92 protein-coding genes (2 of these 92 running past the window's edge) are annotated in these 115343 nt (G+C 64.7%); 42 read left to right on the top strand and 50 right to left on the bottom strand.

Going from position 1 to position 115343, the window contains the following annotated elements:
* Window positions 1-331: the 3' portion of a hypothetical protein gene (locus tag AX724_RS19990; protein ID WP_156448192.1), read on the top strand. Its footprint begins 269 nt before the window's first position; 331 of the gene's 600 nt are visible here — the last part of the coding sequence; its start codon lies beyond the left edge, outside the window; the stop codon is at window positions 329-331.
* Window positions 332-342: 11 nt separating this feature from the next.
* Here AX724_RS19990 and AX724_RS19995 read toward each other — a convergent pair whose 3' ends face one another.
* Window positions 343-1344, bottom strand: a complete 1002-nt coding sequence (locus AX724_RS19995; RefSeq protein WP_066770190.1) for an isopenicillin N synthase family dioxygenase — start codon at window positions 1342-1344, stop codon at window positions 343-345.
* 141 nt (window positions 1345-1485) lie between these two features.
* Here AX724_RS19995 and AX724_RS20000 point away from each other — a divergent pair, with 141 nt between their 5' ends.
* The 5 genes from AX724_RS20000 (at window position 1486) to AX724_RS20020 (ending at window position 5874) form a co-directional block, all read left to right on the top strand.
* On the top strand, window positions 1486-2421 hold the full coding sequence (locus AX724_RS20000; protein WP_066770192.1) for a LysR family transcriptional regulator: 936 nt from the start codon (window positions 1486-1488) through the stop codon (window positions 2419-2421).
* An 87-nt stretch (window positions 2422-2508) separates the two neighbouring features.
* Complete coding sequence (locus tag AX724_RS20005; RefSeq protein WP_082733619.1) at window positions 2509-3465, top strand: sterol desaturase family protein; 957 nt, start codon at window positions 2509-2511, stop codon at window positions 3463-3465.
* Window positions 3462-5039: a tetratricopeptide repeat-containing sulfotransferase family protein gene (locus AX724_RS20010; protein WP_066770194.1), complete on the top strand. Its 1578-nt coding sequence runs from the start codon at window positions 3462-3464 to the stop codon at window positions 5037-5039. Before AX724_RS20005 ends, AX724_RS20010 begins: the two co-directional genes overlap by 4 nt.
* A 47-nt stretch (window positions 5040-5086) precedes the next feature.
* The gene (locus AX724_RS20015; protein WP_156448198.1) at window positions 5087-5416 is read left to right on the top strand and encodes a hypothetical protein; all 330 of its coding nucleotides are present in this window, start codon (window positions 5087-5089) and stop codon (window positions 5414-5416) included.
* A gap of 125 nt (window positions 5417-5541) precedes the next feature.
* Complete coding sequence (locus tag AX724_RS20020) at window positions 5542-5874, top strand: UrcA family protein (protein WP_066770203.1); 333 nt, start codon at window positions 5542-5544, stop codon at window positions 5872-5874.
* Window positions 5875-5918: 44 nt separating this feature from the next.
* On the opposite strand, the gene AX724_RS20025 is transcribed toward AX724_RS20020, so the two are convergent.
* From AX724_RS20025 to AX724_RS20065, 9 genes are read right to left on the bottom strand one after another with little or no spacing between them, the layout of a single operon-like run.
* Window positions 5919-6812, bottom strand: a complete 894-nt coding sequence (locus tag AX724_RS20025) for a Vgb family protein (RefSeq protein WP_231736772.1) — start codon at window positions 6810-6812, stop codon at window positions 5919-5921.
* Window positions 6813-6859: 47 nt separating this feature from the next.
* Window positions 6860-8644 carry an allophanate hydrolase gene (gene atzF, locus AX724_RS20030; protein WP_066770207.1) on the bottom strand — a complete coding sequence of 595 codons (1785 nt, stop codon included), beginning with the start codon at window positions 8642-8644 and terminating at the stop codon, window positions 6860-6862.
* Entirely contained in the window at window positions 8641-12237 is a 3597-nt protein-coding gene (uca, locus tag AX724_RS20035) for an urea carboxylase (protein WP_066770209.1), read from the bottom strand. The genes atzF and uca overlap by 4 nt, the downstream gene beginning before the upstream one ends.
* A complete protein-coding gene (locus AX724_RS20040; RefSeq protein ID WP_066770212.1) occupies window positions 12234-12869 on the bottom strand; it encodes an urea amidolyase associated protein UAAP2 in 636 nt (211 codons plus the stop codon). The genes uca and AX724_RS20040 overlap by 4 nt, the downstream gene beginning before the upstream one ends.
* A 15-nt stretch (window positions 12870-12884) precedes the next feature.
* Window positions 12885-13706: an urea amidolyase associated protein UAAP1 gene (locus AX724_RS20045; RefSeq protein ID WP_066770215.1), complete on the bottom strand. Its 822-nt coding sequence runs from the start codon at window positions 13704-13706 to the stop codon at window positions 12885-12887.
* Window positions 13703-14179 (bottom strand): CopG family ribbon-helix-helix protein, encoded by a 477-nt coding sequence (locus AX724_RS20050; protein ID WP_066770218.1) that lies wholly within the window; start codon window positions 14177-14179, stop codon window positions 13703-13705. The genes AX724_RS20045 and AX724_RS20050 overlap by 4 nt, the downstream gene beginning before the upstream one ends.
* The gene (locus AX724_RS20055; RefSeq protein ID WP_066770227.1) at window positions 14172-14984 is read right to left on the bottom strand and encodes an ABC transporter ATP-binding protein; all 813 of its coding nucleotides are present in this window, start codon (window positions 14982-14984) and stop codon (window positions 14172-14174) included. Before AX724_RS20055 ends, AX724_RS20050 begins: the two co-directional genes overlap by 8 nt.
* A complete protein-coding gene (locus AX724_RS20060; protein ID WP_066770229.1) occupies window positions 14981-15796 on the bottom strand; it encodes an ABC transporter permease in 816 nt (271 codons plus the stop codon). The genes AX724_RS20055 and AX724_RS20060 overlap by 4 nt, the downstream gene beginning before the upstream one ends.
* Window positions 15797-15833: 37 nt before the next feature.
* Window positions 15834-16916 carry a putative urea ABC transporter substrate-binding protein gene (locus AX724_RS20065; protein WP_066770231.1) on the bottom strand — a complete coding sequence of 361 codons (1083 nt, stop codon included), beginning with the start codon at window positions 16914-16916 and terminating at the stop codon, window positions 15834-15836.
* Between the two features lie 746 nt (window positions 16917-17662).
* On the opposite strand from AX724_RS20065, the gene AX724_RS20075 reads away from it, so the two are divergent.
* Both AX724_RS20075 and AX724_RS20080 read left to right on the top strand, forming a co-directional pair.
* Entirely contained in the window at window positions 17663-20026 is a 2364-nt protein-coding gene (locus tag AX724_RS20075) for a TonB-dependent receptor (RefSeq protein WP_066770713.1), read from the top strand.
* A gap of 105 nt (window positions 20027-20131) precedes the next feature.
* Complete coding sequence (locus tag AX724_RS20080) at window positions 20132-21067, top strand: MBL fold metallo-hydrolase (RefSeq protein ID WP_082733620.1); 936 nt, start codon at window positions 20132-20134, stop codon at window positions 21065-21067.
* A 357-nt stretch (window positions 21068-21424) separates the two neighbouring features.
* Here the strand turns inward: AX724_RS20080 and AX724_RS20085 are convergent, their stop codons facing one another.
* Window positions 21425-22312 carry a LysR family transcriptional regulator gene (locus tag AX724_RS20085; RefSeq protein ID WP_066770249.1) on the bottom strand — a complete coding sequence of 296 codons (888 nt, stop codon included), beginning with the start codon at window positions 22310-22312 and terminating at the stop codon, window positions 21425-21427.
* Between the two features lie 401 nt (window positions 22313-22713).
* Here AX724_RS20085 and AX724_RS20090 point away from each other — a divergent pair, with 401 nt between their 5' ends.
* From AX724_RS20090 to AX724_RS20125, 8 genes are all read left to right on the top strand, one after another.
* Complete coding sequence (locus AX724_RS20090; protein WP_066770250.1) at window positions 22714-23946, top strand: amidohydrolase family protein; 1233 nt, start codon at window positions 22714-22716, stop codon at window positions 23944-23946.
* Between the two features lie 6 nt (window positions 23947-23952).
* Entirely contained in the window at window positions 23953-25470 is a 1518-nt protein-coding gene (locus tag AX724_RS20095; RefSeq protein WP_066770252.1) for a bifunctional 3-(3-hydroxy-phenyl)propionate/3-hydroxycinnamic acid hydroxylase, read from the top strand.
* Window positions 25467-25901: a GlcG/HbpS family heme-binding protein gene (locus AX724_RS20100; protein WP_066770254.1), complete on the top strand. Its 435-nt coding sequence runs from the start codon at window positions 25467-25469 to the stop codon at window positions 25899-25901. The genes AX724_RS20095 and AX724_RS20100 overlap by 4 nt, the downstream gene beginning before the upstream one ends.
* Window positions 25898-26788, top strand: a complete 891-nt coding sequence (locus AX724_RS20105; protein WP_066770263.1) for a VOC family protein — start codon at window positions 25898-25900, stop codon at window positions 26786-26788. The genes AX724_RS20100 and AX724_RS20105 overlap by 4 nt, the downstream gene beginning before the upstream one ends.
* 76 nt (window positions 26789-26864) lie before the next feature.
* The gene (locus tag AX724_RS20110) at window positions 26865-27707 is read left to right on the top strand and encodes a fumarylacetoacetate hydrolase family protein (protein WP_066770265.1); all 843 of its coding nucleotides are present in this window, start codon (window positions 26865-26867) and stop codon (window positions 27705-27707) included.
* Between the two features lie 8 nt (window positions 27708-27715).
* Entirely contained in the window at window positions 27716-28585 is an 870-nt protein-coding gene (locus AX724_RS20115; protein WP_066770267.1) for an alpha/beta hydrolase, read from the top strand.
* 71 nt (window positions 28586-28656) lie between these two features.
* Window positions 28657-29040 carry a hypothetical protein gene (locus tag AX724_RS20120; RefSeq protein ID WP_197421649.1) on the top strand — a complete coding sequence of 128 codons (384 nt, stop codon included), beginning with the start codon at window positions 28657-28659 and terminating at the stop codon, window positions 29038-29040.
* A 410-nt stretch (window positions 29041-29450) separates the two neighbouring features.
* On the top strand, window positions 29451-31613 hold the full coding sequence (locus tag AX724_RS20125; RefSeq protein WP_066770271.1) for a TonB-dependent siderophore receptor: 2163 nt from the start codon (window positions 29451-29453) through the stop codon (window positions 31611-31613).
* A gap of 339 nt (window positions 31614-31952) precedes the next feature.
* On the opposite strand, the gene AX724_RS20130 is transcribed toward AX724_RS20125, so the two are convergent.
* The 7 genes from AX724_RS20130 to AX724_RS20160 all read right to left on the bottom strand — a co-directional run bounded on the left by AX724_RS20130 (window position 31953) and on the right by AX724_RS20160 (window position 41474).
* On the bottom strand, window positions 31953-33029 hold the full coding sequence (locus AX724_RS20130) for a non-reducing end alpha-L-arabinofuranosidase family hydrolase (RefSeq protein WP_231736773.1): 1077 nt from the start codon (window positions 33027-33029) through the stop codon (window positions 31953-31955).
* Window positions 33030-33250: 221 nt separating this feature from the next.
* On the bottom strand, window positions 33251-33379 hold the full coding sequence (locus tag AX724_RS24795) for a hypothetical protein (protein ID WP_269454177.1): 129 nt from the start codon (window positions 33377-33379) through the stop codon (window positions 33251-33253).
* Between the two features lie 86 nt (window positions 33380-33465).
* Window positions 33466-34050 (bottom strand): beta-galactosidase, encoded by a 585-nt coding sequence (locus AX724_RS20140; protein WP_231736774.1) that lies wholly within the window; start codon window positions 34048-34050, stop codon window positions 33466-33468.
* A gap of 191 nt (window positions 34051-34241) precedes the next feature.
* On the bottom strand, window positions 34242-35741 hold the full coding sequence (locus tag AX724_RS20145) for an MFS transporter (RefSeq protein ID WP_156448193.1): 1500 nt from the start codon (window positions 35739-35741) through the stop codon (window positions 34242-34244).
* A gap of 234 nt (window positions 35742-35975) precedes the next feature.
* Window positions 35976-38033, bottom strand: a complete 2058-nt coding sequence (locus AX724_RS20150; RefSeq protein WP_066770279.1) for a glycoside hydrolase family 97 protein — start codon at window positions 38031-38033, stop codon at window positions 35976-35978.
* 10 nt (window positions 38034-38043) lie between these two features.
* The gene (locus tag AX724_RS20155) at window positions 38044-39654 is read right to left on the bottom strand and encodes an alpha-glucosidase family protein (RefSeq protein WP_066770282.1); all 1611 of its coding nucleotides are present in this window, start codon (window positions 39652-39654) and stop codon (window positions 38044-38046) included.
* Window positions 39651-41474 (bottom strand): alpha-amylase family glycosyl hydrolase, encoded by a 1824-nt coding sequence (locus AX724_RS20160; RefSeq protein ID WP_066770284.1) that lies wholly within the window; start codon window positions 41472-41474, stop codon window positions 39651-39653. Before AX724_RS20160 ends, AX724_RS20155 begins: the two co-directional genes overlap by 4 nt.
* A 146-nt stretch (window positions 41475-41620) precedes the next feature.
* Between AX724_RS20160 and AX724_RS20165 the strand changes: the two genes are divergently transcribed.
* The gene (locus AX724_RS20165) at window positions 41621-42643 is read left to right on the top strand and encodes a LacI family DNA-binding transcriptional regulator (RefSeq protein WP_066770287.1); all 1023 of its coding nucleotides are present in this window, start codon (window positions 41621-41623) and stop codon (window positions 42641-42643) included.
* Window positions 42644-42848: 205 nt separating this feature from the next.
* Here the strand turns inward: AX724_RS20165 and AX724_RS20170 are convergent, their stop codons facing one another.
* The gene (locus AX724_RS20170) at window positions 42849-45629 is read right to left on the bottom strand and encodes a TonB-dependent receptor (RefSeq protein WP_066770290.1); all 2781 of its coding nucleotides are present in this window, start codon (window positions 45627-45629) and stop codon (window positions 42849-42851) included.
* Window positions 45630-46106: 477 nt separating this feature from the next.
* Window positions 46107-48383, bottom strand: a complete 2277-nt coding sequence (locus AX724_RS20175) for a WD40/YVTN/BNR-like repeat-containing protein (protein WP_231736775.1) — start codon at window positions 48381-48383, stop codon at window positions 46107-46109.
* Window positions 48384-48632: 249 nt separating this feature from the next.
* Here AX724_RS20175 and AX724_RS20180 point away from each other — a divergent pair, with 249 nt between their 5' ends.
* The 3 genes from AX724_RS20180 to rplL all read left to right on the top strand — a co-directional run bounded on the left by AX724_RS20180 (window position 48633) and on the right by rplL (window position 52559).
* Window positions 48633-51215 (top strand): TonB-dependent receptor, encoded by a 2583-nt coding sequence (locus tag AX724_RS20180; protein ID WP_197421650.1) that lies wholly within the window; start codon window positions 48633-48635, stop codon window positions 51213-51215.
* Window positions 51216-51596: 381 nt separating this feature from the next.
* Window positions 51597-52112, top strand: coding sequence for a 50S ribosomal protein L10 (rplJ, locus tag AX724_RS20185; RefSeq protein ID WP_066770293.1), 516 nt, complete (start codon window positions 51597-51599; stop codon window positions 52110-52112).
* 69 nt (window positions 52113-52181) lie between these two features.
* Window positions 52182-52559 carry a 50S ribosomal protein L7/L12 gene (gene rplL / locus AX724_RS20190; RefSeq protein ID WP_066770295.1) on the top strand — a complete coding sequence of 126 codons (378 nt, stop codon included), beginning with the start codon at window positions 52182-52184 and terminating at the stop codon, window positions 52557-52559.
* Between the two features lie 118 nt (window positions 52560-52677).
* Here the strand turns inward: rplL and AX724_RS20195 are convergent, their stop codons facing one another.
* The 4 genes from AX724_RS20195 to AX724_RS20210 are packed head-to-tail and all read right to left on the bottom strand — an operon-like array spanning window position 52678 to window position 58247.
* Complete coding sequence (locus tag AX724_RS20195; protein WP_066770298.1) at window positions 52678-54198, bottom strand: Ppx/GppA family phosphatase; 1521 nt, start codon at window positions 54196-54198, stop codon at window positions 52678-52680.
* Window positions 54199-54204: 6 nt separating this feature from the next.
* Complete coding sequence (locus AX724_RS20200) at window positions 54205-56343, bottom strand: RNA degradosome polyphosphate kinase (RefSeq protein WP_066770301.1); 2139 nt, start codon at window positions 56341-56343, stop codon at window positions 54205-54207.
* A gap of 3 nt (window positions 56344-56346) precedes the next feature.
* Entirely contained in the window at window positions 56347-56985 is a 639-nt protein-coding gene (locus tag AX724_RS20205) for an HdaA/DnaA family protein (RefSeq protein WP_066770302.1), read from the bottom strand.
* Window positions 56982-58247: a hypothetical protein gene (locus AX724_RS20210; protein ID WP_066770303.1), complete on the bottom strand. Its 1266-nt coding sequence runs from the start codon at window positions 58245-58247 to the stop codon at window positions 56982-56984. Before AX724_RS20210 ends, AX724_RS20205 begins: the two co-directional genes overlap by 4 nt.
* Before the next feature lie 188 nt (window positions 58248-58435).
* Here AX724_RS20210 and purM point away from each other — a divergent pair, with 188 nt between their 5' ends.
* The gene (purM, locus tag AX724_RS20215) at window positions 58436-59530 is read left to right on the top strand and encodes a phosphoribosylformylglycinamidine cyclo-ligase (RefSeq protein ID WP_066770305.1); all 1095 of its coding nucleotides are present in this window, start codon (window positions 58436-58438) and stop codon (window positions 59528-59530) included.
* 102 nt (window positions 59531-59632) lie between these two features.
* On the top strand, window positions 59633-60583 hold the full coding sequence (purN, locus tag AX724_RS20220) for a phosphoribosylglycinamide formyltransferase (RefSeq protein ID WP_066770308.1): 951 nt from the start codon (window positions 59633-59635) through the stop codon (window positions 60581-60583).
* Between the two features lie 119 nt (window positions 60584-60702).
* On the opposite strand, the gene AX724_RS20225 is transcribed toward purN, so the two are convergent.
* Window positions 60703-61299 carry a TetR/AcrR family transcriptional regulator gene (locus AX724_RS20225; RefSeq protein WP_066770310.1) on the bottom strand — a complete coding sequence of 199 codons (597 nt, stop codon included), beginning with the start codon at window positions 61297-61299 and terminating at the stop codon, window positions 60703-60705.
* Between the two features lie 163 nt (window positions 61300-61462).
* Here AX724_RS20225 and AX724_RS20230 point away from each other — a divergent pair, with 163 nt between their 5' ends.
* Window positions 61463-61762, top strand: a complete 300-nt coding sequence (locus AX724_RS20230) for a DUF5367 family protein (RefSeq protein WP_197421651.1) — start codon at window positions 61463-61465, stop codon at window positions 61760-61762.
* Between the two features lie 224 nt (window positions 61763-61986).
* Here AX724_RS20230 and ftsH read toward each other — a convergent pair whose 3' ends face one another.
* The 6 genes from ftsH to ptsP all read right to left on the bottom strand — a co-directional run bounded on the left by ftsH (window position 61987) and on the right by ptsP (window position 69565).
* Complete coding sequence (gene ftsH / locus AX724_RS20235; RefSeq protein WP_066770315.1) at window positions 61987-63936, bottom strand: ATP-dependent zinc metalloprotease FtsH; 1950 nt, start codon at window positions 63934-63936, stop codon at window positions 61987-61989.
* A 111-nt stretch (window positions 63937-64047) separates the two neighbouring features.
* Complete coding sequence (locus AX724_RS20240) at window positions 64048-64239, bottom strand: hypothetical protein (RefSeq protein ID WP_066770322.1); 192 nt, start codon at window positions 64237-64239, stop codon at window positions 64048-64050.
* A 150-nt stretch (window positions 64240-64389) separates the two neighbouring features.
* Window positions 64390-65340: a tRNA lysidine(34) synthetase TilS gene (tilS, locus tag AX724_RS20245; protein ID WP_066770323.1), complete on the bottom strand. Its 951-nt coding sequence runs from the start codon at window positions 65338-65340 to the stop codon at window positions 64390-64392.
* Window positions 65331-66275 (bottom strand): tetratricopeptide repeat protein, encoded by a 945-nt coding sequence (locus AX724_RS20250; RefSeq protein ID WP_066770724.1) that lies wholly within the window; start codon window positions 66273-66275, stop codon window positions 65331-65333. Before AX724_RS20250 ends, tilS begins: the two co-directional genes overlap by 10 nt.
* 90 nt (window positions 66276-66365) lie before the next feature.
* On the bottom strand, window positions 66366-67217 hold the full coding sequence (locus tag AX724_RS20255) for a helix-turn-helix domain-containing protein (RefSeq protein WP_066770327.1): 852 nt from the start codon (window positions 67215-67217) through the stop codon (window positions 66366-66368).
* A gap of 74 nt (window positions 67218-67291) precedes the next feature.
* Entirely contained in the window at window positions 67292-69565 is a 2274-nt protein-coding gene (gene ptsP / locus AX724_RS20260; RefSeq protein ID WP_066770329.1) for a phosphoenolpyruvate--protein phosphotransferase, read from the bottom strand.
* Window positions 69566-69728: 163 nt separating this feature from the next.
* Here ptsP and AX724_RS20265 point away from each other — a divergent pair, with 163 nt between their 5' ends.
* From AX724_RS20265 to nadB, 5 genes are all read left to right on the top strand, one after another.
* Window positions 69729-70916: a pyridoxal phosphate-dependent aminotransferase gene (locus AX724_RS20265; RefSeq protein ID WP_066770332.1), complete on the top strand. Its 1188-nt coding sequence runs from the start codon at window positions 69729-69731 to the stop codon at window positions 70914-70916.
* A 257-nt stretch (window positions 70917-71173) separates the two neighbouring features.
* The gene (locus tag AX724_RS20270) at window positions 71174-72340 is read left to right on the top strand and encodes a pyridoxal phosphate-dependent aminotransferase (protein ID WP_066770725.1); all 1167 of its coding nucleotides are present in this window, start codon (window positions 71174-71176) and stop codon (window positions 72338-72340) included.
* A 222-nt stretch (window positions 72341-72562) separates the two neighbouring features.
* Complete coding sequence (locus AX724_RS20275; RefSeq protein ID WP_066770335.1) at window positions 72563-73489, top strand: ABC transporter ATP-binding protein; 927 nt, start codon at window positions 72563-72565, stop codon at window positions 73487-73489.
* Window positions 73490-73510: 21 nt separating this feature from the next.
* Window positions 73511-73669, top strand: coding sequence for a DUF559 domain-containing protein (locus AX724_RS24625; RefSeq protein ID WP_443018775.1), 159 nt, complete (start codon window positions 73511-73513; stop codon window positions 73667-73669).
* Between the two features lie 106 nt (window positions 73670-73775).
* The gene (gene nadB, locus AX724_RS20280) at window positions 73776-75368 is read left to right on the top strand and encodes an L-aspartate oxidase (protein ID WP_066770337.1); all 1593 of its coding nucleotides are present in this window, start codon (window positions 73776-73778) and stop codon (window positions 75366-75368) included.
* Window positions 75369-75483: 115 nt separating this feature from the next.
* Here the strand turns inward: nadB and AX724_RS20285 are convergent, their stop codons facing one another.
* Window positions 75484-76329, bottom strand: coding sequence for an alpha/beta fold hydrolase (locus tag AX724_RS20285; protein ID WP_066770339.1), 846 nt, complete (start codon window positions 76327-76329; stop codon window positions 75484-75486).
* Window positions 76330-76503: 174 nt separating this feature from the next.
* Here AX724_RS20285 and AX724_RS20290 point away from each other — a divergent pair, with 174 nt between their 5' ends.
* Window positions 76504-77640, top strand: coding sequence for a serine hydrolase (locus AX724_RS20290; RefSeq protein ID WP_066770342.1), 1137 nt, complete (start codon window positions 76504-76506; stop codon window positions 77638-77640).
* A gap of 8 nt (window positions 77641-77648) precedes the next feature.
* Here the strand turns inward: AX724_RS20290 and AX724_RS20295 are convergent, their stop codons facing one another.
* A complete protein-coding gene (locus AX724_RS20295) occupies window positions 77649-78452 on the bottom strand; it encodes a transporter (protein WP_066770728.1) in 804 nt (267 codons plus the stop codon).
* A gap of 116 nt (window positions 78453-78568) precedes the next feature.
* On the opposite strand from AX724_RS20295, the gene polA reads away from it, so the two are divergent.
* A complete protein-coding gene (gene polA / locus AX724_RS20300; RefSeq protein ID WP_066770345.1) occupies window positions 78569-81355 on the top strand; it encodes a DNA polymerase I in 2787 nt (928 codons plus the stop codon).
* Between the two features lie 65 nt (window positions 81356-81420).
* On the opposite strand, the gene AX724_RS20305 is transcribed toward polA, so the two are convergent.
* Window positions 81421-81705: a TFIIB-type zinc ribbon-containing protein gene (locus AX724_RS20305; RefSeq protein ID WP_066770347.1), complete on the bottom strand. Its 285-nt coding sequence runs from the start codon at window positions 81703-81705 to the stop codon at window positions 81421-81423.
* Window positions 81705-82415, bottom strand: coding sequence for a Bax inhibitor-1/YccA family protein (locus AX724_RS20310; RefSeq protein WP_066770355.1), 711 nt, complete (start codon window positions 82413-82415; stop codon window positions 81705-81707). Before AX724_RS20310 ends, AX724_RS20305 begins: the two co-directional genes overlap by 1 nt.
* 299 nt (window positions 82416-82714) lie before the next feature.
* On the opposite strand from AX724_RS20310, the gene cysS reads away from it, so the two are divergent.
* Window positions 82715-84238: a cysteine--tRNA ligase gene (gene cysS / locus AX724_RS20315; RefSeq protein ID WP_066770358.1), complete on the top strand. Its 1524-nt coding sequence runs from the start codon at window positions 82715-82717 to the stop codon at window positions 84236-84238.
* A 6-nt stretch (window positions 84239-84244) separates the two neighbouring features.
* Here the strand turns inward: cysS and AX724_RS20320 are convergent, their stop codons facing one another.
* From AX724_RS20320 to AX724_RS20330, 3 genes are all read right to left on the bottom strand, one after another.
* Window positions 84245-86113: an ABC-F family ATP-binding cassette domain-containing protein gene (locus AX724_RS20320; protein ID WP_066770363.1), complete on the bottom strand. Its 1869-nt coding sequence runs from the start codon at window positions 86111-86113 to the stop codon at window positions 84245-84247.
* A 66-nt stretch (window positions 86114-86179) separates the two neighbouring features.
* A complete protein-coding gene (locus AX724_RS20325; RefSeq protein WP_066770366.1) occupies window positions 86180-86869 on the bottom strand; it encodes an anti-sigma factor family protein in 690 nt (229 codons plus the stop codon).
* Window positions 86866-87405 carry an RNA polymerase sigma factor gene (locus tag AX724_RS20330; RefSeq protein WP_066770730.1) on the bottom strand — a complete coding sequence of 180 codons (540 nt, stop codon included), beginning with the start codon at window positions 87403-87405 and terminating at the stop codon, window positions 86866-86868. Before AX724_RS20330 ends, AX724_RS20325 begins: the two co-directional genes overlap by 4 nt.
* Window positions 87406-87445: 40 nt before the next feature.
* Between AX724_RS20330 and AX724_RS20335 the strand changes: the two genes are divergently transcribed.
* Together AX724_RS20335 and AX724_RS20340 are read left to right on the top strand one after the other, a co-directional pair.
* Entirely contained in the window at window positions 87446-88663 is a 1218-nt protein-coding gene (locus AX724_RS20335; protein ID WP_082733622.1) for a S8 family serine peptidase, read from the top strand.
* 100 nt (window positions 88664-88763) lie between these two features.
* The gene (locus AX724_RS20340) at window positions 88764-89672 is read left to right on the top strand and encodes a hypothetical protein (RefSeq protein ID WP_066770376.1); all 909 of its coding nucleotides are present in this window, start codon (window positions 88764-88766) and stop codon (window positions 89670-89672) included.
* A gap of 54 nt (window positions 89673-89726) precedes the next feature.
* Here the strand turns inward: AX724_RS20340 and AX724_RS20345 are convergent, their stop codons facing one another.
* Complete coding sequence (locus AX724_RS20345) at window positions 89727-90362, bottom strand: DUF4198 domain-containing protein (protein ID WP_066770379.1); 636 nt, start codon at window positions 90360-90362, stop codon at window positions 89727-89729.
* Window positions 90363-90374: 12 nt separating this feature from the next.
* Entirely contained in the window at window positions 90375-92447 is a 2073-nt protein-coding gene (locus tag AX724_RS20350; RefSeq protein WP_066770382.1) for a TonB-dependent siderophore receptor, read from the bottom strand.
* Between the two features lie 187 nt (window positions 92448-92634).
* Here AX724_RS20350 and AX724_RS24255 point away from each other — a divergent pair, with 187 nt between their 5' ends.
* Together AX724_RS24255 and AX724_RS24260 are read left to right on the top strand one after the other, a co-directional pair.
* Window positions 92635-93075 carry an NAD(P)-dependent oxidoreductase gene (locus tag AX724_RS24255; protein ID WP_197421652.1) on the top strand — a complete coding sequence of 147 codons (441 nt, stop codon included), beginning with the start codon at window positions 92635-92637 and terminating at the stop codon, window positions 93073-93075.
* A 52-nt stretch (window positions 93076-93127) separates the two neighbouring features.
* On the top strand, window positions 93128-93487 hold the full coding sequence (locus AX724_RS24260) for an NAD-binding protein (RefSeq protein WP_197421653.1): 360 nt from the start codon (window positions 93128-93130) through the stop codon (window positions 93485-93487).
* 165 nt (window positions 93488-93652) lie between these two features.
* Here AX724_RS24260 and AX724_RS20360 read toward each other — a convergent pair whose 3' ends face one another.
* From AX724_RS20360 to AX724_RS20370, 3 genes are all read right to left on the bottom strand, one after another.
* Window positions 93653-96697 (bottom strand): glycosyl hydrolase family 28-related protein, encoded by a 3045-nt coding sequence (locus AX724_RS20360; protein WP_066770385.1) that lies wholly within the window; start codon window positions 96695-96697, stop codon window positions 93653-93655.
* A 76-nt stretch (window positions 96698-96773) separates the two neighbouring features.
* Window positions 96774-99716: a TonB-dependent receptor plug domain-containing protein gene (locus AX724_RS20365; RefSeq protein ID WP_066770394.1), complete on the bottom strand. Its 2943-nt coding sequence runs from the start codon at window positions 99714-99716 to the stop codon at window positions 96774-96776.
* Window positions 99717-99853: 137 nt separating this feature from the next.
* On the bottom strand, window positions 99854-102880 hold the full coding sequence (locus AX724_RS20370) for a glycosyl hydrolase family 28-related protein (protein ID WP_066770397.1): 3027 nt from the start codon (window positions 102878-102880) through the stop codon (window positions 99854-99856).
* A gap of 220 nt (window positions 102881-103100) precedes the next feature.
* Here AX724_RS20370 and AX724_RS20375 point away from each other — a divergent pair, with 220 nt between their 5' ends.
* Entirely contained in the window at window positions 103101-103580 is a 480-nt protein-coding gene (locus AX724_RS20375; RefSeq protein ID WP_082733623.1) for a gluconokinase, read from the top strand.
* Between the two features lie 31 nt (window positions 103581-103611).
* Here AX724_RS20375 and AX724_RS20380 read toward each other — a convergent pair whose 3' ends face one another.
* Window positions 103612-104289, bottom strand: coding sequence for a FadR/GntR family transcriptional regulator (locus AX724_RS20380; protein WP_066770411.1), 678 nt, complete (start codon window positions 104287-104289; stop codon window positions 103612-103614).
* A 13-nt stretch (window positions 104290-104302) separates the two neighbouring features.
* Window positions 104303-105649: a GntT/GntP/DsdX family permease gene (locus AX724_RS20385; protein WP_066770415.1), complete on the bottom strand. Its 1347-nt coding sequence runs from the start codon at window positions 105647-105649 to the stop codon at window positions 104303-104305.
* A gap of 299 nt (window positions 105650-105948) precedes the next feature.
* Between AX724_RS20385 and AX724_RS20390 the strand changes: the two genes are divergently transcribed.
* Both AX724_RS20390 and AX724_RS20395 read left to right on the top strand, forming a co-directional pair.
* Window positions 105949-106227 carry a helix-turn-helix domain-containing protein gene (locus AX724_RS20390; RefSeq protein ID WP_231736776.1) on the top strand — a complete coding sequence of 93 codons (279 nt, stop codon included), beginning with the start codon at window positions 105949-105951 and terminating at the stop codon, window positions 106225-106227.
* Between the two features lie 88 nt (window positions 106228-106315).
* Window positions 106316-107416, top strand: a complete 1101-nt coding sequence (locus AX724_RS20395) for a Gfo/Idh/MocA family protein (protein WP_066770418.1) — start codon at window positions 106316-106318, stop codon at window positions 107414-107416.
* A gap of 165 nt (window positions 107417-107581) precedes the next feature.
* Here the strand turns inward: AX724_RS20395 and AX724_RS20400 are convergent, their stop codons facing one another.
* The 4 genes from AX724_RS20400 to AX724_RS20415 are packed head-to-tail and all read right to left on the bottom strand — an operon-like array spanning window position 107582 to window position 111047.
* On the bottom strand, window positions 107582-109138 hold the full coding sequence (locus AX724_RS20400) for a right-handed parallel beta-helix repeat-containing protein (RefSeq protein ID WP_066770419.1): 1557 nt from the start codon (window positions 109136-109138) through the stop codon (window positions 107582-107584).
* Between the two features lie 47 nt (window positions 109139-109185).
* Entirely contained in the window at window positions 109186-109767 is a 582-nt protein-coding gene (locus tag AX724_RS20405) for an LptA/OstA family protein (RefSeq protein WP_066770423.1), read from the bottom strand.
* Window positions 109767-110414, bottom strand: a complete 648-nt coding sequence (locus AX724_RS20410) for an LPS export ABC transporter periplasmic protein LptC (RefSeq protein ID WP_066770425.1) — start codon at window positions 110412-110414, stop codon at window positions 109767-109769. The genes AX724_RS20405 and AX724_RS20410 overlap by 1 nt, the downstream gene beginning before the upstream one ends.
* A gap of 15 nt (window positions 110415-110429) precedes the next feature.
* Window positions 110430-111047, bottom strand: a complete 618-nt coding sequence (locus AX724_RS20415) for a ribonuclease D (protein ID WP_066770428.1) — start codon at window positions 111045-111047, stop codon at window positions 110430-110432.
* A 280-nt stretch (window positions 111048-111327) separates the two neighbouring features.
* Between AX724_RS20415 and AX724_RS24800 the strand changes: the two genes are divergently transcribed.
* Complete coding sequence (locus AX724_RS24800) at window positions 111328-112152, top strand: cold-shock protein (RefSeq protein ID WP_066770432.1); 825 nt, start codon at window positions 111328-111330, stop codon at window positions 112150-112152.
* A 106-nt stretch (window positions 112153-112258) separates the two neighbouring features.
* On the top strand, window positions 112259-112411 hold the full coding sequence (locus AX724_RS23790; RefSeq protein WP_156448194.1) for a hypothetical protein: 153 nt from the start codon (window positions 112259-112261) through the stop codon (window positions 112409-112411).
* A gap of 254 nt (window positions 112412-112665) precedes the next feature.
* Here AX724_RS23790 and AX724_RS20425 read toward each other — a convergent pair whose 3' ends face one another.
* Window positions 112666-113451, bottom strand: coding sequence for a TerC family protein (locus tag AX724_RS20425; protein ID WP_066770435.1), 786 nt, complete (start codon window positions 113449-113451; stop codon window positions 112666-112668).
* Between the two features lie 193 nt (window positions 113452-113644).
* On the opposite strand from AX724_RS20425, the gene AX724_RS20430 reads away from it, so the two are divergent.
* Window positions 113645-114667 (top strand): class 1 fructose-bisphosphatase, encoded by a 1023-nt coding sequence (locus AX724_RS20430; RefSeq protein WP_066770438.1) that lies wholly within the window; start codon window positions 113645-113647, stop codon window positions 114665-114667.
* A gap of 333 nt (window positions 114668-115000) precedes the next feature.
* Window positions 115001-115343, top strand: partial view of an acyltransferase family protein gene (locus tag AX724_RS20435; protein ID WP_197421654.1) — the start only. It continues 1553 nt past the right edge of the window; only the first 343 of its 1896 coding nucleotides appear in the window; the start codon lies at window positions 115001-115003; its stop codon lies beyond the right edge, outside the window.

Here is a 115343-nt window from a genome sequence, read left to right on the forward strand (position 1 = left end):
GCTGTTCTGCTTCCTCGCGCCGCTGCTGTTCTTGAGTTTTGCCGGACTGACGATAGCCGCCGGCAAGTTCACAAGTCCGCCGGCGGAAGCGACGTCCAAGAAGGACGACAAGAAGGACAAGGCCCTGCCGCAGCATTGGATCGACAAGGCGCTGGGCGCTCCCGCTCCTGAGAAACCCAAGAAGGACGACAAGAAGAAGAGCGACGACAAGAACCCCAAGCCTACCCCCGCCTATGTCTTCGCAGGGCTGTTCGCCGCGCTCTATGTGGTTGGCCGCATCCTGGAAGACCGGCTCGTCAGGTCATTGTTCAGGAAGCGATTGCTGGGCTGACGCGGGCCGCGTCAGCTCGATCGTGCCGCGTTCGGGCCGAAGGAGTTGAGCGGCAGGGCGTCGTTGAGGACGAGTTCCCCGCTTGCGATCCTGCGCTTCAAATAAGCGAAGGTCTGGGCCGTCTGGTTAAACAGATGCTCGCCGCCTTTCAGCGGTGCATAACGGGCTGTCTCGCCGGCCGCGACCGGAGCCACGACATAGTCATAGTCGCACGCATGGAAGAGCGCGAACGAGTAGCGTTCCTCCCGGACTTTCTTCACCCGGTGCCGCGTGGCGACATAGCGGCCGTTAGAAAGGATCTCCATCATGTCGCCGATATTCATGATCATCGTCCCCTCGACCAACGGAACGTCAATCCAGGCACCGTGCTTGTCGATGATCTGAAGGCCGGGCGCAGACGCGAACAGCAAGGTGAAACATTCATAATCCGTGTGCGCGCCAATGCCGGGACGGTCCTCCGCGCTGGCGTCGAACGGATAGTGGATCAGCCGAAGCTGGCTTGGCGGATGGCGAAGATGCGCTTCGAAATGATCCTCTTCAAGTCCGAGCGCCAGGGCGAAGGCGCGGAAAAGCTGCCCTCCGATACCCGTGACATGGCTATAGTAAGCCTGCACATCCTCGCGGAAGCCCGGCATGTCCGGCCACAGGTTCGGCCCTAGCAGCGGCCGTCTGCCTTCGGAGTCCAGATAGTCGCAATTGACGTCGAACGCCTCCTTCAGGTCGCGCTGGTCGGGGGCGAATTGCTCTTCTCCCACGGGGACATATCCGCTGTGGTTTTCCGAGAGACCGATATAGCTTTTCATCTTGGTTTCGGCATCGAGCGCGAAATAGCTGCGCGCCCGGCTGACGATGCGGGAGAACAGCGCGTCATCCATTTGCGCGCCTGCGATGTAGAGGAACCCCGAGTCCACGCAGGCGCGATCGATTTCACGCGCGACGGATAGCCGATCATCGAAGCGAGGGCTTGCCAGCTTCGAGATATCGACGAGTGGAAGGACCAGAGGCTGACTCATGAGACAGACCGTAGCGCGCACAGGGCATAGCGATAGACGGGCCGATGCTATGATTTCCATCGATTTGATCTATGAGCAAGACAGCTGACCGCCTATCTTGACGGCGACCCTGCCATATATTCGGCAAAAGGCACTATGCGCATGAATGACCGAACGCCCCTGATCGACAGGAAATTCGCCAATCGCGTCGACTGGAATCTCATGCGGACCTTCGTGGACATCGTCAGGGCGGGCGGCATTGGCGCGGCTGCGCGGCGGCTCAATCGGCAGCAGCCCAGCATCAGTGCCGCCCTCAAGCGACTGGAGGATCATGTCGGGACCGCCCTGCTCCATCGCACCGCCACCGGCGTCGAGATGACGGCCGCCGGCAAGGCGATGATGGCGCTGTGCGAAGACATGCTGGAATCGGCCCGGATGATGCCGCATGTCATCGCGCAGGCGACCAAGCGCGTCGAAGGCATCGTGCGTATCCAGATCGTGTCCGGCCTCGTGTCGCCTGAGTTCGACGAGGCCATCGCCAGCTATCACCGGCGCAATCCGGCAATCCATATCGAAATCCGCGTGTCCCCGTGGCGCCAACTGCTCGATGCGCTGGAGCAAGGGGAGGTGGAGATCGGCGTCGGCTACGACAGCAGCGTCCGCGGCAGCCTGATGTACGAGCCGCTGCTGGTCGAGCGCCAGCAGCTCTATTGCTCTCGCAGCAGCCCCTATTTCGGCTATCGGGTGAACCGCCTTGGCGAGCTCAAGGATCAGGGCTTCGTCCTTACCGGCGAGGACGAGATAGAGGCGATCACCCAACTGCGCCGACGCTATCGCCTCGGCACCGTGGTCAGCGGCCTCGCGGAAGACATTAACGAGGCCCGCCGCCTCATCAGCATGGGCGTCGGGATCGGCTTCCTTCCAACCGCCGCCGCGGCAAGCGATGTCGAGAGCGGGCGATTGTGGCCCATGCTCTATGCCGATTTCGAACCCGCATATGACATCTTCCTCCTCGCGCGCGCCGAGCCCGCCCGCGATACGGCGACGCAGCTGTTCTGGGATGAGGTCATCCGGCGCGTACGCGCGCAAAGAGCATAGATATAATCTATGAGTTTCATCGTGATTTTCCATCTGCCCTGATGACGCGGGCAAGGGCAGCTTCGGCACAATGAACGGAGCTGCGGCATGGAAAAAAGCCTGAAAGACCGGCTATTCGACCTGATACCCCCCGCCATGATCGCGATCATATTGGGGTTTTGGGCTTATGGCCCCCGCGCTTTGGTCGATCATCCCTGGACTCTTGCCGTCACGTCTCCGCTCATCGTGATCGTCATCCTGCTTCTGGAAGCCGTGCACGAACGTCATTCGGGCTGGCGCATGAACAAGCAGGAGTTTGCAACGGACCTCTATTATTCGGTCCTTAGCGCGACGGTGATTGCGTGGCTGACGCAGACATTGGCGGAAGAACCGTTGGTCGCGCTGAAGTCATCATTGGGCCTGACGACGCAATGGGCGGCGCAACTGCCCTGGCTGGCGCAGGTCATGTTGGTGATTTTCGTGATCGAATTCGGCCAATATTGGATGCATCGACTGATGCACAATTGGACGCCTTTCTGGCTGACCCATGCGCCGCATCACCATATCACCCAGCTTAATGCGGCAAAGGGTGCGGTCGGCAACCCTATCGAACTGTTCCTGATCAGCCTGAGCGTCGTCGCGCTTTTCGATCTCGACAAGACGGCGATCTTTGCGGCCCTGAACACCACCGGCATCATTTCCGGCTTTGCCCATGCCAATGTACGTGCCGATCCACCCATCTGGTACTCCTTCTTCTTCACGACGATCAGGCACCACAGCCTGCACCATTCCACTGACTATGAAAGCACGCGGAGCAATTACGGCAACTCGCTGATCCTGCTCGACCGCATCTTTGGAACCTACCGCGAAGGCGAAGGGGTGTTGGTGGGGCAGGATGATCGCAAGCGGCTGACCATCTGGGAACAGACCATCTTCCCCTTCGTGCCCGCCATTGAAGCCTACAGGGCGTGGGGCGCGAAGAAGCAGTTGGGTAACACGCTGGATCAGACCGAAACGGCAGAGGACGGGGACCGGTCGGCGGCGGGAGCACCGGCAGCGGCATGATGGCGGCCCGTTCCGGCCAGGCGATGGCAGCCCGCAACGCGCTGGCGCGGGGTGATATCCATGGCACGCAGCGCCTAGCCGCAACCCTGGTTTCGGCCAATCCGGGCGATGCGGAGGGTCACTTCCTCCTCGGCGTCGCGGAATCGAGCGCCGGTCGCGTTCGAGCCGGCATCCAGCATCTCGGACGCGCGGTCACTCTCGATCCGCAGGGCGAATATCGCGCTCATCTTGCCAAGCTCTTCACGATGGTGCGCGAGGACGGGGCCGCCGCCGCGGTGCTTCAGGACGCAGAGCAGGCGCTGCCCGCCGACGCGCTGAGCCGCGACACGATGGGCTGCGTCTATGCGCGCCTTGGCAAGCATGCGGATGCGCTGGGGCATTTCTCGGCCGCAGTGCGGCTCGATCCGCAGAACAGGCAATTTCGCTACAACCAGGCCGTCACGCTCAACTTCCTCGGCCGCACAGGGGAAGCGGAGGCAGCGCTGGAAGCGTTGATCGCGCTGGCCCCGGACGATGCGCGTGCCCACCACCTGCTTTCCAGCCTGCGCAAGCAGTCAGCCGCGCATAACCATGTCGATCGGCTCGACAGAGCGTATGCGAGGGCGGCGGACAAGCGGGACAGGCTGTTGCTCGGCTATGCGCTGGCGAAGGAGTTGGAGGATCTGGGCAAGCCTGAAGACGCGCTGGAGCGACTTTGCACGGTGAACGCCGAACATCGCCGAACCCTGGATTACGCATTTGCGCGGGATGCAGCGGCGTTCGACGCGATAGAAGCGAGTTGGCCCGATGTCGCCGCCGCGCCGGCGCAAGACGCTCCGCACGACGCGCCGATCTTCATCATCGGCATGCCCCGCACCGGCACCACGCTGGTCGATCGTATCCTGTCGTCCCATCAGAAGGTCGAGAGCGCCGGCGAGCTTCAGGCGATGCCGCTCGCGGTGAAACGGGCATCGGGGACGCGGACACCCACGGTCATGGACCCGGAAACCATCGCCGCTGCAGCAGCGAGCGACATGGGCGCGATCGGCCGAGACTATCTCCAGCGCGCAGATCACCACAGATGTGACCACAGTCGCAGGTTCATCGACAAGTTCCCCGGCAATTTCCATTATGCCGGATTCATCGCCCGCGCCCTGCCTGCCGCCCGCATCGTCTGCCTTCGTCGCAACCCGATGGACACGGTGCTCAGCAATTTCCGCAACCTGTTTGCCGTGGGGTCGCGCTATTACGACTATAGCTACGATCTGCTCGACATAGCGGCTTACTATGTCCGCTTCGACCGGCTGATGACCCTCTGGCGCGAAGCCTTGCCCGGCCGGGTCATGGAAGTGCGTTACGAGGATCTGGTGGCGGACCAGGAAGGCCAGACTCGCCGCCTTCTCACCCATTGCGGACTGGAATGGTCGGACGCCTGCCTGTCCTTCCACACCAATGACGCGCCGGTTTCCACGCCCAGCGCCGCGCAGGTGCGGCAGCCGATCTACCGCAGTTCGGTCGCCCGATGGAAGCGGCATGAACAGGCTCTGGAACCCGTGCGGCGCTTCTTCGAACGCTCCGGCATTTCCATCGACTGAAAGGGACGCGTGCCGCCATGCAAAGATTTGCCCTATTCGCCGTCTGCATGACATTGGCCGCAGGGTTTGCACCGCCATCTGCGGCATCGTCCCCCCGTACCCGGTTGATAGAGCGCCAATCGGAAAATTACCTGCTGATTTCCGGCAGTCGTGACGATGCCGGATCGCAAATCACCGTGAACGGCCATCCGGTAGAGGTCGATGGTGGCCGGAATTGGCGGGTAAGGCTGCCTGTCGATACCGTCCGGTCCTGGTCTGCGCCGCGCGCGCGCGCAGTTACGGTCGCGGTAGATGGGTCACGCTTCGAGGCTGACCTGCCGCTTGGAATGCTCGGCCATGCCGACAGGCTCGCGATGCTCGTAGTGACCGCCAAGTAATAAACAACGTTAGGGTAAGTAATAAAATAACAGATTAATGATCCATATTGAAAATTTCCTTTCCTGAGCCTATCTACGCGTCAGCCGCCAGAGAGCGGTGCTCGTGTTTCGCTCAGGAGAAGATCATGAAAATTGGGCTCATGGCGCTGGCGGCTCTCGCCTTCGCGCCCTCGGCTATGGCCGGCACCACCAACAATCCCTTTGCGCAGGATTCTGCAATCCTCAACCTCAAAGGGCTGGACCTTGCGACCGCATCGGGACAGCGCAGCCTGGCCATCCGCATGGATCAGGCCGCGCGCGCGGTTTGCGGCGATCAGCTATCGGGCGTACACCTCGCCCTTGACGCGAAGGCGCGGGAATGCCGGACCGCCGTCGCAGCCGACATCCGCACCCGGATCGAAGCCCGGCTTGCCAAGGCGGACGACCGCTCGCCCGTTCAGCTGGCTTCGGCGCGCTGATCTCATGATCCGTCTGCGGCACGCGATTGGCGGCCGCGGACGGATCATTCCGCCAGCTTCGCCGGGTCTGGCCACCAGGTCAGCGTGTGCACGTCATGCGCGGAGGTCCAGATGCCGGATGGCGTGAAGCGCAGCGCTCCGCTCCCTTCCGCTTTACCGACGCGCGCCTTGACCGTCATCGACTTGGGATCAATCACGACGAAGGTCTGGTCCTCCGTGGTGCGCAGCCACACCAGCCCGCCGCCCGTGTCGATATCGCCCCATTTCAGCACCGCGCCGATCTTGATGCGGCCAGTCACGTCGCCGCTGTCGGGGTCGATGCGCACGACCGTTCCGTCGCCCTGCTCCTGAACCCAGACCCCGCCCTCCCCGGCTGCGAGAAATCCCGGCTCCTTGCCGAGCGCGGTCGTCTTGACGACGCTGTTGGTCGCGGGGTCGATGCGTTGGATCGATCGGCTTTCGCTGCTAACGGCCCAGACCGATCCGAAGCCGAACGCCAGATAATGGGTGCCGAGATTGACCGGGATGGTCGCAATGACGGTGTTTGTCACGGGGTCCACGCGGGACACGACGCCCTTCTGATCACTGGCGACCCATATCGATCCGGCGCCCGCAACCACATTCAGTTCGCCCTTGGGATTGGCGATGCCGGTAGCGATGGTCGCAGTCTTTTCCGCGCTTTTCGCATCGATGCGGACAAGCGCATGTTCCTGGCAGTCGGCCACCCAAAGCGCCCCGTCGGAGAAGGCCATGGCGCCGCACGGCTTGGACATGGCGACGGCGGCCAGCTTGCCCTGACGCGACCAGCGTTCGACCCGCCCGGCGTTGGTCGCCCAGACACTATCGCCATCGACCGCCAGGAAGTCCGCGAAGCCCGGTACGTCGATCACTTGCTCAGCGTAGGCCGTGGAAGCCGCGCATCCCGCCGCCACCGTCATGATCCATCTCCTCAGCCGTTTCATGCCATGCCCTTTCGTCGCTAAGATCAGGCGCGCTGCGCGATATAGGCGCGCCAACCGCCCAGGGAGGTGATGTCCTCCGCCCCCGTTACCGCACGCGGTTCGGCCACGAATCCCTTGACGCTGCTGCCGTCGGCCAGCGTCACCGTACCGATGGCAAGCGGTGCGGGCACCTCCACCACGAAGCTGCCGAACTCGGCGACCCCGAGTTCGTAAACCTCAAGCGCGATCGATGCGCCGTCATCGCTGTGCACGAGTGCAGGCTTGGGCGGCACGCTGTTTGCGATCGCATAAAGGCGGTACGTAGGAGCGGTTTCGAAAGCGCCCACGAACTTCGCGTCGCGGGACGTGAGTTGCCAGTGCAGCGGCATGTCCTTCAAATGCGCGCCGACGACAGCGAGTTTTACGGTTTCCATTTTGCCCTCCATATCTAGCGGTGGCGGCGGCGGAATATCCGCGGCCGCAATGTAAGCGTCGGCCGCATCGAGCAGCGCGAGATCGCTGGCGGCGGGGCCGATCAAAGTAATGCCGAAGCCGGTGCCGTTCGCCCGTGCGCCCGCAGGCACGGCGACGGCGGCCATGTCGAGCAGGTTCACGAAATTGGAATAGAAGCCCAAAGCACTGTTGAGCGCGATCGGCGCAGCCTGAAGCTCCGCGACGCGGTAGGTCGTGCCGGTCGTCGGGAAAGCCAGCAGATCGATATCGTCCCATAAGCCGTCGGCATGGCGCTTGAGTTCAGCCAGTCGGTAAATGCCATTGAACAGATCGACGGCGCTGATATCCAGCCCCGGCTCGACGACCTCGCGGACTGTCGGGTCGAGCGCATCGGGGGTATCGGCGAGGATGCGGGCCAGCGCCGCCGCTCGCTCCGCCACCCAGGGGCCACCATAGAGAAGCTGTGCCGCCTCCTGCAGCGGCGCATAATCGATGTCGACCAGATCGGCCGTTGCGGCTAGCCTGTCGAGCGCGATATCGTAGAGATATTCCGACTGCGCGTCGCCAAAGAAGGCGCGCTGATCGCGTCTGGGAACACCGATCCGCCCCCGCCCGATCGGCCTGTTAGCGAGAGGCCTGGAATAAGGATCGGCGGCATCGAAGCCCGCCACGACGGAATCGATCAGCCGGGCGTCCGCAATGTCATCGGTGAAGACGGTGATGCAATCAAGCGTCCGGCAAGCCGGCACCAGGCCCCTGTTGCTCCAGCGTCCCTTGCTGGGCTTGAAGCCGATGAGATGCTGGAAGGCGGCCGGGACGCGGCCTGATCCTGCGGTATCGGTGCCCAGTGCGAAAGCGACAAGACCCGCCGCAACCGCCACCGACGAACCCGAGCTTGATCCGCCGCTGACATAGGCCAGATTATAGGCGTTTCTGGGGCTGCCATAGGGACTGCGCGTACCGTTCAGCCCGGTGGCGAACTGATCCAGATTGGCCTTGCCGACACAGATCGCACCCGCCGCGATCAGCCGCTCGACCACCGTGGCCGATGCCTCCGGTCGATAGGCGAAGGCGGGGCAGGCCGCCGTCGTATCCAGCCCTTCGACATCGATATTATCCTTCACGGCGAAAGGAACGCCCGCCAAAGGCAGGATTTCGCCCGCCGCCACGCGCGCATCGACGGCGCGGGCGGCCTCGATCAGCGCGTCCGGCGACACCCGGCTGATCCAGATTTGCGGCTGAACCGCATCGTAGAGGGTGAGGCGCGCGACCGTCTCTTCCGCCACCGCAACCGCGCTCAGCCGACCGGCGTTGACTGCAGCGGCTATCGCGACGACGTTGAGACGCCCGCCTTCGCTCACCACGCCCGCGCTCATGCATGCCTCCGCAGCGCGATCATCGGCGCGCCGGGCTGGAGCGACTGCCGCTCCTGCACATAAAGCGCCTCGACCGTGCCGGATCCGGGGCTGTGCACCGCACATTCCATCTTCATTGCCTCAATGATAGCGATGGTTTCACCCGCCTCGACCTCCGCACCCGGAGTGACGAGCAGCTTCCAGAGGCTGCCGCCGAACGGCGCTTCGACAAGATCGGCGCCCTCGGGCACTTCCACCGCATCGGCTTGGGGCTGGTCCGTCTCCGCAAGGTCAGCCACGCGGTCGAATTCGCCACTGCGCTGCCATTCGGCACGTTCCGCGTCGAATGCCGCCTGGCGTCGGGCCTCGAACGCCGCGATCGCGGGAGCATTGTCGGCCAGGAAAGCCCGATAGTCAGCCAGGCGGAACTCCGATGGCTCGATCCTGATCGACCGCCGACCGCTGGGAAAATCCCGCCGCCATGCCGCCAGTTCTTCCGCGCTGACGGGATAGAAGCGAATCTGATCGAAGAAGCGCAGCAGCCAGGGCTTGCCTTCGATAAAGGCGTCGGTCTGCCGATGGGTGTTCCACATCTGGATGGTACGACCGAACAACTGGTAGCCGCCCGGTCCTTCCATGCCGTAGATGCACATATAGGCTCCGCCGATGCCGACGACATTGGGCGGCGTCCATGTGCGCGCGGGGTTATATTTGGTGGTGACCAGACGATGCCGGGGATCGACCGGCGTTGCCACAGGCGCGCCGAGGTAAACGTCTCCAAGGCCCATGACCAGATAATTGGCCTCGAAGATCAGATTCTCGACCGCTGCAGCATCGGGAAGACCGTTGATGCGCCGGATGAACTCGATATTGTCCGGGCACCATGGCGCATCGGCGCGCACGGCCCCCATATATTTCTCGATCGTCTCGATCGTGGCGGGATCGCGCCAGCTGAGCGGCAAATGCACGATCCGAGACGGCACGACGAAATCCGCCAGATCGCCGATCCGCTCTTCCGCCGCCATCAGCATGTCCAGTGCCGCGCGCTGGGTCATGATCTCGCCGTCGAAATGCAGTTGGAGCGACCGGATGCCCGGCACCACATCGACGATCCCGGCAGGCGCGAGCCGTTCAAGTTCGGTCATCAACGCATGCGCCCTTATCCGAAGCTCGATGTCCAGCACGATGGGGCCATATTCGACCAGGATATTGCGGTCGCCCTGCTGCCGATACACGGTGCGCGGGCGATCCGGCGTGGCCGGGATTTCGCCGAGGATGGGTGTGAGAGACGCGATCGGCCGCGCCGATCCCACCTCATACGCCGTGCCCGACGCGATCAGCCGGCGTTGCTGCCGGTCTGCCGCGTGCGCATCCTCGACATCGACCGGCACGAAACGCAGCATATCGCCGGGCGCGAGCTGGCCCATGATCCATCGGTCAGCGGCGATCACCACGAAGGGGCAGACGAAACCGCCGAGCGAAGGGCCGTCCGGTCCCAGAATGATGGGCATGTCCCCGGTGAAGTCCACCGCGCCGATCGCATAGGGATTGTCGTGGATGTTGGACGGATGCAGCCCCGCCTCGCCACCGTCGGGGCGCGCCCAGCGGGGCTTGGGACCGATCAAGCGGACACCGGTGCGGTTGCTGTTATAGTGGACCTGCCATTGAGCGGCCACGATCTCGTCAATATCTTCGTCGGTGAAGAAATCTGGAGCCCCGTGCGGGCCATAGAGCACACGCAAGGTCCATTCCCCGGTCATTGGGGGAAGCGTCACTTGCGGCAGTGCCGGCCCAGTCGCATCATCGGCCAGATGCAGCGTATCGCCCGCCAGCAGGCGGCGCGCGGCGTGACCGCCGAACTGACCAAGCTCGAACGTGCTGCGGCTGCCGAGATAGGGCGCGATGTCCAGCCCGCCCGAAAACAGGATATAGCCGCGTATGCCGCCGCCCGTCACCCGGCCGAGCGTCAGCGTCCGCCCCTCCCCCACGTCAATGGCGACGCCGCGCGGCACCGGCATACCGTCCAGCTTGGCGCCGAAATCAGCGCCGGTCAGGCAAATGCGCGCGGGCGCATTGAAGGTCAGCGTCGGGCCGGTATGGATGACTTCAAGACCGGCCGTGCCCTCGGCATTGCCGAGCAGCCGGTTGCCGAGGCGAAAGGACTGATCGTCCATCGGGCCGGACGGCGGAACGCCCACGGCCCATAATTTCTGACGGCCGGGCCAGTCCTGCACCGTCGTCGCCGTGCCCCCGCTGATGACCTGGATGCTGCGGGGATGGAAGGCGATGCCGTCGAGAACGCGGGTGGAAACTTCCCCGCTCACGAATTCGGGCGAGCGCACGACATCGCGCAGCCAGCGCAAATTGGTCTCGATCCCGTCGACGCGGCTTTGGTCCAGCGCCGCCTGCATCGCCGTCACGGCCTCCGCGCGCGTTGGCGCATGGACGATCAGCTTCGCCAGCATCGGATCGTACCAGGCGCTGACCGTACTGCCCGCCATGCACCAGGTTTCAGCGCGAATGTCAGGCGGGAACTGGACCGCTGTCAGCGTTCCGGAGGTCGGGCGATAGTCGAGCGCCGGATCTTCGGCGTAGAGGCGCACCTGTACGGAATGGCCTTCAGGACGCGGCGGCTCCCTGTCGAGGAAGGAGAAGTCGCCGCCCGCTCCACGGATCATCCATTCGACCAGGTCGATGCCCATCACCTCTTCGGTGACGCCATGTTCGACCTGAAGCCGCGTGTTCATCTCCAGGAAGAAAAATTCTTCCCGTTCCGCGTCGTAGAGGAATTCGACCGTGCCGGCCGACCGATAGCAGGCGGCCTCGCCCAGCCGGGTGGCCGCAGCGATCAGTTCCGCGCGCACGGCTTCGGGCAGCAGCGGTGCCGGGGCTTCCTCCACGACTTTCTGGTTGCGGCGCTGGAGCGAGCAGTCCCGCTCGCCCACCGGCAGGACGCGTCCCTCGCCATTGCCGAATATCTGCACTTCGATATGCCGGGCGCGGCGAATGTAACGCTCGAGGAATATCCCGGCGTCACCGAAATTGCTTTCGCCCAGACGCGCGACAGCGGCGAAGCTATCGCGGACGGCGGCCTCATCCTCGCAGACCCGCATGCCGATGCCCCCGCCGCCGGCAGTCGCCTTGAGGATTACGGGGAAACCGATATCGCGGGCGGCAAGCACCGCCTGCGCCTCGTCCTTCAGCAGGTCGGTGCCGGGCGCGAGCGGAACGTCATGCGCGGCCGCGAGCGCGCGCGCGCTGTGCTTGAGGCCGAAAGTGCGGATATTGTCCGGCGTGGGACCGATGAAGATGATGCCCGCCTTGGCACATGCCTGGGCGAACTCGACATTTTCGGCAAGGAAACCGTAGCCCGGATGAATGGCGCCTGCCCCCGTCGCGCGGGCGGCGTCCAATATCGCCTCGATGTTGAGATAGCTTTCGGTAGCGCGCGGCCCCCCGATGCAGACCGCTTCATCCGCTTGCGCGACATGGAGCGACGCTTCGTCCGCTTCCGAATAGACAGCGACCGAACGCAGGCCCATCCGCCGGAGCGTGCGGATTATCCGCGTCGCGATCGCACCACGGTTCGCGATAAGGACGGTATCGAACCTCATGCAGCGACAATCATGCGTACGGGCGTCGGATTGAATCCGTTGCAGGGATTGTTGATCTGCGGGCAATTGGACACCACCACGATGACGTCCATCTCCGCGCGCAGGTCGACGGTCAGCCCCGGCGCGGAGATGCCATCGACAATGCCCAGCGATCCATCGGCCTCCACCGGCACGTTCATGAAGAAGTTGATGTTGGAGACGATATCGCGCTTGCCCCGCCCTTCCCGCAAATTCGCCTCCAGGAAATTTTCGACGCAGGCATGTTCGGCCTTGGTGTGATGGCCGTAGCGAAGCGTGTTGGATTCGCAGGAACAGGCGCCGCCGATCGTGTCGTGATATTCGACGGAGGTGCCGGTGATGGTCATCATCGGCCGCCCCTCGTTGGAACGAAGCACGGTGCCTTCGCGCAGGAACAGATTGCCCTGAGCAGACACGGTGTCCTGCGCGCTGTATCGCTCCGCATCGTCCTGCGCCGCGTAAAGCAGGAAATCGACCGCCTGGTTGCCCTCCAGATCGACGATCCGCAGGGTCTGGCCCGCGGCGACATGGTGTAGCCACGGCGCGCGGGCCGGCACGATCACATCATGGACGACCGCGCCGGGAAGACCGGACAAATGAATATCTGCGCTCATGGGGCAGTTTCCCTTCTAACGGCGGAAATAATCTTCGACATTCTCGAAGGCGCGCAGGCCTTCCGGCGTAGCATTCCGGATCGGGTCGGCGGCCGGCGTTACCGGGCCACGCCACGCCGTCGCGCGCAGCGGCGTCACGGTCCACTGGTCGCGCGGGTCGAGAATATGCGGGCAATTGGCGATCACCACGATCACGTCCATTTCAGCGCGCAGCACCAGGCGGCGGCCCGGTTCGAACGGCCCGATCTGCGGCACGATCGTCCCGTCGCTCTCGATCCGCGTGCCCTTGAACAGATTGACGCAGGGGTGAACGTCGCGGCGCTGGAGGCCGTGCTTGGCAACGCCGAGCAGGAAGCGGTCACGGCCGCTGGGCGTTGGACCGCTATTGGTGCCCGTCCCATATTTGGCCGCGTTGCTGGCAGGGTTGGAGGTGCCGCAGAACGTATCGTGCGTTTCCGCCCCGTCTTCAAGGAAGCTCATGAGCACGCGGCCCATGTCCGAAAGCAGCAGCTTGCCCGCGCCCAGATAGGCATTCCATTGCACTTTGACCGTATCTGCGACATTAAGCCGCTCGGTCGGCATCTCGGCGTTGAATATGAGGAGCGACGCGCAGGCATCGCCCTTGAGATCGATCAGCCGCAGGCGGGCGCCGCGCGGCAGACGGCGGGTCGCATAGCCGCCCGGCGCAATCGTCTCTTCCCACAACAGCGCGTCGGCGGACACCCCGTCCGGGAGGTCATCCGCGACCGGTGGCAATACAGGCATGGCGTCGACCACGGTCCCCGCCATGGCACGGGCATGGTCGCGGGCGGCGGTGGGATTGGCAAGCGTCGTCATGCCATCGCTCCCTCTGTCTGATTGGTGGAATCGGGTTCGTAAAGTGGGGGCAGCAGCGCAGTGGTAGTGACGAGCTGAAGCTGGTGGACGCCGCGAACCCGGCGCAGCGCGTCGCAAAGCTCCTTGAGCAGCGACGCTGGCCCCTGCACCAGCAGGACTTCGAGCGACTGGTCGTCCTCCAGAAAAACATGCTGCGAGGAGATGACTTCCTTTAGGAAATCCGCCTGCATCTGGGCCAGTTGATGCCGAACGCGCCCTCGGTCGCCGCGATAGACGATCGTGATGGTGCCGGCCAGCATCTCGTCCGGACGGGTGAAGGCCTCATGTTCGGCGAGCGCATGACGAATCAATTCGGCGATGAGTTGTGAGCGCGACGGCAGGCCTCGCTCCTCCACCATGATGTCGAGTTGCCGGAACAGGTCCGCCGGCAAGCTCATGCTCAGCCTCGCAAGGCCTGGCGTGTCGCTAGCCATGTCCAATCTTCTCCTCATTATCTTCTTCGCCGCCCGGCGCGGCTGTCGCCTCTTCGCCACCGGCGGCAGCATCGTCCGGCGCAGGCTTTTTCAGCGGCAGGTCATAGACCGCAGTTGCGCCGAAACGGTGCGGGGCGTGTGGATCGTGGCGACGCTTGTCCAGCGCGAGCACGCGCGTTCCCAGGCTGAACGCCTCACGGATATCGTGCGTCACCATGATGATCGTCAGCGAATAGTCCCGCCAGAGCCGGGTGATCAGACGGTGCATGTCGGCGCGGATACCGGGGTCGAGCGCGCCGAACGGCTCGTCCAGCAACAGGATGCGCGGCCGCTTGATCAGCGCTTGGGCGATCGCAAGACGCTGCTGCATCCCGCCCGACATCTGCGCCGGATAGAGATGGATGCTGTCGCCAAGGCCGACCGCGGTCAGCATCTGCGTCGCCTCCTCCTCCGCCCGGCGACGCGCCGTGCCGAACAGGCGCGCCAGGAAAGGCGCTTGTTCGCATTCCAGCCCGAACATGGTGTTGCGCAGGACCGACAGGTGGGGAAAGACCGAATAGCGCTGGAACACCACACCGCGGTCAGGCCCGCATTCCGGCGTCAGCGGCGTTCCATCGAGCAGGATCGACCCGCGCGTCGCCGCCTCCTGACCCAGGACAAGGCGCAGCAGGCTGCTCTTGCCCGCACCCGAAGGCCCGATGATCGACACGAACGATCCGTGCTCGATATCGATCGACACCCGTTCGAGCACGACCTTGTCGCCATATTCGATCCAGACGTCGCGAAGGGAAAGGATCGCGCTCAATGGCTCGCTCCGTGGGCCCAGGGGAACAACCGCCGGTTGAGGAAAGTCAGCAAGAGGTCCATCGCCACCGCAAGGAGCGCGATCCAGGCGACGTAGGGGATGATGACGTCCATAGCGAGATAGCGGCGGACGAGGAATATCCGATAGCCAAGCCCAACATCGGACGCGATCGCCTCCGCCGAAATCAGGAATACCCAGGCCGGCCCCAGCGACAGGCGCATCGCGTGGAACAGGCGCGGCATCGCCTGCGGCAGGGCCACCCGGGTCATGATCTGCCAGCTGCTCGCGCCGAGCGTCTGCGCCTTGACGATCTGCTCTCGCGGCAGGGCGGCGACGTGCGCGGCGATGTCGCGCACCATGACCGGCGCGATGCCGATGACGATCAGGGCAATCTTCGCCGTTTCGCCCAGGCCAAGGGCGATGAACAATATGGGAAGGAGGGCGATGGGCGGGATCACGGCGATGGCGGTGATCAGCGGGCCAAATGCGGCGCGCACCGGAGGCAGGACGCCGATCACCAGCCCGACCAGCAGAGCCGCCAGGGTCGCCACGCCGAGACCTATGCCGAGCCGCTGCAGGCTAGCCAGCGTATCTGCCCAGAAGAGCAACTGCCCTGTCAGCTGATCGGGCTGGAACAGCAGCGCGGCCATCCCCTTCGCCATGCCGTCGGGCAACGGCAATATCTTGTCGAACGGATTTGCGGCGTGGCGCTGCGCCGCCAGGAAAAGATAGAGAAGGACGAGCAGGAAGATCGGCACCGCGCCCATCAGCAACCGGTCGCCTCGGCTGATATGTCGATTCACCCAGCGCATGTCATCATCGTCCTAAAGGGGGACCGATCGGGATGGCTCACAGCTTTCCGTCTGCGGCAAGCTTCATGAAGCTGTCGTCGAACCGCAGCGTCACGTGCTGCGCGTCGCCCAGCGTCTTGCCGCCGGCAAAGCCCATGCCGACCGCGTCAGCCGAAGCGGCACCCTTGAACAGGCCGTGGGCGAAGCTGAAATCGCGGACCAGTTTCATGCTCTGCACAAGCGCCGGCGCGGTGGCGGCGGCAACGGCGGATTTGGGATCGGAATAGAGGTGCGTGGTAGCGAGCTGGCTCTCAAACTGTTCGGGGGTCGTGCCCGCCAGCTTGGCCATGGCCGCGCGGGCCGCCTTCCCTTCCGCGTCCTGCCGCGTCATCAGCGCCATCGTATCGAACCAGATGCCGGCAAGCGCCTTGCCCAGATTGGGATTGGCCTTCAGCGTTGCGGTATCGACCACCAGCAGGTCGAGGATTTCGCCGGGGATCTGGGCCGAACTGAAGACTTCTTTCGCGCCGGCCTGCCCCTTCATCACTGAAAGCTGCGGGTTCCATGCAACCGCCGCGGTCACGTCCGGACTGGCGAAGGCACCGACGATGTCGGCGTCGGATGTGTTCACGGTCTTGATGTCGGTGGGCTTCATCCCCGATTTTTCGAGCGCGCGGGCGAGCAGATAGTGCGAAACCGAAAGCTCGACCAGATAGACCTGCCGGCCCTTGATCGCCGAAAAACTATCCGCCCCCTTGAGCAGGATGCCATCATTGCCGTTCGAATAGTCGCCAACGATGATCGCGCTGGTATCCTTGCCGCCGGCCGCCGGGATGGTCAGCGCATCCATGTTGGTGACCGTTACGCCGTCGAATTTGCCGGCCGTATATTGGTTCACCGATTCGACATAATCGTTGACCTGCACGATGTTGATCTTGATGCCATATTTATCAGCCCATTTCTTCACGATCCCAGCCTGCTGGGCATAGGGCCAAGGCATCCAGCCCGCATAGATCGACCATCCGATGTTGAACTCTGTTTTGGGCTTGGAAGGAGCGTCCGACCCTTGCGAGCAGGATGCAAGCAGAAGCGCGCCAGCCATAAGAGCGGCCATGCCTGCGGTGCGGAACATTCGGATCATTGGTCGTCCCCCTTCGCTCATCACTATTGCAAAGCAGCAAGAGCCTGTCCACCGCCATTTATTACATTTTGAAATTTGCGTAATACCGCAGCAAAGCCCTGTAAGCCTTCGTGAATCCTTCGCTTTGCCGCGTCAGAGGCCGAACGCCGGAGACTTCCCAATGAGTGAACTGGACGGTTTCGCGCCATTGTAGCAAGACAAAGTCAGAAGCTGCTCCCTTCCCGCCCGGCCCCGATTCGCGGAGCAGTCCGTCCACGAGGAAGCGACGTAGCAAGCTATGCCGTCCCTGCCGCGCGTGACCTAACCTGTAAGAAAACCGCCATATTGTGCAGCGCACCCATCTTCCCAGTCATACTGAGCAGGTGCAGAATTATTACGCTTGACGCGTTAGGTAATATCCATACCGTAGAGTCGACCGCTCATGAAGCGGCGAACCCATGGATGGAACAGCCGATAATCACCGGCTTGAAGTGAGGGCTCGTGGATCGACGACCGGCTCGCATTGCTGATCTTCCGGATGCGACGCCGCCGTTTGTCGGCAATGCCAGAGGGTATGGCCTTGCCGATCCATCGCATGGCCTTGGGACCGATCGAATGACGATGACGACTGGCCGGTCACCGGCCGACAAGGTGCCGGCCTAGCCAGAGCGCCAGGGGAGAAGGGTGTCACTTGAGGCTCAACTTTAGAGGGGGGCGCAGTGACCAAGAGAGTGTTTCGCAATACATTGCTCAGCGCGACCATATTGATGGGCGTTGGGACCACTTCGGCTTTCGCTCAGGGTGCTGCGGCGGCTGCCGATGGTACAGGCAGCGACGGTAATGAGATCGTCGTGACGGCCACGCGCCGCGCGGTTTCGATCCAGGACGTGCCGATCAACATCAGCGCGGTCGCTCAGGAACAACTGGCGCGGCAGCGGATCGACGACGTGCGCGACCTTGCCGACTTCACGCCAGGCCTCACCATTTCGGATACCGGCCCAGGTTCGACCGGAACCATCGTGATGCGCGGCCTGAACGCGTCGGATTCCAGTGCGACGGGCGCGTCCTATGACAGCGCGCTCGGCGTCTATCTCGGTGAAGTCCCGCTCTATTACGACTTCAAGCTGCTGGACATTGCGCGCGTTGAAACGCTGCTGGGGCCTCAGGGCACGCTCTACGGCCTTGGCACATTGGCCGGCGCGATCCGCAACATCCCCAATCGCCCCAATACCGACACGATCGAGGGCGAAGCGCATAGCCGCCTTTACGGGAAGAGCCATAGCGGCAAGCTCGGATATCAGGTGGATGGCGTCATCAACATCCCGATCGTGAAGGACCATATCGCCTTCCGCTCGGCCACAGGCTATTTCTACGATCCGGGTTTCATCGATTATCCTTTGCTGCTGCAGACGCCCGGCGTGTCCCTGCCGCAGCCGGACGGCCCGACGAGCATTTCGCCCGCCGGCTATGCCGCGAACCTGCGCAAGGAGAAGGATCTCAATTTCGAAAAGACCTTCACCACGCGCAACCAGCTGCTGTTCCAGTTCAGCGAGGATTTGAAGGTCAACTTCACCTACGCCTTCCAGCAGACCAAGACCGATGGCGGCCAGTATAATAGCGACGGTGTGTTCGGAACGGGCAAATATGAAAGTGCTGCCCGTTATATCGAGCCGGTCAAGCGCCGCGCCCATTTGGGCAGCATGGAAATCAATGCCAACCTCTGGGACATCGCCGACCTTGTGGCGACGACCGCCTACACCGACGTCAAGAACGACCGCGTCGGTGACAATACCGACCTTCTTCTCGACCTCGATTATGGCTATGAATCCTTCCCGGCCTTTTCGAGCTGGAACGAAAGCCATGACCGCCGCAAGCAGTTCAACCAGGAAGTCCGCTTCGTGTCCCGCCATGGCGGCCCGTTCAACTGGGTGATCGGCGGCTTTTACAATGAGCAGAAGCGCCTGAACGAATATACCGAGCATGTGCCGGGCCATCCCTGGGTCGAATTCGGCACGCAGCCCAATCCAGACGAGGTGGAATATAACAGCTTCAACAAGTCGAAGGTGACGGAAAAAGCGGTCTTCGGCGAAGGCACGTTCCGGATCATACCGGAATGGCAGGTCACGGCCGGCGTGCGCTATTTCGGCTATACGTCCGACGTCGCCGGTCGCGCCGTGCTGCCGCTACTCGGCGATCCGGTCAGCCCCTATGATCTGCCCTCCGCCGGCGGCAAGTCGAAGAAGAGCGGCTGGGTCTGGAAATTCAACAGCTCCTACAATTTCACGCCCGACATCATGGCCTATGCGACATACAGCAAGGGTTATCGGATCGGCGGCCCGAACACGGTGGCGCCGTGCGTCCTGCCGCTCGATCCCACGCAGCAGAATGTGTGCGCCCTGCCCAATGAAATCCAATATGGGCCCGATACGACCAAGAATGCGGAGCTCGGCATCCGTACCCAGCTTTTCGATCGCAGGCTGACGTTCAACTTCAACGTCTTCCAGATCAAATGGGACGGCATCCAGGTCGATTCCGCGACGATCAACGGAATTGTCGGTATCATCGTCAACGGCGGCAAGGCCAAGTCGGAAGGCTTCGAGGCATCCTTCCAGGCGAAGCCGATCGACGGATTGTCGATCCAGGGCACATATTCCTACACCGATGCCAAGCTGACCCAGGATGTTCCGGCGATCATCGCGGTCAACGATCCCCCCGGCACCTACCCCAGTTCGCCCATTCAGCTGGACGCGCTCTCGGGTGATCGCCTTCCGGGTTCCGCGAAGAACAGCGGCAGCCTGGGCGCGACCTACACGATGCCGTTCATGACCGGCAATCTGGTGGCGGACTGGACCGCGACCTATCGCGGCAATGTGGTGACGCGGCTCGGCTGGGACCGCGCCTATGGCGCAAAGCTCCCCAGCTATGTGCTGCACCGCGCTTCACTCGCTTACGAGACCGATCGCTACAGCCTCATCCTGTTCGCAAACAACATCTTCGACAAATATGCCGTGGCGTCGGTTTCCAATGACCGGTCCCGCGTGGGCCTGAACGATGGGGTGCTGCTGCGCTACTATCGTCAGACCGTCATCAATCCGCGCACCTTCGGCGTCGAAGCGCGATTCAAATATTGATGTGACAAGACCATCGGGGCGCCATTCGATGCGGATGGCGCCTCTTGGCATTTGGCGGTGGCAGGGGGACGCCGCGTCTGCCGGAAGGGGAGAGGGGGGAAGGCGATGGCCACGCACGCACGCAGGACGCGGCCCGCTTGGGCCATCGGATTGGGCGCGCTGCTGATGGCGAGCGGCGTGGTGCAGGAAGCTGCGGCCGCCTGCGTCCCCTTGTCCAAGCTGTTTGCGGAGAAATGGATCGACGGCACCCTGCCGCAGGAGCCCGCTACGCAGGTCCAGCAGCTTGACGGAGACAGTTTCGTCATCCGCCAATCGGTCAAAAGCAATTTCGAAGCCCCCTTCTTGTATCTGCTCTTCGGGCACGACAGGGCCTTGCTCGTCGATACGGGGGCGGAAGGCGGCCAGATCCGTCCGACAGTCGATCGGCTGATCGCACAATGGCTCGCCGCGCACGGTCGCCGTTCGATCCCGCTAGTGGTGGCGCACAGCCATAGCCATGGTGACCATGTCGCCGGCGACGCCGCTTTCCGGGAGCGTCCCGACACCACGCTGGTCGGGCTGAAGCCATCCGACGTTGCTGCCTTTTTCGGCATCCGCGACTGGCCGAAGGGGATCGCCACATTCGATCTTGGCGGGCGGGCGCTCAGCATCATCGCAACGCCAGGGCATCAGGCCGCCGCGATCATGATTTATGATCCCCGTCTTAAGATATTGCTGTCTGGTGACACACTCTATCCCGGCCGACTTTACGTGCCGGTGAATTTCATGGGCGACAATCGCGCCAGCGTCGATCGGGTGGCAAGCTTCGCGGCGAAGCATCCGATTTGCGCCGTGCTGGGCGCTCATATCGAAATGACGTCGGAGCCTGGCCGCGATTACGGGCACGAAGCGCCCGAGCATCGGCACGAACATCCGCTCCAATTGCCGCCACAGGCTATCGGCGAGCTCCGGACAGGCCTGCAAAAGCCGCTGGACACGCCCGATCAACGACAGGTCCACGATCACTTCATCATCGTGCCGGTGCCCGCCCGCGCGGAATGATACCGGCCGGCATCGCCTGATCGCGCAACCCTTGGGGGCTTCGCGTGAACGCTCCTTCTCGCGTTGCACCGCCCCTTCTACGGGCTGCTCTCAGGCGGGCCCTCCCGACGAAATGGATGCCGAATTCGGAGTCGTTGCATCGACATTGTCCTGAGCCTGTTGGCCTTCCTGTCTAGTGCCGGCCGAGACCCGGATCGGCAAGGACGGGACCCTGGCGGGACAGTTCTCCCGGCTCGCCCTGGTGGTGCTCGATTTATACGGATCCGGCGCGATCTTCAAAATCAGATGCGCTCCATGCTGAAGGAATGTGGTTTGCTCTTACATCCATTGCTTGAGATTACGCTGAATATACGGGGTTCAGTGAGAAAAAGAGTTGAGAAGTTCTGTTAGCAGCGGAACGAAGGGGGCATCGCGCAACGTGCGGAAGCCGATGCTCCGATCGATCTGCTCGCCCTTCAATGCAATGGCGCGCAAGCTGCCTGCTGCGAGTTCCGCATCGGCAACGCCCCGTGGTAGCAGGGCAACGAAGTCGGTGCGGCGCACGATCGCCTTTGTCGTAAGCAGGGAATCGCACCGAATGACGTCTTTGGGGAGCGGCGCGGCGGCCGCGATGAACATCCCGTTGATCTGGCGTCTGAACGCGCCGGCGGCATCGGGCATAACCCAGCGCATGTCGGTCACATCATTGAGCGCGATGTGATCGGGTAGGTTTGCATGGGCAGCGCCCACGATGAGAGAGAATGGATCGCGCGCAATGGCATGTTCGACGATGTCGTCAGGCGGCACCTCGATGCCGGTCGTGACGACCGCGATGTCGATTTCGCCGCGTCGTAATGTATCGGTCAATTCCGCGTCGGGTCGCTCGACGACGCGCATTTCGAATGCGCGTCCGCGTTCCAGCAGATGGGTGACGATATCGGGCACCAGGCTGGCAAGCGCGCCCGGCGTCCCTCCAATTCGGATGGGGCCGTCGATCGCCTGCTGAATCAGCGCCACCTCCTCTTCGGCGACCTCAAGGAGTTGCTCAAGCGCCTCCGCCCGGCGTCGCAACGCGATACCGGCGGCACTGAGCGTAATGCCCGATCTCGCGCGGTCGAAGAGTTTCGCGTTCAACATCTGTTCCAGATTGGCGATCGTAACCGAGACGGACGGTTGGGTGATGTTCAGCCGGCGTGCGGCGCCGCTAATGGAATTCTCGCGGCAGACGGCCAGGAATGTCCTCAGGGAACGAGGGTCAATCGACATAATCAATCCATAGGCTGAAGTGATGGTGGGCTAGGGAATCAATATTATACGTGAGTGTGGAGCCGTGCCTACGTTCAATTCCCAAGCCGCTACGAACATATGTGCCCCACGGGCGAGCGAACTTCATGTTCCGACGCGAGTTTGTGGGAATGAGAGGATGTTCATGCGTAGGCTAGTTGGCTTGTCGACGCTGGCGGCGGCGATGGGAAGGCGGCGCAGACCCTAAGAAACTGGCCGGTTATCCCGGCGAGGTGAAGTCCAAATTCAAAGCTGATGTCCTAGTCGCCAATGATCTGGAGCGCTTCCGATCCATAGCTACGAACGATACTAATAGACGAAATCATTATTTGAAATTGCAGGTTCGTTAAAGGATGATCCCCGCCGTGAGATGAGAGGGTGAGATGCGCAAGGCGATCATTAATGTGCGGATCTTCGATGGCAGCGGGTCCGATCCGGTCGATGGCGGCGTGGTTGTCGATGGCAATCACATCGTTGAAATCCTGCCGGCGGGCGCCGGATGCAGCGATGCGGACCTGGTGATCGACGGCCGCGGTGGGACTTTGATGCCTGGAATGGTGGATGCACATGCGCATCTCACCTGGGGCTCGTCAGTGGAAAAGATCTACCACCAGTTCATCCTGCCGCCCGATGAGCTGAAGGTCGCCGCATGGCGCAATGCGCGCGTGCTGCTGGATCATGGCTTCACGAGCGTCTATTCGGCGGGCGCACTCGCCGACGGCGTCGAGCCGGAACTGGCCGACGCCATCGCCGCCGGCAAGACCCCCGGACCGCGCATGATCCCCTCGACGATCGAACGCAGTCCCGAAGGCGAGGAAGGTGTCGAGACCGGGGATGTCTTCAACGGCCGCGGCCCCGACGCGATGCGCGCCTTCGTAAAGCATTGCGCCGACACCGGGGTCAAATCGATCAAGCTGATCGTGTCGGGCGAGGATGCGCTTAAGCCCGGGACGGCCTTGCAGGTGCTCTATACGGCCGAGGAAATGAAGGCGGCGGGCGACGCGGCCCGCCAGCACGGTCTGTGGATCGCGGCCCACGCTTACGGGCATGACGCGATCGAGATGGCACTGAATGCCGGCGCTCGCATCCTCTATCACTGCTCCTTTGCCGATGAAGCGACGATCGAACTGATGGCCGCCCGCAAGGACGAATTTTTCTATGCGCCGGGTCCGGGCGTGTCGATCGCTGCGTTGGAGGCCAATCCCCCGCCGCATGTCGACATGACGCATATGAAGGCCAGCGCGGAACAGCGCATGGCGCTTGAGGCGAAGCTGGTGCCCGAGCTCAGGCGGCGCGGCGTTCGGGTGTTGACCGGCGGCGACTATGGCTTCCCCTTCAATCCGCACGGGCGCAACGCCCGCGACCTCGCGCATTTCGTTCAGTATTTCGGCTTCACTCCGGCGGACGCCCTGTCTTCAGCGACCATGCTGGGCGGCCAGTTGATGGGCATGGGCGACACGCTCGGCCTCGTCCGGCCGGGCTATCTGGCCGATCTCATCCTTGTCGACGGCGATCCGCTGGTGGACATCGCGATCCTGCAGGATCGCGACCGGCTGACGATGGTGATGAAGGACGGCGAACTCCATAAGGCGCCCGCCGCCGCACAACCGGCCTGAACCAATATGTTCGATATTATTGTCATTGGCTGTGGGCCTGTCGGCGCGCTCGCTGCAAACCTGCTTGGCCGCGCCGGACTATCGGTGCTGGTGCTGGAACGCCACGCCCATCTTCACCCGCTGCCGCGCGCGGTGCACCTCGACCATGAGATGATGCGGCTGTTCCAATCGGCGGGCGTGATCGACCGGGTGTTGCCCGACATGGTCGCGACCGACGGACATCTGCACGTCGGGGCGGATCATGACGTGATCCGCTTCATGGGGACAGCGGGCAAACCCCGCCCATTCGGCTGGTCGAACGACTATTTCTTCTACCAGCCCGAGCTGGAGGCGCACCTGCGCGAGGGGATGGCGACGCTCGACAGCGTCGAACTTCGCCTGGGCGCAGTGTTCCAGTCGCTTGAGCAGACGGATGGCGGCGTGGTGGTCCGCTACGATCAGGACGGCGAAGCGCGGGAGATTTCGGCGCGTTGGGTGATCGGTTGCGACGGCGCGCGCAGCGCGGTGCGCAAGTCGCTTGGCATCGCCCTTGACGATCTGGATTTCGAGGAACCTTGGCTGGTGGTCGATGCCGAAGTGGACGGGCCGGTCAGTTTCCCGCCGATCGGCGGCGTGCCGCCCGAAGCCGACCTTCAGCGCCTGTCGGTGATGATGTGCGATCCATCCCGCCCGGCGACAATTGTGCCGGGGCGCGGACAGCATCGGCGGTGGGAGTTCATGCTGCTGCCGGGCGAAGATGATCAGGCGATGATGGCGGATGACAAGGTGGCGGAGCTTGTGGGGGCCTGGATGAAGGATGTCCCGCATCGCATCATCCGCGCGGCGACATATCGATTCCATGGGCTGGTCGCCGAGCAATGGCAGGTCGGCAACGTGTTCCTCGCCGGCGATGCAGCGCACCAGACACCACCCTTCTTCGGACAGGGCATGTGCCATGGTCTGCGCGACGTCGCGAACCTCGCGTGGAAGATGGCGGCCATCGTACGCGACGGCGCTTCGCCCGCATTGGTCGACAGCTACCAGTGTGAGCGTGACCCACATGTTCGCAGCGTCATCGGTGCCGCGGTGGGCGCGGGTCGCTATATTTGCATGCTCGATCGCGCTGCGGCGGCCGAGCGGGACGCGTCCATGCGCGCGGCGCAGAACGGACATAACGGTCGAACCGCTGCCGACCTGATCCCGCCGATCACGGACGGTATCGTCGCGACGGAAACGCCGGGCGCCGGTGTGCGTTTCATCCAGCCCATGATCGAGGGGCAACGGATGGATGATGTCATTGGCGGCGGCTGGCGGCTGTTTGTCCGTAACGACGGGATCGATGGCGGCGCGCCGGGCGTGACCCGTGTCGATGCCGCGACGCTGGGCGATGCGGGCGCGATCACCGACTGGCTCGATGGTCATGGCGTCGACGCGGTGCTCGTCCGGCCGGATCATTATGTGTTCGGAACCGCCTCGGCCTCGGCCGGGCCGCTGCTTTCTGCGCGTGAAAAGGCGCTGGGTCTGTTTGTGGGAGTAAGTGCGTGACATCGATTTCGTTGAGCCAGGCGCAGGCCATAGTGAACGGTGCAATCGAGCACGCCCGGTCAAAGGACGCCAAGCCGCTGTCGATCGTCGTGCTGGACGCTGGCGCGCATCCCGTCGCCTTCGCGCGGGAGGACGGCGCCAGCCTGTATCGGTACGACATCGCGGTTGCCAAGGCGAAGGGCGCGATCGGCATGGGCGCCGACAGCCGCGTGCTGGCCGATCGGGCCAAGGGCAATCCCGTCTTCTACCAGAGCGTCGCGGCGGCGGTCGGCGGAAGCATCGCCTTTTCGCCGGGCGGCGTGCTGATCCGGTCGAACGAAGGTGACATCATCGGCGCGGTGGGAATCAGCGGCGACACCGGCGAATGCGACGAAGCCTGCGCGCTGGCCGGGATCGACGCCGCCGGATTGAATGAAGGAGCAAAGGCATGAGGCTGCGCAGCATCGAACTGGCGTTACCGAAGGCTGCGGACGCGGCCGGGTTCATGGTCGACATCTGGGGCATGGCCCCGGCGGGAACCGAAGGCGGGACACATTATCTGCGTGGATCGGGCGGTTTCCCCTATCTCGTCGCGATCCAGGAATCGGACGATGAATTCGTCCGCAGCACCACCTTCGTGTGCGACGCGGACGAGCTTTCGGCCCTCAAGCATCGCGTTCGATCAGCTGGCTGGCCGATGCGGGACGTGGTTTCGAGCGATCCGGGCGGCGGGCATGGCATCGAAATCGAGATGCCGGAAGGGGAATTGCTGCGGTTTCTGACAGACACGCACGAAGTTGAGCCGATCGAGGGCGCGGACCTTCCGGTCAAGCTGACGCATATCGTGTTCAATTCGATCGATGCCGAGGCGACGGGGACCGCGGCCGAAGACGTGCTTGGCTTCCGCGTTTCCGACCGCACAAAAGGCATGGTGTTCGTGCGCTGCAACGATTCGCATCACAGCACCGCCTTTGCCCGTGCGGGCGTGGCGTCACTCAACCACATCGCGTTTGAAATGGCGGATATGGATGCGGTCATGCGCGGGATCGGCCGTCTTCGGGATCATGGATCTGCGCCGTCCTGGGGCCCCGGCCGCCATGGTCCGGGCGCAAATATCTTCGCCTATTTCATCGCGCCTTTCGGACCGGTGATCGAATTTTCGACGGCTGTCGAAAAGGTGTCGGACGATTATCGCGTGGGCACGCCAGATGACTGGACATGGCCCCAGAACCGGATCGACCAATGGGGGCTTTCTGACAAGGATTTCGATGGCTTACGCAAGGCTGAGGAGCGTTTCAGGTTCCGCAGGACATGGACGCCAGATCCCGTTGCGGCCTGACCGCAGGATTTTCATTGCCGGCTGCTGCGCGGTATGGGCTTTTTGCTCGACTGCCATCATGGCCCGTTCCAGAAGGATGAACATCGTGACCCATTATGTGAGTTTTCGCCGCCCGGACGGCACCCCCAGCTTCGGACGCCTGAACGGCGAGCGCGTTGTCGATCTGGGTGCCCCCGGCGCGCCAGCGTTCCTCAAGGATCATCTGACGGGCGATCTTGCGGCACTCAAGGAAAGCGCAGGCTACGCCCTGGCGGAGGTGACGCTGCTTCCCGTCATCCCGAACCCGGAGAAGATCCTGTGCATCGGGCTGAACTATGCGACCCATGTCGCCGAAACGGGCCGCGAGCAGAAGGCGCATCCGGCGGTTTTCACGCGCTGGGCCGACACGCTGATCGCTGACGGAGACGCGCTCGTCCGCCCGCGTGAGACGACCCGCTTCGATTATGAGGGTGAACTGGCCGTCATCATCGGCAAGGGCGGCCGGCGGATCACACGCGACGCGGCCTTCGACCATGTCGCCGGTTACTCCGTGTTCAACGATGGATCGGCGCGCGACTGGCAGCGGCATAATATCCAGTTCACGCCCGGCAAGAACTTCCCGGCGACGGGCGCATTCGGTCCCGCGCTCGTCCTGCGCGATGCGATCCCCGATCTGGCGAGCCAGCGGGTGCAGACGCGCGTGAACGGCGAACTGGTGCAGGATCAGCCCATTTCCGACATGATCTGGGATATCGCCACGCTCATCGAATATTGCTCGGCCTTCACTGAACTGGTGCCGGGCGACGTCATCGTGACCGGCACCCCTGGCGGCGTCGGTGACAAGCGCAATCCGCCGCTTTATCTGAAGGGCGGCGATACGGTCGAAGTCTCGGTCGGCATCGTCGGCACGCTGACCAACCCTGTCGTCGACGAGGCCTGAGGCGAACCATGCAGGATGCGGCGATCCGCGACGCTATCGCCGCGCTGGGTAACGAACTGGGGCCTGATACATTGCCCGCCGTCGTTGCCCTGTTCGACGGCGAGCAGCGTGAACGGGCGGCGGCGTGTCCGCCGGTGGCCGTGGATCTGCCCTATGGGCCGCATGCACGCCATCGGCTGGACGTCTTTGCGCCGAAGGATGGCTCTGTCCGGCCGGTCCTGCTGTTCGTCCATGGCGGCGGATTCCTACGTGGTGACAAGGGCGACGGCAATTCGTGGCAGAATGCCAATGTCGCCCGCATGGCTGCCGGCGCGGGTCTCATCGGGGTGACGATCAACTATCGCCTCGCCCCCGACCATCCCTGGCCTGCGGGGGCCGATGACGTCGCTGCGGCGGTGCGATGGGTGCGCGCCAACATAGGGCAATATGGTGGCAATCCCGACGCCATCATCGTTTCCGGAACATCGGCGGGCGCAGCGCATGTCGCGGGCTTCATCGATCGCTATCCTGACGAACCCGGAGTTCGCGGCGCGATCCTTCTGTCCGGCGTCTATGGCGTGACCGAAGCGAATGACATGCGGGATCGCGCTTATTATGGCGATGACATGATGCGGCACGCCGCGATGATGCCCCTTGGCTCGCTTGTCGAAACGAAGCTGCCGTTGTTCGTTCTGGCGTCGGAATTCGACCCGCCCCGGTTCCAGGCCGAGTTCGTCGGACTGCTCCAGCGGCGCCTCGAACGCTGGACCGCCCTGCCCCAAGCCTATCTGGCAACGGGTCACAATCATTTTTCCCTAGCCTATCATCTGGGTACGGCGGACCGCCGGGTCAGCGACGAACTGCTGCGGTTCATCGAACAATGCACCAGGTCCGCCTGATGGCTGCGCCCGCACTTTCGGCCGCCGCACTGGCACGCGAAACCGGGATCAGCGTGGTGATCAATTGCACCTTGAGCGCCGCCTTCTATTTCCTCCTGTTCCATGGGATGGAAGCCGTGCCGATCTGGGGTGTGGGCAACTACGCATTCGATTTCGTGCCGCAGACGTTCATGATCGCATTGATGGGCACGATGGTTCCGGGGTTGATCGCTACCCGCGCATCGGGACCGAGCGGCCCCAGCCGGCCAAAGATAGTGCGGCGGGCGCTGCGCTTTGCCTTCATCGCAATCATACTCGGCTCGTCCGTAACAAGCGCTTCGCTTTGGCTTTTAGACATGAAAGCCGTCGCATTCGATCACGGCCTTATAGCGAAACTCGTTTATGGCGGGACTCTCGCCGCGATCGTCACGCCCCTCTTCTTGCGGACGCAGTGTGCGGCACGAATGCCTGGATGAGCAAATTGCCGATGTCGGCTCATAGTCAGAGCTGCACTGGCCACCCCGACGGCATCGACGATCCGCCGAGCAATGGCCAGGGGAGACGCCTTGGCCGCCCGAGCCCGCAGGCCCGCAAAAATCCAAGCCGTCAATGGGGAGCGCGATCGGGCTCAAGCGGCGATGTGCGCTCCCTGGTCGCGGTGCCCAGCTGATCGTCGATACTGCCATAGCATCCGATCCGCCGCTGCATCTGGTATTGGGAGAAGCGGCTTTCGCAGGGGTATGCGGCGCGCTGGAAGCGCGACTGGCAGACATGCGGCACAGTGTACCCAACAAATGTCCTGCCTGATTTTGCTATTGCAAATTATTTGCAATCTTCCGGTCGACTGATTAGGCAGCGGGAAATTGGAAAGGGAATCTGCTGCCTCATGCCTGTTTTGCTGCCCATCATCGCCGCCGCGACCGTCGCCATTCCCGGCGCCGAAACGCCTCCCGCACCCGGTGCCGGCGAGATCATCGTCACTGGCCAGCGCACCGAAGGGCAGGATGATTATGCGGTGAAGAAGCAGACCACGACGATGCGCTTCCCCCTGTCCCAGCGCCAAACGCCCCAATCGGTCAGCGTCGTCACCCGCGCCCAGATCCAGGACTTTCAGCTCAACGACATCAACGACCTCTTAAAGACCGTGCCGGGTGTTCAGGTGCAGGCGCAGGAAACCGACCGCATCTATTATTCGGCGCGCGGCTTCGACATTCAGACCTTCCAGATCGACGGCATTGGCCTGCCCTTCGCGTTCGAAGTGCAGACCGGCTCGATCGACACCGCCATCTACGACCATATAGACGTGGTGCGTGGCGCGCCGGGACTGCTCTCCTCAACCGGCAACCCGTCCGCCGTCGTCAACTTCATCCGCAAGCGCCCGACCCGCACCTTCCAGGCGAGCGGCAGCGCGCAATATGGCTCCTACGACCATCTGCGCCTCGACGCCGATGTGAGCGCGCCGCTGACGTCCAACGGCAGCGTCCGTGCCCGTGCGGTCGGCGCTTACCTCGATGAGGATAGCTATCTCGACCGCTACGGCCTGCGCCGCTGGACCGGTTACGGCATAGTCGAGGCCGATCTTGGCCCGCAAACCACGCTCACCGTTGGATACGGCCATCAGGACCATCAAAGCCGCGGCGCGACCTGGGGGGCGCTCCCGCTCTACTACACGGACGGAACCCGCATCGACCTGCCGCGCTCGGCCAACAGTGGCCCCGACTGGGCCGGCTGGAACGTCATCGACCGCCAGATTTTCGGCGACCTCGTCCATCATTTCAACGACGACTGGCACGCCAAGCTGACGGTCGTCCGCCGCGCCGTCAGCGAGGATGACCGGCTCTTCTACGTCTATGGCAATCCCAGCGCGGCCTTCCCCGACGGCATCGACCCGTCGGAAAGCGCTAAGGGCGGCAACATCCGCAGCTATCCCGGCGCGTTCCGGGCCGAAACCCGCAACCTCACGATCGACGCCTATGTCGCGGGCAAGGTCGCGCTGTTCGGGCGCGAACATGACGTGATGTTCGGCGTCAACCGCAGCGCCCAGCGCTATGTCCAGACATCGGGCTATGATTATGGCGCGATCGGCCTCGAACTCTCGATCGACGATGTACTGAACGGCAATACCCCCGAGCCGAACTTCCCGACCGTCTTCAACACCAGCTTTCTCGAAAGCGGCGACCGCACGACCAAGCGCGAAACCGGCTATGGTCTCATCCGGCTCAGCCTCGCCGATCCCTTCAAGCTGATGCTGGGCGGCAACCTCACCCATGCCACCAGCAAGGGTTTCTCCTACGGCGCGAACATGGCCTATGACTGGACCCGCTTTCTGCCGTTCGTCGGCGCGACCTACGATCTGACGGAAAGTATCAGCGCCTATGCGAGCTTCGCCACCATCTTCAATCCGCAGACGGAGACGACCGCCAACCGCGCGTTGATCGACCCGATCAAAGGCGACAATCTGGAGGCGGGTCTAAAGGGCGAATGGATGGGCGGCCGCCTCAACGCCAGCCTCGCCATCTTCCAGGCCCGGCAGAAGAATAGCGCTGAAGCCGCGGGCTTCGACGAGACAATCGGACAGACCATCTATCGCGGCGTCGATGCGAAGTCGCAGGGGGTTGAGTTCGAGTTCGCCGGCCTGCTCGCGCCGGGGCTCCAGGCGACCGGCGGCTATACCATCATGCGCCTGCGCGGCGACGATGACCGGCCGGTCCGCACCTTCGTTCCGCGCCAGCTTGGCCGACTGAACCTCACTTACTCGCCGCCTGCGCTGCCGGCGCTCAAGGTTGGCGCGGCGGTGCAGTATCAGAGCAAAATCTATCTGGAGCCGGCGGGCATAACGTCTGTCACTACTGGCCAACAAGTCCGCATCACCCAGCCCAGATATGCGCTGCTCGACCTCCTGGCCAGCTACCGGCTCACCGACAATCTCCAGATCAGCGCCAATCTCAAGAACGTCACTAATGCCAAATATCTGACCGCGCTCAACTATGATCAGGGCTATTACGGCGCGCCGCGCACCATCCTTGCGACCATCAGCCTGCGATATTGATGGAACGGGCCTCAGGCGACGTCCGAAGCCATGGGTGTTCCCGCTCGTCAGGATCAGGCCACCAGCGAGCGAACGCACCATGGCGCCGATGCGGCCCAAGCCCGGAGCGGAGCCTGCGCCGGTCGCGCGGATTCGTGCAGGATAGATATGCGAGGCCAGAGCGAACATGGTCCTCTGCCCCCGTTGACCGAGAAGCCCAGGACACCGAGTGCGATCAGGATCGCCACGATAGTCGTGGCCGAACAAGTCGCCCAGGCCGGGCTTGGAACCGGCTGCGCGAATTTGCGTGTCGCGACACCTTCCTTCGGGCCTTGCCCTCTCCTGGTCGCAAACCGTCGACTATTTTGTACACATTCTGCTTATGGGGTTCGGACCGGCCGCCGTGATGACGCCGAGCCGGTAGGGCAACTGGATATATTCATAGGTCTTGCCCTTCGCCTTATCGAGCCCCTGATACAGGAATTGAAGGGGTTTGCACGGGTCGATCGTCAGGGTCTGGTCGCTCGTCGCGCGGACCATCTCACCGTGCGACACGCCTTCGGACCAGACGCGCCCCTCGAAGGCGACGTTATCGGAATCGGCAAATATGTTCATGGGGGTCGGCGTCAGGGGCTGCCACTCGCCTGCCAGGCCATCGCTTTTCCACGCGCGAAAATAGCGTCCCTTCGGTCCGATCGCTTCGACCAATGTCAGATAGGTGTTCGTCCCGGCGATCTTATAGGTGTTGCTGGCTTCGAACAGATCGTCGCGCGGGGCTTGCATGACGCGGCGGGTATTGTGAAAGCCGTCAGGAAAATTCTTCAGCGATGTCTCTGCGCGGTAGAAACCGCCATTATCGTCGGTGAAGAAGAGATAGCAGTTGCGGTCATCGCAGATATTCCAGAAATCCAGCCAGGCCGGATGACCGTTCGGCTGGGTCACAATGTCCGGCGCCTTGTCGAAAAACGGCTTGGGGGCACTCCACGACATAGGATCGGCGATGTCGCTGCTGGTCGAATAGAGCGGATCACCGCCCTGATAGATCAGGTACCAGAGCTTTTTCGGCGCGAAATAGAAGATTTGCGGCGCGGCGCGATAGCCAGGGCCCATCGGCGAGTTTTCAAGCCCGAATATCTTCGCTTTCGGCGCGTCCTTCCAGTCTTTGAAGGAGGTATAGGCCAATCCCCAGCCCTTGGCCGTCGCCATGGTCAGGAACACATGATATTTCCCGCCATGATAGACGATCGACGGATCTTTCACGCCGTAGAAATCCGGCGTGACTTGCGCTGGCGGCGTGATGAGGGGGGCAGAGGATTTCCAGCGGAACGCTGGCGATTGCGAGACGCCGGCAGTCGATGCTGCCGCCAGCGCGGCGATGCCGAGCGTCGCGGCACTGACCAGCATCGTTCCGCGTGGGAAGCCGTGCCTCGGTTTCATATTTCCTCCTGCAATCATTCTTTGTGTTCTGCCGCAAAGCATTTCGGGGAGCCAGGCGGGGCGCATTTCCACGCTCCATTCGGCCCGTGCGGGTTCACGATTATACCAATAGAGACGATCACGCCACATAATACTCAGACAAGATATTTTAGGAGTCTGCGACGAAGATCAGGAGATGCGGCCGTTCCCACAGTGCATGTGCGTCGAAGCAAACGGGCAGGCTATTGCAGCAACTCGGCGCCGAACGCCGGCAGTTCGATCTTCCCGGTATAGCTCTGGCGCGACAGCAGGCCTGTCTTCGTCCCTTCGAACGTCACCGTGGCAGAGACGTTCTTCGAGTTGACGTACAAGGACCGTCCTTCGACGGTCCGTGCGAAAACGCCTGCGGGGGTGACGGGCCCCGGCTTGATGCCCAAGGACGGATAGAGCGAGCGGATCAGCGGCCCCAGCAACTCGGTCTGAGGCGCGGTCGCCAGATATAGCTGTCCATTGCCGATCTCGTTGGTGGAGGCGACCGCGATGACCGCCGGATGTTCGCATATCGCTGCAACAGCTTTTCCGCGAGGCGATGCGCGAGGCGGCGATAGTCCAGGTCGCTGATATTGTCCCAGTAGCGCGACGCCGGGTTCACCACGTCCCCTTCCTGGCTGACGATGTCGACGCCGGGATACGCCTTGTGGAGCCAGATCGGCGCCGGCTGACCAGGGATGTCGACGATGACGCGGATGCCGGTCGCGTGCATCTGTTTGAGGACATCGTCGAACCATTGGAAGGTGAAGCGGCCTTCTTCAGGCTCGAACGAATCCCAGGACAGGTCGCCCATGCGGACCATGTTGAAGCCCGCCGCCTTCGTCAGCGCGATGTCCTGCTTTATCTGCGCCGGCGAGCGGTCGATTGGCTGGTAACAAGTCCCGACGAACAGTTGCCCGGGACCTGGCCATTCAGGATGCCCGACTGCGCTTTGGGCGTGGGCCGCAGTTGGCGCGCCCATCGGGACGACGGCGACCGAAAGAGCGAGCATCAGCGATCGGATCGTCCATCGGCGCCTTTGATTGCGGTCCTGCAATGCAATATCCTCCCAAGGCTCTATTGGCCTTAAACTCAGACAATATCAATAGCCGAGCCTCCGACGGGAGATTGAGAGGATGTCAGAATCTTATGGGCGGCAGAGCGCCAGGCAGGGCAACTGCGCAACCGGCTCCATATTGTCGTTCAATCCCGACAACGCAGGGTAGCGAGCGCAGCCAGCATCATGACCGCGCCGGCAAAGGCCATGGTCCATATCGGTTCGGTTGGGAAGAAGTGGCGCATGATGGTGCCCATCACCGTCGCCACCAGCAATTGCGGAATGACGACGAAGGCGTTGAACAGCCCCATATAGATGCCAAGCTTGCTCTGCGGCACGCTGGAAGCGAGCATCGCGTAGGGCATGGCTAGGGTCGAGGCCCAGGCGATGCCGATCGCAACTTCCGACAACAGCAGCGCCTGTGCATCGCGCAGGACAAGGAAGGAGAGGAAGCCGAGCCCGCCGAGCGCCAGCGCCAGCGCATGGGTCCGTGCCTGGCCGATGCGGCGAGCAAGCGGCTGGAGCAGGAAGGGCGCGGCGAAGGCAGCGACGCCATTATATGTGGCGAAGAGGATGCCGACCCAGTTGCCCCCCTCATTATAGGCGGCGCTGGTGGGATCCGCCGATCCGAAGACATATTGCGCGACGACCGGCGTGGTGTAGATCCACATGATGAAGAGCGCCGACCAGGTGAAGAACTGGACCAGCGCCAGCTTCTTCATCATGATCGGCATGGCCGCGAAATTTCCGACCACATGGGCCAGCAGATTATCGGTGCGGCCCCGGGCAACCACGCGGGCGAAGCCATAGGCGGCGAGCAGGCCACCCAGCAGGTAGAGTTCCTTTTCCAGCGCCCAGCCCGATACTGCCGCAATGATGGCGAATCCCGCGACGATCCAGACCGGCCCGCCGGGGGGGACCGGCGGGGCCTCCTTTTGTGTCGCGGCTTCGCTGGCCGGGGCAAAGCCCGCCATTTGTTCGGGCGAATATTCGCGGGTGGAAAGGACGGTCCAGAGAACGGCCAGGAACAGCGCCGCGCCGCCGATGTAGAAGCTTACCCGCACTGTGTCGGGGATCATGCCGGCGGGCGCGACATTGGAGATGCCCATCTGATCGAGCAGCCAGGGGGTCGAGGAGCCGATCACCGCGCCCGCGCCGATGAAGGCGGTCTGGATCGCATAGCCGGCCATATGCTGGTCCTTTGCCAGCATGTCGCCGACAAAAGCCCGGAACGGCTCCATCGAGACGTTGAGCGAGGCGTCGAGAATCCAGAGCATCAAAGCAGCGGCCATCAAGCCCGGCGCATTGGGCATGGCGAACAGGGCGAGCGCCGCAAAGAACGCGCCAGCAAAGAAATAGGGCCGGCGTCGGCCGAGGCGGCACCATGTCCGGTCGCTATAATGGCCGATCACCGGCTGGACCAGCAGGCCAGTCAACGGCGCAGCGATCCATAGCAGAGCGAGATTATCGAGATTTTCCCCAAGCGACTGAAAGATGCGCGACATGTTGGCGTTCTGCAGCGCGAAGCCGATCTGGATGCCGAAGAAGCCGAAGCTGATATTCCACAGGCCCCAGAAGCCCTGGCGCGGCCGGCCGTCGGCCGTTGCAGCCCCCTTTACCAGCCCCATGTCGTTCGTTCCGGCCATCCTCGTCCTTCGCCTTAACTTCGCATATTTCCCGCACATTTTGACATTTAGTTGCGAGCGCCTGATCCTATCGGAAAGTCCGGGTTGTGCCGGGTCTTTTCTAGCCGCAGCATCGACGAGCGCCCGCCTGTAGGACAGGCAATAGCCGCCTCGTCATGGCGGCCCCCGCTTGCCGGGTGAAAGCGGCCGTGGATTGCCATGAGTGCGCGGCTTCGCACGAGCTTGGGGGAACGGTCACCGCTTGCGCTTGCCGCCGCTGGCGACGAAACGGATCGCCTGGCCGCCGCCCGGCGCGAGGTCGAGGCTCAGGATATCTCCCTTCTTCACCGGCTTCTTCTCGATGACGATGGCGTGGCGCGCTTCCGTGCGATAGTCGGCGCCGGGGCCGTCGCGGTATATTTCGGCCGTATAGCTGCGGCCCGCATCGAGAAAGTCGAGCGTCACCTTCAACGAGCGTGCCTGTTCGTCGCCCACGGCGCCAAGATACCAGTCGTCGCTGCCCTTGGCCTTGCGCGCAATGGTGACATAATCGCCAACCTCGCCATTGAGCGCCCGCGTGTCGGACCAGTCGGTCGGCACATCCTTGATGAACTGGAAGGGACCGGGATATTTGGCGTAATTTTCCGGCGTGTCGGCGGCCATCACCACCGGCGAATAGAGGACGACGTAGAGAGCGAGCTGCTTGGCAATGGTGGACTGGATGGCGCTGCCTTCCGAACCCGACAGACTGAGCACGCCGGGGGTGAAGTCCATCGGGCCGCCCAAAAGCTGGGTGAACGCCAGATTTGCCTCATGCTCGGGCGGGTTCTTGCCGCCGACCCAGGCGTTATATTCCATGCCCCGGCCACCTTCGCGCGCGACCCAGTTGGGATAGGTGCGGCGCAGGCCCGTGTCCTTGACCGGTTCGTGGCTGTCGATGCTGACATGATATTTGGCGGCGGTCTGCACCACGCGCAGATAATGGTTCACCATCCACTGGCCTTCATGCCATTCGCGATGCTTCGAACCATCGGCGTCGACCCGCTCGATCTGCCCTGCGTCGGTGACATAGCCCGTCTTCACCACCCGCTCTCCATGGTCCGCGGCCCATTTGAAGGCGCTATCGAGCTGACCGTCATAATGGCTGGCCGATCCGCCCGTTTCATGATGGCCGATCAGGGCGACGCCTTTCGATCTGGCGTAGGCGGCCAGGCCATCGGCGTCGAAATCCTCGGTCGGCTGCGAGAAGTTCATGTCATTGCCATTGCCGAACCAGTTGCCGTCCCAGCCGACGTTCCAGCCTTCCACCAGCACGGCGGGGATGCCGTTGGCGGCCGCGAAATCGATATAGCGCCGGACATTGGCGGTGGTGGCGCCATGTTTTGGGCCGCGCGCCCAGCTCCAGTCGCCCTTGATCATGTTCCACCACACGCCGACAAATTTGCCCGGCTTGATCCAGCTGGACACGTCGCCAAGCTTGTTCGGCTCATTCAGGTTCAGGATCATGTGGTTCATGTAAAGGCCGGCGGCATCGTCGGCGATGGCGATGGTGCGCCAGGGGGTGGAAAAGCCGGCGTCGCGCGACACCTTGGGCGCGCCCGAACCGGGCGTCAAAGCGGCGCGGAAGATGGTGCCTTCGGCGCGGGCGAGATTCATCGCCGAATAGTCAACCAGCGCGGCTTCATGCAGGGCAACATGCGTGCCGTCGGCCAGCTTCACCGTCATCACTGTCTGCGCGGTGCCGACCGCATCGAGCGGGGTGCGGTTGTAGAGATATTCCTCCCGGTTCCATTCATAGGCGGGCTTCCACCAGGCGGTGCCGCCTTGCGCGAAGGCGAACTGGGTCAGTTCTTCGGCAATGTTGGCATGATGGAGATTGGCCTGATCCGGCAGCGTGTAGCGGAAGGCGACGCCATCGTCGAACAGGCGGAAGGTCACATCCATCTCGCGCTTCAGGTCGCCCTTCTCCCGGAAGATGAGCTTCAGCTCATTATGATGATCGCGGATCGCCGCCCATTCGCCCCAAGGCTGGGTCCAGCTCGCGTCGCTGCTCGCCTTCCTGGCATCGGCAAGCGTCAGGTTGCGCTCGATCTTGGGGGCGTCGGTGAACATGAAGCCCAGCCGGCTGTCGGCGATCAGCGGCTTGCCATTGCGCTGCACGGCATAGCTGGGGCGCCCCTCGCCATCGAGGCTGATGGTAAGCTTGATATGGCCGTCCGGCGAGGACGCCTTTGCAACCACATCCGCGCGCGCCGCGGCAGGCGCGAGTGCCAGGGCGATGAGGGGCAGTGCGAGCGCGGTCAGTCGCTTCATGAGAATGTCCTTAAACTTGGAAGGTGGCGACGAGGCCGGATGCGGGGGCGAAATTCCAGTCGGCGATGCTTCCGGTCGACAGATCGACCCGCCACCGTCCGGCATCTGCCGGACGCCAGGAGATGGGATCGGTGCTAAGATTGAAGACGCAGAGGCATTGCTGGCCGTCCTGTGTCCGTTCAAAGGCGAGCAGGTCGCCGGGCGTGTCGAGGAAATGGATCGTTCCGCGGCGCAGGGGCGGGGTGGCATTGCGCAGCGCCAGCACCTCACGCGTCCAGTGGAGCAGCGAGTTTGGCTCGCTTTCCTGCACGTCGACCGCGAGGGGGCGATGCGCCTCTCCCACCGGCAGCCAGGGCTTTACGTCCGAAAAGCCGAGCCACGGCGCCGCGCGGGTCCAGGGCATCGGCGTTCGGGCGCCGTCACGCGACAGGGTCAGCGGCCAGTTGGCGATCGCTTCGGGATCGCGCAGATCCTCAAACCCTATCTCGACCTGCGGCAGGCCCAGTTCCTCGCCATAATAGAGGAAGATATTGCCGCGCAGGCAGGCGAGCAGCAGCATCTTCATGCGGCAGTAGGCATGGGCTTCGATGTCGCCGGCCCAGCGCGAAACGGCGCGCGGCGCATCATGATTTTCGAATGCCCAGCTGGGCCAGCCGATCCCCTGCTCCGCCGGCCAGCGCGACAGCACCGTTTTCAGGAGGGACGCGGACAGCTTGGGGGCATAGAGGAAGTCGAAGCCATAAGCGGTATTGAGGCGGTGATCGCCCTGTGTAAACGCCTTCATCTCCGCATCGCTATTGTCTCCCCCCACTTCTGCGACAGTGAAGCGGTCGGGATATTCATCGAACACCGCCCGCACCTTTTCCAGGAACAGCGGGATATCCGGGTGGCTCTGGCTGTAGCGCCTGATCTGGAAATCATAGGGTCGCGTGCGGATACGGCCATCCTCCGGCGCGGGAGGATTGTCGCGCAATTGCGGGTCGGGCATCGAATGGTTGATCGCATCGATGCGAAAGCCGTCGACGCCGCGGTCGAGCCAGAAGCGCACGATATCCAGCACGGCGGCCTGCACATTCCCGTTGTGCAGATTGATCTGGGGCTGCTCCTTCAGGAAATTGTGCATATAATATTGGCGGCGGCGCGCGTCCCAGGTCCAGGCCGGGCCGCCGAAGACCGACTGCCAGTTGTTGGGCGGCGTGCCGTCCGGCCTGGCGTCGGCCCAGACATACCAGTCGGCACGATCGTTGCTGCGACCGGACCGACTTTCGATGAACCAGGGATGTTCGTCGGATGTGTGCGCCCACACCTGGTCGACGATGACGCGCAGGCCAAGATCGTGGGCGCGGGCGATCAGCGCGTCGAAATCGGCCAGCGTGCCGAAAATCGGATCAACGTCGCAATAGTCTGATACGTCGTAGCCGAAGTCGCGCATCGGACTTTTGAAGAAGGGCGAGAGCCAGATCGCATCGACGCCAAGCGAGGCGACATAGGGAAGATGGGCGGTGATGCCGGCCAGATCGCCGATGCCGTCGCCGTTGGAGTCAGCGAAGCTGCGCGGATAAATCTGATAGATGGTGGCACCGAGCCACCAGGGGGCCGTGTCGGTGATTGTGTCGGTCATTGCAGGTGAGCGCTCCGTACAGCGCAGACGCTGTAGCCGAGAGGAGGAAGGGTAAGGGCGAGGCTGCCGGGCGCGGACACGCGCGGGGCACAGTCCGCGCCGGCGAGGGTGTCGAAGGCGGTGGAAGCGCTGTCCACCTGGACCTGCGCCTTGATCGGCGCGGTGGATGTGTTGAAGGCGATCAGATATTCCGCGCCCGTGTCGGGATCGAAGCGGGAGACGGCAAACAGGCCCGGCTCCTCCCCGCGCGCGCGGATCGTCTCGCCGCCCCGGCGCAGCGCAGCATGGCCGGTTCGCAAGCGGGCGAGCAGCGCGATCTGCCGATAAAGAGGATGGGCGGGATCGAAGCGCGGCGTGGCAGTGGTCGCGTCGCTGCCGAGCAGGCGATTGTCGTTGTAGCTCGCCACCTGGCTGCCGAACATGTCCTCGCGCGCGTCTTGATCGCCGCCATCGCCGACAAAACCCTGTTCATCGCCATAGTAAATGGTCGGCACGCCACGCAGTGTCAGCAGCATGGCGTTGGCGAGCATCACCCGGCGCAGCACCTCGTCCTCGCTGGCCTCAGGAAAAGCGCGGCGGACAAAGGTGGCGAAGCGCCCGGCATCGTGATTGCTGACGAAGGTCGGCAGTTGGCGCGCGGTGGCGATGCCCCCCTGATAGAGGGCGTCGCTGGTCAGCATCCGTTCCCAGGTGGCGGTCGCCGCCTTACCCGCCACGGTCTCCAGCGCGGCCTGGCGAAAGGCGAAGTCGAGCACGGCGGGAAGGCCGCCTTCGCGGGTATGCCAGGCAAGCGGTCCGGCATCGATCGTCTCGACATAGACTTCGCCAAAGATATGGAAATTGGAGATGCCTCGCGCCCTGGCCCGCACCTGCATGGCGGGCACGAACTGCTGCCAGAAATGCGGATCGACATGGCGGGCCGTGTCGATGCGAAAGCCGTCGATGCCGAAGCGGTCGATCCAGCCGCCGAAAATGTCGATCATGCCCGCGATGACGCGGGGATGCTCGGTCATCAGATCGTCGAGTCCCGCAAAGTCGCCCATGGTCGCGCTTTCACCCGAATAGGTCGTCTCGCCGCGATTATGATAGTAGCGCACGTCGTTGAGCCAGGCCGGGTTCTTCACCGCCTGCTCGCCCTTCGGCACGAACGGGGTATAGGCATAGGCTGGATCGGTGAGCCTCGCGAAATTCGCATCGCCATGGTCCGCATCGCCGGAAAAGCCGGGATTGATCGCCGCGCCCGCCACGCCCCCGCGCCGCTGATAGGGATAGTCGGCGCGCGCGCGATAGGGACAGGACCGGCCGGCGCATTCGCGATAGCGGATCACGTCCGCCGTGTGGTTGGCGATGATGTCCATATAGACCTTCATGCCCCGGCCATGGGCGGCCTTCACCAGCGCGTCGAAATCCGCATCCGTGCCGAAATGCGGATCGACATGTTCGAAGTCGGTGATCCAATATCCGTGATAACCGGCGCTTTCCTGTCCCGCAGGGCCTTGCACCGGCTTGTTGCGGAAAATCGGGCCGACCCAGATGGCGGTGGCGCCCAGCCCCTGGATATAATCGAGCCGGCGGATCAGCCCCTTGAGGTCGCCGCCATGATAGAAGCCCTTGGATAGGGGGTCATAGCCGGTCTGGAGGCGGCCGCCTTTCATCCCCCCCCTGTCATTGGCGGGGTCGGCATTGTCGAACCGGTCGGGCAGAACGAAATAGATGATTTCGTCTTCGGGAAGACGTGCGCGGAAGCCCCCATCCTGCGAAAGGGCCGGAGCGGGAAGCGCCCAGAGCGCACCAAGCAGCAGTGCCGTTCGTCCGCGCATGCCCCTCACCCTCCATTGCCGCTTTTGCCTGATTGCCGCGGCTTGGCTCCTTCTTAGTCGGCGGTGACGGGCGGGGCCAAGGGGGCGGCATACGTATTCACCGCCGCCGCCTTCTCAAGTCGAACGCGCAGGCGTAGGATGCGGCGATGGCCGCCAACGACAAAGTGACATCTTTCGACATCGCCATGCTGGCCGGCGTGTCCCAACCGACCGTGTCGCGCGCGCTGCGCGGCGACAAGACGGTGAGCGAGGCGACGCGGCTGCGGATTGAAGCGATCGCCCGGCAGCTCAATTACACGGTGGACAAGAACGCGTCGTCGCTGCGGCGGGGCAAGAGCAACACGCTGGCGCTGCTGTTCTTCGAGGATCTGCTGCCCGACGAAAGTTGGATCAACCCCTTCTTCCTGTCGATGCTGGGGCCGATCCTGCAGACCTGCGCGAAGCGCGGCTACGATCTGCTCACCAGTTTCCAGCAGCTCTCGACCGACTGGCATGTCGACTATGAGGACAGCCGCAAGGCCGACGGCATCATCCTGCTGGGCTACGGCGATTATGAAATCTACCGGACGCGGCTGGAGCAATTGGTAGCGCAGGGCACGCATTTCGTGCGCTGGGGATCGGTGGACCAGCATGCGCTGGGGATGACGATCGGTTGCGACAATCGGCGCGGCGGACGCGATGCGGGTGCGCATCTGATCGCCCGCGGATGCAGCCGGATCGCCTTTCTGGGCGACGCATCAAGCCATTATCCCGAATTTCGAGACCGGTATGCCGGCCTGTCCGACGTGCTGCGCGAGGCCGGTCATCCGGTCGATCCTGGCCTGCATGTCGACGCGCTGTCGACCGAGCAGTCGGGCTATGACGCAGCCAGCCGATTGATCGCGCGGGGCGTACGGTTCGACGCGATCTTCGCGGGCTCGGACCTCATCGCGATCGGCGCGATGCGCGCGCTGGACGAACATGGCCTGTCTGTCCCCGACGACGTCGCCCTGATCGGCTTCGACGACATCCCCGCCGCCAGCCTGACAAGGCAGCCGCTGACCACCGTGGCGCAGGATTATCTGCGCGCGGGCGAGGTGCTGGTCGACGCGCTGATAGGCCAGATCGACGGCAAGCCGGTGACGCCGACCCTGCTGGCGCCCCGCCTCGTGACGCGGATGACGGCTTAAAACTTCCTCCCCTCCCTCTCAGGGAGGGGAGACGAAGGATTTGATCTCCTCTCCCCAAAAAAAGCGGACCACCCTCCCCTTGAAGGGGCGGCGGTCCGCGGGGGGAGGATTGCCCGCGTGCAGTCGGGCAATCCGGGGGGAACTCTAGAACTTGCCCGATCGGCCCGACAGCCGATCAGAACTTGCCCGATTGGCCCGCAGCCGATCAGAACTTGTAGGTCAGGCCCAGATAATAATCGCGGCCATAGCGCTGATAATCGATGACCTGGCGCTTATCGTCGTTCTGGTACGTGACGAACGGCTGGTCGGTGAGGTTCTTGCCCTGCAGCAGGACCGACAGGCCGGTGAGCGGGCCGGACTTGAATTCATAGCCGATCTGCGCGTCGAGAATGCCCTCCGCCTTGGCTGTGCGGAAGGTCGGCGCGGCCGACAGGCCGGCGACTTCGCCCAGGAAGGAGGAGCGATAGCGATACGAGACGCGGGCCTGGAAACCGCCCTTTTCATAATAAGCGGTACCGCTGGCGACCCATTTGGAAAGGCCCGGCAGGGTGACGACGTCGGTCGGATTGCTGCCATATTTGACTTCGCTGTGGGTGTAGGACCCGCTGGCGAAGATGCCGAAGCCGTCGAGCGTCTCGCTGAACACCTTGAACGGCAGCGACGCGGTGCCTTCAACGCCCATGATCGTGCCCTTGCCAGTGTTGGCCGGGGCCTTTAGCAGGCCGATGAAGCTGCCGTCAGCGATGATCTGGTCGCGAATGCCGGCAGGCAGCGCTGCCAGCACGTCCGAGAAATCATAGGCGATGTTGTTGTTGGGATCGACGAAGTCGGTCAGATTCTTGAAATAGCCCGCAAGCGAGAGATATCCGCCGCCCCGGAAATATTTCTCGATCGAAAGATCGATGTTGGTCGACTGATAGGGACGCAGGGCGATGTTGCCGCCGTTCGAGCTGAACGGGCTGAATTGGGGATCGGAACCCAGTCCCACATTGGCCAGGTTGAAATTATATTCCTGGTTGATGCGTTCCTGGTCCATGCGCGGACGAACCATCGTCTGGGCCGCGCCGATCTTCACGAAGAAGCCGGGTTCCAGTTCGACCGACAGCTGGGCGCTGGGCAGGAAGTTGGTGAAGCTTTCCTTGCCCGAAGCCGGCACCACGGTGACCACGCCATCGGCGAAGTTGGAAATGGTGCCGACCGAAGCCTGGCGGGTATGGATCACCTGCAGACCGATGGCGCCCTTCAGCGGCTTGCCGCCCAGATCGCCGTCCAGCGTCATCTTGGCATAGCCGGTGAAGACATCTTCCTTCACCACATTGTCGCGCACCAGCGAGGACGGCCGGTTATCGAAGACGGCATCCAGGACGTTGTCGTAGAGATAGAGCGGGTCGAGCGTCAGCATCGCCGGCACGCCCAGATAATCGAGCGAGACATTCTTGCCGAGCAGCGCCGCCTGCGGCACGGGCGCCGATCCGGGCGTCCCGTTGGCGATGGTGCAATCCGTGCCGCCGGTCGGGCAGAGGAAATAGCTGGTATAGGCACTGGTCTTCTTGCGCCGGCTGTAATTGCCGCCGATTTCCCAGTTGCTGAAAATGCTGCCCGAAATCTCTCCGACCAGGTTCGCGCGGAACGACTTCATGTCGTCGATGAACTTCGGCCGGTTGAGGAAGCCCGCCTGCACGACGGCCGTGGTGCCGTTATAGCCCCAGCCATTGGGATCGGTCAGGCTGATGACATTGGTATCGGTGTAGTCGAGCGTCGGCACGATACTGAACAGGCCGTTCGACTGGCGCTCGACGCGCACGGTGTCCGACACGCCCGAGCGCAGATAGCCGGTGCCTGAATAGGTTTCGAGCAGGAAATCTGTGCGCTTGGCGCGCGACCAGCTGGCGTCGACGTTCAGCTTCAGGCGATCGTTCAGGCGGATGTCGTTGTTCCAGCCAAGCGAGATGGTGTCGGCCTTGCGCTTGTTATAGTCGTTGCGCTGTACGCCATAGACGTTGGAGAAGGTGGCGCCGGTGACGAAGCCATTTTCGACCGTCACGTCGCTGACGCCGACATTGGTGCCCCAGACGAGCGGAAATTCGATGCCGCGCAGGCGCTGCACTTCCTCGAAATGCGAAGCAAGAACGTCGAAGGTCGAATGGAAATTGTCGCTCGGCTGCCATTCCAGCGTGCCGACCATGCCGTAGCGCTTCAGGAGGTTCGACTGCACATAGGGCTTGGCGCCGCCGATGATCAGGTTGCCGCTGGCATCGGTGGGATAGCCCCAGGCGTTGAAACGCTCATTTTGCGACGGGGTCTGCGAGGCGGCGAAGCCCAGCGACAGACCCAGCGTGTCGTCGGCGAACTGATCGACATAGGTGGCGGAGGCGCGATAGCCATAACGTTCGCCATCGGGGTTCAGCTTGTCCATGCCGTTCATCTGGCCGCGCAGCGACACGGCGAGGATCCGGTCATTCTTGTCGAGCGGACGCAGCATGCGCAGGTCGACCGTCCCTGAAATGCCCGCGGCGATCAGCGCGGCGTCGGCACTTTTATAGACATTGACGGTCTGGAAAAATTCGGAGGGATACTGGTCATATTCCACGCCGCGATTGTCGCCGACGGTCACCTGTTCGCGGCCGTTGAGCAGCGTGGTCGAGAAATCCGGGCCGAGGCCGCGGATCGAAAGGCGTTGGTCACGGCCTTCGAGGCGCTGGGCGGTGACACCCGGCAGACGGGCAAGCGAGTCGGCTATCGACACGTCAGGCAGCTTGCCGACATCTTCGGCCGAGATGGAATCCACGATCAGCACGGAATCGCGCTTCACCTTGGCGGCCGAGGCGAGCGAGGCCCGGATGCCGGTGACGACGATGGCTTCGGGCTCGCCGGCGGCTGGCGCGGCGGTTTCGGCTTCCGCCTGCGCATGGGCGACCGAAGCGAACGAAAAGGAAGCCCCTGCCAGCAGCGCGGCGCGCAGGATGGTATGACGGAATTGATGCATGACAGTTATCCTCCCCAGGACGCGTCTTGAGCGTTTCTTGCCGACATGTGTCGGTCCGCTTCCAATACCGTTGCCCCTGTCTGTCTGCACAGAATCCAGCATACGTATTCAGCCATATCGTCGAAATGGCCCGGTGTCGGGTGTGGGAAACAGCCGGAACATGGGGCGCAAGACGCGCGATCCGGCCATAAGGCTGCCGTCAATGCGGACTATGGAAGCGCCGCTGTTCAGGCGCGGCATCGACATGTGGCGCGCAGGCGCCGCAGCTCTGAAGGAACCGCTTCGGTTCCCCTGGTCGCAGGCGGCGTCTGCCGGCATCGGATCGGACCGACAGCGCCTCTTCACTCTCGCGACCATGGCCTTTGCCATCAGGCGGAATGAAGGAAGTCGCCCTTGCCTCCGATCTTCAGGGCGCCCGCGCCATCGACGATGCAACAGGCTACAGGATCGCCGCCGTTTCCTCGCTTCTGGGGGCGATCACGGCTTTGCGCCTTCAGGATCGCCGACCATGACGCCCCGGCCATCCGTGGCCAGATAGACGCGGCCGAAGCGGCGCGGATCGCCGCTGATCATGCGCAGCCGTCCGCCCCATTGATGGGCATCGTGGTTGATTTTCTGCCACCGCGTTCCGCCGTCGATCGAGCGGAAAACGCCTTGCCTGCCCCGATCGGTGCCGATGGCGTAGAGTGTCGGCAACGGACTTCCCGGCGCGCCCTTCCCCAATCCGAAGCGCTGTATGGCAATGTTCCCGCCCGCCTTCGTCCAATGCTCCCCCGCGTCGATCGTCGAGTAGAGAGACGCGCCCAGCAACAGCCATAGTGCGCCCGCCCGATCAGGTACGGCGACCAGCGGATTGGGCGCTTCGCGTCCCCGCACCCGCGCGGCGGATAGGTCGGCGGGCAAACCTTCGCCCTTGATCGGGCGAAAATTTCTGCCCCCATCGTCACTGCGCACGATCCGGTTTGTGGCGAAATCGATGGCGTAAAAGCGATCTGGATCCGCCTTGTCCGCCGTCACCCGGACACGCGAAGGCAGGCCTTCGACCGCCGTCCAGCTTTTCCCGCGGTCGCTGGTTCGGATAGGCGTGTCGGTTTCGACCAGGAAAATGTTCCCGTCCGCCGAAACGGTGATTGCCGCGTCGCCCGTCCGCTCCGGCGGCGGGGGCGCGCCCGGACTGGACGATCCGGTCGGGACATGAAGCGGCATCCAGGTGCGAGCGCCATCGCGCGACCATGCCAGCGACGTATCGGGCACCACCGCCGCATGGGTATTGCCGCTCCGCACCAGGATGTCGGGCATACGCCCCGCATAATCGAGCGTGTTGGTGTTGGTCAGCATGGGATTTTGATGCACATGATCGGGCGACACCGTCAGGTCGTCATGCCGAAACCCGCCCAGATCGCCGAAGCCGGACACCAGCGGCGCGCCGCCGGTCGGGCTGACCAGCGTGATGACCGCAGTCTGTTCAACGCCGCGCGTCCATGGCGCCCATCGCACCTGGCCGGCCTTGCCAAATTCGCGAGTGGCATAGAGTGTCGCGCCGGTGACATAGGCGGCATGGTCATCGTCGAAGGGATCGATCGCCAGCCCCGCAATCCAGTGGCCGAACTCGGCCTTCTTCTCGAAATTCAGAAAGGGCGTTTCGCTGACGTCCCGCACGCTGCGCGGCGCCATTTCGCTCCAGGTCCGTCCGGCATCGGCCGACCGCCATACGGTATCGCCGGGCGTGTAGCGATTGACCGTGCTGACCGCGATGACGTTCGGATCGCGCCGCGATACGGCGACGCCCATATAGCCGCCGGGCACCACGGCGACACCCTTGAGAGGCGTCACGTCTGTCCAGCGATCCGACCGCGTATCGAACCGCCACACGGCTCCGCGCGTGATGCCGTTCGGGCCGATCGCGTCGCAATAGCTGATGGTCAAGACGCCATCACTGCCCAGCGCCGCCTTGACGGGCAACATATCGGCCGGCGGGCCACCCGGCAGGGCCTGCCACGTATCGCCGCCGTCGCGCGATCGGAACAGATGGGATTGCCCCGGATCGGCGCTGGCGACGAATATCGTGCCGCTGCGCGCGGGATCGAATAAGATGAATGACAGCCCCCCATGGGTCATCCTTGAGCGATCGGGAAGGCCGAGGCCGGGGAGCGGAAATCCATCGACCTTGTGCCAATGCGCCCCGGCGTCCTGACTCTGCCAAAGCCCGTCGTGACGCGACCCGAAGAAGAGGCGACGGTTGTCGTTGGGATCGACGGCCAGTCGTTCGCCAAGGCCACGGCCATCCTCATTGCCGCCCATGGCGAAAGGCACATCCGTCCTTTTCCAATGTACTCCACGGTCGGCGGACCGGAAGATGGCGGCCGGTCCGCGCGCACTCATGCCCGCCGCCATATAGACCACCGCCCCATCTACAGGGTCGGGCGCTATGCTTTCGACGCCCATATAGCTGGATTGCGCTTCCCCGTCCTGCAACGGAACCCATCGCTCTGTGTCCCAGCGATAAGCACCGCCCATGTCGGTACGCAGATAGGCAAGGCCCCGCTCCACCGGGCTAAACACGATGCCGGGTGCGAATCCGCCCCCACCCACCTTGACGTTGCGCCACTGATAGGCCGTGGCAGAGGCGTCGGCCCCCGTTTCGCGGGCATGGGCGATCGGGAAGATGGCGAGCGCCAAGGTCGCCATCGCCATGCCCATCAGAGCGATCGCATCACGCGCGGACCAAGCCATATTGCCGCCACCCTCCCTCATTATGATATCGCTATCATGACCATGCAGTGCATGTCGGGTCGTACCATCGATGACAGGGCTGTCAAACCAGATGCGCGACCGGGGTAGCCGCGACTAGCGGGCGGTATCGGAAGCGGTGCCCATCATGACAACGCTGGTCATGCGCATGACGCCATCCTGTCATCAAAATGGAGTCAAACCGCCACGACATGCCGCTACCCGGCCGGCTGCGCGCATCGTGCGCGTGATGGATGTTGGGGATTTACACGCATGAAGGCGACTCGTTTGACGGCCAGGACCGTTCGCTGGGCAATGCTCGCGGGCTCCGCACTCTCGCTGGGCACGATGACGCAGGCGATGGCGCGGGACGAAGCGGCCGCGCCAGAAGTCGCAGCGGCCCCGGACGCCACGCCGGATGTCGGCTCGATCATCGTGACGGGGGCCAAGACGACGCGTTCCGCCACGGCGATATCGTCCGCCGAAATCCAGAAGATCCTGCCCGGCGTCGCGCCGCTGAAGGCGATCCAGACGCTGCCCGGCGTCCTCTACATTACGGCCGACCCCTGGGGGAATAACGAGCAGAACGCACAGATCTTCGTCCATGGCTTCGCCGGCAATCAGCTCGGCTACACGATGGACGGCATCCCGCTGGGCGATCAGAGCTACGGCAATTACAACGGCCTGTCGCCGCAGCGCGCGGTGATTTCCGAAAATGTCGCCCGGGTCGTGGTGGCGACCGGCGCGGGCGATCTCGCCACGCCATCGAACAGCAACCTGGGCGGAACGGTCGAAACCTTCTCCTCCGATCCCGAACAGGCTTTCGGCGTCCGCGCCGCGCAGACCGTCGGCAGCTACGACGCGTCGCGCACCTATCTGCGCATCGACAGCGGTGACATCGGCGGCGGCAATGCCGCCTATATCTCCGGCGTGCGGCAGCGCGCCCGCGCCTGGGACTTCAACGGCGTCCAGAAAGGGTGGCAGGCGAACGCAAAGTTCGTGCATGACGACACAGCGGGCAAGCTGACGCTCTATTTCGACTATAATGACATGACGCAGCCCAATGAGGACGCGACGGTGTTCTTCAAGCCTTCGGCCGGCGGTACCGCTACCGCCGTTCAGCGCTTCACGCCCTATACCAAGCCCTTCTTCTATCCCGACTTCGACGGCTACCGCACCCGCTATCTGACGGCGCAGGGCAACAGCCCGGCGGCGGAGGGCAGCAATTATCGCAACTATTATTCCGATGCGCAGCGCACCGACTATCTCGCCTATGCGCGGTATGACGCCCGCCTGTCGGACAGGATCACCTGGTCGACCACGGGCTATTATCACCATAATGACGGCGCAGGCGTCGTTGCCGGTCCGCTCGGTCAGTCGATCACGACCGCGCAGCCCTATCTCGACCCCAACTATGCCAGCCTGCCGACCAACTGCCGTTTCGCGGCGAACGGCAATGGCGTCAGGCCAGCCGCCTGCACCGCCCTTACCGATGCGCAGGCGGCGGTAGCCGGGGCGGCGCTGGTTGCGGCGACCGGCGGTTCCGGGCTCATCACCCGCACCACCGAATATCGTATCGACCGCGAAGGCGTGATCTCCTCCGTCAGCGTGGACGCAGGACCGCACAAGATCGAATTCGGCGGATGGTTCGAACATAACAGCACGACCCAGTGGCGGCGCTGGTATGCGGTGCCGGTCGGCAATCCGGCGATCAGCACCCCCTATATCCGTCCGCGCGACGTGCTGGAACCGCTGTTCACGCAATATCAGGGCGAAGCGCGGATCAACCAGCTGCAACTCCATATCCAGGATACATGGCAGGTCACCGATCGCCTGCTCGTTCAGGGCGGTTTCAAGACCAGCGCGCAATGGGCGAGCGGCCGCTACCCCGTGCAGCCGCGGCTGGGCTCGCTAGGCGGAACCACCGCACTGCCCGAAGGCAAGATCAACACGAAGAACTGGTTCCTGCCGGCGCTTGGCGCCACCTACGACTTCAACGGGCATGAGCAGGTCTATTTCAACGTCCAGAAGAATCTGCGGCAGTATCAGGCCTATCTGGCGGGCGGCGGCGGCCCCTGGTTCACCGGCAGCCAGGCCGCGTTCGACGCCTTCGCCGATCAGGGCAAGCCCGAAACCAGCTGGACATACGAGGCCGGGCTTCGCACCAATCGCAGCCTCGGCAACGGCGTGACGCTCCAGGGGCAGGTCAACTATTATCATGTCGATTTCAGCAACCGCCTGCTTGCGATCCCGACCAATCCTGGCGGCATCGCGGGCAGCGGCATCACCGGCGGCACATCGACGCTGGTCAATGTCGGCGACGTGAAGACCAACGGCGTCGACGCGGCGTTCACGCTCCGCCTCGGCAACATCGCCTCGCTCTACAACGCCGTTTCCTATAATCTGTCCAAATATCGCAACGATTATACCTCGACGGCGCAGGGTATCGGCGCTGCCACCGACAGCTGCATTGGCGGCTATCTCGTCACGGGCGGCGTGGTGCCCACCTGCGGCAAGCAACTGCCCGGCACGCCCAAGTGGATGAACAAGACGGTCGCCACCCTGAACCTCGGCCCGGTCGAGGTGCAGGCGATCGGCGATTATGTCGGCCGCCGCTTCGCCACCTTCACCAACGATGCCAGCGTCTCCTCCTACTTCCTGACATCGCTGCGGGTCGCGGCGCGGGTGCCGGACAATATCCTGCCGCTGCAGAAGGTGGAGCTTGCGCTGAACGTCACGAACCTCACGGACAAGAAAGGCGTATCGACCCTTTCGATCGGATCGGCCACGAACAGCTATTCGGCCTATCCCATCCCGCCGCGCCAGTGGTTCCTGACCCTTTCTGCGGCCTACTGATCGGCCAGCGACAAGAATGGTGCGGCAGGGGGACGGCCAGGCGTCCTCCTGCCCCCCGCTCGCGGACGCCTATCCAATTTTCGCGTGACAATGCCGCCCGTTTCCCCTAAGGGCGCGCCAGCAGACCGGCGGCCACCCGCTACCGGTCTTCCGTCCGAGACAGTCGGTGAAGGGAATATGCCCTTCTTAATTTCCGGCCTAGACGGGGAAAAGTTCTTTGCCGGGTCGGCCGTTGCGCCGGTTCGGGTCTGCCTGTTTCCCATTGAGGACGGGCCAGTCGATCTCTCCCCTTCGGACCCTAGTGCCCCATGCCATCTGGCGTGGGTTTAGTCGTCCGCGCAAGGCTTCATGCCCCATGCGGACATGAAGTGGAGTAATGGCATGGATCGTAATCAGAAAGCTGAGGTCGTTTCCGCGCTGAACGCAGAGCTGGCAGAAGTTGGCGTGGTCGTCGTGACCCGCAACCTTGGCATGACGGTCGCCCAGTCGACCGTCCTGCGCCAGAAGATGCGCGAAGCAGGAGCGTCCTACAAGGTTACGAAGAATCGCCTCGCCCGCATCGCCCTTGATGGCACCGCCTATACCGGCCTCAGCGACCTGCTGACCGGTCCGGTCGGCCTCGCCACCTCGGCCGATCCGGTCGCCGCCGCCAAGGTTGCGATCGATTTCGCCAAGACCAACGACAAGCTTGAGATCGTTGGCGGCGCGATGGGCGAAGTGCTGCTCGATGCGGAGGGCGTGAAGGCCCTGGCGTCGATGCCGTCGCTGGATGAACTGCGTGCGAAGCTGCTCGGCCTTCTGGTCGCCCCGGCTACCAAGCTCGCGACCGTCACCCAGGCACCGGCTGCGCAGCTTGCGCGCGTCTTCAACGCCTATGCGGAGAAGGAAGCGGCGTAAGCCTTTTCCGACCCGATTTTTTGACCCTCATCTGACGGGGCATTCCGCCCCAAACAAGGAATTGAACACATGGCAGACATCAACGCTCTGGTCGATCAGCTTTCGGCCCTCACCGTCCTCGAAGCCGCTGAGCTCTCCAAGGCTCTGGAAGAAAAGTGGGGCGTTTCGGCCGCCGCAGCTGTGGCTGTCGCCGCTCCCGCCGGTGGCGCCCCGGCTGCTGCCGCTGAAGAAGTGAAGGACGAATTCGACGTCGTCCTGACCGGCGACGGCGGCAAGAAGATCAACGTCATCAAGGAAGTCCGCGCTATCACTGGCCTGGGTCTGACCGAAGCCAAGGCGCTGGTCGAAGGCGCGCCGAAGGCCGTCAAGGAAGGCGTGAACAAGGAAGAAGCCGAAAAGCTGAAGAAGCAGCTGGAAGAAGCCGGCGCGACCGTCGAGCTGAAGTAATCGGAAAGCGGCCCTGGCGCGCATCCGCCGGGGCTGACCGATCCGGTCCAGCCGGAAAAGAGAAGGGCGGCGCCGCATGGCGACCGCCCTTTTCCTTTGCGCGCCGTGGACGGCCGCCTCAGCCGGCGGCGATCAGCTGGTACCGGACGCCCAGCGCCTGGGCGATGGCACGCAGCCGGCGTTCGACCACCTCTCCATAAAGTTTTGCATCGTCGCCACGCAGATAGAGATCGACCCGGTCGCCGTGCCGCTCAAGCCGGGAATGAGTGAGCGGCACTTCCACCCCGCCCGACAGCCGCTGGGCAAGGCGAATCGCAAGGCCCCACAGCATCGCGCGGCGCAATATATCGGGCGTGGCGAGCCGCTCGACCCCGGCGGGCGTCGACAGCCCCCCGCCGAAATGGGTATGCAGCGCCTGGCCCAGCATCGCCCGTTCGCAGGCGGTGATGCCCACCCAGTTGCTGTGCAGCGCGATCTCCACGCCCCGCTCCGCGCGAAAATCCGGGTTGGCGCGCCAGCCCACATCGGCCAGCAGGCACGCGGCGCGGCGGATGCGGCGCATCGGCGGGGCATCATCGGGAAAGAGCGGCGCGATCCATTTGTCGATCCGGTCGCCATGGCCGCGAAAGCGCGCCTGTGCCTCCCCTTCCGCCTCGGCCGCGACCAGCAGCGGATCGTGCCCCCGAATGTCCTCGGGCAACGCCTCGTACAGCAATCCTTCCCGCAATCCGTAAGCGGACACGACCAGCCGGCTGGATTTCAACTGCCGCACGACGACGGACAGCAGCGCCGCTGCGTCCGGCAATGTGGGCACGCGCGATCCGGTCATCGCCGGGATCTGCTTCAGCCGCGCCTTGTCGACATGGCTGACGATGCGGGTCAACTGCTCGGCCCGCGCGGCGGTCATCTCATATTGGTGGACGACGGGCAGCGGAAATTCGGTCAGCTGCATGTCGAACCGGGCGAGCGCGCGCCACGATCCACCGACCAGGTAGAAGGGCAGGCCCGGCTCCGGCCGCCAGCCCGCCTTGTCCAGCATCTTGACGACCTGCCGCTCCAGCGCGCGCGGCCCCTTCTCGCGTATCTGCGGCAGGCGCAGCACGCCAAGCGGCAGGGATATGGTCTGCTCGACCGCGCCGTCCCGCACTCGCGCCAGTTCCAGGCTGCCGCCTCCCAGATCGCCGACGATGCCGTCCGCGCCCGGTATGCCGGACAGTACGCCCATCGCCGCGCCAATCGCTTCCTGCGCCCCGGACAGCAGTTCGACGGTCAGCCCCATCTCCGCCGCGCGCGCGATGAAGTCGCCGCCGTTGGTCGCGTCCCGCACCGCCGCCGTCGCCACGCAGCGTATGTCGGCTACCTTCATCGCGCGGCACAGATGGGCGAAGCGCGCCACGGCACTCAGGCCCCGCTCCATCGCCTCCGGCTCGATCGCCCCGGTCTTCGCCAGCGACGCGCCCAGCCCCGCCATCACCTTTTCGTTGAAAAGGATGAAAGGGATGCGCCGTGGCCCGTCATAAACGACCAGGCGGACGCTGTTCGAACCGATGTCGATGATGGCGGTGCGGGCATGCGCGGGTTCGGGCGATGTCGCCATCTGTTCGGCAACGGCCCGGACGCGGCGCAGCATGGAGTTCATGGCGGCTCAGCTCCGCCCGCGAAGGCGCAGCGTCGGCACCGCTTCGTTGTCGAACGCCGCCCCCCGGCCCGACAGCGACGGGTTGGTCATGAAATAGCGGTGCAGGTTGAACGGCCTGTCCCCTGCCTCCAGCCGCCGGTACAGGCCGTCGCTGTCCAGCGACCAGCTCTGCTCGGTGTCGATCAGGTTGGCGACCATCACCTGGTCCAGAATCTGGTCGTGGACCGTCTCATTCTCGACCGGCGCCAGGAATTCGACGCGCCGGTCGAAATTGCGCGGCATCCAGTCGGCGGAACTGATGAACACCTTTGCGCCGTTGTTCGGCAGCGCCTTGCCGTTGCCGAACACGGTGATGCGACTATGCTCCAGGAAACGGCCGACGACCGATTTCACCCGGATATTTTCCGACATGCCCGGCACACCGGGGCGCAGGCAGCATATGCCGCGCACGACGAGGTCGATCTGGACGCCTGCATTGCTCGCCGCATAGAGTTTCTCGATGATCGCCGGGTCGACCAGACTATTCATCTTGGCCCAGATGGTTCCCGGCCGGCCGGCGCGCACATGCTCGATCTCCGCCTCGATACACTGACACAGCGTGTTGCGCAGGTCGCGCGGGCTCATCACCAGCTTCTCCAGCCGTTCGGGCTCCACATAGCCGGTGATATAGTTGAACAGCGCCGCCGCGTCCCGGCCATAGGCAGGATCGGCCGTGAAGAAGCTGAGGTCGGTGTAGATGCGCGCGGTCACCGGATGATAGTTGCCGGTGCCGAAATGGCAGTAAGTGCGGAACTGGTCGCCTTCCCGCCGGACCACCATCGACACCTTGGCATGGGTCTTCCAATCGATGAAGCCATAGACGACCTGCACGCCCGCCCGCTCCAGCGCGTCGGCCCACAGCAGATTCTGTTCCTCGTCGAACCGGGCCTTCAGCTCCACGACGGCAGTCACGGACTTGCCCGCCTCCGCCGCGTCGATCAGCGCGCGGATGATCGCGGATTGCTTGCCCGCGCGATACAGCGTCTGCTTGATCGCCACCACATCGGGGTCGGACGCCGCCTGCTTCAGGAAGGAAATGACGACGTCGAACGCCTCATAGGGGTGATGGACGACGATGTCCTTCGCCCGGATCGCGGCGAAACAGTCGCCGCCATATTCACGGATGCGCTCGGGGAAGCGCGGGGCATAGGGTTCGAACTTGAGGTCGGGCCGGTCGGCGTCGACAATGCCGGACAGGTCGCCGATGCCGATGAAGCCCTCCACCTCGACCACGATCGCCTCATGCCCCTGGAGCATGTCCTGCAACATCTCCTCGACCGGCTCGGGGATGCGCTCCTCTATCTCCATGCGGATCACCCGGCCCCGGCGACGGCGCTTGATGGCGCTGCGGAAATAGCGGACCAGATCCTCCGCCTCTTCCTCTATCTCGATGTCGCTGTCGCGGATGATGCGGAACACGCCGCTGTTGCGCACGCGGTATCCGGGGAAAAGATCGGCGGAAAAGCGGCGGATCACCGCCTCCAGCGCCATATAGCGCGCCAGTTCGCCGGGCACCCGCACGAACCGCGCGAGCGAGGGCGGGATCATCACCAGCTCGCGGATCGGCTGCTGGTCCGACAGGCGTTCCAGGTCGAAGACGATCGACAGCCCCTGATTGGGAATGAAGGGGAAGGGATGCGCGGGGTCCAGCGCCTGCGGCGTCAGGATCGGGAAGATCTGCGTCAGGAAATGCTCGCGCAGCCATTGCGCGCACTCGCCGTCCATCTGCGCGGACGGCCCGATCACCTCGATGCCGACCTGCGTCAGTTCGTCGTGCAACGCCCCCCACACTTTCTGCTGCGCCCGCATCAGTGTGGCGGTGGCCTCGGTGATCCCGCTCAGCTGCTGCGCCGGGGTCAGCCCGTCGGCGGAGCGCAGGTCGACATCCTGCAATTGCTGGCCCTTGAGGCCTGCCACGCGAACGGAAAAAAATTCGTCCAGGTTCGCGCCCGAAATCGACAGGAAGCGTAACCTCTCCAGCAGCGGATGAGCGCGGTTCATCGCCTCTTCCAGCACGCGCTGGTTGAAGGCGAGCCAGGACAGTTCGCGATTGAAATAGCGCTCGCCCGTAGGCGACAGGCTGGCGATGGGATCGGCTTCGGCCACGGATTACTCGCGCTGGTCGTTGGAAGGATCGGGCGGGACTATAGGCAGAAATGCCGCCGATTGCAGAACTGATTTCGCCATTGGGATGGAAATCTTACGCCCGGATGACAGCGCCTCCCGGTCCAGCAGCCGCGTGACCTCCGCGATTCCGCCATAGGTCCGCTCGACGCGGCGGACCAGCCAGTCAGGCACATCGGGGGCATGGGCGGCCCCCGCCCGCTCGAAATGCCGCTGGATCAGCGCGCGGGCCAGCGCCTCGTCGGGTTCCCCGATGGCGACATGGGGGACGGCGGCAAGCCGCGATCGCAGGTCGGGCAGCGCCACCGTCCAGCTGGCGGGCGCCGTGCTTCCCACCATCAACAGCGGCCGACGCGCGGTCTGCGCCGCATTCCAGGCGTGGAACAGCCGATGCTCGTCAGCCCCTTCCGCCTCATCGATTACCTCGCCACCGCTCATCGCCGCGAACAGCCGGGCGAGCGTCGAACGGCCCGACCGGGGCGGGCCTGTCAGCACGCTCACCGACAGCGGCCAGTCGCGCCAGCGCTCCAGATGCGTCACCGCGATCCGGTTTGCTTCGCTGACCAGGAAATCGCCGCCGTCGCTTTCCCCTTGCCACTCGAAGGGCAGGCTGATCTGGCTCATTGCCCCGGCGGCGCTGCCCGGCGGCTGATGCGCAGGGTATTGCCCGACACCGCAACCGTGAAGCCGCGCGCCGTCAGCCCGGCGCGCAGCGCGTCGGCCGTCCCCTCGAAGCTCACCTGCATGACGGACGTGCCGCCCAGCGCCAGGCTGCTGGTGGCGGCGGACCGCACGCCCGGAACAGCACGCACCGCCGCCTCGCCGGCCCCGACCGACGCCACGTCCGGCGTGTCGAACTGGATCGAGAAGCTGGAAACACTGGATGAGGCGACCAGAGGCAGTTCGCCGATGTCGATGGGCTGCGCGCTCGCATTTTCGATGGCGAGCGCGTCGGGATCGACCGGCTCCTCGATGATGAGTGACGGGTCGGGCCGCAGGCGGCCATCGTTGAGCGCGCGGATATAGAGTTCGTCGATCCGCCGCGCACCTTCATCCATCATCTGCGCGATGCCGCTGTCGTTGGACGCGCGCAGCTGGAAGCTGCCGATCAGCAGGTCGTCCGGGCCATAGCGCGCGGTGAAGGTGCCCGTCACCGGACCGCCGGGCCAGGCGCGGTCCAGCCGCGCGATCGGGACCACCACGTCGGCCGCGCCATATTGGTCGAGCAGCACGCGCCACCACAATCGCCCGCGCCGTCCCACCTGCCCCGCGTTCAGCAGGATCGGATCGGCGATGGAGCCCGCCACGCGGACATAATCGATGGCGCTGTCGCCTGTGCGATAGCGCGCCCAGGCCTTCTGCCATTCGTTGGTGCGTTCGTAGGATACCGCCGATCCCCCATCCCACAGCACCGGGATGACCAGCAGCGGCGGCGACCGCATCACATTGCCGCTGACGCCCAGCAGCCCGCCCGTCCGCGCCCGGTCGAACAGCACGCCCAGCGTCGCCACATAGCGATTGGGGCCGATCTGCTCCTGTTCGATCTCCATGCCGGAAATCATGCCTTCCAGCTGCGAATCGGACAAGGCCGGCGCCCCGCCCCCGCCATGAGTGCGGGTCCACAGCATCCGCCACGCCTGGCGCTGCGCGATGCGCCACCCGGCATAGCGGGCGCTGTCCGCATCCTTCGCCATCACGTCCACCTTGACGCCGCGCACCTCGAAATCGCCGCCGCTGGCGATCGGCGGCACGCCGCGTTCCCCCTCCATCTGCGCGAACAGGGCGGCTGCGGCCAGGCCGATCGCGATGGCGAGGATGATCTGCAGCGGCCGCGACAGCAGGCGGAGGAAGGCCGGCGGGCGGGAAAGGGTCTGGCTCAGGCTCACGGGCGTCCTTTTGGCGGGATTTGGCCGCGATGCCAAGCTTGATCCTGCACCCGCCCTCCCCGGTCGGGCCGATCGAAGTCGAAGTCCTTTGTTGAACGGAGCGAAGGCCGCTTCCTTCGATCGGGCGAACGGAAGGGCGCGGCGCAAAACTCGACATGGCGCTGTTTCGACCCTAGAGCGCTTGCCTCATGAGCGACACCGAATCCTACAGCTACGCCAAGGCTGGCGTCGACATCGCCGCCGGCAACGCCCTCGTCCGCGCCATCGCCCCGCTGGCAAAGGCCACGCGCCGTCCCGGCGCCGACGCCGAACTGGGCGGTTTCGGCGGCTTTTTCGACCTGAAGGCCGCCGGTTATGACGACCCGCTGCTGGTCGCCGCCAATGACGGCGTGGGTACGAAGCTGAAGCTCGCCATCGATCATGACCGGCATGATGGCGTCGGGATCGATCTTGTCGCCATGTGCGCCAACGACCTCATCGTGCAGGGGGCCGAACCGCTCTTCTTCCTCGACTATTACGCCACCGGCCGGCTGGAAAGCGGCGTCGCCGAACGGGTGATCGCCGGCATCGCAGAAGGCTGCCGCCAGGCGGGCTGTGCGCTGATCGGCGGCGAAACCGCCGAAATGCCCGGCATGTACGCCGATGGCGACTATGACCTTGCGGGCTTCTGCGTCGGCGCGGTGGAAAGGGCCAAGGCGCTGACCGGCAACCGGGTCAAGCCGGGCGACGTGCTGCTCGGTCTCGCCTCTTCGGGCGTGCATTCCAATGGCTATTCGCTGGTCCGCCGCCTCGCCGCGGACAAGGGGTGGAAGCTCGACCGCCCTGCCCTGTTCGACAATGAAGTGCTGCTGATCGACGCATTGATGGCGCCGACGCGCATCTATGTGAAGAGCCTGCTGCCGCTGGTGCGTGCGGGGATGATCAACGCGCTCGCCCACGTCACCGGCGGCGGCCTGCTGGAAAATATCCCGCGCGTGCTGCCCGACGGGGCGCATGCCGTTGTGAACGCCGATGCCTGGGAACAGCCTCGCCTCATGGCCTTCCTTCAGGCGCAGGGCCATATCGAGCCGGAGGAGATGGCGCGCACCTTCAATTGCGGCGTCGGCATGGTGCTGGCGGTGGACGAGGCGCACGTCGCCGCCGTCACGAAGGCGCTGCAGGATGCGGGCGAAACCGTCTTCACCGTGGGCGCGGTGCAGGAAGGCGACAAGGGCTGCACTGTCAGCGGCAGCGCCGGCACCTGGAGCGCGAAGGCGGACTGGTCCGCCACGCATCTGGGCTAGAGCCGCACATTATCTCCGTTCGCCCTGAGCTTGTCGAAGGGCCTTGCTTGCTGGAAAGAAGGAACGGGCTTCGACAGGCTCAGCCCGAACGGAGTTGAAACAATGGTCAAAGCCAAAGTCGGCGTCCTGATTTCCGGTCGCGGGTCGAACATGGCGGCCCTGCTCTACGCCGCCAAGGCGGAAAGCTGCCCCTATGAAATCGTGCTGGTCGCCGCCAACGACCCGGACGCGCCGGGCCTGGCCCTGGCCGCGGCGGAAGGGGTCGCTACCTTCGGCCACAGCCACAAGGGAATGAAGCGCGCGGAGTTCGACCGCATCATCGACGCGCAACTGCGCGCGGCAGGCGCGGACTATGTCGCGCTCGCGGGCTATATGCGCCTGCTCTCGCCCGAATTCGTCAGGGCATGGGAAAACCGGATGCTCAACATCCATCCCAGCCTGCTTCCCAAATATAAGGGGCTGGACACGCACCAGCGCGCGATCGACGCGGGCGACAGTCATGCCGGCTGCTCCGTCCATATCGTGACGGCGGAACTGGACGACGGGCCGGTGCTGGGTCAGACGCCTGTCGCTATCCTGCCCGGCGACACCGCCGACAGCCTCGCCGCGCGCATCCTGATCGCGGAACATCAGCTCTATTCGCGCACCCTCGCCGATTTCGTGACGCGCGAGCGGCAACCCGACTGGCTGCTCAACAAAGTGCGCGCGATCGCGCTCGCCATGCCGCAGGCGGAAGAGACGCTGTCGCACGGCATGCCCTGCTTCGGCATCGTCAAGGGCAAGAAGTTCGGCTGGTTCACGCGCGACCATCATGGCGACGGCATCATCGCCGTCCTGGTCAAGACCAGCGCGCCGGAGGAACAGGCAAGCCTGATCGAGGCCGATCCCGCCCGCTATTACCGCCCCGCCTATTTCGGCAACGACTGGATCGGCATCCGCCTGGACCTTGGCGACACGGACTGGGACCACATCACCGACCGCCTCCGCGCCAGCTGGCGCCAGATCGCGCCGAAGAAACTGCTCGGCCTCATGGACATCGCCGAGGAGTTTTGAGGGCGAGGATGGGCGGATTGCCGAAGGTCAGCCTTTGGAGAGATGACAGGTGATAGCTGACGCTACGTAGAAAATATCATTCGGCAACAATCGCGCAAGATCGGCCGTTCGAGAGGCCATCATTCCCGCCGCGAAGGCGGCCTTTGCGATAGGGTCAGCGCGTCCACCAAGGCGGTTTCTATGTCGTCGACATCAGCGCCCAGCAAGCCGAACGTGGAGATGCCTTCGATCACAGCAAGCATCGCCGATGCCGATCGCGCCGGGTCCACCCCGGCCGGAAACTCCGTCCGAGCCATGATCCAATCCGACCATGCCCCCATCGTGCGATCGACCACGCCTTGAAAGACGGCATCCCCGCGCACGGCGCGCGCAACAATTTCCGCCCATAGCGCCATGAAGGGTTTTGCATCGGGTTCAGCGAGGAGATCGACTGCGATGCCAATCACCTCGAGAGGCGTTGACCGAGGCGATGGTGATGCCGACGACAGACTGGTTGCCAGTCGTTGGGACACGCTCGCCAGTGTGTCGGCTATGAGCGCAGCCTTTGTGCCGAAATAGTAGAGAAGCATGCGATCGCTGGTTCCGAGCCGCGCCGCCGCTGGGCGCAATGAAAGCGCTTCCAGCCCTTCTGCAAGAACGATGTCACCAAGCGCGCTCGCCAACGCGCTGCGTTTCGCGGCTTTTTCGGCTGCCTGCTGATCTCTTTTTTGTCCCATGCAAAATAACGTAGCAAGTGCTACGAAGAAATACTACGTAGCGAGTGCTACACGATTCTCGGAGATTGTCATGCTTGCGCCATCCCAAGTCCTCAGGCTCGTTCTGGTCAGCTTAGCATTGTGGGTCGTTGCGACCCTCTACATTCGCCTATTCCCCTCGGCTATGCTCGATCCGGTGATGGGCGGCCTGTCCTTCCTGACAACGTTCATGTTTGCCTGGCTCAGCATCGTAATTATCCGGGCCATCGCTGGATTGACCGCCGACCAACTGATCGCCGGGGTCAGCGTCGTTGGCACGGTAGCGATGATGATCGACGGAGCCGTCTTACACTGGTGGCCTGCGATATATGGGAAGAGTGAGACTGTCGTCCGTCTAGGTGCTGCATGGCTGTTGTGGGGCTATGGCGTGAGCCTCGGCATCGCCCTTCTTATGGCTCGTCGTGCTCGTCGGCCGGTGAAATAGCAGATTGCCACGCCAGCTATCTTCTTTCGCCACCACAAAGTTGCCTGTCGCACTTCCACCCGATTTCGTCATTCAGCCTTCCACCTGCCATCTGAATAAGGGCCGGCTTCAAGGGCGGGGATAATCCGGCGGAGGGACCAAAAATGGTCATTACCCGCCGCTAAACCGAAAAAGAGGCGAGGTCATCGACCCCGCCCCCTTTTTATCCCGGTTCCCGCCGCGCCTCAGGCGCCCAGCGGCGCGGGGTCGCCGAACGGCCCCTTGCGCTTGCGCGTCCGGGGGATGGAGGAGCCCGCCGCCGGGATCACCGACGGCTTGATCGTGGTGCCGTCGTCGCGGGTGATCTCGCCCTTTTCGAGCAGCGCCTTGATCTCTTCGCCCGACAGCGTCTCATATTCCAGCATCGCATTGGCGAGCAGGTGCAGCTGGTCCTCATGGCTCTTCAGCAATTCCTGCGCGCGGGCATAGCCCTGCTCCACCAGGCCGCGAATTTCCTTGTCGATCAGCTTGGCGGTCTCGTCCGACATATGGACGCGCTGGCTCTGCGAATAGCCAAGGAAGGTCTCGCCCTGCTGCTCCTCATACTGCAGCGGCCCCAGCTTGTCCGACATGCCCCATTGCGTGACCATGTCGCGCGCCAGCTTCGTGGCGTACTGAATGTCGCCGGACGCGCCGCTCGACACCTTGTCATATCCGAAGATGATCTCCTCGGCGACGCGGCCACCCATGGCGACGGCCATATTCGCATGCATCTTGTCGCGATGATAGCTGTAGCTGTCCCGTTCGGGCAGGCGCATCACCATGCCCAGCGCGCGGCCGCGCGGGATGATCGTCGCCTTGTGGATCGGGTCGGACGCCGGCTCATGGACCGCGACGATGGCATGGCCCGCCTCATGATAGGCGGTCATCTTCTTTTCATCGTCGGTCATGACCATGGAGCGGCGCTCGCTGCCCATCATGACCTTGTCCTTGGCCGCCTCGAACTCGTCCATGGCCACCAGCCGCTTGCCCCGGCGCGCGGCCATCAGCGCAGCTTCGTTGACCAGGTTGGCGAGGTCAGCGCCCGAAAAGCCCGGCGTGCCGCGCGCGATGGTGCGCGGGTTGACGTCCGGGGCCAGCGGCACCTTCTTCATATGGACGGCGAGGATCTTCTCGCGGCCCTCGATATCGGGACGCGGAACCACGACCTGCCGGTCGAAACGGCCGGGACGCAGCAGCGCGGGATCCAGCACGTCGGGGCGGTTCGTCGCCGCGACGATGATGATGCCCTCATTCGCCTCGAAGCCGTCCATCTCGACCAGAAGCTGGTTCAGCGTCTGCTCGCGCTCATCATTGCCGTTGCCGAGGCCCGCGCCGCGATGGCGTCCGACCGCGTCGATTTCGTCGATGAAGACGATGCAGGGCGCATTCTTCTTCGCCTGTTCGAACATGTCGCGCACGCGGCTCGCGCCCACGCCCACGAACATTTCGACGAAATCGGAGCCGGAAATGGTGAAGAAGGGAACGCCCGCCTCGCCTGCGATCGCGCGGGCCAGCAGCGTCTTGCCGGTGCCGGGCGAGCCGACCAGCAGCGCGCCCTTGGGAATCTTGCCGCCCAGCCGCGCGAACTTGCTCGGGTCCTTCAGGAATTCGACGATTTCCTGCAGTTCCTCTCGTGCCTCGTCGATGCCGGCGACATCGTCGAACGTCACCTTGCCGTGCTTTTCAGTCAGCAGCTTGGCCTTGGACTTGCCAAAGCCCATCGCCCCGCCCGCGCCGCCGCCCTTCTGCATCTGGCGCAGCACGAAGAAAGCGATGCCAAGGATCAGCAGGAACGGCAGCGACTGGAACAGAAGATATTGCCAGAAGCTCGGCTGCTCCTGCGCCTGGCCCGAATATTTGACGTTGTAGTCGTCCAGCAGGCCGGTCAGGCCCGGATCGTTAACCGGAACGGTGGAGAATTTCTGCCCGCTCGACAATGTGCCGCTGATCTTGTCGGGCGCGATGGCGACGTCCTTGACCTGGCCTTCCTGCACCTTGGAGCGGAACTCGGAATAGGCGATGCCCGTCCCGCCGCTGGTGGCGGTGGTGTTGCCGAACATCGACACGAACAGCAGCAGGGCGACGATCACGCCCGCCCATATCATGGCGCTCTTGATCCAAGGGTTGCCCTGCGGGTCTTTCTCGTCGTTCATCATCACTCTCTTTCACCGGCCAAGATAGGGCGCGCCCGCAAAAGCGCAAGCGGAGCGGAGGTCATCCTCCCCCGCTTTAATCCCCGACTTCTTTACGTCCGATGACCGGCCTCACGCGCCAAGGAACATCCGCGCCGCGACCCAGGCCAGCGCAATCGCAACGCCGGCAGACAGGCCACACAGCAGATAGCCGACATAGAGCAGCAGCGGCGGATGCGGCCGCGCCATTTTCCGGTTCCGTTGCGCCGCCGAAAGGATCACGCTCGCCAAAAGGCCATAAGTCAGCGCTGCAAATTCCATCATCTACTTCATTCCCCGCTTGTGCGGATGCAGGATAGGGCAATGGGCCGTTAAGGAAAGATCACCGCATCGCACAAAATCGGCAGGGCGTTCAGACTGCGGGATCATCCGTGGAACCATATCGTAACGACCGGAAACGGCTGAACGCGACGGTCAGCGACGGGCCGGCGCGGGCATCAGCGTCCAGCTCGCGCCGCCGGTCAGCAGCCAGTCACCCAGGCTGCTTTTTCCACCGGTCATGGCCTGGGCGATGGCGCGGTCGATGGCCTCGCCTCGCGGCGTGGGCGATTCGGGATCGGCGACGGCCAGCATGTGCAGCAGCAGGCGGCGCAGATATTCGCGCGGAAGGTCGGTGCGCTCCAGGCGGCAGCCCGCGCCCTCCCGCCGCACATGCGCCGCCGCAAGCGCCTCGACGCTCCACGCCAGCGCCGCCTCCGCTTCCGCCAGCGCCGCCGCGCTGCGCCCCGCTGCCTCCGGGTCGATCCAGTCCACCCCGGCCAAAGCCGCGCGCAATGCCGCCCGGTCGTACCGCCTGTCGGCATTGGACGGGTCATGGACGAAGGGCAGCCCTTCTGTCTCCGCCAGTGCGACCAGCGCTGCCTTGCGCTCGCCCAGCAGCGGGCGGATCACCCGCCCCGCCTGCCCGCGCACGCCCGCCAGCCCGGCCACGCCCGATCCGCGGTTGAGGCGCATGATCATGGTTTCCAGCTGATCGTCGGCATGATGTGCCGTCATGATCCAGTCGATGCCCCGCGCGCCCCGCCATGCCTCGATCAGGCGGTAACGCATCGTCCGCGCCCAATTCTGGACGTTGCCGGCGACGGGCGCGTCGGGGATCAGGACGTCGTGCGGCACGCCCGCCCCCGCACACCAGCGCGCCACCATGGCCGCTTCCTCCGCCGCTTCGGGCCGCAGCCGGTGGTCGACCGTCACCGCCTCGACCCGTCCTGGGTAGAGCAGCGACGTCAGGAAAAGCAACGCCATGCTGTCCGGCCCGCCCGACACGGCGACGCCGAAGCGCGCGGCATCATCCGCGCCCGTCATCGCGGCGATGGCCTGCGCCAGCCGCGCCTCCAGCGCCGCCCGGCTGTTGTCTAGCTGCACTTCGCGGTGGCGCGTCCCTTGGCCATCATGCCCTTCAGGCTGGCGGACAGGGTCGCGCCATAGACCTGGTCCAGTTCCTGATAGACCTTGCACGCGTCGCTCGGCTTCTTGAGCTGGATCAGCGCCTCGCCCAGATAGGCGAGACTGTCGGGCGCGCGATCGCCGCGCGGGCGCTTCTGGTAATTTTCATAGAAGGCAACGGAAGCGAGTGCCGGCTTGCCATCGTCCAGATAAGCGCGGCCGAGCAGATTCTGCGCCTTGCTGGCGATCGGGCTGTCGCCATATTTCTCGACCGTGGCCTTCAACTGCGCCTGCGCTTCAGGATAGAATTTCGCATCCCACAGGCGGAAGCCATAGCTGTAGGCGTCGTCGGCGGCATTGCCGGTGCTCGGCCGTTCGATCGCCGCGACCGCCGTCTTGCGCTCTTCGCTGGCAACGGGCGTGGCGACCGGCTTTGCGGGCGCGGGCGCGGGCTTCGTCGCTGCGGGCCGGGTCGCAGCCGGCAATGCCGCGCTGCCGGCGGGCGGCGTGAACGGGGCGGTCGCCGCAGGCGCGGCAGCCGGATCGACCGCCGGGGGAGCCAGCCTGGCGTCCGTCTCAGTCTTGTAGCGGTTGAACGCCTCCTCCAGCTGGCGCAGCTTGAAGCTGTTTTCCTCGACCTGGCCGGTGACGGAGGCAAGCTGCGATTCCAGCGCGCCCACCCGTGCCGTCAGGTCGGCGATGGGCGTGCTGGCCGGACTGCCGGGCGCGACGGTCGGGGTTGCTGGCCGGCTGATCTCCGCCTCAAGCGGCTGGCCGCCGGGAAAGACCTTGCGCTGCACCGCGCGCATTTCCTTTTCCAGCCGGTCGACGCGACCCTCGACCGTCGTCTGCGCCGTTGCGGCAGGTGCGAACGCCAGCAGGACGGCCGAAGTCGCAAAAAGGGCGTTACGCATCATCATCCCCGACTTAACTTTCTTGCGCCCAACCATAATCGCTTATTCCACTTGGTAAAGCGCGACGTGCGCCGGGGTCGAGCGCGTGGATCAGGGACCCGATTGAACAGGGGCCGGCGTCGCGGCGGACGGCGTCGCCCCGGCCGGAACGGTCGCAGCGCCCCGCGCCAGCAGCGCCTCTGCGCTCACCGGCACATCGGCGATGGTCCGGTCCGCCGCACCCAGCGGCGGAATCGGCTTCCCGCCGACGGTCACGGACAGCGCCTGCGGCCGACCGGTCAGGATCATCGGCCCCTTGGCCGTGGCCGGCAGGGTGAAGCTCTCACCCTTCTTCATCAGGCCGTCCTTCAACCGCTCGCCCGCCTCGTCATAGATGCGCAGCCACACATCGTCGGTCGCGGTAAAGACGACCGGCCTGGCAGCGGGAGGGATGGGCGCGCGGGTTCCGGCGGGCCGGGCCGCAGCAGGCTGCGGCGTCTGCTGCTGCGCGATCTGCTCGCCCATCGGCGGCGTCAGCACCTGCGTACGCCACAGCGTGTAGCCGGCGATCAACAGCACGACGATCGCCGCCACGACCCAAGCCAGCCGGCGCGGCGGCACGCGCGCGGGATCGACCGGCTCGAACGCTTCATAACGATTGGCGCCCAGGTCGCTTTCATGCACGGCGCGGCGCACATCGGCGGCGACTTCCACCTCGTCCATGCCGATGGCGCGGGCGTAGGCGCGGGCGAAGCCGACCGCATAGGGGATGCCGGGCAACGCGCCGTAATCGTCGCGCTCGATCGCCTCTAGCTGGCGCTGCGCAATGCGGGTGCGGGTCGCGACATCCTGGATCGACAGACCCTGCGCTTCGCGCCCCGCACGCAGCTTCGCGCCGGGGGTGTCGGTCTGCGCGTCCGCCGCGCCGACTGCGCCGGTGTCCAATTCCGTTTCGTCCGCCATGCTGCTCCGCGACCTTTTTCTCGCCGGCCTTGTCTCATTGTGGCACTGGCCTTGTCAACGCCGGGACAGGCCGTTCACCCCGCTTCTATATTCCGCTCTTTCGCCCATTCGGACAGCCGGGCGCGAATGTCGGTCGCGCCTTCGTCCAGCCACTGACGCATCAGGGCCTGCAGTTCCGCCGCGTCGATCATGCGGATCATCGCCTTGACCGGCCCGACCGACGCAGGCGTGATCGACAGGCGGCGAATCCCGAGCGCGATGAGCGCCATCGCCTCCAGCGTGCGCCCGCCCATTTCGCCGCACACGCCGACGGGCACGCCATGCGCCTCGGTCGCGCGCACCACCCGGTCCAGGAAGCGCAGGATCGCGATGCTCAGCCAGTCGTACCGCTCCGCCAGCTTGGGATGGGCGCGGTCGGCAGCGAAGAGGAATTGCGTCAGGTCGTTGGTCCCCACCGACAGAAAGTCGAGGCGCGGCAGCAACAGGTCCAGCACCTCGGCCAGCGCCGGCACCTCCAGCATCGCGCCATATCTGACCGCGATCGGCATCTTCTTGCGCTGGCCGATCAGCCATTCGCGCTGCCCCTCCACCAGAGCGCGCGCCTCCTCATATTCCCATGGTTCCGACACCATCGGGAACATGATGTTCAAGACCTTGCCCGCGCCCGCCTCCAGCAGCGCGCGCGCCTGCGCTTTCATGAGGCCATCGCGGTCCAGCGCCAGCCGCAGCGCGCGCCACCCCATCGCCGGATTATCCTCATGCTCGTCATCGTCGCGCTGCATGTACGGCAGCGCCTTGTCGCCGCCGATGTCCACCGTGCGGAAGATCACGGGCCGGTCGCCCGCCGCATCCAGCACGTCCTTGTAGAGCCGCTGCTGCTTTTCCCGCTGCGGCAGCGTGGCCGACACCAGGAACTGGAATTCGGTGCGGAACAGGCCGATGCCGTCCGCGCCCACCAGGTCCAGCGCCTGCGCATCCTCCCGCAGGCCGGCATTGACCATCAGCTCGACCCGCTGCCCGTCCACCGTCACCGACGGCAGGTCGCGCATGGCGGCGAATTCCGCGCGGCGCTTCTGGGTGATGTGCAGCTTGTTCTCGAACGCCTCGTCCATGTCGGCGCTCGGGCGGAGCAGCAGCGTATTCTCGTTGACATCCATCAGGATGAGGTCGCCCTCGCTCACCTGATGGCGGATATCGCGCACCCGGCCCAGCACCGGCACGCCCATGGCGCGCGCGACGATGGTCACATGCGCGGTCAGCGATCCTTCCTCCAGGATCACGCCCTTCAGCCGCCGCCGGTCATATTCCAGCAGTTCGGCTGGGCCAAGGTTGCGGGCGATCAGGATCGCGTCCTGCCGAAGGCCCATCTGCGCCGCCGTGCCCAATTGCCCGGACACGATGCGCAACAGCCGGTTCGCCAGATCCTCCAGGTCGTGCATCCGGTCGCTCAGCAACGGATCGTCGATCTGCCGCATCCGCATCCGGGTGCGCTGCTGCACCCGTTCGATCGCGGCCTCGGCGGTCAGTCCGCTGTCGATCGCCTCGTTGATGCGGCGCGTCCACCCTTCGTCATAGGCGAACATCTTGTATGTTTCGAGCACCTCCTGATGCTCGCCCTCGGTGCCGAACTCGGCCGCGCCGGTCATGCGATCGATCTGCTCGCGCATCTTGGCGAAGGCGGAAATGACGCGCGCGCGCTCCGCCTCCGTATCCTCCGCCACCGTATGTTCGACATGGATGCGTGGCTGGTGGAACACCGCATGCCCCCGCGCCATCCCCATTACCAGCTGCAGCCCGTGCAGCATCGTCGTGCCGGTTTCGGCGACCCGCGAATCCGCCGGGCCATCGTCGGCCAGTTCAGCGTTGGCGATCAGTTCGGACAGCACCATGGCGACCGTCTGCAACGCCTCGATTTCGACCTCCTCGTAACGGCGCGGCTCCATATGCTGCACGCACAGCACGCCGATGGCGCGCTCGCGCCGGACGATCGGCACGCCGGCGAAGCTGTGGAACATGTCCTCGCCCGTCTCGGGCCGATAGGAAAAGTCCGGGTGCGCGGCCGCTTCGTCCAGGTTCAGCGTCTCGACATTGGTGGCGATCAGGCCGACCAGGCCCTCCCCCATCGCCATGCGCGTGACGTGCACCGCCTCCTGCTTCAGCCCCCGCGTCGCGAACAGCTCCAGCACGCCCTCGCGCACCAGATAGATGGAGCAGACCTCGCTCGACAGCGACTCGCCGATGATCTCCACCACCTTGTTGAGCTTGGCCTGTGCGCTGGTGCGCGCGGCCATCACCTCCTGCAGGCGGATCAATATCTGGCGGGCGGCGGCGGCGGGCGTGCTGGGCATGGCATTGCGCTAACAGATTGATGCCGGGCTTACCAAGGCGATTTCAATCGATCTCGGCGCATTATTGAAGGACTTTGCCTGTTTGCATGGCGGAAACATTCGATACAATCGTTCGGCACGATGACAGGGGGTTACGCATCCCCAAGCAGAGAGGGACAGCGACATGGCGACCGACGCGCAAACGACATTCGACCAGGCGACCATCGAACCGGCGACTTTCGAACAGGATCTGGCCGCGCGCGGCTATTCCCGCCGCCAGATGGCAAAGGCCGCCGCGTTGCTCGGCGCCGCCGCCGCGACGATCCGCATGCCGGAAGCGAGCGCGCAGCAGGCGGCGAAAGCCGTGTCGGGCGCGGTACGCATCGGCGCCAATGAATGCTGGACCGGCCCCTTCCCTTCCGGCGTCGCCGCCGCCACGAAGCTGGCCCAGGAAGGCAACCGTTACGAACCCGACGACGAACATGCCAAGCTGTTCGCCGCCGTCGCCTCGGTGGAGGGTATTCCGGCCGAACGCATCCTCGCATGGCCCGGCTCGTCCGACCCGCTGAGCCGCGTCGCCGTCGCCTACGCCTCGCCCACGCGCGGCATCGTGACCGCCGATCCGACCTATGAAGCGATCTGGCGCACCGCCGCCTGGCTCGGCGCGCCGGTGAAGAAGGTGCCGCTGACCAAGGATTACGCCCATGACGTGAAGGCGATGCTGGCGGCCGATCCGAATGCCGGCGTCTATTATATCTGCTCGCCCAACAACCCGACCGGCACGGTCACGCCCATCGCCGACATCGAATGGCTGGCGAACAACAAGCCCAAGGACGCGATCCTGGTCGTCGACGAAGCCTATATCCACTGGGTCGACGGCCCCAATGCGGCGAAGCTAGCGGGCACGCGCGACGATGTGCTGATCCTGCGCACCTTCTCGAAGCTGTTCGGCATGGCGGGCATGCGCCTCGGCCTCACCTTCGCAAGCCCCACGCTCATGGAAAAGATGATGCGCTATGACGGCGGGCAGGTCACGGCGATGCTGCCGATGACCGCCGTCGCCTGCGGCACTGCTTCCGTGACGGAAGCCGCGCTCATCAAGCAGCGCCGCGCCGAAATGGTCGCCGCCCGCGAAAAGTCGGTCTCCCACCTGAAGGCCAAAGGGATCAAGGTGATCCCGGGCAGCCAGGCCAATATGTTCATGGTGGACTGGGGCAAGCCGGCCAAGCCGATGATGGAGGCGATCCTGGCGCAGGGCGTCCAGATCGGCCGGTCCTGGCCCATCTGGCCCAACGTGTCGCGCGTGTCGGTCGGCTCCATGGAGGAAATGGAGGCTTTCAACGCCGCCGTCGACAAAGTCTGGAAGGCGTAATCCTTTCGCCCCGCGCCTGACGGCGCAGGGCAGAGCGGCACCGGCCCGCTCCCCCATCCGGCTTCCCAATGGACGTATCATATGGGAAGCCGGATGGGGGAGCGGGCCGGTGCCATATTGTTTTTCGCCAGGAAAACAGAAAATCACAGAAAATCAAAGAGGCGCATTGTGGAAATGCGCCGCCGCTTCGTCTTCCCCGGTTGAATAAGCTGAACATGATCGCAGACGCTCTCATCGCAGACAGGGGACATCACACCATGACCATGATGCTGAACAAGGAAGCCAAGGAAGACCTGATGGACCGCGGCTATTCGCGCCGCCAGTTGGCCGAGATCACCGCGCTCGTCGGCGCGGGCGTCGCCGCCAGCGCGCTGCTCCCCGCCGCCGCGCTCGCACAGCAGCAGGCAGGCCGTGGCATCAAGGGCGCGGTGCGCATCGGCGCCAACGAATGCTGGACCGGTCCTTTCCCTTCGGGCGTTCAGGCGGCGGCCGAAGCCGCCTCCTTCGGCAACTGGTACGATCCCGACAATTATCGCGGTGACCTCATCAAGACCGTCGCCGCCGTCGAAAGCCTGCCCGAAACCCACATCATGCCCTGGCCCGGTTCGGGCGGCCCGCTGGTCAGCATCGTCGCGGCCTATTGCTCGCCGACCAAGGGCCTGGTCACCGCCGATCCGACTTTCGAATCCGCCTGGCGCACCGCCGACTATATGAAGGCCCCGATCGCCAAGGCGCCCCAGGCCATCGGCAAGGGTCATGACGTGAAGGCGATGCTGGCCGCCAACCCGAACGCCGGCCTCTATTATATCTGCACGCCCAACAACCCGACCGGCACGATCACGCCGCTCGCGGACATCAAATGGCTGCTCGACAACAAGCCGGCCGACTCCATGCTGCTGGTGGACGAAGCCTATATCCACTTCTCCGAAGCGCCAAGCGCCGCCACCCTGATCGGCAACCGCAAGGACATCATCGTCATGCGGACCTTCTCGAAGCTGTTCGGCATGGCGGGCGTGCGCCTCGGCCTCACCTTCGCGGACCCCGAAGTGCAGAAGCGCATCATGCTGTTCGGCCCGGCGGCGGGCGGCCTTGCCATCACCGCCATGCACTGCGGCAACGCGGTGTACAAGGAAGCCGCGCTCATCACCGCGCGCCGCAACGAAATGATCGGCAACCGCGAGGAAACGATCGCCTATCTCACCAAGAAGGGCATCGAGGTACAGCCGGGCAGCCAGGCCAACATGTTCATGGTCAACTGGAAGAAGCCGGCCAAGGAGATGCAGGCCGCCCTGCTCGCCGCGCCGGAAAAGGTGCAGATCGGCCGCAGCTGGGCGATCTGGCCCACCGTCTCGCGCGTCACCGTCGGCTCGTCCGACGACATGGCCAAGTTCCGCGCGGCGGTCGACAAGGTCTACAAGGCGTAAGCATTCCCATAGCCTTGCGAAGGGAGGGCGTCCGGGCGACCGGACGCCCTTTTTTCATGCGTGCGGCGGCGCACGCGTCCCCGCGACGGCGCAGCGATTTGCACGAATCCGGCGATGACGTCGGGCGAAACGACAAGAACTTCACCGGTCGCGTTTCAGGCCCGCTGCGAAGCGGCAATCAGCCTCTTTCTTTCGCGGTTCCCCATCCCCATAGAGGGGACCATGACCGACGCCCCGCAAGCCGCCATCGAGATCCGCAACCTCACGAAAGTCTATAAGGGCGGCAAGCGCGCGCTCGACGGCATCGACCTTTCCATCCCGCGCGGCCAGATATACGGCCTGCTCGGCCCCAACGGCGCGGGCAAGTCCACCACGATCAACATCCTTGCGGGCATGGTGAACAAGACCGCGGGCGACGTCAGCATCTGGGGCTTCGACATTGACGCCCATCCGCGCAACGCCAAGAACTCGATCGGCATCGTGCCGCAGGAAATCGTCTTCGATCCCTTCTTCACGCCCTTCGAGACGCTGGAGAACCAGGCCGGCTATTATGGCGTGCCCAAGGAACGCCGCCGCTCGATGGAACTGCTGCGCGCCGTCCATCTGGATGACAAGGCGAACGCCTATGCCCGCACGCTTTCGGGCGGCATGAAGCGGCGGCTGCTGGTGGCGAAGGCGATGGTCCATTCGCCGCCCATCCTGGTGCTGGACGAACCCACCGCCGGCGTCGACGTCCAGCTGCGCCAGCAGCTCTGGGCCTATGTCCGCGAATTGAACCAGCGCGGCGTGACGATCGTGCTGACGACCCATTATCTCGAGGAAGCCGAGGAACTGTGCGACCGCATCGGCATCATCAACCACGGCCGCGTCATCACCGACAAGCCGACGCGCGAGCTAATCGCCATGGCGCAGGAGAAGGTCGTGGTGGTGACGGTCGACCGCGACCTCACCACTGCGCCTGACGCACCCTGCTTTGAAAAGGTCGAACTGTCGAACGACCGCACGCTCACCATCACCTACAGCAAGGACCGCGCGAACGCCGGCCAGGTGCTGAGCGCGGTGCAGGCGAATGGCCTGGCAATCGTGGACGTCTCGACGCGAGACCCGGACCTGGAGGATGTCTTCCTCAACCTGACGGCGGATGCGTAAGGAACGGGGACGGATGAGGCGCTGCCAGTCCGCGCCAAAGACCTTCGCAGCACCGCCACACGCTTCGTCATCGAAGTCGATGGCGCAAGTCACGATCAGAACATCGACCATGGCGCCGGGCGCGATGCTCACGGTTACGCGCAGGGCTTCACATCTTGCGTATTGCGAATGACGATGTGATGACAAATGTTGAAGGCGTGATTTCGCACATCCAGGCGATGCTCGCGCAAGCCCACCCCTAACCCTTCCCGCCTGCGGGAGGGGGGTAAGACTATAAAGTAGCATCATGACCACCACCCTCCACGATGTCGTCATCATCGGTTCCGGCGCCGCCGGCCTCACTGCCGCGATCAATCTGGCGCAGGATCGCAAGGTGCTGGTGCTGGCGAAGGGCGCGCTCGACGGCGGTTCCACCAACTGGGCGCAGGGCGGGATCGCTGCGGTGCTCGACGCGGGCGACAGTTTCGAGGCGCATGTCCATGACACGATGGTCGCGGGCGCGGGCCTCAACGACCGGGCGACGGTGGAGTTTGTCGTCTCCGAAGCCCCCGCGGCGATCGAGCGCCTCGCCGCGCTCGGCGTCCCCTTCAACGGCGGCGAAACCTTCGGCGAACGCTGGCACCTGACGCGCGAGGGCGGGCACAGCCACCGCCGCATCGTCCATGTCGACGACGCCACCGGCCATGCGGTGCAGGTCGCGCTGCTGGAGGCCGCCCGCGCCAACCCGAATATCACCCTGATGGAGGATATGGTCGCCATCGACCTCATCACCTCCCGCCATGGCGAGCGCTATTCGGGTGACGGCCATGTGTGGGGCGTCTATGCTTTCAACAAGGCGACGAAGCGGGTCGATACGCTGCTCGGGAAAGCGACGATCCTGTGCACGGGCGGCGCAGGCCGGACCTATCTCTTCTCCACCGCCCCGCGCGGCGCGACCGGCGACGGCATCGCCATGGCCTGGCGCGCGGGTTGCCGCGTCTCCAACATGGAGATGAACCAGTTCCATCCAACCTGCCTCTACAACCTTGAGGTCAAGAACTTCCTGATTACGGAGGCGGTGCGCGGCGAAGGCGGGCATCTCAAGATACCCGGCACCGGCGAGCGCTTCATGCCCCGCTTCGATCCGCGCCAGGAACTGGCCCCGCGCGACGTCGTGGCGCGGGCCATCGACCATGAAATCAAGCGTCTGGGCCTCGACTATGTCCATCTCGACATCAGTCACAAGGACCCCGCGTTCGTGAAGCACCATTTCCCCACGATCTACGCGCGCCTGCTCGATCTCGACATCGACATCACGAAGGAGCCGATTCCGGTCGTCCCGGCGCAACATTATACCTGCGGCGGCGTCGTCACGGACCTTGACGGCCGCACCGACCTCCCCGGCCTCTATGCCGCCGGCGAAGTGAGCGAGAGCGGCCTCCATGGCGCGAACCGCCTCGCCTCCAACTCGCTGCTGGAATGTTTCGTCTTCGGGGAAGCGGCGGCCAAGCATATCCGCGCCAACTGGGACGACCTGCCCGCTCCGCCACCCATCCGGCCATGGGACGAAAGCCGCGTCACCAACAGCGACGAGGAAGTGATCGTCCAGCACAACTGGAAGGAAATCCGCCGCTTCATGTGGGACTATGTCGGCATTGTCCGAACCACCAAGCGGCTGGAACGCGCCCAGCACCGCATCGACCTCCTGTCGAGGGAAGTCGACGACTATTACGGCAATTTCCGCGTGACCCCCGACCTCATCGAACTGCGCAACCTGCTGGAAGTGGCGCGGCTGGTCGTGCGGTCGGCGCTGCACCGCAGGGAAAGCCGGGGGCTGCACTATACGCTCGACTATCCCGATACCCTGCCCGAAGCGGTCGATACGGTGCTCGCACCCTGAAAAAAAGGCGCGGGGCCGGGGGTCCGCCGCGCCTTGAGGTGGAGGAGAGAATGCGTTGCCAGCGCACTCGCTGCAGACCGATAGCGGGATTCGTCCGCCACGCCTTTGACCGGCGTCAAACGCCGCGCAGAAAATCCCGAAGCAATGCGGTGAACCGCGTCGGCTGGTCGCGCATCACCATGTGACCGCTGGGACCGATCGGCCGAAGGCTCACCCCCTTCTTGCCCGCATAGCCGCTGCGGAAACGCTCGCCGATGGCGGCGTTCATCTGCGTGTCGTCGCCCACCGCATAGACCACCGCCAGCGGAACGGAGAGGCGCGGCAGCTGCGGGCCAAGATCGATATTGGCAAGGTCGCGCAGCGCATTGGCGATCACGTCGGGATCGCTGCCCTGCGCGCCGGGCGTCCGCGCGACCATCTGCGCCAGATAACGCCGTCCCGCGGCCGTCCCGGTCAGATAGCCGCTCAGTTGATCCGCCAGAAAGCCAAGCCCGCTCGCCGTCCCTCCGACCATCGCCGCGCCGGCCGGTAGCATGTCGACCACCATCACCCGCCCGGCGACGCCTTTCAGCCCCAGCAGCAGGGCCAGCGTGCCGCCCATGGAATGGCCGACGACTGCCGGCCGCTTCAGCCCTGCGGCGGCGATATAGCGGGCAATCTCGTCCGCCACCGGCTGCACGACCGGACCGCTCGCATTGCCGTCGGCGGGCAAGCCCGCGAAACCCCGAACCTGCACGAGATGGAAGCGATACTCGCCGAGCGCGCCTACCACGCCGTTCCAGACGGCGGGACCGCTGGACAGGCCGGGGATCAGCAACACGTCCGGCCCGCTGCCGCGCACGGTCACGGCAATGCGTCGCGACGCAAAGGGGGCGGCGGCCCGCGCCGGGCACGCCCATGCCAATCCGCCTGCCGCCGCCGCGCCGACCAGCAGCGTCCGCCTGTCCATCGCCTGTTCCATGCCGCTGCTATTGCCCGTTCGCCGCTGAACCGCAACTGAGCAATATCGATATGGATCAACCGGTTGCGCCGCAAATCTTCCCTCCATCGTATTTCAGGAATCATTCGTCGCAGCGGCCTTGCCGTTCTGCGGGGCAAGCGCGCCATATGGCGGGAGAGAGTGCCGGGGTTATCAATGACATCGAATGGCTATCGGGGCGGCATAGTGCGCCTCGCCCTGTTGATCGCAGCCTTGTCCGCCTGCGTCAGCGCGCCGGAAAGGCCGCGTGCCGAGGCTGCCGCCGCGGTGCCTCAAAAAAAGCCGCAGCCCACGACCAACACATGGCCGATCCGGCCCGTCGCCAATCCGCCAGAACCCTATCGCGACATCGATCAGACCGAAACGCCGCCCCCCGCGCTGGTGGCGGTGGTGCGCAATCTTGGTCAAAGCTTCAGCGGAAAGGTCGGCATTGCCGTCCGCCGCATCGGCGCGGACTGGACGGTGGCGTGGAACGGAAACGCCCTCTTCCCCCAGCAAAGCGTGTCGAAACTGTGGGTCGCCATGACCTTCCTCGACGCGGTGGACCGCGGCAAGCTGCGCATCACCGACACGACGACGATCACGAAAAACGACCTGACCCTGTTCCATCAGCCCAGTGCCGCCATGCTGAAGGACGGGATGTGGACGACCAGCTATTCCGACCTGATGCGCCGCGCCATGACGCAAAGCGACAATACCGCCAACGACACGCTGTTGCGCGCGGTGGGTGGCCCGGAAGCGGTGCGCAGCTATCTTGCGCGCAAGATGATCCGCGACATCCGCTTCGGGCCGGGCGAACGGCTGCTGCAATCGGCGACGGCGGGGCTCGACTGGCGTCAGGATTATTCCATCGGCCGCAACTTCTACGCCGCCCGCGCCCGGCTGCCGATGGCGGCCAGGGTCCGGGCGCTCGACAATTATCTCGCCAATCCGCCGGATGGAGCCGCCCCCTCCTCCATTGTGCGCGCACTCGCCAAGCTGAAGCAGAACCAGATGCTCTCGCCTGCCTCTTCGCGCCTGCTCATGTCGATCATGTCGGAAGCCAAGACCGGGCCTCGGCGCATCAAGGGCGGCGTCCCGCCCGGCTGGTCCTATCTTCACAAGACCGGCACCGGGCAGGATCTTCCGCCGCGTTCGACCGGGTATAATGACATCGGCATCATGACCGCGCCCGATGGCACCAGCTATGCGGTCGCAGTGATGATCGGTTCCACGACCCAGCCCATCCCGGCGCGCATGGAACTCATGCAGGCGGTGTCGAGGGCCATCGCCGCCAACCACGAAAAGCACTGATTGCGCGATCAGAAGCGGCGGGTCACGCCGACATACAGCTCCCGGTCGGGCGAGTCGGCATTGAGGCCAAGGTTGACGCCGGCGTCGAATTGCAGATCGTCGTGCCGCTGCCATGCCAGCGAAAGGCCAGCCAGGGCCTGGGTGCTGTGGCCCCAAGGATCCCGGTCCCGCGTCAGCGACGTTTCGATGGTCGCCGAAACCGCGTCGCTGATCTCCAGGCCAAGGCCGACGACGCTGCCATAGGCGAGATGGCGACCGTCGCCATCTTCATCCACGGCGGCGTCGACCTCGGGCGTCAGTTGCAGCGCGACGCCTTTAGCCAGCTCGTAGCTGACCGGAACGATGAGCCCCGCCCCCCAGTCCCCGGCGCCGATCGCGGCGCCCCCGGTCGGCAAGGTGGCGTAAGGCAGGACAGCAACGGAAAAGCCCGATCCATCCGGGTTGCGCAGATTCCGGAGCAGGCCGATCCGCACGTCGCCTGTCCCCGTGCTGCGATCGACTCGGCCCGTGACGCGATCCCGGACCCGCTGATGTCCATAAGCGGTCCAGCCGATCTGCGCCTCGAGGGTTTCGGTAAGGCCGAAACGGACGAGCAAGTCCCCTGCCTCCACTCTATCGGTGCGGCTTGACGCGTCCTTGTCATGCATCCAGTCGGCAAGGCCCAGTTCCGCCACGACCCGGCCGGGTTCGACGGTGCAGGGCGGCGTGCCGAGACCCGGCCGATCGGCGCACAATTCCCGCGCTTCCTGCGCATCTGCGATTGCCGGACAGACGGCCAGCGCCGCCGCCGCAAGCATCCACCGGAAGTTCATGACGCCCCTCTCGACCGAATATGGCAACAAGGCAGAAATAATTCTGCACTCTCCTTGTTCCGTTCCGAAGGCGGCAGCACTGGAGGGGGCGGCGGTTAGCCGCTATCTCCCTCGCCATGACCCAGAATCATCTCTACCTCGTCGACGGCTCGGGCTACATCTTCCGCGCCTATCACCAGCTGCCGCCACTTACCAACCGGCACGGCCAGCCTGTCGGCGCGGTCTATGGTTATACGACGATGCTGTGGAAGCTGGCCGAAGAACTGGGCCGCGCCGAAGGGCCGACCCATATGGCGGTGGTGCTGGACAAGGGGTCGCACACGTTCCGCAACGACATGTACGACCAGTATAAGGCGCACCGCCCGCCGCCGCCGGAGGATCTGGTCCCCCAATTCCCGATGATCCGCGACGCGACCCGCGCCTTCTCCCTCCCCTGCATCGAGGAGGCCGGATATGAGGCGGATGACATCATCGCCAGCTATACCAAGGCGGCGGTGGCGCAGGGCTGGCACGTCACCATCGTCAGCTCAGACAAGGATCTGATGCAGCTCATCCAGCCCGGCGTCGACATGTACGACACGATGAAGAATGAGCGGCGCGGCGCGGACTATGTCATCGGAAAGTTCGGCGTCGGCCCCGAATTGCTGGGCGACGTGCTGGCGCTGATGGGCGACAGCGTGGACAATGTGCCCGGCATCCCCGGCATCGGTCCCAAGACGGCGGCGAAGCTCATCACCGAATATGGGAGCCTGGAGGCCGCGCTCGACGCCGCGCCGCTGATGAAAAAGTCGAAGATGCAGGAAAACCTCATCGCCCATGCCGACATGGCCCGCCTGTCGCGCCGGCTGGTGGCGTTGCACGAGACGATGGACCTGCCCGAACCGCTGGAAGACCTGACGCTCAAGGGTATCCCCAAGGAGCCGTTGCAGGCGTTTCTGGAGCATCACGGCTTCAAGACCCTGCTCGGCCGGCTCGGCGCGCCTGCGGCCGCGGTCGCGGTGGCGGCCGCCGCGGCGGTAGCGACCGACGAAGCCGCCCCGCCCCCGCCCGCCTTCGCCGACGAACCCGCCATCGACCGCAGCCTCTATGAGACGGTGGTGACGCAAGAGGCGCTCGACCGCTGGATCGCCGCCGCCCACGCCGAAGGCATCGTCGCGGTCGATACCGAAACCGACATGCTCGACTGCGTCTCCTGTGGCCTTGTCGGCATCAGCCTCGCGACCGGTCCGAACACGGCCTGCTACATCCCCGTCGGCCATGGCGGCACCGACATGTTCGCCGAGCGCCCCGTTCAGCTGGACAAGGCGCTGGTGCTCGCAAAGCTCAAGCCGCTGCTGGAGGACGACGCCGTCCTCAAGGTCGGCCAGAACCTCAAATATGACCTCACCGTCCTGCGTCGGCACGGCATAGAAGTCACGCCCTATGACGACACCATCGTCATGAGCTTCGACCTCGACGCCGGCCAGTCCCTCGCCGGGCACGGCATGGACGAGGCGGCACGGGTGCATCTCAATCACCAGTGCATCAGCTTCAAGGATGTGGTGGGATCGGGCAAGAACCAGATCACCTTCGGCGAAGTTCCCCTCGACCGCGCCACCGAATATGCCGCCGAGGATGCGGACGTGACCTTGCGCCTGTGGAAACGCTTCAAGGCCCGCGTCGCCAATGAAGGCGCGAGCCGCGTCTATGAACTGGTCGACCGCCCGCTGGTGGGCGTGATCGCGGGCATGGAATTTGCCGGGATCAAGGTCGACCGCGAAGCCCTTTCCCGCCTGTCCGCCGAATTCACCGCCGGCATCGCCGCGCTCGAAACCGAAATCCACGAGATTGCGGGCCAACCCTTCGCCATCGGATCGACCCAGCAGCTCGGCGCGATCCTCTTTGACAAGATGGGCTACAAGGGCGGCAAGAAGGGCAAGTCGGGCGCTTACTCCACCGACGTCACCATCCTGGAGCAGTTGAAGGCACAGGGCGCGCCGATCGCTGCCAAGGTGCTGGAATGGCGGCAATTGTCGAAGCTCAAGTCCACCTATACCGACGCGCTCCAGGCGCAGATCAACAGGGATACCGGCCGCGTCCACACCAGCTATTCGCTGACCGGCGCGCAGACCGGACGCCTGTCCTCGACTGATCCCAACCTTCAGAACATCCCGATCCGTACCGAGGTAGGCCGCCAGATTCGCCACGCCTTCGTCGCTGAACCCGGCAACGTCATCCTTGCGGCCGATTATAGCCAGATCGAACTGCGCCTCGCCGCCCACATGGCCGACGTGCCGGCACTGCGCGAAGCCTTCGCGAACGGGGAGGACATCCACGCCGCCACCGCCCAGCAATTGTTCGGGGAGGTCAACCGCGACACGCGCGGGCGTGCCAAGACGATCAACTTCGCGATCCTTTACGGCATTTCCCGCTGGGGCCTTGCCGGACGGCTGGAAATCAGCGCGGACGAGGCGCAGGACATGATCAGCCGCTATTATGAGCGCTTCCCCGGCATCAGCGTCTATATCAACGAGACGATCGAGAAGGCCCGGCGCCTAGGTTACACCGAAACCCTGTTCGGCCGGAAGACATGGTTTCCCCGCATCTCCGCGCCGATCCAGCATGAACGGCAGGGCGCGGAGCGCGCCGCGATCAACGCCCCGATCCAGGGCACGAGCGCTGACATCATCAAGCGCGCGATGGCCCGCATGGGCCCGGCGCTTGAGGCGGCGGGGCTGCCGGACGTGAGAATGCTGCTCCAGGTCCACGACGAACTGGTGTTCGAGGTGCCGGAAGGAGAGGTGGACGCCGCCAGCGCGGTGATCCGCCGCGTCATGGAAAGCGCCGCCGAACCCATCGTGAAGCTGAGCGTCCCGCTGGGCGTCGAGATCGGCACGGGGCCCAGTTGGGGCGCGGCGCACTGACTCCTTGATAGCCCCTTCGTCATGCCAGCGCAGGCTGGCATCTCACTGGCTTCTTCGACGGTCCCTCAATCGAACAATTCTTCCAGAAAGCTCTTCTTGCGTTTCTTCTGGAAGCTTACGCCATGGTCATAATGGCCACGATCCGGGCGGTAGCTGGGCGGTGCCATGGTGGGCGCGGGGGCTATCCCGCCCGCCGACCGCTCGATGATCTTGTCCAGCTCGCCCCGGTCGAGCCATACGCCCCGGCATTGCGGGCAATAGTCGATCTCCACCCCCTGCCGGTCCGTCATGGCGAGGCCGACATGACAGACCGGGCAGAGCATGGCCGACATTTGCGCTGCGTCCCGCATCACTCGCGTTCGCCGGTCAGGCTGAGCACCGCCTGGAACAGGTTGACGAAGTTGAGGTAGAGCGACAGCGCACCCATCACCTGCATCTTCGCCGCGACCTCATGGCCGGCATAGTGGAAATAATCCGACTTGATGCGCTGCACGTCCCAGGCAGTAAGGCCGGTGAAGATGACGACCGCCAGGATCGAAACCACCATCGCCATCGCGGACGACCCGATGAAGATGTTGATGAGGCTCGCCACCAGGATGCCGATCAGGCCCATGATGAGGAAGCTGCCCATCTTCGTCAGGTCGCGCTTCGTGCTATAGCCCCACAGCGCCATGGCGAGGAACATGACCGCCGCCGAGAAGAAGGCCTGCGCGATGCTGGCCTGCGTGAAGACCAGGAAGATGCTGGCCATCGACACGCCCATCACGGCGGAAAAGGCCCAGAAGGCCATGCGGGCGGTCCCGACGCTCATCTTCTCGATACGGAAGCTGAAGAAGAACACGAAGGCCAGCGGCGCAAAGATCGCCACCCACTTCAGGGGCGTACCGAAGATCGCGGCGGCCAGCGGCGGGGTATTGGCGATCGCAAAGGCGACCAGCCCGGTTATCACCAGGCCAAGGCCCATGTTGCGGAAGATGCCCAGCATATGCGCGCGCAGCCCGGCATCGGTATCGACCGACCGGCTGGCACCATAGCCCGGCATGCGAACGGGATTGTTCATCTGAAAAGCACACTCCATCCAAAAGTTGGCTCGAGTGGCCCGGTGCGGTCTCCTGCGACGCTGGAAGGGGGGCTTGAGCGTCACAAAACCTGCACCGAGCGCACTCGATGCGGTCCGACATCGCGACAGGATCAAAGGGGGCATGTCCTGTCGCCAGAGGGGCCCGGCCCGCACAGTCAATCTGGGGTGGGAAACGCATCCGCGCAAGGGACCGCCGCGCCGGCAACATTTTATTACAAAGCCTGTGGCAAGCCGCCAAGGATTGACCCTCGGCCCTTCTCGCGACATGGCGTTGCGCCATGAGTTCCGCGTCCCAAGATCAGCACAACCTGGCGCCGCTGCGCCTGTTCAACAGCCTGAGCCGCACGATCGAGCCGTTCGCGCCGATCGAGGATAATCATGCGCGCGTCTACAGCTGCGGTCCGACCGTCTATAATTATGCGCATATCGGCAATCTGCGCGCCTATGTCTTCACCGACACGCTGCGGCGGACGCTGCTGTGGAAGGGGCTGGCCGTCACCCATGTCATCAACATTACCGATGTCGGCCATCTGACAAGCGACGCGGACGCAGGCGACGACAAGATGGAAGCGGCGGCCAGGGCGAGCGCCAAGAGCATCTGGGACATCGCCGCCCATTATACGCAGGCGTTCAAGCAGAATATCACGGACCTCAATATCCTGTCGCCCAGCGAATGGACGGTCGCGACCGACTATGTCCCGCAAATGATCGCCTTTGCGCAAAAGATGGCTCCCGACCATTGCTACGAGCTGGAAAGCGGCCTTTATTTCGACAGTTCGACCGTGCCCGATTACGGCGCGCTGGCGGGTGGACGCGACGACGCGGCGCACGCGCGAATCGACCCGGTCGCGGGCAAGCGGAACCCGAGCGACTTTGCCATCTGGCGCAAATCCCCTCCGGGCGAACAGCGCCAGATGGAATGGGACAGCCCATGGGGCAAGGGCGCGCCGGGATGGCATCTGGAATGTTCGGTCATGAGCTTGGACCGCCTGGGCCAGCCGTTCGACATCCATACCGGCGGCATCGATCATCGCGAGATTCACCACCCGAATGAAATCGCCCAGAACCAGGCCTTCCACAGTTGCTGCGGGCCGGAGACGGGGGCAGCGGAGCCGGGCTTCACCGGGGCGCGCTGGTGGATGCACAACAACTTCTTGGTCGACCGGCAAGGCAAGATGAGCAAGTCCAAGGGCGGGTTCACCACGCTCTTCACGCTGATCGACGCTGGCGTGCACCCGCTGGCCTATCGCCTGCTGTGCCTCGGCGCGCATTATCGCAGCGAACTGGAATTCAGTTGGGACAATCTCGCCGCCGCACTGACGCGGTTGAAGCGGCTGGTGATGGGGGTCGAAGGATTGAAGGCACGGGCGGAAGGCGTGACCTGGCAATCGCCGCGCCTCGACTATCTGCGCGCGAACCTGCACCCCAAGCTCGCGCCCCTTCTGGAACAGTTCGATGCTGCCATCAGCGACGACCTCATGACGCCGCGCGCGCTCCCGCTGCTGGAAGAGACGCTGGTCATGAAGAAGGTGCCGGCGGACGAGAAACTATGCCTGATCGCCGCCTTCGATCAGGCGCTGGGCCTCAACCTCCTGACGCTCACGCGTGCCGACCTGCGCCTCGCGCCCAAGGATGCGCAGATCACGGCGGACGAGATCGAGGCCGAACTGGAGCGTCGCACAGCGGCGCGGGCGGAAAAGGATTTCGCCCTGTCGGACGAGATTCGCGACCGCCTCATCGCCCGGGGCGTCGAGGTGATGGACGGCGACCCGCTGCGCTGGGACTGGCGCTTGGCCTTGTAAGAAGGGTTACACCTCTTCCAACGCGGCGCTGGCTTGCATCCAGGCTTCTTCGGCAGCCTCCAGCTTCTTCTCGACCTCGGACCGCTTCACCATCAGTTGGGTCATGGTCATCTTCGCCTCCGCCCCGGTGGCGGATTTGGGGTCGAACAATGCCTGGTCGATCCGGCTGCGCTCGGCGGTGAGCGCCGCCATTTCTTTCTCCGCCTTGCCAAGGGCGTTCTTGGCGGCCTTCTGCCGCTCGCGCCATTGCGCGGCATCGCGCTTTTCCGCCTTTCGGTCGGGCTTGGGCGCATCCCCGCCCGATGCATTGCCGTCCGCCTTGCGCAGGATGATGTCGGTATAATCGTCAAGGCTGCCGTCGAACGGCTGCGCGGTGCCATTGTCGACCAGGACCAGCCGGTCAGCGACCAGTTCGATCATGTGGCGGTCATGGCTGACGATCACCACCGCGCCCGAATAATCGTTCAGCGCCTGCACCAGCGCTTCCCGGCTGTCGACGTCCAGATGGTTGGTCGGCTCGTCGAGGATCAGGAGATGCGGCGCATCGCGGGTGATGAGCGCCAGCGCCAGCCGGGCGCGCTCGCCGCCGGACATGCTGCCGACTTTCTGCGTCGCGCGCTCGCCCGAAAAGCCGAAGCGGCCAAGCTGCGCCCGCACCGCGCCGGGGGTCGCGCCCTTCATGACCCGGGTCATATGTTCCAGCGGGGTGTCGGCGACGTCCAGTTCCTCCACCTGATATTGGGTGAAATAGCCGACATTCATCTTGGCCGACGCATTCATCTGCCCTTCCATCGGCTTTAGCTGCGCGGCGATCAGGCGGGCGAGCGTCGTCTTGCCGTTGCCGTTGCGACCGAGCAGCGCCAGCCGGTCATCGGGGTCGATGCGCAGGTTGATGCGCTTGAGGATCGGCGTTTCGGTATAGCCGACCGCCGCCATGTCCATGGTGATGAGCGGCGGTCGGAGTTCGGCGGGGCTCGGGAAACCGAAATGCAGCGTCGGATCCTCGATCGCGGCGGCGATGGGCTGCATCTTCGCCAGCGCCTTGGCACGGGACTGGGCCTGTTTCGCGGTCGAGGCGCGGGCGGAGTTGCGGGCGACATAGTCCTGGAGCTTTTCCCGCTCCGCCTGCTGCTTGGCGCGGGCCGCTTCCTGCTGCGCCAGCCGCTCGGCCCGCTGTCGCTCGAACGCGTCATAGCCGCCGGGATAAAGCGTGACCTTCCCGCCTTCGAGGTGGAGGATATAGTCGACCACATTGTTCAAGAGGTCGCGCTCATGGCTGATGACGACCACGGTGCCGCGATAGGCCTTGAGGAAATTCTCCAGCCACAGCGTCGCTTCGAGGTCGAGGTGGTTCGATGGTTCGTCGAGCAGCAGCAGGTCGGGGTTGGAAAAGAGCAGCGCGGCGAGCGCCACGCGCATCTTCCAGCCGCCCGAATAGCTGTCGAGCGGGCGGCCCTGCATCTCTTCGTCGAAGCCCAGGCCCACCAGGATTCGGGCGGCGCGGGCCGGGGCGGTATAGGCGTCGATGGTGGTCAGCCGCTCGTAAATATGGCCGAGCCGGTCGGGATCTTCGGTCGTCTCGCTTTCGGCCATCAGGGCCGCGCGTTCCTTGTCCGCGGCGAGCACGGTGTCGAAGGGTGTGGCCGTGCCGGATGGCGCTTCCTGCGCGATATAGCCAAGGCGCGTGTCGCGCGGCATGTCGCAACTGCCTTCGTCCGGGTCGAGCTGGCCGATCATCACCTTCATGAGGGTCGACTTGCCGGCGCCGTTGCGGCCGATCAGGCCAACGCGGCTGCGCGGCGGCAGCGAAGCGGTCGCGCGGTCGAGGATGGTGCGGCCGCCCAGGCGCACGGTGATGGCATTGAGATTGAGCATGGGGCGGGCCTGTAGCAGAGGCTTGGCGAGACCGCAAAGACGCGCAAGGCGCGCGCCCTCTCCCTCCTACTTCCATCCCCGCGCTTTGGCGGCTTCTTCCTGCTGCGGAAGTAACGCGCCGTCGGGCGCCATCGCTTGCGCGGCGGCCATGATCTCGCCCATCGCGCTTCCCGCCTGGCGATATTGGGTGTCGCGCCCCTCGCCGCCCGACTGAAGCCGATCAATCACCCAATGCCTGTCGTCATGGCAGGCGATGCCCGCTGTCGTCCCGGCATCGAACACGCGGCAATAGCGGCCCTGCGCATTGCGGAAGGACAGCGGAATTTGGATCGGCTGCGCCTGCGCCGTCGCCAACTGCGCCGTCAAAGCCTGGTCCAACGCGCCTTGCGCGACGATCCGCCCGCCTACATTGCCGATCGGCCCGCCATCCCGCACCTGCATGCCCACGATCAGGCCCAGCGCCAGCGATGCCGCGATCGCCCCGCCCATGATCCAGCGCGACCCGCGCGCCTTCCGCACGGCGTCAAGGTCGATCACCTCCGCTGAAGGACGCACCGCATCCCGCAGCCTGTCCGGGACTGGCAGGTCCATGATGGGCGCGAAATGGGCGCGCAATCGTTCCCCAAGCGCCCGGTGCGCCGCCACCTCATCGGCCAGCGCCGGATCGGCGGCGATCGCGGCCTCGACCCGCAGGCGCTCCGCCCCGTCCAACTGCCCCTCCGCATAGGCGGCCAGGGTTTCCCGGTCGATGCTCATTGCACGCCCTCCAACATTTTCTGCAAGGCATCGCGGCCGCGCACGAAGCGCGAGCTGAGCGTGCCGACGGGGCAGCCGATGATGGCGGCGGCCTCCTGATAGCCATAGCCCTCCACCATCACGAGCAGCACTGCCTCGCGCTGTTCGTCGGGCAGCTTTGCCATCGCCCGGCCCACGAAGCCGAGTTCGGCCCGCGCCTCCTGATCGCCGCCTGCGCCTTCGCGCAACCCGGCCTCTTCCTCGACGAAGGTCTGCTGTCGGCGCTTGCTTGCGCGGATTTCGTCGATCCACAGGTTGCGCATGATCCGATATATCCAGCTATCCAGCCGCGTTCCCTCAGCCCATTGATGCCGGGCCTTGAGCGCGCGTTCGATGGTCATCTGGCAAAGGTCGTCGCCCTCCGCGAGGTTGCGCGTCAAACCTGCCGCGAACCGGCGCAGCCGGGGCAGCAATGCGATGATGCCATCCTCGAAAGACGTACTCAGAACCCGTGCCTCTCTTGTCAGGGATGCAACGGACGGTTTCACCCGTTTCATCCATTGCATAGCGAATTTTCGTGCGACAGGATGAAGAAAGATGCGGATACGCCTTATCGCCCCCCTGCTGATGCTGTCCGCCGCCGCGCCGTCCGCGGCTCAGCTTGGCATACCCAATGTGGGATCGGTGGTCGGGCAGACGAGAGAGGCGGTGGCACGGCTCGCACCGATCGACACGATCGCCGCGCCGCTGCGCTCCGTGGCCGACATGGCGCGCGAGCGCCTTTCTCGCGTGCAAGGCTTCCTCCGCGCGAACCGGGCGGTGGCGGAACCCGACGATCGGGGCGAACCGGCCCGGCGCGGCATCGTCCTGATGCTGGGCGGCGACGCCCAAGCCGTCGACAAGCTCCGCGCCCTCGGCTTCGATTCGCGCGACAGGGAAATATTCGGCAACCTCGACCTGTCGGCCGTGGAACTGACGGTGCCGCACGGGATGCGCCTTGCCGACGCCCTCTCTCTCCTGCGCCAGCATGTGCCGGACGCGACGTTCACCGCTGACCAGCTCCACTTCCCGGGAGGCAAGGCGGCCAAGCCCGCGCTTGCCCCGCAGGGAAAAAGCGCTGCGGACATTGGCATGGCGGTCGGCGTGATCGACGGCGGCATCGGCCCGTCGGTTCCCACAAAGGCCAGTCGCGGTTTCGCCGCGGGCGCGCCTGCCGCCAGCAACCATGGCACGGCCATCGCGTCCCTGCTGCGTCATGCGGGCGTGCGATCCATCGTCTCCGCCGATGTCTACGGGCGCGATCCAGCGGGCGGCGGCGCGCTTGCCATCGTGCGCGCGCTCGACTGGATGCAAGGCCAGCGCGTGCCGGTCGTCTCGATCAGCCTTACAGGCCCCAGCAACCCGCTCCTTGCCCGAGCGGTCGCCGCCTGCATTGCCAAGGGCATGGTGATCACCGCTGCCGTCGGCAATGATGGCCCCGGCGCGCCGCCGGTCTTTCCCGCCTCCTACCCTTCCGTCCTGGCCGTGACCGGCGTGGATGGCCGCAACCGCGTGCTGATAGAGGCGGGCCGCGCCACTCATCTCGATTATGCGGCGCCCGGCGCCGACATGAAGGCGATGGACGCGCGCGGGCGCTGGGTCTCCGTGCGGGGAACCTCCTATGCCGCGCCGCTCGTCGCCGCACGGGCTGCCGCCATGAAGGATGCCGGCCGGCCTGTTTCGGCCCTGGATGCCGAAGCGCGCGATCTGGGCGCGAAAGGCGCCGACCCCGCCTATGGACGCGGCCTTCTCTGCGGCGATTGCAGGCCGCGCTAAAAAAATTCCGCTCCCGTGGATGAAACGGAAAAGGGGGGCCGTTTGCAGGAAAGAGGGCACGCCGCAGATCGTGCTCCCGGTAAACGGAAAGGAATAGGCCATGAACAAGATTCTCATCGTAACCGGCGCCCTGATCCTGGCCGCCACCACGCCTGCGTCCGCGCAGCTTCTGGGCGGCGGCGGCGGGCTTGGGGGTAGATTGGCCGGCGGATTGGCCGGAGGCTTGGGTGGAGGCCTGAGCGGCGTCGGCGGCAACCTGGGCGGCCCGCTCGGCGGTACCATCGGCGATGTGCGCGGGCGGACGGAAGGCGCCGGCGCCGGCACGGCGCGCACGTCCGGCAGCACGCGGGTCGACCGGCGTCGCGGGTCGGTCGCGGCGGATCGATCGGTCGATGGCGGCGTCACCGGCGCCGTCAACCAGACGCTGAACGGACCCGCCGGCGAAGCGACCGGATCGGCATCGGGCAATGCATCGGGCAGCGCCAATGTGTCCGGCAACGCGCAGCTTGTGGGCACCGACGCCGTTCGCGACGCTGCGTCCTCGGCCCGCTCGACCGTCGGCTCGACGGCCAGCGGCGTGCGGTCAACGGCCGCCGACACGGTCGGCAATGTGCGCAACGGCGCAGGCGGCATGGCCGGCAGCGCGGCGGGGTCGGCAAGCGGCAGCGGCGCTGCCAGCCTGGGCGCGGCCAGCGATCAGCTTGCCCTCGCCAACAGCGCGGCGGCCAATGGCGCGGGCGCCTTCGCCGTGCAGCCGGGCATGGAGATCCAGTCGGCCAGCGGCCAGACCATCGGCCGCGTGCGTCAGGTCGTTGCCGACAGCCAGGGCCGCGTCCAGTCCGTGGTTGCCGACGTCAGGAACCGCACGGCCAGCTTGCCCGCCGCGAACTTCTCGGGTCAGGGCAGCGCGCTCGTCTCGGCCATGTCGCAGGGTGAAATCCGCAAGGTCGCGCAGGAGCAGGCGAAAGCCGGGGACAGCGACAGCGCCAAAGAGGCGAACCCGAGCTGAAACATCACCCGCCGGGCGCACTCCGCCCGGCGGGCACGACCGCCGTGGGAAGGATCAATCCCGGACGAAGGTCAGTGTCGAAATATGGTAGATGGTCGCGACCTTCGCCTTGCCGAGCGACAGGTCGCCTTTCTGCTCATGGGAGGCGGAAAGAATATAGCGTCCCTTTTCCTTGGTCGGCACGGTCACGCGCCCTTGCCCGTCGGTCGCCATCACCTTCGACCATTTGTCCGGCGACACGATGGTCAGCTTCGCACCGGGCAGCGGCTTGCCGTCGCGCAGCAGGACGAAGCTGTCGGCATCGGGCGCGACAGGCACGATTTCCATTGGCAACGCCGCCCGCGTCTCGCTCCGCCCGGCGCGCGCATAGTAAATGACGCCTTCCTTCTTGCCTTCTTCCCCCCAGGGATCGAACACGGTGTCGTCGATCACGCGGACATCGCCTGGGGGCACGGCGACCTCGATATAGCCAGCCTTGCGAAGCTGCGGCGCTTGCGCGGCGGGCACGAGGCGCGGCGCCTTCAGCTTGGCGAATTCGGGATCGCCCCCCTCCGGCATCGCTTCGGCCGGCTCGCCCAGGTAAATGCGCGCGGGGCCGGATGCGTCCCGTTCGACCCATATTTCATGGGCCTGTGCGACGGGCGCGAAGGCCAGGATGGCGAACGCGGCGGCAAGTGCTGATCTGGTCATGCTGATGTCCCTTCAGAAACGATAGCCGATGGTGCCCATGACGTTGCGGGGCGCGCCCATGAAGCAATCGCCGCGCGCCAGGCAGGACGCATAATATCTGTTGTTGAGCAGGTTCGTCGCGTTGATGGACAGGCGCCAGTTCTGCCAGTCGATCTCCGCCAGCGCGTCGACCGTGGTCCGCGACGGCGTGACGATGGACCAGATGGAACTGGTCGATATGCTCTTGCCGGTATAGACCACGCCCGCCCCCAGGCGCAGCCGGGCGTCACCCGCGACGCCGAACGTCTTGGTGGTCCATGCGGACGCTATGTGGCGCGGCATATAGTCGAGGTCGGTGTTCACTTCCGACTTGAGCTTGTTGTAGCCATAGTTCAGCAGCAGCTCGAAATTGCCCGGAAGGGTGTGGCTCGCTTCGAGTTCGATGCCCTTGGTCGTCAGTTCGCCGGACTGCGTCGTCGCGCCGCTGGCGAGATAGAGGACGCGGTTCCGTTCCTTGATGTGGAAGGCGGTGACGGTGACGAGCGTGTTCGGCTCCGGCTGCCACTTGACGCCGGCCTCGAACTGCTTGCCGGTTTGCGGCCTGTACGGGTCGCCCATCGTGCCGTCGCCATTCTCGATCGAACCAGCGACCGGCAGGAAGCTTTCGGTATAGTTGAAGAAAGGCGAAATGCCCCAGCCCAGATCGCCGATGATGCCTGCGCGGAAGGTCGTCGCATGGTCGGTGCTGCCCGCGGACGATGTCACCCGGTCGCGACGGACGCCCAGGACGACGGACACGCGGTCGTAAAAGCGGATCTGATCCTGCACATAGGCGCCCAGCTGCTTCTGGCTGACATAGGCGTAGGGGCCCGTGGGATAATAGGTCCGCAGCGCATCCCGATCGATGTCGTAAAGGTCGACGACCTCATAGCCATACTCATAGCGCTTGCCGACCTTGTTCCAGCTATAGTCCACGCCGACGAGCAGCCGGTGTTCGATATTGGCGCCGGTGTTGAAGGTGAACTGAAGATTGTTGTCGGTCGAAAAGACATTCATCTTCGCGTCGCTTGCTTCGGCATAGAGGCCGATGGTGCGGCCGTCGGCGTCGAAGGGATTTTGCGGGTTCGAATAGCTGTTCGCATAATGGGTGAAATATTGAAGGTCGCTGTCGATATAGCGGGCCTTGAGGCTCAGCCTGATGCTGTCCGAGAAGCTGTGCGTGATGGAGCCGCCTCCCTGCAGCGAGCGGCCATTATAGCGGTCCCAGCCCGGCTTGCCGACGAACGCATATTGCCCCAGCCGGCCGGACGGATTGGCGTTGTTGGGAAGGAAGGTTCCCACGATCGGCAGGAACTGCGATGTCGATCCGGTGTCGTCCTCCTGGTAGAGGCCGGTCAGGACGATTTCCGTGGCGGGCGTCGGCTGCCAGCGGATCGACGGCGCGAACATCACCCGGTCGTCGGGCACATGATCCGCATAGGTATCGGCGTCCCGAACGCGCGCGACGCCGCGCACCGCCAGCGTGTCGGTCAGCGCCAGGTTGACGTCGCCCAGCGCCTCCTTGCGGTCGAAACTGCCATAGACAAGGTTGATCTCCCCGCCCGTCCTGAATTCCGGCGTCTTGGAAACCAGGTTCACCAGGCCGCCGATCGATCCCTGGCCAAAGAGCACCGAGGCCGGCCCCCGGACGATCTCGACGCGGGAGAAATTATAGGGGTCGGACGTGATGCTGGCATAATAGCTGAAGATGTCGCGCATGCCGTCCCGGAACTGGAGCGCATCGATGCCGCGAACGTTGAAGCCGTCGACGCGGGTGTCCCGGCCATAGGGATTAGCAAGGACGCCGGCCGCATATTTGACCGTATCGCTGATACTGATCGCCCCCTGGGAGAGATACTGGTCGGCGGTGATGACCTTGATCGGTTGCGGCAACTGGATGAGGGGCGTGTCGGTCTTGGTGCCCGTGCTGGCGGCCGTGACGACGATGGCGGCGGGGGCGTCGTCCGCCAGGTCCGCCGCCTGCGGGCGTTGATCCTGCGCCTGCGCCAGAGGACTCGACAGCGCGAACAGAGCTGCGCCACAACGCGTCACGGATTTCAAAGTCATAAAGGCCCCTCATGCCGAATCAAGTGCGGCGGGCCTACATGATAATGATACCAATTCGCAATATCTTATAAGCCGCCTTTTTCCCGGCCCCATGCTGGCGCGGCGTGAGGACCAACCCCATATCCGCGGCCCCATCTTTTCGCCTTTGCTTCATGACAAGGCGCCCCTCCAGATCAGGATAATGGATATGAGTGACACCGTCGCGATATTGGGATTGGGCATCATGGGCGCTGGCATGGCGCACCAGCTTTTGAAGGCGGGACATGACGTCGCCGTCTGGAACCGCAGCCCCGCAAGGGCGGCCCCTCTGGTCGATGCGGGCGCGCGGCAGGCGGACAGCCCCGCCGACGCCGCCACCGGCGCATCGGTCGTCCTTGCCATGGTGTCCGACAATGACGCGTCCCGCGCCGCCTGGCTCGGGCCCCGGGGCGCACTCGCTGGGATGCAGCCCGGCGCGGTCGCGATCGACTGCAGCACGCTCGATCCAGACTGGATCGATGCGCTTGCGGCGGACATGAAGGCGGCGGGCGTCCATTTCGTCGAAGCCCCCGTGACCGACAGCAAGCTACAGGCCGAAAGCGGCACGCTGCGCTTCGGAAAGCCTCGCGCTCGCCCGTCCGATCCTTGATGTCCTGGGAAGCGGCGTCATCCATCTGGGGCCGGCGGGCAGCGGCGCAGTGATGAAGCTCGCCAACAATTATATGGCGGGCGTGCAGGTTGCGTCCTTCGCCGAAGCGCTTGCGCTGGTGGAAGCCAGGGGCCTTGACCCCAAACAGGTCGCGGATGTCCTGCGCAACGGCGCGCCGGGCAGCCCGATGGTCGGCTTGATGGCCGACCGGATGCTGGCCAGAAATTACGATCCCAACTTCTTCATTCCGCTGATGGCCAAGGATCTAGGCTATGCGAACGCACTGCTCGCCTCGGTCGGCATCGATTCCGCTCTTGCCGCCGCCGCCCGCGCCCGCTTCCTTGGGGCCGAAGCGGCGGGCCTCGGAGACAAGGACATTGCGGCGGTCGTGGAAACCCTCCGCAAGGTCTGACGCGCCATCCCGTACCCGTCCGTTATTTTGCGGTCAGCTGAACGTCCGGGTCATTGAAGGTTCATCCCGATTGCCCCATATAGGTCTTGTCACTCTCCCCCCTTTGGAGTGACACCTCCCTGAACCTGGCCCCGCCGTGAGATTACTCCGGCGGGGTTCTCTTTGTCAGCGGCCCCGACCCGTCACCGCATAGAGGCCGTGGTGAGACAGCACATAGAGCGTGCGCTTGTCCTCGCCCCCGAACAGCAGTTGCAGCGGCCTTTCCGGCACGTCGATCCGCCCGATCTCCTTGCCATCGGGGGCGTAGACGAAGACTTGGCCGTTGGCGACATAGACGCGGCCCTGCCCGTCCACCGCCACGCCTTCACCGCCCCGTTCGGCAAAGACCTTAAGGTCGGTGATCGCGCCGCCGGCGCCGACCACGCCGCTATAGGTGCGGTTCTCCGACCCATTGGTAAGGTACACGCGCTCGCCCGGCTTCCCCTGGATGAAGCCGTAGGTGTCGAGCGCGTCGGAAAAGCGCAGCCCGCGATGGTCCGCCGGTCCCTGCGCGAAGGTGCGATAGGCTGGCAAGGCGACGCTGCCGTCGGGCGAGACATATTCATGGACCTTCGCCTTGCCCATGTCGCGCGCGAACATCTCGGCCAGCGTGGTGAACTCGTAGGTCTTTGGGTCGATCTGATCCTTGAACTCGCCATTGTTCCACCAGTTGACCGGCAGCACGGTCGCTGCACCGGGCTTCGCCGCGACGGGGGTCGGCGCGATGACGCTGATCTGGCTGTCGGGCGCGTCGGGCCTCACGCTATAGACGGTGCCGTTGCGGCCATAGGAGGACAGGACCAGAAGGTCGCCCGACCGGTCGACCGTCAGGTTGACCGGGTCCAGCGTCGCGTCGCGCACCATCTCCAGCTTGCCCGCGTCCGACCAGCGCCAGATGCGTTGGAAGAAACGATCGACGAAGTAGAGCCTTCCCTGCGCGTCGACCGCGCCGCCGCCCGCCGCATAGAAGCCGTCTGCCAGCATCTCGACCTTGCCGCCCTGGAAGGTCGACGGGCTGATCGCATCCGGCTTTGCCGGAATGTCGAGCACGGCAAATTCGCGTTCGCGCGTATCGATGCCGTGAGTCACGTCGCGGATGCTGTTTTCGAACGGAAATTTGGTGAGCCGCAGGAATGTGGCGCAGCCATTCTCGTCGCAGGTGCCAAGGCCGCTTTCGCCGTTCACATGGACGTTGCGGAACCGGATGTCCTGCGAATTATAGATGGTGACCGCCGCCGGCGCGGGCTTGCGCGTGCGGGTGACGCGATAACCGTGGAAATTGGCGACCAGGATGTTGCGCGAATTGCGGATTTCCAGCGCGACCGCATCGCCGCTCTCGCCCGCTTCGCCTTCGGTCTGCGGGGCCAGTATCTCCCAGTTGGCGACGCGGTTCAGCGCGAATTCCGACCGCACATGATGTTCGACCGACGCCTGGATGATGCGCCCCGGCGTCTGGGTATCGGACACATAGATGCCCGGATGGCCGAACGTGCTGGGGCTCCAGACATTGGCGAAGGTGCCGCCGCCGCCCTCTGTGACCCACAGGCTCGCATATTGCCCCGCCCAGCGCCGCGCTGCGTCGGGATCGCCGGTGGCGTTGTTGTTATAGGGCACCACGCGGGTGCCGTCGAACCGGTCGGTCCCATGGCCGCCCTGGAACTTGACGTCATTGACCATCGAGTTCGCGCCGGCCTTCCACAGCAAGGCGGTCGCGCGCGGATTGGCGCCGTTGGTGTCGAGGCCCAGCCCCATGACGATGGCGTCGCCGCCCGACGCGCTCTCCACCAGCGCCTTGGGCGCGCCGATGCCCTGATATGCCGCGGTGCCGTCCGGCAGCACGATCTGGGTCAGGCTGGGGTGCAGGCCGACCAGCACGCTGTCCGGCCGCAGCTTCAGCGTTTCGCTTACCCGGTAGAAGCCGGCGGGCAGGTAGACGACGCGATGGCTGTCGATCGCCTTCTGGATCGCGGCGGTGTCGTCGGTTCTGTCGTCGCCCTTCGCGCCGAGCGTGCGCACGCTGACCCAGTCCGCCACGGGCGGCAGCGCGCGGATCGCCGGTGCGGATGGCGCGGGCAATGCCCCGATGGCGGCTGCCTGCATGTCGGTCTTATACGCTCCCATCCGGCCGACGCCGGGCAGGGTCAGGCCATGGGTGAAGGACGTGACCTTGTAGGCCGCCCCCTTGCCGGCGACCGTCCGGCCGCTGTCCCGGAACCGGGCGAAGGTCGGCGTGCCGGAGGCCACGACATTCTGGAAACCGACCTGCGTATAGACATTCTTCTCGTTCGAGATGACGACGCCCGCTTGTCGCACATTCTCGAAGCGCAGATCCTGTCCCCACAGCCAGTCGCCATAGCCGCGGTCGATCTCGATCCCCACCGGCACGTTCTTGAAGGCGACGTTGACCATCGTCAGCCCCGCCTCATGTTCGCGGATGGCGGCGTCGCGCTGCCCCTCGAATGTCGCATCGACCAGGGCGAAACCCCAGGCCGGAGACGGTTTTTCGGCCAGAATGCCGTATCGCCCGCCCTTGAAATGCAGATCCTCCGCTTCGTTGGCGACATGGTACAGCCCGGCGAGCGCGGTCCCGAGGTCGAAATCGACATGGGATACGAAGCTGTGCTGGGCGCTGTGGAAGCGGATGGCGGTGGCGGCCGGGTTGCCGTCCAGGATGCGGAAATCGATATTGCCCAGCGCCGAATAGAAGGTGCCGGGATTGGCGTCGGCAACCGTTTTGTCGAACGGCACGCTGCCCGCGGGCGGGAAGGCGGCGGGCGGCGTGTCCTTGTCCGTCTGGCGCTTGGCCCCGGTGAACATCAGCATGTGGGCGACGCCCTTCTGGAAACCGGGCGTGTTCCGGCCCAGCAGGATCACCGGCCGCTGCGCGCCGACGCCGAAGATGCGAACTCCCGGCCACAGGAAGAGGGTGCGACTGATGCGGTAGGTGCCCTGCGGCAGGAACACGATGCCGCCGCCGCCCTTCGCCGCCGCCCGGTCGATCGCCTGCTGGATCGCGGCGCTGTCGTCGGCCCGGCCGTCGCCCACGCCCTTGACGGTGATCGCGCGCGGCTCGTCCGGCGCGGTCGTATAGACGGACGGAGAGGCGTGGGCCGCGGCAGCCCCCAGCATCAGCATCACCGCCGCGCAAGCACCACTCAGTCCGCGAACCATGCGTTATTCCTTCTTTAGAAACAAATGTCCCGGCCATGCAGGGCCGGGACAAGGTTGGGGAGAATGAACGAGCGTCCTAGAAATTGAAGCGGACGCCCGCCCTGTAGATGCGGCCCAGAGTGTCATAGAGCGCCGGATTGATGTCGAGGCCGGTGTTCGTCTGCGGCGAAGCCACCGGATCCTTGTCGAACAGATTATCGACCTTGCCATAGATCGACACGGCGTCGGTGATCTTGAACGACGCGCCTACGTCCACATAGAAAGCGCCTTTCATCTTGTTATAGTCGATGGTCGGGTGGTTGCCGGTGGAAACCGGGCAGGACGTCTGGCAAACCACATATTGGTTGCCGAACGTGCCGTCGCTGAACCAGCGTTCCTGCACCGTCAGCGTGAAGCGGCCACTGTCGTAGGTCTGTACCGCCAGCCATTTCCAGTCCGGCGTATTGCCGTTGTTCGCGCCCGCCTGATCAACCGGATCGACGCCGGCGATGCCCGCATTGACGATGAACTTCTGGATGTGGGTGCCCAGCGCCCGGACGGTGAAGCTGCCCGGCAGGCCCAGCGGCTGCTGCCACTGATAGCTGGCCTCGATGTCGAAGCCGCTCGTCTTCCACGACGCCAGGTTGAACGGCTGGACGTTGACGAAGTTGGTGCCCTGCGCGCCGTTAAGCTGGAAACCGCCGCAGAAGGCCTGGTTGCCTTCGAAGCAGAAGCGCACGATCTGGTCGGCCGACAGGGTGGAAACCACGCCGCTCAGCTTGATGTTGTAATAGTCGAACGAGAGGCTGAGGCCCGGCAGCCAGGACGGCCGGGACAGGACGATGCCCAGTTCGGTGTTGCGCGCCACTTCCGGCCGCAAATTGGTGTTGCCGACGGTGTTCTGGAACACCTGCACCGCCTGGTTGCGGAACGGATCGTTGAAGTTGGGCAGCGTGGTGACCGTCGGCGCCGCGAACAGTTCCGACAGGTTCGGCGCGCGCACGTCGCGCGATGTCACCGCACGCAGGCGAATGCCATCCAGCGGCGTGTCCCAGGTGCCGCCGACCTTCCAGGTCCATACCGTGCCCGACGTGCTGTAATTGGTGACACGCGCCGCGCCGTTCAGGTTCGCGCGGCCCATGGCGTCGCTGTTGATCAGCGGCAGGTCGACTTCCAGATAGCCTTCCCACACTTCATATTTGCCGCGGCCATTCTTGTAGTTGCCGGCCGCCCAGTTGCTGCCCAGCGTCGAATTGAGCAGCGGATCGGCGGGATATTCAGCGCTGTTGGGGCTAAGCGCCGAAACGCCCGCGCCATAGGGGTCGGCGTTCACGCGATAGAATTCTTTGCGATACTCGCCACCGAACGCCACCGACACCGGGCCGGCCCAGCTATCGAAGGGATTGCCCGAAATGTTGAGGCTCGCGACGTCCTGCGTCAGCTTGGTGTGCTGGAACGGACCATTGTCCCCCGGCGCGACATAGGCGATGGCCGAGGCGGACGGGGTGGCCCCGCCAAAGATGTTGATCGGCTGGCAACCATTGGCGCGCGCCACCGGATCGCGGCACACGATGGCGCCGTTGACGACGATCGCGTCGGTCGCGGCGACGTAGCGGTTCTGCAGCACGATGTCGCGGACGTTGATGTCCGAAATGGTGATGCCATGCTCATAATAATAGTCGTAGTTCCAGTCGGTGCCGGCGACATCGACCGCCCCCTTCAGGCCGCCCACGAACCGATATTGCTTGCGGTCGGTATAGACATGCGGGTCGGGGAAGTTGGCGTTGCTGGAACCGAAGCTGAAGCTGGTGATGCCGGCCGTGGCGCAGCGGTCCTTGATAAGCTGCGGCAGGAAGGCGTTGGCGCACTGGACGGTCAGGCTCGGGCGGTTATAGCCGGGGCTCGGCTGGTTATTGGTCTTCACCTGCGCGACGTTGACGGTCAGATAGGCTTCGTTGTTGTCGGCGAATTCATAGCCGATCCGGCCATAGCCGTTGATGCGTTCCAGTTCCGACTTGAGCGATGCGCCGGAGCCTGGCGCGCCGGTCAGGTCGCCGCCGACGCAGAAGCTGTTGCCCGGAAAGCAGTTGCTGACGCGGCCGTTGCCCTGCGGCTGCCCGTTGGACCCATATTGGAAATTATAGGGGACGCCGTTCTGGTCGAAGGCGATGCCCTGCAGCGGGCCGTTGTTGATCAGGCCATAGCGCGCATATTGGTAGGGCTGCGCAAAGTCGCGATAGTTGAACTGCGGCAGGCCGTTGTTGGTGACGCCGGTGTTCATCAGCGTCGTCGCGCGATACCAGTTGCGGCTGCCCGCCAGGTCGGTACCGAAATCGCCCGCGCCCACGCCGCCTTCATGGTCATATTCGCCGCTCAGCACCACATGCAGGCGATCGTCGGCAAAGGACTTGCCCCATGCGCCCTGCACCAATGCGGTTTCGTCATCACCATATTTGGTGATGCTGCCCATGATGTTGCCCTTGAACCCTTCGAAATGGGTGTCGGTGATGAAGTTGACGACGCCGCCCACCGCGTCCGAACCATAGGATGCGGACGCGCCGCCCGTCACCACGTCGACGCGCTTCACCAGCAGTTGCGGGAACATCGAAATGTCGGGCACGCCGGTCACGTTCGCGCCTACGACACGCTGGCCGTCGAGCAGGGTCAGCGTGCGGATGGGGCCAAGGCCGCGCAGCGAGAAGGAGCTTAAGCCCTGCTGGCCGCTGGATGTCGAAAAGGTGCCGGTGGCCGCGCCGGTCGATCCCTGAAGGGATGGCAGCTGGGCGATGGTGTTGAAGATATTGGGCTGCGCATTGTTGGTGATCTGCTCTTCGCCGATCACCTGGGTCGGGGTCGGCGCGTTGAAGCCGCTGGTGGTGATGCGCGATCCGGTAACCACGATGTTCGCGTCGCCGGCGGCTTCCTGCGGGGCGGCGGATTTCGCGTCCTGCGCCTGCGCGGCGCCCGCCAGCGCCATCGCGGCCACCGCCGCAAGGCTTACGCTCGCCAGTTGCCGATGAATTCCGATCGTCACTTTCATGGATCTTCCCCTTTTCTCTCGGCCACCCTCCCATAGGCGGCCGCGCCCATATCGAGCGATCTCTTCAACCCTAGCCGTCCGGCGCGCCGCCGACACTTACGACATAGGTCGTAGGTGTCGGCGCGACGGCCATTTTTTCAGGGCCTTGCGGCGTAAAGCGCGTGGTGCGTCAGGATGAACAGGGTGCGCTTGTCGGGCCCGCCAAACAGGATCTGGAGCGGCCGGTCCGGCACATCGATCCGGCCCGTTTCCTTGCCGTCCGGGCCGTAAACGAAGATCTGACCATTGGCGACGAACACCCGTCCCTGCCCGTCCACCGCCACGCTTTCGCCGCCGCGATTGACGAAGGGCTTCAGGGCCTTCAGCACCCCGCCCGCACCGACGATGCCGCTATAGGTCACATTCTCCGACGCGTTGGTGACGAACAGTCGGTCGCCGGTCTTCCCCGCCACAAATCCATGGGCGTTGAGGCTGTCCGACCAGCGCCAGCCGGTGTGGTCGACAGGCCCCTGCTGCCATGTGCGGAAGGCCGGGAGCGACAGGCTGCCGTCGGGCGACACATATTCGCTCGCCTTGGGCGTGCCCGCGTCTCGCACGAACATCTCTGCCAGGGTCGTGAACTCATAGGTTTTGAAGTCCAGCTGGTCCCGAAACTCGCCATTGTTCCACCAGTTGACCGGCAACAGCGTGCGCGCCGCGCCGCCGCTTCGCACCGGGGTCGGCTGGATCAGCGTCATCGCGTCCTTGGGGCCATTCGGATCGAAGGAATAGACGCCGCCCTTGGCCCCAAGGGACGACAGCACCATCACATGCCCCGACGCATCGATGGCAAGGTTGACGGGATCGAGCGCATTGTCCCGCACGATCTCCAGCCCCTTCTCTTCGCTCCAGCGGTGGATGCGCTGGAACCGCCGGTCGATGAAATAGAGCGCGCCCTGCGCGTCCACCGCCGCGCCGGAAATCGACCAGAATCCTTCCTCCAGCTTCCTGACCTCGCCGGCCGGCGCGACCGCCGGGATCGCACTGCCCGCCGGGCCGATGTCGAGGCTGGCGAACTCGCGCTCGCGGACCAGCAGCTTGCGCGTCACATCCTCGATCGCATTGTCGAACGGATATTTGCTCGCCCGCAGGAACGTGCCGCACCCCTCCTCGTCACAGGTCGCATAGCCGCTTTCGGCGTTCACATGGACGTTGCGGAAACGGATGTCGCCTGAGTTGGTGATCTTCACCGCGCTCTTTTCCGGCGCATAGGTGCGGGTCACGCGATAGCCATGATAGTTGGCGAACAGCAAATTCTTCGAATTGCGGATGTCGAGGGAGATGGCGTCCGGCCCGTCGCCCACTTCCTGCTCGGTCTGGGGCGCCAGGAACTCCCAGTTCTGCACATTGTCCAGAACGAACTCGTTGCGGGCATGATGCTCGACCGACATTTCATAGACGTGGCCGGGGGTCGCCGTGTCCGTGATATAGAAGCCCGCCTGCGCGAAGCTGTTCGGGCTCCACACGTCGACGAAAGTGCCCCCGCCCCCGTCCGTGACCCAGATGCTCGGATATTGCGCATCCAGCCGGTCGTCGGTGATCGGATCGCCGGTATGGACGCGCGCCGCGACCAGCATCGTGCCGTCCGCCGTGGGCGTGCCGCCGCCGCCCATGATCTTGACGTCGTTGACGAGGGCATTCTCGCCCGATCGCCAAAGCAAGGCCGATGCGCGCGGATTGACCCGTCCGGTGAAGAGGCCAAGGCCCGACAGAATATTGTCGCCGCCCCTGGGGCTCTCCAGGATCGGCTGCACGGAACCCAGCCCCGCATGGGCCGGGTTGTTGTCGGGAATATAGAGCTGCGTGATCGCCGGATGCAGGCCGATGAGGATGCTGTCGGGCCGCAGCGTCAGACGGTTCGTGACCTTGTAGAAGCCGGTCGGGAAATAGAGGGTCTTGTTGGCGTCGATCGCCTTCTGGATCGCCGCCGTATCGTCCGCCTTGCCGTCGCCCACCGCGCCCAGGGTGCGCACGTTCACCCATTGCGCCATGGGCGGCAGGTCGCGGATCGCATCCGCGCGCGGCGCGGGCATGGCGGGCAACGCCTCGATCCGCGCCTCCGTCCTATACTCCCCCATCTGTCCCAGCGCCGGGACCGCCAGGCCGTAGGAAAAGGCCGCAACCTTGTACGCCTTCGCCTTCCCGCTCACCGCCTGCCCGCTGTCGCGGAACCGCGCGAATGTGGGACTGTTCACCGCAAGCGCATTCTCGAACCCGATCTGGGTGAAGACATTCTCCTCGTTGGAGATGATGATCCCGGCCTTCGACACATTTTCGAAGCGGACATCCTTGCCCCACAGGCTGTCGCCATAGCCGCGGTCGATCTCGATCCCGACCGGGGTATTGCGGATCGCGACATTGACCAGCGTCAGGTCGACCTCATGCTCGCGGATGGCGGCGGCCTTCTGCCCGTTGAACGTCGAATCGAGCAAGGTGAACTGCCAGGCGGGCGATGTCTTTTCGCTGACGATGCCGTATCGGCCGCCCTCGAAATGGACGTTGTCGATCACGTTCCCCGCCTGATAGACGCCGGCAAAGGCGCTCCCAAGGCGAAAATCCATGTGGCTGAGGAAGGCATGCTGCGCCATGCGGAATCGCACGCCCGCCGCCGCCGGATTGCCCGCGCCGATCTCGATGTCGACATTGCTCATCGCCGAATAGAAAGTGCCCGAATTGGCGTCGCGCACTATTCTGTCGCGCGGCACCACCGTGGGCACGGGCACCGGCACCTGCCCGACATTATATTGGTCGCCCCCGCCAAAGACGATCATCGTCGACACGCCCTTCTGGAATCCCGGCGTGTTCGCCCCCAGCAGGATCACCGGCCGGGTCGCGCCGACGCCATAGACGCGCACCCCCGCCGGCACGACCAGCGTCTTGGTTATCCGATAACGGCCCGAAGGCAGGAACACGATGCCATGCCCGGTCCTGTCGCGCGCCTTGTCCAGCGCCGCCTGGATCGCATCGCTGTCGTCGGCGCGGCCATCACCCCTGGCCGCGACCGTCACGGCGTGGGGCTCGTCGGGCGCGACGGGAAAGAGCGATTGCCCGGCGGCAAGGGCAGTGGCGGGCGCGCCAAGGGCCGTTGCCGCCAAAAGCGCCGCGATCATGCTGCGTGCGATCATAGCCGCTTCTCCTCATTGGCTGGTGCTGGACGCTTCCTCGCTAGGGGAGCGGCTCCGCCTTGGCACTTGCGACAAAGGTCGTAGTTTTCAGCGCCCCGCCGCTGCCGGTATAGCGCGATCATCATGGCGAGGCTGCAAACGGCCCGCATTTCCTTCGCGCGAGACCGCCTTGCCTTCATCCCCCGCCCTGCTTCCGTCCGCGCCGCCCGTCCTCATCGTCATGGGCGTCAGCGGCTGCGGCAAATCGACCCTCGGGGCCTTGCTGGCACAGACGCTGGCATGCCCCTTCCTGGAGGGCGACGATTTTCATTCGGCCGATGCGGTGGACAAGATGCGCAACGGCACGCCGCTGACCGACGAGGATCGCTGGCCGTGGCTGGATCGGCTCGGTCGTGCGATCGCGACCGCGAAGGAGGGGCACGGCGGTGCCGTCGCGGCCTGCTCGGCGCTGCGCAAAATCTATCGCGACCGGCTGCGCGCGACGATCGGGGGGCCGGTCCGGTTCGTGATGCTGGACAATGACCGGGATGCGCTGCTCGCACGGCTTGGCAACCGGCCGGGCCATTACATGCCCGCCAGCCTGCTGGACAGCCAACTCGCCACGCTGGAGCGGCCGCTGCCCGACGAAGGCGCGATGATCCTCACGACGGACATGCCCGCCGAAACATTGCGCGACAGGGTGCTGGGCGCGCTACGCTAGGCCGGACCGCGCCGCGCCGCGCCGACGCGCCTTACGGCATCAACCGCCGCCGGCCCTCCCACAGATGCCAGCGCATCGCGAGCGCCGCGCCCTCCGGGTCCTGCGCCCGGATCGCGTCCACGATCACGTCATGCTCGCGCAGCATCGTCGCGATCACCTGCGGCGGGCGGGATCGCGAGATATCGACGCCCGCCCGCATGATCTTGTCGATGTCCGGATGAAGCGCCTCGAACGCCAGGCGAAAGGCGGGGTTGCCTGTCGCCTCCGCGATCCGGCGGTGCAGTTCCATATCCTCGGCATGGGCCGGCTCGCTCGACAGCAGCGCCTCGCGCAGCAGCTCCATCCCTTCCTCGATATGCGCCATTTCCTGCGACGTTCGCCGTGTCGCCGCCAGCCGCGCGGCTTCCGCCTCCAGCACGAAGCGCACCTCGTAGCTGCCAAGCGTGGTCGGCAGCTCGGCCGCCGACATGAAGGCGGACAGCCGCTCGGACGGGCGGCTCTTGACGAAGGAGCCGGCTCCCCGCCGCGCCTCGGTGATGCCGTCGGACGCCAGCCGCATCAACGCCTCGCGCACGATCGCGCGCGACATGCCGAACATTTCGGCCAGCCGCGCTTCGGAAGGCAGGCGCGCCCCGACCTCCAGATCCTGTGCATTGATGATGTCGACGATCGCCGCATAGGCATGATCGGACAGGCGCGGTGCGCTCATCGCGACGGCCCGTTCACAGGATGCTGCTGGCGAGCAGCACCAGCAGCAAGCCAACCACCGCGACCACCGTCTCCATCACCGACCATGTCTTGAACGTGCCCGGCATGTCCGTCCCCAGATAGCTTTTCACCAGCCAGAAGCCGGGATCGTTGACATGGCTGAAGAACAGCGACCCCGCGCCGATCGCCAGCACCATCCATTCGGGCGCAACGCCGGAGGCCGCGACCAGCCCCTCCATCACGCCCGCCGTGGTGATGGTCGCGACGGTGGCGGACCCGGTGGCGAGGCGGATACAGACGGACACGCCCCAGGCAAGCAGGATGGGCGAGATCGCCCCGCCTTCAGCCAGCCGCACCAGCATGTCGGACAGGCCCGCCGTCACCAGCACCTGCTTCAACGCGCCGCCCGCGCCGATCGCCAGGATGATCCCGCCCGCAGGCGTCATCGCCTCGGTCCAGATCGCGCCCTGCACTTGCGCGTCGGCGATGCGTCGCCCGAACAGCAGCGGCAACGCCGCCAGCACCGCCACCAGCAATGCGACGACCGGATGGCTGATCCATTTGAGCCATTCGAAATGCGTGGCGACCTGCGCCGGCATCAGCGCCACCGCCTGCCCGGCCGCGATCAGCACCACGGGCAGCAGCACCGCCGCGAGCGCGCGTCCGACCGATGGCGTGGCCACGTCGAGCTGGACGGGATCGAGCAGCGGCGGGCTCAGTTTGACGCCGGGCGCCGTGAATCGCGCCAGCAGCGGCCCGGCGATGATCGCGGTCGGGATGCCCACGATCAGCCCATAGACCAGCGTCAGCCCCAGATTGGCGCCCAATGCGTTGACGGCCAGCAAGGGGCCGGGATGCGGCGGCACCAGCGCGTGCACCACCGACAGGCCCGACAAGGCGGGCAGCATCAGCTTCAGCTTGGCCGTATCGTCATTCTGGCCATTGGGCAGCGCGGCGGCGGCGGACGCCACGATCGGCAGCAACAGCACCAGGCCCGTCTCGAAGAAGAGCGGCAGGCCAATCAGCAGCGCTGTGAAAAGGCTGGCCCAGGGCGCGCCCCGCACGCCCGACATGCGCAGCGCCGCGCTCGCGATCCCGCCCGCGCCGTTCGACAGTTGCAGCATCGCGCCCAGGCCCAGACCCAGCGCCACCACCAGCCCGGTGCCGCCCAAAATGCTGCCCGCGCCCTTTTCGACCGCCTTGGCGGTTTCCTCCATCGGCAGGCCGGCCAGCAGCCCCACGGTGAAGGCGCCGCACAGCAGCCCGACGAAGGGGTGCAGCCGGCCCTTGATGATGAGCAGGATCGACAGCGCGATGCCGGCGACGGCGGCAATCAGCAAACGATAGTCGGCCGGGTTCACAGCGCCCGCTCCGGCTGGAGGCGCATGAGGCCGACGCTGTCGCCTCCCATCGACCGATACGTTGGTAACGTCATCATTTCCGCCCCTCCCCTGAACCCGCATCCAGTGATTCGAACGGTCGAACCCCGGAAATCTGTTAGACAGGTTATACATATATGCCACGCTAAACTAGGATAATTCGCGCGACCCGTGAAAATCTGCTTGAATCTGTCTGACTGATTCTCATATCGTTAGCGATAACGAATCCTGGCTTTCGGAACGCGTCCATGTTCCGCGGGATCAGCAAAGGGAGAGGTCAGATGCAATTCGCCATGGAACTGCAGCACAGGCACGATCCGCAGGATCACAGGGTCGCGGATACGCCGCCCATCCCCGCGCCCCATCTGACCCCGACCCAGATGAAGGTTCTTCGCTGCGTCCATTCGGGCCTGCTCAACAAGCAGATCGCCTATGAACTCGGCATGGCCGAAGCCACGGTGAAGGTTCACATGACCGCCCTGATGCGCAAGCTCAACGTCCGCAATCGCACCCAGGTCGCGATCGCCGCCGGACATTTCGGCTGGATGCAGCACGCCTGACTACCCCTCTGCTATTTACTATCCTATAGGATGTGTGGAGCAAGAACAGGGATGTGGCGTCACACCCATTTGTCGGAGGGATGAAGGCATGGAGCATTCGCGCAGAGCATTGATCGGCGGTATCGGCGCAGGAATGGCGCTGGCCGGAAGCGGCGCGCCCCGCGCCTTCGCCCAGACCCGCAAGATCGGCTATGCCGTCGTCGGCCTGGGCTCCTACGCCACGCGCCAGATCATGCCGAACTTCGCCGGCTGCGACAGCGCCCGGCTGGTGGCGCTGGTCAGCGGCACGCCCGCCAAGCTGGAACAATATGGCGCGCAATATAATATCCCCGGCACGCACCGCTACAGCTACGCGGATTTCGACCGCATCCGCGACAACCCGGACATCGACGTCGTTTACATCGTCCTGCCCAACAGCATGCATGCCGAATACAGCATCCGCGCGGCGCAGGCGGGCAAGCATGTCATGTGCGAAAAGCCGATGGCCGTGTCGGTGGCGGAATGCCAGGCGATGATCGCCGCGTCGAAGAAGGCGGGCAAGAAGCTGATGATCGGCTACCGCTCGCGCTTTGAACAGTATAACCGCCTTGCCATCGATCTCGCGCGCAGCGGCCATGTCGGCCCGACGCGCCTCATCACCGCCGAACATGGCTTTCCGGCGCAGCCCAACCAATGGCGTCTGGACCGCCCCCTGTCGGGTGGCGGGTCGTTGATGGACATCGGCATCTACAGCCTCAACGCCGCGCGCTACCTGACCGGCGAGGAGCCGGTGGAAGTCAGCGCGGTGGAATCCACCGACCGCAACGATCCGCGTTTCAAGACGGTGGAAGACCGCATCAACTTCATGCTGCGCTTCCCCTCCGGCATCATCGCCAATTGCGTGTCCAGCTACAGTTCGTCGCACAACGGCTATCGGGTGATCGGCACCCGGGGCTATATCGATATGGAGCCGGCCACGCCCTATCAGGGCCAGAGCATGACCATCCGCAAGGACGGCGTCGCCGCCCCCCGCGTGCTGCCCGCCGCGCCCAAGACGCAGTTCGCGGGGCAGCTCGACCATCTGGCCGAATGCATCCTGACCAACTCGACGCCCATCGTCGCGGGCGAGGAAGGCCTTGCCGACATGCGCGTGATCGAGGCGATCTACCGCTCCGCGGCCGAGCATCGGAGCGTCCGCATAAAGGCCTGATCCGGGCCGTACGCGGCAGGGTGGCGCGGCGCGCCGGGACAGGACGGGACGGCATCCCGGTTCGGGCGGCCGCCGCCCTTGCCCCCGGATCGTCCAATCGCGCGACACGACATCGCGGCGATCGGCCCGAATGGCTCCGATCGTCGCTGCATGGGTAAGCACCGGTCAGCGCGTGGAAGCCTGACGCCGCGCCTCGAACAGGGATATGGGCTGCGCCTGCCGCAACCTCACCGGCGCGAACAATTCCCGCTGCAACATCGTCATCATCCAGCTGCGATGATGGATCAGGAAATCGGAAAAGCCTTCCGGCCTTGCCGGGTCGAACACCGGCACGTCCCAGTCGGCAGGCGCGGGCGTGTAGGTGGCATCATATCGGCCGGACGGATCCTGCGGCGCGTCGATATGGCGGCCCAGGAAGCTGTTGCCGTCGAACAGGATATAGTCGGCGGGCGCGAAGCCCGGCTCGATCAGATAATCGGGGCCGCTGCGACCGGCTTCATGGCCATAGCGGGCGGTGCCCGCGACCCGGAAGGCATTGCTGCGGAACCGCACGTCCCGCGCCCATCCGTCCCACTGCGTCGCCACCACCATCTGCACGTCCAGCGCGGCCCCGACATGGACGACATTGCCCTCGACCAGCGCATCCGTCACGTTGCCGGCAAGCTGGAATATCCGCGTGCCATCGTCGCGGCTGACATTGAACCGCGCCACCGTGCCCCGATTGCCCAGATTGTCGCGATCATCGACCCTGGGCGAACATATCAGCAGGAACCCGCCCTGATTGTCGTGGCTGAAATTGTAGAGCAGCGTCGTGCGCCGCGAATTGAAATCGGAATCGAACCCCTGCCCGTCATATCGGGTCTGGGTATAGGCCGCCTCGTTCAGCTGTATCAGGCTGTTGTCAGTGCTCCACTGCCAGATGCCGGCATTATATCCCGGCGCCCGCGCCCCTGCGTGGCGCACGATATTATGCTCGATCAGCGCGCCGTCCGTGCCGCGCGGCACGATGCCGTCGCCGCCCACATCCTCGACCAGATTGTCGCGGATGACGACCTGCTCGCTGGGGAACCAGTTGGCGCGCGTCACCTGATCGCTGATCCCGGCGATGCCCGACCGGTCGACCCGCCACACGATGTTCCGCTCTATGGTGATGCCCTGAAACCGCGTCGGCAGCTTGGGGCCCAGCGCCTGGAACACGATGCCGCCATTGTCCTTGCGCGCGTTCGTGCCGCGCACGTCATGGACATAGGTGTCGGCGATGCGGATGCCGCGCGTGACGCCCCGGTCCTGCGCCGACACCAATATGCCAAAGCGCGATTCCGTGCCCGCCAGGCTGCCGGGCGCGTCGTTGGTGACCTCCAGCCCGCTCACCGTCACATATTCGGCGTTCAGCACGGCGACGCCATGGGGCGACACGCCGCCCGCCTCGATGCGCGGGCGGGGCAGTTGCCCGGTCGCGGCGACGATGATCGGCGCCGACGCCGTGCCCGACCGGGTGAGCGTCAACGCCTCGCGCCACACCGACCCGGCGGTCAGCATGACCCGGTCGCCGGGTTTCAACGGAAAGGCGTTGACCCGCGCCAGCGATCGCCAGGCACGCTCGGGCGCGGTGCCGTCCGCCCGGTCGTCGCCGGTCAGCGCATTGACATGATAGGTTTCCGCCCATGCCGGCGCGGCCAGCGCCGCGACCGATGCGCCCAGCAGGCCTGCCGCAACCCACATCTTCGGCAATCGGCTACTCCCGGCCTGCGGCTCTGCCCGGCGCGCCCTCAGTTGCTGCGCTGGGGCACGGTGAAGGTGCCCGACACGCGCCCGCTCGGGCTGGTCGCCGTACCCGGCACGCCGCTGCCGGTCGACCGCCCGTCGACGGTGGAGCGGCCGCTGTTGAGGTCCATCACCAGCCGCCCGCCGGTCAGCCTGTTGGCTCCCTGCGTCAGCGTGACGTTGCCCAGCATCGTGATCAGCTTGGCATTGAGGTCGTAGATCGCGACATTGCCGCGCGCCGTCTGGTCCGCCTTGCGCACCACGACATTTCCCGACGCGTCGATCCGGTCGATCTCGACCCCGCCCATGCCGTCCCCGGCCGACGCTTTTCCGGGCGGATTGCGATAGGCCACCGTCATGCGCGCGGCGTTCAGCGTCATGCCCGCCTGCGTCACCTCGACATTGCCGGACACCAGGACGCGGTCGGCCCGGTCCTGCACCTCGATCCGGTCGGCGGTGAAATTGACGGGCGCGTTGCTGTCATGATTCTTGAACACCTGCGCGAAGGACGGCGCGCCGGCCCCGGCGAGCATCATCGCCGCGACGCCGATCAGGCCGGCGGACGTCAGGATCAGGGTGCGTTTCATCACTTCTGCCCTTTGAGGCCATTTTGATCGATGCGCAAGCGCGCGCGGCCGTTCAGCGTCACCGTGCGCGCCGCCATGTCGGCTTCCAGATGGTCGGCGCTGAACACGCCGATGGGCATGCGGCCGTCCACCCGCCCCGCGCTCTTCATCCGCCGGGTCTTGAGGTCGACGCCCACGTCCCGCGTGGTCATCCGGTATCCGCCGGCCGATTCGAACTGCACCGGCCCGTCGATCCCGACCCGCTCGGTTTCCATGTCGTACCGGCCCTTCTGCGCGGTCAGCACGGCAGGCCCGTCGGACAGCAGGATGCGCGCGGACATGGCATTGAGGTCCACGATCGGCTCGCGCGAGCTTTTCTGCACCGCGCTTCCCGCGCGCAGGGAAAAGGGCTGTCCCTTGCTGTCCTCGCCGCGATACAGCGCCTCGGTCACGCGCATCCGCTCCTTCGCCACCTCGACCTTGTTCTTGTCGAGCACGAAGCTGACGCCCTCATGCCCCGTGAAGGGCGCGGTCGCCAGCAGCGCGGCGAACACGCCGACGGCGACGGGCAGCCAGTTCTTGAGCAGCGCGACCAGCCGGTCGTGGCCGCCGCCCGGCCGCGCCCAGTGGCGGCGCACGTCGCGTTGCTGATCGGCCTGGACGGACACGGACCCGCTGCTCCCTTACATGTGCGCGAAGATATCGATCTCAGGCCAACCGGCCAGATCCAGTTCCGCGCGATGCGGCAGGAAATCGAAACAGGCCTGCGCCAGTTCCATCCGCCCCTCGCGCACCAGCCGCTTGTCCAGTTCGGCCTTCAACTGGTGCAGGTAGCGCACGTCGGACGCGGCATAGTCCTTCTGCGCGTCCGACAGTATCGGCCCGCCCCAGTCGCTCGACTGCTGCTGTTTGCTGATGTCCTGGCCCAGCAGTTCGCGCACCAGTTCCTTCAGGCCATGCCGGTCGGTATAGGTGCGCACCAGCCGCGAGGCGATCTTGGTGCAATAGACGGGCGCGGCGACCACGCCCAGATAATGTTTGATCGCGGCGATGTCGAACCGCCCGAAATGATAGAGTTTCAGCCGCTCCGGGTCCGCCAGCACCGCGCGCAGGTTGGGCGCGGCATAATCGCTGCCGGGATTGAAGCGGACGAGATGCTCGTCGCCCTTTCCGTCGCTGATCTGGACGACGCAAAGCCGGTCGCGCGGGGTGATGAGGCCCATCGTCTCGGTATCGATGGCGATGGGGCCGGGCGCGAGCACGTCGGCAGGCAGGTCTTCTTCATGGAAATGCACGGTCATGGCTTTCCCCTTATGGCGAAACCGCCCGCGCCGCAATCGACGCTTTCGTCCCGCACCGACCGGCGACCAAACGCCCGGCAGATGCGGCAAAATGTTCCCTTCATCCCCCCCTTTGCACCAGAAGAACGGATCATGATCTTCGCGGCGAAAATCATTCGCGCTGCCCTGAAAAGTTGTTATAGTGATTCCCAAACCCGCCTTTGCGGTGGATTCTGCATGTCATTCGCCCGACATGTTTGTCCGATTGGTCTTGGGGCGAAGCGAAAGTGACTAACAGGGCATGAGTTTTGACAGAGGTCGCCGCGGCGGGCGCGGCAAGGACAAGCGCGACGGTTTCGGCGACGACAATTTTTATGGTGGTGGCGACCGCGGTGGATTCGGTGGCGGCTTCGGTGGCGACCGCGGTGGATTCGGTGGCGGTTTCGGCGGTGATCGGGGCGGCTTCGGCGGCGGAGACCGCGGCGGCTTCGGCGGCGGTGGCGGCTTTGGCGGCGGCAACCGTGGCGGTGGCTTCGGTGGCGGCGGCGGCGGTGGACGCGGCATGCCCGCCCAGGTCGTTGGCGAAGGCAAGGGCGTCGTCAAATTCTTCAACGGTCAGAAGGGCTTCGGCTTCATCGTCCGTGACGATGGCGGTGAAGACGTGTTCGTCCACATCAGCGCCGTCGAGCAGGCCGGCCTGACCGGCCTTGCCGAAGGTCAGCCGCTCGGCTTCACGCTGGTGGATCGCGGCGGCAAGGTGTCGGCCACCGATCTGGTGATCGATGGCGAACCCCTGCCCGTCACGGATCGCGCCCCGCCGCGCGAACCGCGCGCCGGCGGCTTCGGCGATCGCCCGGACCGTGGCGGCTTCGGCGGTGGCGACCGTGGTCCCCAGCGCCAGCTGACCGGCGAACGCGCCAGCGGCACGGTCAAGTTCTTCAACGCCATGAAGGGCTTCGGCTTCATCCAGCGCGACGACGGCCAGCCGGACGCCTTCGTGCACATCAGCGCCGTCGAACGCGCGGGCATGGCCGCCCTCAATGAAGGCGACCGCCTCGACTTCGAACTGGAAGTCGATCGCCGTGGCAAATATGCCGCGGTGAACCTCCAGTCGAAGGCCGACTGAACCGAACGGACATCGTCCCTGTCACAAGGGAGAGGATAGAAAGGGTCGCCCGACAGGGCGGCCCTTTTTCGTTGCGGCCCGGATTGCCGGCGATAAGTCCCTTTGCATGGACCTGACCTTCACCAAGCCCGGCGGGAAATTCGACGAACGCACCGTCGCTCGCCCCGGCCGCGCGCCCAGCCCCATCGCTTGCCCCAAACAGGGCATCATCCCGCACGACATGGTCCATTATGCCGTCGAAAGCACGCGATCATCCTGATATTCCAGCCGAGCGGCTCCGCGCTTTCCTACTGGCCGCGCGCCTGATCCACTGGAAAAATGCCTCGCTGTCTTGCCGCCTTCCCCCGTCCGCTTTCCCCGCGTGCGCCCGACAGGAGCAAGAGGCGTCGCGAGCGCTTCGGGGAAGCGTCGGCGAGGCGTCGGAGACGCGTCGCGAGCGCCTCGCGGCAGATTCGACGCTTTTCCGTGGCACAACGGTATGAACTTCGCAGGATCGCGCGAACAGCGACCGCGCTACGCGCTGCCCTTCCGCGTCTTCGCCCGCCGCGCGAAGATGTTGAGCACCTCCACCAGCGTCGAAAAGGCCATCGCCGCGTAGATATAGCCCTTGGGCACATGCACGCCAAAGCCGTCCGCGATCAGCACCGCGCCGATCATCAGCAGGAAACCGAGCGCCAGCATCACCACCGTCGGATTGCGCGCGATGAAATTGGCGAGCGGATCGGCCGCCAGCAGCATCACCGTCACCGCCACGATCACCGCGATCACCATCACCGCCAGATTGTCGGTCATGCCGACCGCCGTCAGGATGGAATCGAGCGAAAAGATCATGTCCAGCAGGATGATCTGCGTGATCGCGCTGCCGAAACTGATCGCTGCCTTGCCGCCCTTGCCCAGCACATCGTCGCCGCCATCGGGATCGACATTATGATGGATTTCCTTCGTCGCCTTCCAGATCAGGAACAGGCCGCCGGCGATCAGGATCAGGTCGCGCCACGAAAATTGCGTCTCGAACGTCGGCGCGCCATGCATGTCCGGCGGTCCGGTCAGGCCAAGGTCGAACACCGGCTGCGTCAGCCCCACCAGCCAGGCGATCATCGACAACAGCACCAGCCGCATGCCCAGCGCCAGCCCGATGCCGATCCGCCGGGCCTTTGGCCGCTGCGCTTCGGGCAGCTTGTTGGTCAGGATGGAAATGAAGACCAGATTGTCGATGCCCAGCACCACCTCCATCACGACCAGCGCGATCAGCGCGGCAAGGGCGGCGGGGTCGGTGAAGGCGGAAAGCAGGCTGTCCATGATCGGTCCTCAGCGCCGGATATCGACACGCAGCCGAAACGGAACCGCACGCCTCCGGTTCCGCCAGACATATTTTGTCACAGGACAACGTTATCAGGGGTTGCGGGCCACCGTCCTCCCGCTGGACTAGGCCCTTACACTCCCCTAGCGAAGGGGCGTCCCTTCCTTCCCGTCCCTTAGCGAAAGGCGGCCCATGTCCAGAACCACCCTGACCCGTTTCCTGATCGAACAGCAGCGGCAGGCCAACGCCCTGCCCGGCGAACTGCGCCTGCTGATCGAAACCGTGGCCCGCGCCTGCAAGACGATCAGCCATTCGGTGGGCAAGGGCGCGCTGGGCGAAGTGCTCGGCAGCCTCGACAGCGAGAATGTGCAGGGCGAGGTCCAGAAGAAGCTGGACGTGATCGCCAACGAACTGCTGCTCGACGCCAATGAATGGGGCGGCCATCTCGCCGCCATGGCGTCGGAGGAGATGGAGACCATCTATCCCATCCCCAACCGCTATCCCAAGGGCGAATATCTGATGCTGTTCGATCCGATCGACGGGTCCAGCAACATCGACGTCGACCTTTCGGTCGGCACCATCTTCTCGGTGCTCAAGGCGCCCGAAGGCTGCGCTGGCCGCGACGTGACCGAAGAGGACTTCCTGCAGGATGGCCGGGCCCAGGTTGCCGCCGGATACGCCATCTACGGGCCGCAGACGATCCTGGTGCTCAGCGTCGGCACCGGCGTCTATGAATTCACCCTCGACCGCGAAGTCGGCAGCTGGGTGATGACCGATGCCGACATGAAAATGCCCCAGGGCAAGTGCGAATTCGCGATCAACATGTCCAATCGCCGCCAATGGTCGCCCGCCATTGCCCGCTATATCGACGAACGCGTGCTGGGTGCGCAGGGACCGTGCGGCAAGGATTATAATATGCGCTGGACCGCATCGATGGTAGCCGACGTGCACCGCATCCTGAAGCGGGGCGGCATCTTCATGTATCCCTATGATCATCGCACGCCCGGCAAGGCTAAACTGCGCCTGATGTACGAAGCCAATCCGATGAGCTTCCTCATCGAACAGGCGGGCGGCGCGGCGACCGACGGCTTCATGCCGATCATGGACGTGCCCGCGAAGGGCCTGCACCAGCGTGTCGGCGTGGTGCTTGGCGACCGCGCGGAGGTGGAGGCGGTCGTGGCCTATGGCCGGGAAGCGGACGCGTTGGCGAGTTGAGGCGAAAAAACTGGGGGAGAGCGCGGGCCACGCGCTCGATCCCCCAGCCATGCCGTGCCTGCCGGTCCGACCGGCGGCTCCTCTCCAGAAACTTGTTTTAGTGGCCCGGCATGGGCAGCGATTCCCTAGCCCAGGCGGATGACAAAAAAAAGGCTGATCGCAAGACCAGCCTGAAAAGTTTTAGGAGAGGATGCCTGAAAGGCACAGTCTGTTTGCCTCGATACGGATCGTGCTGCAAATGCGAAGGATAAAAGGACGGTTGCATGAAGCGCAATCGGCATCGGGTCTGGCGCGGAAAGGAAATGGCAGGGCTTTGTCGCTAGGGGCGGATGGATGCACGGACCGGCCGCCACCAGCAGCGAACGAATCGCTCATATTGGCTATCGCCGCGACATAGACGGGCTGCGCGCGTTCGCGATTCTTCCGGTACTGCTGTTCCACGCCCATGTTCCCGGCTTTTCGGGCGGCTATGTGGGCGTCGATATCTTCTTCGTCATCTCCGGCTTTCTCATCACCGGCATCATCGCCCGCGAAGTCGACGAGGGCCGCTTCTCGCTTTTGCGCTTCTACGAACGCCGCTTCCGCCGCATCATCCCCGCCCTCTCCGTGATGATCCTGGCGGTGTTGGCGGTGGCGGCATGGCTCTACCTGCCCGGCGATCTGGAAGGCGTGCCCA

The organism is Sphingobium sp. CCH11-B1 (genome assembly GCF_001556865.1).
Lineage (GTDB): Bacteria > Pseudomonadota > Alphaproteobacteria > Sphingomonadales > Sphingomonadaceae > Sphingobium.

What these genes read in the sequence shown, in the direction of transcription:
- AX724_RS20405 (WP_066770423.1), bottom strand. Translation starts at nt 109,767, where the DNA reads ATGAAACGCACCCTGATCCTGACGTCCGCCGGCCTGATCGGCGTCGCG.
- AX724_RS20125 (WP_066770271.1), top strand. Translation starts at nt 29,451, where the DNA reads ATGCCTGTTTTGCTGCCCATCATCGCCGCCGCGACCGTCGCCATTCCC.
- AX724_RS20350 (WP_066770382.1), bottom strand. Translation starts at nt 92,447, where the DNA reads ATGACTTTGAAATCCGTGACGCGTTGTGGCGCAGCTCTGTTCGCGCTG.
- purN (WP_066770308.1), top strand. Translation starts at nt 59,633, where the DNA reads ATGGTCAAAGCCAAAGTCGGCGTCCTGATTTCCGGTCGCGGGTCGAAC.
- AX724_RS20425 (WP_066770435.1), bottom strand. Translation starts at nt 113,451, where the DNA reads ATGGACAGCCTGCTTTCCGCCTTCACCGACCCCGCCGCCCTTGCCGCG.
- uca (WP_066770209.1), bottom strand. Translation starts at nt 12,237, where the DNA reads ATGAGGTTCGATACCGTCCTTATCGCGAACCGTGGTGCGATCGCGACG.
- AX724_RS20305 (WP_066770347.1), bottom strand. Translation starts at nt 81,705, where the DNA reads ATGCGGGACGCAGCGCAAATGTCGGCCATGCTCTGCCCGGTCTGTCAT.
- AX724_RS20380 (WP_066770411.1), bottom strand. Translation starts at nt 104,289, where the DNA reads ATGAGCGCACCGCGCCTGTCCGATCATGCCTATGCGGCGATCGTCGAC.
- AX724_RS20015 (WP_156448198.1), top strand. Translation starts at nt 5,087, where the DNA reads ATGACATTGGCCGCAGGGTTTGCACCGCCATCTGCGGCATCGTCCCCC.
- AX724_RS20365 (WP_066770394.1), bottom strand. Translation starts at nt 99,716, where the DNA reads ATGAAAGTGACGATCGGAATTCATCGGCAACTGGCGAGCGTAAGCCTT.
- AX724_RS20105 (WP_066770263.1), top strand. Translation starts at nt 25,898, where the DNA reads ATGAGGCTGCGCAGCATCGAACTGGCGTTACCGAAGGCTGCGGACGCG.
- purM (WP_066770305.1), top strand. Translation starts at nt 58,436, where the DNA reads ATGAGCGACACCGAATCCTACAGCTACGCCAAGGCTGGCGTCGACATC.
- AX724_RS20115 (WP_066770267.1), top strand. Translation starts at nt 27,716, where the DNA reads ATGCAGGATGCGGCGATCCGCGACGCTATCGCCGCGCTGGGTAACGAA.
- AX724_RS20145 (WP_156448193.1), bottom strand. Translation starts at nt 35,741, where the DNA reads ATGGCCGGAACGAACGACATGGGGCTGGTAAAGGGGGCTGCAACGGCC.
- AX724_RS20360 (WP_066770385.1), bottom strand. Translation starts at nt 96,697, where the DNA reads ATGGTTCGCGGACTGAGTGGTGCTTGCGCGGCGGTGATGCTGATGCTG.
- AX724_RS20390 (WP_231736776.1), top strand. Translation starts at nt 105,949, where the DNA reads ATGCAATTCGCCATGGAACTGCAGCACAGGCACGATCCGCAGGATCAC.
- polA (WP_066770345.1), top strand. Translation starts at nt 78,569, where the DNA reads ATGACCCAGAATCATCTCTACCTCGTCGACGGCTCGGGCTACATCTTC.
- AX724_RS20370 (WP_066770397.1), bottom strand. Translation starts at nt 102,880, where the DNA reads ATGATCGCACGCAGCATGATCGCGGCGCTTTTGGCGGCAACGGCCCTT.
- atzF (WP_066770207.1), bottom strand. Translation starts at nt 8,644, where the DNA reads ATGAGCGCGGGCGTGGTGAGCGAAGGCGGGCGTCTCAACGTCGTCGCG.
- AX724_RS20205 (WP_066770302.1), bottom strand. Translation starts at nt 56,985, where the DNA reads ATGAGCCAGATCAGCCTGCCCTTCGAGTGGCAAGGGGAAAGCGACGGC.
- AX724_RS20240 (WP_066770322.1), bottom strand. Translation starts at nt 64,239, where the DNA reads ATGATGGAATTTGCAGCGCTGACTTATGGCCTTTTGGCGAGCGTGATC.
- AX724_RS19995 (WP_066770190.1), bottom strand. Translation starts at nt 1,344, where the DNA reads ATGAGTCAGCCTCTGGTCCTTCCACTCGTCGATATCTCGAAGCTGGCA.
- AX724_RS20170 (WP_066770290.1), bottom strand. Translation starts at nt 45,629, where the DNA reads ATGCATCAATTCCGTCATACCATCCTGCGCGCCGCGCTGCTGGCAGGG.
- AX724_RS20160 (WP_066770284.1), bottom strand. Translation starts at nt 41,474, where the DNA reads ATGCGCGGACGAACGGCACTGCTGCTTGGTGCGCTCTGGGCGCTTCCC.
- AX724_RS24260 (WP_197421653.1), top strand. Translation starts at nt 93,128, where the DNA reads ATGAAGCTCGCCAACAATTATATGGCGGGCGTGCAGGTTGCGTCCTTC.
- AX724_RS20080 (WP_082733620.1), top strand. Translation starts at nt 20,132, where the DNA reads ATGGCCACGCACGCACGCAGGACGCGGCCCGCTTGGGCCATCGGATTG.
- AX724_RS20155 (WP_066770282.1), bottom strand. Translation starts at nt 39,654, where the DNA reads ATGACCGACACAATCACCGACACGGCCCCCTGGTGGCTCGGTGCCACC.
- AX724_RS20110 (WP_066770265.1), top strand. Translation starts at nt 26,865, where the DNA reads ATGAACATCGTGACCCATTATGTGAGTTTTCGCCGCCCGGACGGCACC.
- AX724_RS20020 (WP_066770203.1), top strand. Translation starts at nt 5,542, where the DNA reads ATGAAAATTGGGCTCATGGCGCTGGCGGCTCTCGCCTTCGCGCCCTCG.
- AX724_RS20050 (WP_066770218.1), bottom strand. Translation starts at nt 14,179, where the DNA reads ATGGCTAGCGACACGCCAGGCCTTGCGAGGCTGAGCATGAGCTTGCCG.
- AX724_RS24255 (WP_197421652.1), top strand. Translation starts at nt 92,635, where the DNA reads ATGAGTGACACCGTCGCGATATTGGGATTGGGCATCATGGGCGCTGGC.
- AX724_RS20075 (WP_066770713.1), top strand. Translation starts at nt 17,663, where the DNA reads ATGGGCGTTGGGACCACTTCGGCTTTCGCTCAGGGTGCTGCGGCGGCT.
- AX724_RS20265 (WP_066770332.1), top strand. Translation starts at nt 69,729, where the DNA reads ATGGCGACCGACGCGCAAACGACATTCGACCAGGCGACCATCGAACCG.
- AX724_RS20230 (WP_197421651.1), top strand. Translation starts at nt 61,463, where the DNA reads ATGCTCGATCCGGTGATGGGCGGCCTGTCCTTCCTGACAACGTTCATG.
- ptsP (WP_066770329.1), bottom strand. Translation starts at nt 69,565, where the DNA reads ATGCCCAGCACGCCCGCCGCCGCCGCCCGCCAGATATTGATCCGCCTG.
- AX724_RS20175 (WP_231736775.1), bottom strand. Translation starts at nt 48,383, where the DNA reads ATGAGGGAGGGTGGCGGCAATATGGCTTGGTCCGCGCGTGATGCGATC.
- AX724_RS20065 (WP_066770231.1), bottom strand. Translation starts at nt 16,916, where the DNA reads ATGATCCGAATGTTCCGCACCGCAGGCATGGCCGCTCTTATGGCTGGC.
- AX724_RS20290 (WP_066770342.1), top strand. Translation starts at nt 76,504, where the DNA reads ATGACATCGAATGGCTATCGGGGCGGCATAGTGCGCCTCGCCCTGTTG.
- AX724_RS20060 (WP_066770229.1), bottom strand. Translation starts at nt 15,796, where the DNA reads ATGCGCTGGGTGAATCGACATATCAGCCGAGGCGACCGGTTGCTGATG.
- AX724_RS20330 (WP_066770730.1), bottom strand. Translation starts at nt 87,405, where the DNA reads ATGAAACGGGTGAAACCGTCCGTTGCATCCCTGACAAGAGAGGCACGG.
- AX724_RS20340 (WP_066770376.1), top strand. Translation starts at nt 88,764, where the DNA reads ATGAACAAGATTCTCATCGTAACCGGCGCCCTGATCCTGGCCGCCACC.
- AX724_RS20005 (WP_082733619.1), top strand. Translation starts at nt 2,509, where the DNA reads ATGGAAAAAAGCCTGAAAGACCGGCTATTCGACCTGATACCCCCCGCC.
- AX724_RS20195 (WP_066770298.1), bottom strand. Translation starts at nt 54,198, where the DNA reads ATGAACTCCATGCTGCGCCGCGTCCGGGCCGTTGCCGAACAGATGGCG.
- AX724_RS20090 (WP_066770250.1), top strand. Translation starts at nt 22,714, where the DNA reads ATGCGCAAGGCGATCATTAATGTGCGGATCTTCGATGGCAGCGGGTCC.
- AX724_RS20165 (WP_066770287.1), top strand. Translation starts at nt 41,621, where the DNA reads ATGGCCGCCAACGACAAAGTGACATCTTTCGACATCGCCATGCTGGCC.
- AX724_RS20140 (WP_231736774.1), bottom strand. Translation starts at nt 34,050, where the DNA reads ATGCTCGCTCTTTCGGTCGCCGTCGTCCCGATGGGCGCGCCAACTGCG.
- AX724_RS20010 (WP_066770194.1), top strand. Translation starts at nt 3,462, where the DNA reads ATGATGGCGGCCCGTTCCGGCCAGGCGATGGCAGCCCGCAACGCGCTG.
- rplJ (WP_066770293.1), top strand. Translation starts at nt 51,597, where the DNA reads ATGGATCGTAATCAGAAAGCTGAGGTCGTTTCCGCGCTGAACGCAGAG.
- cysS (WP_066770358.1), top strand. Translation starts at nt 82,715, where the DNA reads ATGAGTTCCGCGTCCCAAGATCAGCACAACCTGGCGCCGCTGCGCCTG.
- ftsH (WP_066770315.1), bottom strand. Translation starts at nt 63,936, where the DNA reads ATGAACGACGAGAAAGACCCGCAGGGCAACCCTTGGATCAAGAGCGCC.
- AX724_RS20395 (WP_066770418.1), top strand. Translation starts at nt 106,316, where the DNA reads ATGGAGCATTCGCGCAGAGCATTGATCGGCGGTATCGGCGCAGGAATG.
- AX724_RS20400 (WP_066770419.1), bottom strand. Translation starts at nt 109,138, where the DNA reads ATGTGGGTTGCGGCAGGCCTGCTGGGCGCATCGGTCGCGGCGCTGGCC.
- AX724_RS20415 (WP_066770428.1), bottom strand. Translation starts at nt 111,047, where the DNA reads ATGACCGTGCATTTCCATGAAGAAGACCTGCCTGCCGACGTGCTCGCG.
- AX724_RS23790 (WP_156448194.1), top strand. Translation starts at nt 112,259, where the DNA reads ATGGACCTGACCTTCACCAAGCCCGGCGGGAAATTCGACGAACGCACC.
- AX724_RS20180 (WP_197421650.1), top strand. Translation starts at nt 48,633, where the DNA reads ATGAAGGCGACTCGTTTGACGGCCAGGACCGTTCGCTGGGCAATGCTC.
- AX724_RS20225 (WP_066770310.1), bottom strand. Translation starts at nt 61,299, where the DNA reads ATGGGACAAAAAAGAGATCAGCAGGCAGCCGAAAAAGCCGCGAAACGC.
- nadB (WP_066770337.1), top strand. Translation starts at nt 73,776, where the DNA reads ATGACCACCACCCTCCACGATGTCGTCATCATCGGTTCCGGCGCCGCC.
- AX724_RS20345 (WP_066770379.1), bottom strand. Translation starts at nt 90,362, where the DNA reads ATGACCAGATCAGCACTTGCCGCCGCGTTCGCCATCCTGGCCTTCGCG.
- AX724_RS20325 (WP_066770366.1), bottom strand. Translation starts at nt 86,869, where the DNA reads ATGAGCATCGACCGGGAAACCCTGGCCGCCTATGCGGAGGGGCAGTTG.
- AX724_RS20270 (WP_066770725.1), top strand. Translation starts at nt 71,174, where the DNA reads ATGACCATGATGCTGAACAAGGAAGCCAAGGAAGACCTGATGGACCGC.
- AX724_RS20430 (WP_066770438.1), top strand. Translation starts at nt 113,645, where the DNA reads ATGTCCAGAACCACCCTGACCCGTTTCCTGATCGAACAGCAGCGGCAG.
- AX724_RS20040 (WP_066770212.1), bottom strand. Translation starts at nt 12,869, where the DNA reads ATGAGCGCAGATATTCATTTGTCCGGTCTTCCCGGCGCGGTCGTCCAT.
- AX724_RS20375 (WP_082733623.1), top strand. Translation starts at nt 103,101, where the DNA reads ATGGGCGTCAGCGGCTGCGGCAAATCGACCCTCGGGGCCTTGCTGGCA.
- AX724_RS20255 (WP_066770327.1), bottom strand. Translation starts at nt 67,217, where the DNA reads ATGGCGGACGAAACGGAATTGGACACCGGCGCAGTCGGCGCGGCGGAC.
- AX724_RS20095 (WP_066770252.1), top strand. Translation starts at nt 23,953, where the DNA reads ATGTTCGATATTATTGTCATTGGCTGTGGGCCTGTCGGCGCGCTCGCT.
- AX724_RS20025 (WP_231736772.1), bottom strand. Translation starts at nt 6,812, where the DNA reads ATGACGGTGGCGGCGGGATGCGCGGCTTCCACGGCCTACGCTGAGCAA.
- AX724_RS20045 (WP_066770215.1), bottom strand. Translation starts at nt 13,706, where the DNA reads ATGACGACGCTTGCCAATCCCACCGCCGCCCGCGACCATGCCCGTGCC.
- AX724_RS20320 (WP_066770363.1), bottom strand. Translation starts at nt 86,113, where the DNA reads ATGCTCAATCTCAATGCCATCACCGTGCGCCTGGGCGGCCGCACCATC.
- AX724_RS20150 (WP_066770279.1), bottom strand. Translation starts at nt 38,033, where the DNA reads ATGAAGCGACTGACCGCGCTCGCACTGCCCCTCATCGCCCTGGCACTC.
- AX724_RS24800 (WP_066770432.1), top strand. Translation starts at nt 111,328, where the DNA reads ATGAGTTTTGACAGAGGTCGCCGCGGCGGGCGCGGCAAGGACAAGCGC.
- AX724_RS20295 (WP_066770728.1), bottom strand. Translation starts at nt 78,452, where the DNA reads ATGAACTTCCGGTGGATGCTTGCGGCGGCGGCGCTGGCCGTCTGTCCG.
- AX724_RS20000 (WP_066770192.1), top strand. Translation starts at nt 1,486, where the DNA reads ATGAATGACCGAACGCCCCTGATCGACAGGAAATTCGCCAATCGCGTC.
- AX724_RS20085 (WP_066770249.1), bottom strand. Translation starts at nt 22,312, where the DNA reads ATGTCGATTGACCCTCGTTCCCTGAGGACATTCCTGGCCGTCTGCCGC.
- AX724_RS20275 (WP_066770335.1), top strand. Translation starts at nt 72,563, where the DNA reads ATGACCGACGCCCCGCAAGCCGCCATCGAGATCCGCAACCTCACGAAA.
- rplL (WP_066770295.1), top strand. Translation starts at nt 52,182, where the DNA reads ATGGCAGACATCAACGCTCTGGTCGATCAGCTTTCGGCCCTCACCGTC.
- AX724_RS20250 (WP_066770724.1), bottom strand. Translation starts at nt 66,275, where the DNA reads ATGCGTAACGCCCTTTTTGCGACTTCGGCCGTCCTGCTGGCGTTCGCA.
- AX724_RS20335 (WP_082733622.1), top strand. Translation starts at nt 87,446, where the DNA reads ATGCGGATACGCCTTATCGCCCCCCTGCTGATGCTGTCCGCCGCCGCG.
- AX724_RS20130 (WP_231736773.1), bottom strand. Translation starts at nt 33,029, where the DNA reads ATGAAACCGAGGCACGGCTTCCCACGCGGAACGATGCTGGTCAGTGCC.
- AX724_RS20285 (WP_066770339.1), bottom strand. Translation starts at nt 76,329, where the DNA reads ATGGAACAGGCGATGGACAGGCGGACGCTGCTGGTCGGCGCGGCGGCG.
- AX724_RS20310 (WP_066770355.1), bottom strand. Translation starts at nt 82,415, where the DNA reads ATGAACAATCCCGTTCGCATGCCGGGCTATGGTGCCAGCCGGTCGGTC.